This window comes from Gordonia metallireducens (assembly GCF_021245825.1).
GTDB lineage: Bacteria > Actinomycetota > Actinomycetes > Mycobacteriales > Mycobacteriaceae > Gordonia > Gordonia namibiensis.
The window spans coordinates 1-113,307 of the sequence record NZ_JAJQJP010000053.1 but is presented as its reverse complement, the minus strand read 5'-3'; the positions used below and the strand labels follow the sequence as shown (position 1 = coordinate 113,307).

Here is a 113,307-nt window from a genome sequence, read left to right as displayed (position 1 = left end):
GCCGGCCACCGAGAAGGCACTGGCCAAGGCCGGTCTGACCCTCGCCGACATCGACCTCATCGAACTCAACGAGGCCTTCGCCGCCCAGGCGCTCGCCGTCACCCGCGAATGGGGCTTCGGCCGGTTCGGTTCCGGAGGTGACTTCGACCGCACCAACGTCCACGGCTCGGGCATCTCGCTGGGCCACCCGGTCGGCGCGACCGGCGGCCGCATGCTGGCCTCGCTGGCCCGCGAACTGCAGCGCCGCGAGGGTCGCTACGGCCTCGAGACGATGTGCATCGGCGGCGGCCAGGGACTCGCCGCGATCTTCGAGCGGGTTGCCTGACGGACCTCGATACGCGGCGCCCTCGCTCCGCTCGGTCGACGCTACTCGGCCGGCGGGGTGGGGGCGCCGTCTCGTGTGTATTGGGCTGTCGCTACTCGGCCGGCGGGGGCGTACTTTCTGCTGGTTGAGTAGGCGAGGAGCTTGCGACGAGCCGTATCGAAACCACTAACCCACCTGCGCGCGAATGAGTTCCACGAAAGCCTGGCCCACCGGGGGCGTACTTTCTGCTGGTTGAGTAGGCGAGGAGCTTGCGACGAGCCGTATCGAAACCGCTAACCCACCTGCGCGCGAATGAGTTCCACGAAAGCCTGGCCCACCGGGGACAGGGATGCGGGGTCGAAGGCGATCGCGAACGGTCGCACGAAGCGGGGTTCGGTCTCGCGGATGACGACGCGGTCCACGGCGGTGTCGGCCATCGAGCGTTCCAGCAGGGTGCCGCCGATTCCCGCCAGCACCATGGGAAGTCGTTCCTCGCGGTGTTCGGACAGCACGGCGAGGGGCGGTCGGATCCCGCCGACGCGGATGGCCTCCTCGAGCTCGTCGGCCACCGACTGCCCGCGCGGTACGAAGACCATCGGATACGTCGGGAGATTGCCCAGCGGGATCGGCCCGTCGGGGACCTCGGCCCCCTCGGGGTAGACCAGGACGTATTCGTGTTCGCCGAGTTCGATGACCTCGAGCGCGTCACCGGCGATCGGCAGGTGGGCGACGGCGAACTCGCAGTGCCCGTCCTCGATGGTGGAGGCGGCCCGGGTCTCGTCGCGTAAGTCGCCGAGCCGCACCGACACTCGCGGATAGATGTCGCGGAATCGGGCGATGAGGTCGACGACCGGGCCGACGGCCGTGGCCGGGGACGCGAGCAGATCGAGGTGTCCGGTGAGTTCGTCCTCCTCGGCGGCGAGGAGATCGCCGACGGCGTCGACGTCGCGGATGATCTGACGGGCCGGACCCACCATCGTGCGGCCCGCCGCCGACAACACCATGCCGCGACCGATGCGGTGGAACAGCTGCACGCCGAGTTCGCGTTCGAGCGCCCGCAACGCCTGCGAGACCGTCGGCTGTGCGACGCCCAGCGCGGTGGCGGCACCGCCGATGCCCTGGTTCTCGACGACGGCGAGGAAGTATTCGACCTGGCGTAATTCCATGGTGGCCTACCAGTCCGCGATCTCGGTCGGCTCCTGGCTCAGACCGGAATGGGCCCGGGCCGCGGAGATGAAGGCGAGTGCCGCCGGCGAGGGGAGACCCGAGCGCAACACGAGTCCCCACGGTCGCGTCAACGGCGGATCGAGCACGAGCTGCCGGGTGCCGGCGAGTTGTTTGTCGGCCACGGTCCGCGGGACAACCGTTGCGGCCGTACCGCGTTCGACGAGGTTCCAGACGGCCGCGGGCAACGGGCAGTCGACGACCACGTTGCCCGCGGCGTCGTCGAGGAGATCGGCGAGCAGTGCCGCGGTGTGCTGATCGCTGTGATCGATGACCAGCGGGACCGACCGAATGGCGCTGCGCGGCACGGTGTCCGGGAACCCGGCGACCAGCGCGTCGGGAGCCGCCACCACGAGCTCCTGCTCCGTCATCGGGATGGCCGAGAACGTCGCGTGTTCGGCGGAGGAGTCGATGATCCCGATCTCCGCGTCGCCCGAACGCAACGCGGAGAGGACACCGGCCGGGCCGTCGGCGGCGAGGACGCGAACCGCGAGCCGAGGAAAGCGCTCCCGGAACAGCCGGACGACGTCGACGAGCGGGTCGATGCTGAACGCCGCGTACGTCACCACGTCGACGCGTCCGGACCGCAGCTCCCGGACCGCGTCGACCTTGCGCTTGGCGCGCTCGACGTCGGCGAGGATGCGTCGCGCCGCGTCGTCGAGCTTGCGGCCGGCCTCGGTCAGTTCGAGGCGGCGTCCGGTCCGGTCGAACAACGTGACGCCGAGACGCTTCTCGAGGGTCCGGATGGCCTGCGACAGGGAGGGCTGGGAGATGTAGAGCGACTGGGCGGCCTTCGTGATCCCACCGTGGTCGACGACTGCGACGAAGTAGGTCACGAGGTGCAGGTCCACACCGGTCACTCTAGTGATCGCCCTTTCCGACAGTCAGTGGCCCCGCGACCGGGGTGTTCAGCGGCCCTTCCACTGGGGTGCGCGCTTCTCGGCGAACGCCTTGGCACCCTCCTGCGCGTCCTCGGAGGAGAAGACCGGGGTGAGGAACTCCCACTGCTTCTTGATCAGGTCCTTGTCGGTGTAGTTGATCGCCATCGAGGTGACCTGCTTGGTTGCCTTGACGGCGAGCGGACCGTTGGCGGCGATCTTCGCGGCGAGCTCACGGGCTCCGGCGAGCGCCTCACCGGGCGCGGTGACCTTGTTGACCAGGCCGAACTGGTGGGCGCGCTCCGCGGTGAGCGGGTCACCGGTCAGGGCCATCTCCATCGCGACCTGGTAGGGGAGGATCTTCGGCAGGCGCAGGAGGCCTCCTGCTGCGGCGGCGAGGCCGCGCTTGACCTCGGGGATGCCGAACTTGGAGTTCTCGGCGGCGACGACGAGGTCGGCGGACAGTGCGAGCTCGCAGCCACCGGCCAGGGCCCAGCCCTCGACCGCGGCGATCAGCGGCTTGCTCGGCGGGGCCTCGGTGAGACCGCCGAAACCGCGGTCCTTCAGCGAGACCTGCTCGCCCCGCGAGAACGCCTTGAGATCCATGCCCGCGCAGAACGTGCCACCGGCGCCGGTGAGGATGCCGATGGTGAGATCGTCGCGCGACTCGAGTTCGTCGATGGCGGCCGCGATGCCCTCGGACACCTCGAGATTGACGGCGTTCTTCGCCTCGGGACGGTTGATCGTGATGACGGCGACTCCGTCGGCGAACTCGGTGAGCACGGCGCTCATGGGGTATCTCCTCTGTTGATCGGTGGGGCGGCCGGTGAGACGTTCACCGGCGGAGTCTCGTTCGGGCTCAGTCCGGCAGCGACAGGGTCGACGTCGCGGTGCGGTGTTCGGACACCGTCGCCAGCGACCACCGGACGGGCTCGACCGTGGTGTCGGCGAGGTCGGTCACGGACGGGGCGGGAGTCGAGGTGAGGATGCCCCGCTCGCTGAGGACCAGCAGATGCGCGTCGGTCTCGCGCAGTGCGAGGCGCTTCATCGTCAGGTTGAGGTCGCTGAACGGGCGGGACCAGCCGACGTTCTGGGTGATCTCCCACGCCGTGGACTCCGGGCGGGCGGCGACCGCCTCGGTGATCTCGGTGAGACGCTCCTCGTGATGCGACAGGAGTCCGGTGACCCGAGCGCCCAATCCGCGGAACCGGTACTCGTGCGACGGCAGGGCCTCGTGCTCCCGCATCTTCTCGGTGTTGGCCAGTGAGACCAGATAATCCGCGAGCGGGCTCTCCGTCTGCATCGGACTGGTGGAGACATTCGGGCTGATCCGCGGCAGCAGGTGATCGCCGGTGAAGATGATCCCCGCGTCGTCGTCGGCGAAGCACAGGTGGCCCGGGGTGTGACCGGGCGTCCAGACGGCGCGCAGATTCCAGCCCGGGATGTCGAGCGGGGCATCGGCGGTCAGCTCGGTGTCGATGGTCCGGCCGTCGGGCAGGCGGACGAAGTCGACGAGTCCGAGACCGGCGACGTCGGCCGGGGCGCCGAGGACCCGCAGCTCCCACCGCGCCTCGTCGAGCTGGCTCTCCACCTCGCCGTCGGAGTGGTAGCGCAGGTGGCAGGCATCATCACGGTGCATCAGGAGCTGGACGTCGGTGTGTTCGAGCAGCCTCGGGACGAGGCCGAAATGATCCGGATGGAAGTGGGTGATGGCCGCCGACCGGACGTCGGTGATGTCGTGGCCGGTGCTGCGGATGCCGTCGACGAGCGCTCGCCACGACTCGTCGGACGGCCACCCCACGTCGATCAGCGCCAGCCCGCCGTCGGGCAGTGCGAGGGCGTACACCAGGACGTAGCGCAACGGGTTGGGGCCCATCGGCACCGGGATCGACCACAGCCCCGGCCGCACCTCTTCGACCGGTGGGAGGACCTTGTCGGCCCAGGCCTGCTGCTGGCGGCGACCGGTCACCTCGATCGTGGCCATCCGACCTCCTGGCTTTCATCGTCGCGACGCACCGCAGGGGGAGTTGCGGTGCGCAACAATCATCCGATCACGAGACCCCCGTCACGCTCAATGTGGCGGCGGCTCAGGCGCCCTGAGGAACTGCCTATGTGTCGCCGGTCTGCGCCGGTGACAAGGCACCCACCTCGACGCGACGGTCGATCCCGATGCGATCCAGGAACCCGGCGTCGTGGGAGACGACGAGCAGCGCGCCACTCCAGCTCTCGAGCGCGATGACCAACTGGGTGACCGTGTCGAGGTCCAGGTTGTTGGTCGGCTCGTCGAGGATCAGCAGCTTCGGGGTCGGGTTGCCGAGGAGTGCGTCGGCGAGGCCCACGCGCAGTCGCTCACCGCCGGAGAGCTCCTCGAGTGCGCGGTCGGCGCGTGCACCGCGGAACAAGAACCGTGCCAGATGCGAACGCACCTCCTGAGTGCTGATGTCCGGATGGTGCGCCGACACCAGGCCGGCGATCGACATCGACGGGTCGTCGAACACGATCTGTTGCGGCACATACGCATAAGGCACGACGATGGCCTCGCGCGCGATGAGGTCGGCGATGAGCGTCGACTTCCCGGAACCGTTGGGCCCCACCAGCGCGGTGCGTTCCGGACCGTCGATCCGGAGTCGGTCGTCGGTGACGACCTGGGCTCGCGACGGTACGTCGGCATCCGGCACCACGATTCGGGCGGTGCGGTCCTTGCGGACCTCTTCGCGCGCCTCGTCGAGCCGGGAGGCGGCCGCCGCCACGTCGTCCTGATGGGCGTTGCGCAACTTCCCGGCCGACACCTGCGCCTCACCGCGACGCAGGTGAGAGATGATCTTCGGCACCCGCTTCTCGCGTTCGGCGGTCGCGGCGGTGCGGGCGCGGCGATCGAGTTTGATCTGTGCGTCGACCAGCTCCCGACGCTGCTTACGCAGGTCGCCGGTCGCGGTCGCCACGGCAGCCTCGGCCGCCTCCTGTTCGGCGTCCACGATCTCGCGGTAGTGCGAGTACGGGCCGCCGAACACACGCACCCGACCCCGGTACAACTCGAGCGTCGCGTCGACACGCTCGAGCAGTTCGAGGTCGTGGCTCACCACGATCACCGTGCCGGTGAAAGCGTCGATGGCATCGAAAAGCCTTGTCCGTGAACTGGTGTCGAGGTTGTTCGTCGGCTCGTCGAGCAGCAGGACCGAGGGTCGGCGCATGAGTGCGGCGACGATCGACAGCAGCGTCGCCTCGCCGCCGGACATGGCGCCGACCCGACGGTCGAGGTCGGTGGGCAGCCCCATCTGGGCGAGGAGCCCGATCGCTCGCTCCTCGACATCCCAGTCGTCACCGACGGCGTCGAAGTCGTCGGCGTCGACCGAACCGCCCTCGATGCGACGGATCGCGCTGCGGATGGAGTCGATGCCGAGTGCTGCGGACACGGTCGACTCCGGATCCGACTGGGGGTCCTGCGGAACGACCCCCACCTCCGGCGGGGACGTGATCCCGGCGATGCTCACACTGCCCGAGGCTGGGCGGAGACGCTGCGAGATCAGGCCGAGCAAGGTCGATTTACCTGCGCCGTTGGCACCGATCAGCGAGTACGTGGACGCGCCCAGCGTCAGATTGAGGTGATCGAAGACCGCGGTGCCGTCGGGCCAGATGAACGAGACATCGGACAGCACGATCGACGGCTGGGAGGAAAAGGACAGGGGAGTGGACACGAGAACTCCTGAAGTGGTTCGGATTCACCGACGGGTGTCTGTACGACATCGCGCATCGGCCGGGGCCACTTCAGTTCTTCATCGTGTGGGATCACTCCTCGGGTCGGCAGCGGTTGCGGGCTCCACGGTAATGGATGCGTCCGGGTCTGCCAACGGGTTTTCTCCGGCTTTTCTTCCCTCACCGCTACGGTTGAGGGCATGTCCTTCATTCGCACCTCGGTGTCCAACGGCGTCGGCGAGATCGTCCTCGACCGACCGAAAGCCCTGAACGCACTGGACCAGACCATGATCGACGACATGTACGCCACGCTCGGCGAGTGGGGTGACGACGACTCGATCGAGACCGTCCTCGTCACCTCCGCGAGCGACCGTGCCTTCTGCGCGGGCGGCGACATCCGGGCGATCCGCGAGCACTCGCTCGACGGCGACACCAAGGCCATCACGCGTTACTTCAGCAGTGAGTACCGGCTGGACCAGATGGTCGCCGACTACCCCAAGCCGTACGTGAGCCTCATCGACGGCGCGGCCATGGGCGGCGGACTCGGCATCAGCGTGCACGGCGAGATCCGCGTGGTCACCGAGAAGGCGATGATCGCGATGCCCGAGACCGCGATCGGCTTCTTCCCCGACATCGGCTCCACCTACTTCCTCCCGCGTCTGCCCGAGGGGGTCGGCATGTGGCTGGGTCTCACCGGTGCGCGCATCCGCGGCGTCGACGCGGTGTCCGTCGGCCTGGCAACGCATTTCGTGGCGTCGGCCGATATCGCCGGCGTCGCCGAGTCGATCCGTTCCGGAGATCCGCTGGCCGATGCGCTGGCGACTTCGGGGACCACGGAGACCAGCGACGTCCCGCTCCGCAAGATCGGCGAGTACTTCGCCGACGACAACATCAACGCCATCGTCGGTGGTCTGCGCGGAGCGATCGGCGACGAGTGGGCCGAGGAGATGATCGGCCTGCTCGAGAAGGCCTCACCCACCAGCCTCTGGGTGACGGCCGCGATGATCAACGCCGGGGCGCAGTCTGGGATCGACGAGTGCTTCGATCGCGAATTGCATGCGGCAGAACAGATCACGGCCACGAACGACTTCCGCGAGGGAGTGCGGGCGGTGCTGGTCGACAAGGACCGCAACCCGGCCTTCGACCCCGCCGCGATCGACGACGTCGATCCGGCGGTCGTCGCGCGGATCGTGGGTGCGTGAGCGTTGTCTGCTGGTTGAGTAGGCGAGGAGCCTGCGACGAGCTCGGCCTTCCCGCTGGTTGAGTAGGCGAGGAGCCTGCGACGAGCCGTATCGAAACCCCTACGGCCTGAGCTGGAACCGTCCGGACAGTACGACGGTCGGCGGGGTGCCGGCGTCGGGCTTCGGGCTCGTCGACGACTCATCGGTGTCGTAGGCCACGTCGTCGTCGGGTGCGAACGGGTTCGCGTCGACGCGGGAGGCCTCCGGGCAGGTGAACGACCCGGCCGCGAGCTTGCCCGACATCCCGGTGATGCTGAGCTGGCACGCCGACGACTGGTGGTAGACACCGTCGACGGATACGCCGATCTGTGCGTTGATCGGTTTGGTGAGCGGGCCGGCGGTGGGGCGTGGTCCGCCGCCCGCGGGTGGGACCGTGCCGCCGGTCAATTCGCTGATGGGGAACTCGATCTGGGCGCCGTCGGTCCCGATTCCCTTGAACACGAACAACAGTGAGTCCGGCGGGACGTCGGGCTGTTCGGGGCCCCAGCGCTTGAACTCGTAACAGCTGGTCGCCTCATCGGGGCTCTTGCTGCTGCCGGCGGCCGGTAGCCCGGTCGTCGGGGCCGCCGGCTCGATGATCGCGATCCGGATCTCGCCGGAACGGAACGTCAGGCCGTGCCCGCCGCGGTCGACCTTGCCCTGCGGCGGTTTCTCCGCGCATTTCGCCGAATCGATCGGGCGTGCGGTCGGCGTGGGGGCCGTGCTCGTCGATGTGGGGGCCGGTGCCGGGTTGGCTGCGCATCCCGACATCAGGAGCGCTGCCGCGGACACCGCGGACACCGCGCCGACACCGGAGGTGCGCACGAGGGGACGCCTCATCGGCTCAATCCGCCGCGGCGACAAGGGGTTGCAGCGTCAGATCGGGGTGTTCCTTCTCGATGTACTGCAGGCGCCACTTGTCGCTGAACAGTGCCAGGATCGCACCGTCGGTGCGGGTGAACACCTCGACGCCGCGCTGCCGGTCGAGCTCTGGTGCGCTCTCGGCGTCGGTGCGGCGGGCGAGCGAGTAACCGAGCGGTTCGATGATGGTGTCGACGTTGAACTCGGCCTTCATACGGGCGGTGACGACCTCGAACTGCATGGGACCGACCGCGGCCAGCACCGGCGACATGTCGCCGCGGGTGTCGTTGCGCAGCACCTGCACCACACCTTCGCTGTCGAGCTGATCCATCGCCTTGCGGAACTGCTTGTACTTGTCGGCGGTGGTTGCACGCAGCGTCGAGAAGTGTTCGGGCGCGAACGACGGGATCGGCGGGAACTGCACCTTCGGGCCGTCGAAGAGGGTGTCACCGGGGGCCAGTGCGGTCGCGTTCACGAGGCCGACGACGTCGCCCGGGTAGGCGGTGTCGACGGTGGACCGGTCCCGGCCGAAGACGGCCTGGGCGTACTTGGTGGCGAACGGTTTCCCGGTCTGCGCGTGGGTGACGACCATGCCGCGTTCGAACTCGCCGGACACGATCCGCATGTACGCCAAGCGATCTCGATGACTCGAGTCCATGCCGGCCTGCACCTTGAACACGACGGCACTGAACGGGTCGGTGACCGGACGTTCCCTGCCCTCGATGTCGACGCGGCCGGCGGGCGGGGGAGCCAGCTCGACGAGCACCTCGAGCAGTTGCCGCACACCGAAGTTCAGCATCGCCGAGGCGAAGATCATCGGCGAGGTCTGGCCGGCGAGGAACATCTCCTGGTCGTGGTCCTGGCCCATCTCGGAGAGCAGTTCACTCTCCTCGACGGCGGCCGTCCACTCGTCGCCCTCACGTGCCGCCGCGTCGTCGGCGCTCATGATCTCTTCCGGGGCGATCTTGGCGCCGCCGGCAGTGCGGGTGAAGTGCACGTACTTGCCGGTGCGGCGGTCGAGCAGACCGCGGAAGTCGCCGGCGATGCCGACCGGGAAGAACAGCGGCGTCGGGGTGAGGCCGATGCGCTCGGTGATCTCGTCGATCAGCTCGAGCGGCGTCTGACCGGGACGGTCCCACTTGTTGATGACCGTGATCACCGGGATGCCGCGATGGCGACACACCTGGAAGAGCTTCAGCGTCTGCGGCTCGAGGCCCTTCGCGGCGTCGATGAGCATCACCGCCGCGTCGACCGCGGTCAGCACGCGGTAGGTGTCCTCGGAGAAGTCGGCGTGACCGGGGGTGTCGACGAGGTTGATGACGCTCGGGATGCCCGGCTCGCTGTGCTCGGCGAGGTAGTTGAACTGCAGCGCGGTGGAGCTGACCGAGATGCCGCGGGCCTTCTCCATCTCCATCCAGTCGGAGACGGTGGACTTGCGTCCCGCCTTGCCGTGGATCGCACCCGCCTCGCTGATCATGCGCGCATGCAGCGCCAAGGCCTCGGTCATGGTCGACTTACCGGCGTCCGGATGGGAGATGATCGCGAAGGTACGTCGGCGCTTGACCTCGGTTGCGACGTCAGAACTCACGAGATTCGAGGCTACTCGGCTGGTGGGAGGGCTCCAAACTCACCATCAATGATGTTGCGGCAGTTGGTGCCGGTATACCGGACCAATTGCCGCAATCCCAGATCCTGGGAACCGATGTGGGGGTCGGTGCGTCCAATCGTCGTGCAGACGCCTTCCCGCCTCCGGCGTCACGCGCTCGCCCGCGACGGCGTCGTGACGATCGCCGAAGCCCTCGAGTTCGGGATGACGAAGTCGGGTGTCCATCGACGTGTGGCCTCCGGGCTGTGGACACCTCGGTCGCGTGGGGTCTATACGCTTGCCGACCACCCGGTCACGGCCAGGACGCGTGCTCGGCTCGCAGTCGCCGAAGTCGGTCGCGGTGCCGCCCTGTCCGGTCTGGGCGCTGCATGGTGGCACGGGATCGTCGATGATCCACCGAAGAAGCTGACGGTGACCGCACCGCGGTCGAGGCACGCGAAGTCGGTCGGCGGCGTTCGTATCCGGTATCGGAAGCTCGAGGACGCCGAGACGGTCACCCGGGAAGATCTGCTGGTCACCTCGTTGCCGCTGTCTGTGCTGGAGGCCTCGGTCGAGAAGGACAGCACGGTCCTCGATGCCGCACTGTTGTTGCGCCGCGTGTCGATCGAGCAGTTGCGAACCGCAGCGGAGCGCCGACGTAGGAGGGCGGATGCACCGGGTATTGCGTCTCTGATCGCCGGGGTCGAGGAGGGCGCTCGCTCTGAGGCCGAGCGCCTCGCAGTCGATCTGCTTCGACAGGGAGGGGTCGACGGATTCGTGTCCAACCATCCCGTCGACGGCTACTTCGTGGACGTCGCTTTCCCGGACCGGATGCTCGCCGTCGAGATCGACGGGATGGCGTACCACCGCGACGCCGAGACCTTCCAGCGCGACCGGCGTCGTCGAAACGACCTGATCGCGCAGGGCTGGACGGTCCTGAACTTCACGTGGGCTGATCTCAAGGAACGTCCTGGGTACGTCGTCGACCGCGTCCGTCAGGCTCTCGCCGCCTGAAACAGATGCGGCAGTTGGTCCCGGATTCCGGGACCAACTGCCGCATCTGGAAGGAGGGGTCTTACTCGAACGGCACCGGGGGAAGCTTGACGACCTGCGAGGCGTAGGAGAGGCCGGCGCCGAAGCCGAGGAGGAGCGCGGTCTGGCCGGGCTGCGCCTTGCCGGTGGAGAGCAGGTCTTCCATGGCGAGCGGGATCGACGCCGCGGAGGTGTTGCCGGTGTACTCGATGTCGTTGGCGACGACGGCGTCGTCGCGCAGCTTCAGGTTCTTGGCGAGCAGCTCGTTGATGCGCGCGTTGGCCTGGTGCGGGACGAAGACGTCGAGGTCCTCGGAGCCGATCTTGGCGGCCTCGAGGGCGCGGACGGCGACCTTGCCCATCTCGAAGGCGGCCCAGCGGAACACCGCGGTGCCCTCCATGCGCAGGTACGGGCGCTGGACGCGGTCACCGTCGAGGAAGGTCACCCAGTCGAAGTCCTGGCGGATGGCGTTGAACTGCGAGCCGTCCGAACCCCAGACCACCGGGCCGAGTTCCTGCTCCTCGGTGGGTCCGACGACCACGGCGCCGGCGCCGTCGCCGAAGATGAAGCAGTTGGTGCGGTCGGTCATGTCGAGGGCCACCGAGAGCTGCTCGGCGCCGATGACCAGCACGTTGGTGGCGCTGCCGCCGCGGATCATGTCCGACGCGAGGGCCATGCCGTAGCCGAAACCGGCGCAGCCGACGGTGACGTCGAAGGCGGGGACGCCGTTGCAGCCGAGTTCGGTGGCCACCTTGGTCGCGCCGGCCGGGGTCAGGAGCAGGTGCGTGTTGGTGGCGAGGATGACCGCGTCGATGTCGGAACCGTGCAGCAGGGCGTTGGCGATGGCCTTGCGTCCGGCGTTGACCGACATCTCCATGACGCTCTCGTCGCGGCGGGCGAAGCGGCGGGTCTTGATGCCGGTGCGGGTGTAGATCCACTCGTCGGAGGAATCGATGTGCTCGCAGATCTCGTCGTTGGTCACCACACGCTCGGGGCGATAGGCGCCGATCCCGAGCATGCCGATGTTGTTGATCCCTGAGGTGTCCGCGATGACTGCCATGGTCTTCCTTCCGAATATGTGACCCGACATATGACGGTACTCACCCGGCCACTTACTAGGAAGTACCGCATCCCCCTCGCACATCGTTACCGACCGATTTCGGTATCCACCGCCGAAGCGGACCGAATGTGTCCTCTTTGCGATGAAAACTGGGCCCCAGATCGGTCGACACATCACGTCGGCGTCGAAATGAAGGGGAGTCCGCATGATCCATGCTCGTGGTCTGGTCCAGGTGTTCACCACCGGGAAGGGAAAGAAGAAGCGCGAGGTGCGAGCCGTCGACGGCGTCGACCTCGACGTCGCCGAGGGAGAGGTGGTCGGCTTCCTCGGGCCCAACGGGGCCGGTAAGACGACGACGCTGCGGATGCTGACCACGCTGTTGCGGCCGACCGCGGGTACCGCGACGGTCAACGGCTACGACGTCGTCGCCGATCCGGTGTCGGTGCGCCGCAGCATCGGTTACGTGTCCCAGGCCGGGGGCACATTCAGTCAGGCCCAAGCCGGCGACGAGATCGTCGACCACGGGATGCTCTACGGACTGTCGCGGGCCGAGGCGACGCGTCGCGGGCAGGCGCTGTTCTCCGAACTGCAGCTCGACGGACTGTGGGAACGTATGCCGAAGAACATGTCCGGTGGCCAGAAGCGGCGCCTCGACATCGTGATGGGACTCGTCCACGAACCGTCGCTGGTGTTCCTCGACGAGCCGACGACGGGCCTCGACCCGCAGGCCCGCGCCAACCTCTGGGAACACATCCGCCGATTGCGGACCGAGCGCGGCGCGACGATCTTCCTCACGACGCACTATCTCGAGGAGGCGGACGAACTCTCGGACCGGATTCTCATCATCGACAACGGGCGGATCGTCGCGGCGGACACCCCGGACAACCTCAAGGCGCAGGTCTCCGGCGATCTGGTCGCGCTAGAGGTCGCCGACGCCGCCGCGGTGACGACGGCTGCCGAGAAGCTCGCCTCGGTCAGCGGCGGCAACGGTGGCGGCCGGATCGAGGTGGACGGCCGCCACGTCCGGGGCCGGGTGCCGCGTGCCGGCCGGGCGGTGCCGGGACTCCTCCGCGACCTCGACGCCTCGGGTATCTCACTCGATTCGATCGAGGTCATCCGTCCGACGCTCGACGACGTCTTCCTGACCCTCACCGGCCGATCCCTGCGCGACGCCGAAACCGAACGCGACCCCGGCGGTGACCCGACCGACAAGGAACCCGGTTCTGCCGCAACCACTTCCGACGAGTCAGCCCGTCGCACCGAGCAGGAGGTCGCCCGATGAACAGCTTCTTCCGCGACAGCACCATCGTCTTCCGCCGTCAGATCCGGATGAACCTGCGCAACCCCGCCTGGGTCCTGATCGGCGTCATGCAGCCGATCCTCTATCTGCTGCTGTTCGGACCGCTGCTCAAACCGCTGGTCTCCCAGTTCCCGGGCGGCGCGGACAACCCGTACACCTTCCTGGTGCCGGGACTTCTCGTGCAGCTGGGGCTGTTCGGGGCGCTGTTCGCCGGCTTCAGCCTGATCGGCGAATGGCGGGAGGGGGTCATCGAGGCCGAGCGGGTCACCCCGGCGAGCCGCACGGCTCTGCTCACCGGTCGTCTGATGCGCGACATGTTGCAGCTGCTGGTGCAGGCGCTGATCCTGGTGACCCTCGGATTCGCCATGGGGATGCGCGGATCGATCGTCGGCGTGATCCTCGGCATCGTCATCACACTGCTCATCGGCGGTGCGTGCGCCGCGGCGTCGAATGCGCTGGCACTGACGACGAAGAGCGAGGACGTGATGGCCCCGCTCATCAACATGGTGATGATGCCGGTGCTGTTGCTGTCGGGAATCCTGCTGCCGATGACGCTCGGACCGACGTGGCTACAGGGGCTCAGCGACTTCATGCCGTTCCGCTGGGTCGTCGACGCCGTGCGCGACACCTTCGGCGGCGACCTCGCCAGCGCTCAGGTCCTGTGGGGAGTGATCGCCTCACTCATCCTCGCCGCACTCGGAACCTGGTGGGGCACATCGGTGTTCCGCAAGGAGAACGCATAGGGGCCGCAACGAGGGGAGAGCACCGTGCGCGTCTACCAGGCGTGCACGGTGTTCTGTGCGCTCTCGAGGTCCTGGGAGACGAGGAGTTCGACGGCGTCGCAGCCGTTGCGGATCATCAGCTCGACCTCGGCGCGGTCGGCGGACGGGAACGGCTTGAGCACGAAGTCGGCGGGATCCTGACGCCCGGGCGGACGGCCGATGCCCATCCGCACACGCAGGTAGTCGCGGGTGCCCATGACCTGGCTGATCGATCGCAGCCCGTTGTGGCCGCCCTCTCCGCCGCCGCGTTTGAGGCGCACGAGACCGAAGTCGATGTCGAGCTCGTCGTGGATGACGATGAGATCGGCGGGCGCGACCGAATAGAACTTGGCCAGCGGACCGATCTGTCGACCGGACTCGTTCATGTAGACGCGTGGCTTCGCCACGAGAACAGACCGGCCGCCGAGGCGAACCTCGGCGACCTCCGCACCGGACTTCTTGTGGACCTTCCAGCGCTCGCCTGCCGAGTCGACGAGGCCGTCGGCGACCATCGCGCCGACGTTGTGCCTCGTCTTCTCGTACTTGGACCCGGGATTACCGAGTCCGACAATAATTTTCACCACTTAGGGATTTTCACCACTCGCGCAGAGCAGTCGGGGGTCGGATTACTCCGACTCCGCGGGAGCCTCGGCAGCCTCATCCTCGGCACCTTCGGCGTCGGCGTCGGAGGAGGTGGCCGCAGCCTGTGCCTCGTTGACGGCGACGATCAGGGTTTCCGGATCGGCGATCAGGGTGACGCCCTCCGGCAGGTCCAGGTCGGAGGCGTGGATCGCGGTGCCGGCCTCGGCACCCTCGACGCTGACGACGATCTGCTCGGGGATCGACAGGGCGTCGGCCTCGACCTCGACGACGCTGGCGTCGGAGGTGACCAGGGTGCCCGGTGCGGGGTCACCCTCGACGACGATGGCGACCTCGACGGTCACCTTCTCGCCGCGGCGGACGATGAGCAGGTCGGCGTGCTCGATGTAGTTGCGGATCGGGTGGACGTCGACCTGCTTGGTGAGCGCGAGCTGGCTGGTGCCCTCGATGTCGAGATCGATGATGGCGTTCAGGCCGTTGTTACGCAGGATCGCGGCGAAGTCGCGGGCCGGGAGGTGCAGGTGCTGCGGGTCGGTGCCGTGGCCGTAGAGCACGGCGGGAACGTTGCCCTCGCGACGTGCGCGGCGAGCGGCGCCCTTGCCCTTTTCGGTACGGGTGGTGACAGCCAGCTTCGAGGCCTGAGTAGCCATGGTGATCTCCTCTGATCAGTGGTTGCGGTCGTTCGTCCGTCGCGACGAGCAACGGGCACGGATACCGACCGCGGGCACCCACCGGGCCGCGTGAGGGCCCCCGAGGAGACTGCGATGGTCGCGCCGATCACGGTGACTGGGTCACCCTCGCCGAGACAACGGGAGCAAGGATAGTCGATGACCTGCCGAGATGTCACATCGCGGCCCACAGCGAGCACCGTCCCGGCATACTGGGCTGCCATGACCTCACAGACCCCGATCGAGATCGTGACGGCCCTGCTCGACGCATTCGCGCGCGAGGACATCGCCGGTGCACTGGACACCATCGACGACGACATCGCCTACACCAACGTCTCGCTGCCGACCATCCACGGCAAGCGCAAGGTCGCCGGTGTGCTCGGCGGCGTCGCGAAGAAGTCGTGGGTGGGCTTCAACTACCGGATGCTCAACGCCAGTTCCGACGACGCGGGTGTCGTGCTCACCGAACGCGTCGACGAATTGCGTTTCGGGCGGCTGCATCTGCAGTTCTGGGTCTGCGGCCGCTTCGAGATCCGCGAGGGCCGGATCGTGGTGTGGCGCGACTACTTCGACTACTTCGACATGGCGAAGGGCCTGCTGCGCGGAATCGCGGCGCTGGCCCTGCCGTCGGTACAGAAGCCGCTGCCGATCGCCGCCTAACGGTTGAGCGGGCTGTAGAACACGAGCCCGTTGCCCTGGTTGTCGTACACCACGGCACGGCGCTCGTGCGCGTCGTCGTACGGACCCTTCACGATGGCGCCGCCGTCGGCCTCGATCGCCTTCGCCGCGGCATCGACATCGGCGGTCTTGATGCCGACGACGACCTTGCCGGGTATCGGGTGGTCGACTGCGGTGGCGAGCGCGATCGTCACCGGACCGCCGTCGAGGGCGGCGAAGTGGGCGCCGTCGCGGAACTTCAGCGACATGCCCAACGTCTCGGTGTAGAACTTGATCGACTCGTCCAGGTTCTCGGTGGACAGGATGATCATCTTCGCTTCGTAGCTCATGGAGCCGATGCTAACCGCGCTCGAGGGTTACCGGAACCCGCAATCCCGTTCTGGCACAGAGCTGTACACGATGGTCACCGGCCCGCGTGCGGGCGCGACGAAGGTCCCGTTCATCCGGGACCGACGCCCCTTCAGAGGATCTCGTCGAGCTTCTCGAACGGCCGCGGGATGCGGGTCCCCTTGTCGGTCACCACGATCGGGCGCTCGACGAGGATCGGATGTTCGACCATCGCGTCGAGGATCGCCTCGTCGGTGGCCGACGCGAGGTCGAGTTCTTTGTAGAGGGCTTCGCGCTTGCGCACGGCCTGCGCCGGGGTGAGCCCGGCGTCGGCGAGCAGTTGCACCAGCTGTTCGCGGGTGTAGGGCTCGTCGAGGTACTTGACGACGGCCGGCTCGATACCGGCGTCGCGGAGGGCCTGCAGCGCCTTGCGCGAGGTCGAGCACTTCGGGTTGTGATAGATCGTCGCGTCCACGAAAGACACCGTACCCAGCGCAAAGCGGCCCGGGCTCCAGAGGGGGAGAACCCGGACCGCTCGCGTACCCGTTCTGCGGGTGGGATCGCTACTCGGGGTCGAGTGCGAAGTCGTACTGCACGACGTTCCGGCCGTCGGCGTCGGGCTTCGGATCGAGGAGCAGTTCCGGCTTGGTTGCCGAGGCGACGTCGTCGTCGAGCCAGTCACCACCCTTGAAGTACAGCTGGGTGATGATCGGATGCCGGCCCTTGGCTGCCACCCGCAGGTGCAGATGCGCAGGTCGCCACGGGTGCCAGCCGGCGGCCTCGATGAACTTGCCGGTCGGTCCGTCGGTCGGGATCTGGTACGGCGCGGGCTGGATCGTGGTGATCTCGTAGCGTCCCTCACCGTCGGTGACCACGGTGCCGCGCAGGTTCCAAGCCGGGAGGTGCGGCGCGAACCCCGAGTAGTAGCCCTCGGCGTCGGCGTGCCAGATCTCGATGGTCGCACCGGCCATCGGGTTGCCGTCGAGGTCGGTGACCTGGCCGTGCATGACGAACGGTGTCTCGCGGGCGTCGACGCTGCGCATCGGCAGGGTGCAGCGTGCGGGCAGCAGCGGGGCGTCGGGGAGGTAGTACGGACCCTCGATGCTTCCCTTGGTGCCCGAGTACTTCCGCGAGTTGACCTCCTCGATGTCGTGTTCGACGAACACGTCGAGCAGCAGCGGCCATTCACCGCCCTCGCCGACGTCGATGAGCCACTGCTTGAGGACCCGGTACTCGTCGTAGGTGATCTCGTACTTGTCGATCAGTGCGCTGAAACCGGCGAAGGCCTCGGATGCGATGGCCGACAGGCGTTCCGGCGAGGTGTCGGCGGTGAACCGGTGGCCGGCGAAGGCCGCGGTGGCGGCACTGCCGGAACCGGCGGCGGTCGGGGAGTCGATGCTGGGGGATCCGACGGGGGCCGGGGGGCGTTCGATGGTGGTCATGGTGTCTCCTGGTTCGCGAGCTGTGTGGTCGGGAAGAGCTGTGCCAGAGAAGGTCAGCGGTTGCCGAAGTAGCTGACGTCGTCGTTGCCGATGAGGTCCGGGACCGTCCAGCCGTCGAGGTCGTACTCGGACAGGCACTGCTCGGCGAGACCCTTCATCTCCCCGACGGTGCCGCGGGCGTCGGCGAACATGAGCAGCTCGGCCTTCACGCCCTCGTGGTTGCCGGCGTAGTTGCGCTCGTAGAGTTCGTGGCGGCCGCCGAACTCGCTGCCGATCGAATCCCACAGCGCCTTCATGACCTTCACGCGATCGACGGCGAGGATGCCGTCGGAACCGCGGACGTACTTGTCCAGGTACGGACGGACGTCAGGGCTCTTGAAGTCCGCCGAGCTCGACGGCAGGTAGATCAGCCCGGAGGCGACGTCCTGTTCGATGATCTCCTTGACGCGCGGGTAGCCCTGCTGGGCGAACATCCGGTAGGTCAGGCCGTACTCGAGCTTGGGGATGACCGTGTCGCCGATCCACGGCTCGGGGTTGTTGACCATGGCATCGCTCAACGACCAGAACAGGTTTCGCCAACCGATGACCTCACCGACGCGGGTCTGCACGCCGCGGAACCCGCCCGCGCCGGTGCAGTCGAGCGCCTTGAGGAGCAGCCCGGCGATGAAGTCGAGTTTGACCGCGAGACGGGTACAGCCCTGCAGGGTGAAGCGGGGGAGGAAGCCGGACTGCGGGAAGAAGGCGTTGATCTTGTCGACGTCGCCGTACATGAAGACGTTCTCCCAGGGCACGAGCACCTTGTCGAAGACGAAGATGGTGTCGTTCTCGTCCATCCGGCTCGACAGCGGGTAGTCGAACGGGGTGCCCATGACGGCGGCCTGCTGGGTGTACGACGAGCGGCAGATGAGCTTCACGCCCGGGGCGTCCATCGGCACGGTGCAGATGAGGGCGAACTGCTTCTTCTTGATCGGCAGGCCGTAGTGGGAGATGAAGTTGTAGTTGGTGATCGCCGAACCGGTGGCGACGACCTTGGCGCCGGAGACGATGAGGCCGGCGTCGGTCTCCTTCTCCACCTTCATGAACACATCGCCGACCTCGTCCGGCGGCAGTTGGCGATCGACCGGCGGGTTGATGATCGCGTGGTTCCAGTACAGGACCTTCTCCTGCGATTCCTTGTACCAGCGTTCGGCGTTGGCCTGGAACGGTGCGTACAGCTCGGAGTTGGCGTGCAGGGTGCCGAGGAAGCTGGCCTTGTAGTCGGGGCTGCGGCCCATCCAGCCGTAGGTCATCCGCGCCCAGGTGGCGATGGCGTCACGGTCGGCGCGTAGGTCGTCGGCCGACTTCGGTGCGCGGAAGAACGGCATCGTCACGCCGCCGTTGCCGGTGTCGGTGGGTGCGGTGACCTTGTCCTTCGTCGCCGGGTCGTGCATCGCGTCGTAGAGGCGCGCGGTCATCCGGATCGGGTTGCGGAAGGCCTCGTGGGTTGTCACGTCCTTGACGCGCTCACCGTTGAGCCAGATCTCGCGGTCGTCGCGTAGCGACTCGATGTACTCGTCGCCGGTCATCGGCTTGGAGGCGAAGTTCTCGGTGCGGTTCGCCTCGGAGTCGGCGGCGACGTTCACCTTCGAGCGGTCGACGGTCGTCGCCTCGGTGGTCTCGGTGTCGGGGGCGATGTCGATAGCGGTCATGATTGTCCTCACTTCGGTTGTGCGACAGGTGATGTGGTCGGTGGGCGGATGGTCGGTCAGGAGACCGCAGAGAGCGGTACGCAGCTCGGGGTGAACCGGGCGGTGGCATCGAACCAGCGGCTGTGCGGATCGTCGAGGCTGCCGCAGTACGCGGCGGCGCCGGAGGTCTCGCCGAGGTCGTGGAACTTGCTGCGGTAGAACAGGAGCGGCTCGGCTTCGGTGTCGACGTGGGCGTCGACGATCTCGCCGACGTAGATGACGTGGTCGCCGCCGTCGTAGGACGCCCAGGGGTTGCAGATGAGGGTCGCGGCGTTGCCGGCCAGCGCGGGGACGAGCCAGTCCGCGCTCCATTCCGGCCCGTGGTCCTGCGGCTTGCCGGCGAAGTGCATGGCGGTGTCGAGCTGATCCGACTTGAGGATGTTCACCGCGAACGGTGCGTCGTCGAGGTAGGCGCAAGCCTTCGACTTGCGGGTCAGCGTGACCTGGCAGAGCCGGGGCTCGATCGAGATCGGGGTGAACGCGGTGACCGTCGCGCCGTGCGGGGTGCCCTCGTCGTTCGCGCAGGTGATGACGGTGACGCCGGTGGCGAACTGTCCGAAGATGTTGCGCATCGTGCGTTGGTCCATGGGGATCAGCTCCTTTGCTCTGGCAGTGGCTGGTGGGTGTCTGGTGTGGCGGTGCGACCAAACGTATGACCGCCGTCACAATCCGTCGATCCGGATTGCGAAGGGTCGATCCGATGTGCGCAACGATGCGATCTGGATCGCTGCCACCTACCGGAAGTGATGGCAGTCACAGTTACGCTGGACCTCGTGAGGGCAGAGCCACTTACCTCGGGGACCGACCACGCAGGGGGATCGATGTCGCAGCAGACACCGACGCCCCGTCGCGTCGTGGAGTCGGGGATCGCGGACTGGGACGAGGTCCACGAGGTCGTCGCAGATGCGTACTTCCCGCATGAGCTGCGCCCGCTGTCCCGTGACGACGCCTCGAACTATCGACTGGAATCGACGGCCATCGGCTCGACGGTGCTCGCGCGGATCGGCTTCGGCGCGGATGTCTCGATCGACTCCGACCATCCTGGGGCGTGGGCCATCAACATCCCGTTGTCCGGCAGCATCGCCTCGGTGACCGACGGCCGGGAGATCGTCTCCGAACCGGGGCAGGCGACACTCAACCCGCCCGACACCCCGACAGTCATCACCAACTGGAGCAAGACCTGCGAGATCATCGGTTTCAAGGTCGAGCGCGACTATCTGCAGCGCGAGATCGACCGGATCGCCGGACGGCCCGGCCGATCGCTGACCCGGCAACTCGACCTGCGGACCGGGGCCGGTGCCGAATGGTTGGGACTGATGCGGTCGGCGCGCCAGCAGGTCGCGCAGTGTGACAGCATCCTGCTGCGCAACCCGCGGATGGCCGAGCAGCTTGGCGGAATGCTCACCACCGCACTGGTTCTCGCGGCGCTACCCGAGACCGACGATCCGCTGGCCGGCACCCGGCCGCGCATGGTCAAGCGCGTCATCGACGCCATCCACGCCGACCCGGCACGACCGTGGACCGTGGGTGAACTGGCGGAGATCGGGACGGTCAGCGCCCGCCGCCTGCAGCAGGGTTTCCGCGAATGCGTGGGGATGAGCCCGATGGAGTACGTGCTCGACGTCCGGCTCGAATGCATCCACAACGACCTGCTGACCTGCGGCGGCACCTCGACCGTCACCGACATCTCGACTCGCTGGGGCGTCATGCACACCGGCCGCTTCGCCGCCGCCTACCGACGCAAGTACGGCGTCGCGCCGTCGGAGACCCGGCGGATGGCCGGAGCCTAGCCGGTGCGACCTCATTTCGCCCCCACCAAAACACCGCGCCCGGATGTTCGCGAGAACATCCGGGCGCGGTGGTGAGAGGGGCTGAGAAGACTAGGCGATACCGTCGAACAGGCTTGTGACCGAGCCGTTTTCGAAGACCTCGCGGATCGTCTGTGCGAGCAGCGGGGCGATCGACAGGACGGTCAGGTTCTCGAAACGCTTCTCGGGCGGGATGGGCAGCGTGTCGGTCGCGATGACCTCCTTGGCGCCGCAGCCGGCGAGACGCTCGGCGGCCGGGTCGGAGAAGACGCCGTGGGTGGTGGCGATGATGACGTCGCCGGCACCGGCCTCCTTGAGGACGCGGACCGCGCCGGCGATGGTGCCGCCGGTGTCGATCATGTCGTCGATCAGGACACAGGTGCGTCCCTCGACCTCACCGACCACGCGGTTCGACTTGACCTGGTTGGGAACCAGCGGGTCGCGGGTCTTGTGGATGAAGGCCAGGGGAGCGCCGCTGAGGGCGTCGGCCCACTTCTCGGCGACGCGCACGCGACCGGAGTCCGGCGACACGACGGTCACGTTGTCGGTGCCGTAGTTGTCGCAGACGTAGCCGGCGAGCTGGCCGAGGGCGTGCATGTGGTCGACGGGACCGTCGAAGAAGCCCTGGATCTGGTCGGTGTGCAGGTCGACCGTGATGATGCGGTCGGCGCCCGCGGTCTTGAGCAGGTCGGCGATGAGGCGGGCCGAGATGGGCTCGCGTCCGCGGTGCTTCTTGTCCTGGCGGGCGTAGGGGTAGAACGGCAGGATCACGCTGATGCGCTTGGCCGAACCACGCTTGAGCGCATCGATCATGATCAGGGCTTCCATGACCCACTGGTTCAGCGGGTAGGGGCAGCTCTGCAGCACGAACGCGTCCGAGCCGCGAACGGACTCCTCGAAACGGACGAACAGCTCGCCGTTGGCGAAGTCGCGTGCCGTCTGGGGGGTCACCTTGATGCCCAGTTCTTCGGCGACTGCTTCAGCCAGTTCGGGGTGGGCACGACCAGAGAACAGCATCAGGTTCTTCTGGTTGTCGGTGGTCCAGGTCATGAAAACTCTTCTGTCCGTTTCGGTTTCGATCAGTTGGGGCGTCCTGCCGCGAACGGCAGGGGTTTTCGGGTCCGCTAGGCGGGCCCGGAGTCCTTGTCGCGTGCCGCAGAGGCGTTGCCGAGTGCCTCGATGGCTGCCTGTGCCGCCGCGGTGTCGGGCCGCTTGCGCACGACCCAGTCCTCGATGACACGTTGTGTTCCCGCCGAGACCGCGAGGGCTCCCGGCGGTACATTTTGCCGCACGACGGTTCCGGCGCCGGTATATGCCCCGTCACCGATGCTCACCGGGGCGACGAACATGTTGTCCGAGCCGGTGCGGCAGTGGTCGCCGATCACCGTGCGGTGCTTGTTCACGCCGTCGTAGTTGACGAAAACGCTCGACGCCCCGATGTTCGTGTGCTCGCCGATCGTGGCGTCGCCGACGTAGGTGAGGTGCGGGACCTTGGAGCCGTCGCCGATCGTCGAGTTCTTGGTCTCCACGAAGGTCCCGATCTTGCCCGCGACGCCCAGCACGGTGCCCGGGCGCAGGTAGGCGAACGGACCGACCGAGGCGCTGCCGCCGATGACGGCGTCGCTGCCGTGGGTGCGGATGACATGGGCGCCCTCGCCGATCGTGACGTCGGTGAGCGTGGTGTCGGGCCCGACGACCGCGTCGGCGGCGACGTGGGTACGGCCGTAGAGCTGGGTGCCGGGTTCGATGCGCACATCCGGTTCGATCGTCACGTCGATGTCGATCCAGGTGGTGGCCGGGTCGACGACGGTGACGCCGTCGACCTGGTGGCGGCGGATGATCCGGCGGTTGAGCTCGGCGCCGAGGTCGGCGAGCTGCGCGCGGTCGTTGCAGCCGGCGACGAGCACGGGATCGGCGACGGTGAACCCGCGGACGGCCTGGCCGGCCTCGCGGGCGATCTCGACGATGTCGGTGAGGTAGAACTCGCCCTGGACGTTGTCGGTCGACAGCTTCGACAGTCCGTCCCGCAGCGCGGTGGCGTCGACGGCGTAGACGCCGGCGTTGACCTCGGTGATGGCCCGCTGCTCGGGAGATGCGTCCTTGTGTTCGACGATGGCGCGCACCGAGTCGTCGTCGGCGCGGATGATGCGTCCGTAACCGGTCGGGTCGTCGGCGATGAAGCTGGTGAGGGTGACCGCGGCGCCGCCGTCGGCGGTGTGGGTCCCGATGAGGCCGCGGAGGGTGTCGGCGTCGAGGAGCGGGACGTCGGCGGCGGTGACGATGACGGTTCCGTCGAAGTCGTCGGGGAGTGCGGTGAGTCCGACGCGGGCGGCGTCGCCGGTGCCGCGCGGCTCGTCCTGCTCGGCGATCGCGATTTCGCGGCCCAGTGCGGTGGCGAGGTCGGCGACGGCTGCGGAGACCAGCTCACGCTCGTGGCTGACCACGACGACGAGGTGCTCGGGATCGATGCCCGAGGTGCCGTGGAGCGAGTGGCCCAGGAGTGATCGGCCGGCAATCGTATGGAGGATTTTGGGGGTCTTGGACTTCATCCGGGTACCGGCACCCGCGGCCAGCACGATCACGGCCACAGATGACGACGTTCCCGACATCGAATGCCCACCCTCTTCCTGATCGGTGTTCACGTCGGGTGCGATCCTACGCACCGGTACTGCGGTTCCGATAACGCGCCGCACCGATTCTCGCTGAATGCGGCGCCGTCACGTGATGGAACACACGTCTTCGGACCTCACCTGATAGAACACAGGGGACCGCGTTTCCCCGAGCGTTCGATCGGCGCGCCTTGGGCGTTCGGCTTCGACGCGCAGGCGGGGAGCGGACCAGCGCGGGCCGGGCGACCGGCCCGCACACCTGACCAACGGAGGTATGAATGAGCACGCAGAAGACCGCGATCGTCACCGGCGCGGCACGGGGCATCGGTGCTGCCGTGGCCAAGCGACTCGCCGACGACGGCCTCGCCGTGGCCGTCCTGGACCTCGACGCCGACGCCTGCGCCGACACCGTCAAGGCCATCACCGACAAGGGCGGCAAGGCCATCGCCGTCGGTGCGAACGTCGCCGACGAGGCGTCGGTCCAGGCCGCCGTCGAGAAGGTCGCTGCCGAGCTCGGTGGACCGACCGTCGTCGTCAACAACGCCGGCATCACCCGCGACAACCTGCTGTTCAAGATGACCGTCGAGGACTGGGACGCCGTCATGGCCGTCCACCTGCGCGGTGCCTTCAACGTCACCAAGGCGGCCCAGAAGTACATGGTCGACGCCGGCTGGGGTCGCATCGTCAACCTGTCGAGCACCTCGGCTCTCGGCAACCGCGGCCAGGTCAACTACTCGGCCGCCAAGGCCGGCATGCAGGGCTTCACCAAGACCCTGGCCATCGAGCTGGGCAAGTTCGGCGTCACCGCCAACGCCATCGCCCCCGGCTTCATCGAGACCGAGATGACCGCCGCCACCGCCGAGCGCGTCGGCGTGCCCTTCGAGGACTTCAAGAAGGCCGCCGCCGCCCAGATCCCGGTGAACCGCGTCGGCGTCCCCGAGGACATCGCCCACACCGCGTCGTTCTTCATCAGCGAGGGCGCGGGCTTCGTCTCCGGACAGGTCGTCTACGTCGCCGGCGGCCCGAAGGACTGACCCCCAGACGTCATCTCGACGCCGCGACCTCGATCGAAGTCGCGGCGTCGAAATGAGGTCTTGCTGACGAGAGTGCCCGGGTCGGTGCGCCGCGGGCCTGTGGCACAATCGTCAGCGCAGTATTCCCCCATGGTGTAATCGGCAACACTTCTGATTTTGGTTCAGGCATTCCAGGTTCGAGTCCTGGTGGGGGAGCTCTCGCGAAGCGTGTGCGCCGCTAGGCGATGAACCCCTCTTCCTTCAGCCAGTCGTAGGCGACGTCGGCGGGGTCTTCGCCGTCGATGTCGATGCGGCCGTTGAGTTCCTGCATCACCGAGTCGGTCAGCTTGGTCGACACCGGCGCCATCAGTTCGGCGATCTCCGGCGCCTGCTCGTTGAGCTTGGTGCTGACGACGACGCATCCGCTGTACGGCAGGAAGAACTTCCGGTCGTCCTCGAGGACTGTGAGATCCAGGTTCTTGATCCGACCGTCCGTCGAGTACACCATGCCGAAATTGCAGGGTTCGCTCTTGGCCGTCGAGGTGTACACGACACCGGAGTCCATGGTGGTCACGTTATTCTTCGGCACACCGTTGGGCGTGCCGAGTGGCATGTCGTAGGCCTTCAGCATCGGGATCATCCCGTCGGCGCGGCTCAGGAACTCGTCATTGATGCAGAACGTCCGCTCGGACACGGGGAGCTTCGTGATGTCCGACATCGTCTTCACGTCGAGACGCTTCGCCGTGGGCGCCGACGCCGCGAACGCGTAGGTGTTGTTGAACGACGCCGGCGGCAGCCACTCGGCGCCGTTGGCGCGGTCGGCGTCGCGGACCCGCTTCCACAGCTCGTTCGGGTCGGAGATGGTCTCCGTCTCGCCCAGGTAGGTCTGCCAGGCGGTACCGGTGTACTCCCACAGGATGTCGGCGTCACCGTTGAGCAGCGCCTGCCGTGAGGACATCGAACCCGGTGCGTTGGTGAGGTCCTCGACCGCAGCACCCGCCGCGCCGAGGTAGGTCGCGGTGATCTTGCCCAACAGAACCGATTCGGTGAAGTTCTTCGACGTGACCCGGACCTTGGTGCCCTCCAGGGGCGTCGACCCGTCGGTGAGGAAGGCCTCGCGGAAGGTGCCCGACGAGCTGACCAGCCCGCAGCCCGCGACCACCACCATGAGCATCGCCGTGACGACGGCCAGGACGGACTTTCTCATGAGATTCCTCGCGGTGTCGCGGCCAGTTCGACGAGCCGTCCGAGCCAGTCGATCGTCATCGCCAGGAGTGCGACCAGAATCGCGCCGGCGACGAGCAGTTTCGGCAGGAACAGGGTGATGCCGGTGGTGATGAGCGTGCCGAGGCTCGTCGCACCGATGAACGTGCTCAGGGTCGCGGTACCGACCAGGATGACCAGCGCGGTGCGCACGCCGTTCAGGATCACCGGAACAGCGAGCGGCAGCTCGACCTGGAAAAGCGTTCGTGCCGCGGACAATCCGATGCCGCGGGAGGCCTCGACCGTCCGCTGGTCGACCTGGCGCAGACCGACGATCGTGTTCTGCAGGATCGGGAGCACGGCGTAGACGACGAGACCGACGACCGCCGTGTTGAAGCCGGTGCCGAGCCAGAATGTGAACAACACCAGCAGACCGATGGCGGGGGCCGCCTGCCCGATGTTGGCGATGTTGACCGCAATCGGGTTGAGCCACTTCAGGGATGGGCGGGTCAGAGCGATGCCGAGCGGGATCGCGATGCACACCACGATCACGGTGGCGGTGAGCGTGAGCTGGATGTGGTCGAGGATCGTCGACCGTAGGGCCGGCCACGACATCGAGGCGCTCTCGGTTTCGGTGAACGTGGTGCGCTGGTACCAGATCAGGAACCCGACGCCGATGACGATGATCACCAGGGGTTCGAACCAGACATCGATGGGCACCTTCGCGAACCGGCGCCGGAAACCATTGCGCGGTGGTTGGACCGGTGCCTCTGACGCCGCGGTGACCCGCGCGGACTCGTCGGCGACGGCGGTCATCGTTCGGCGCTCGGTTCGGCGGGCGCGGACTCGTCGTCGGCCGCGACGACCGGGGTCTCGGCAGGCGCGGTTCCCTCGGTGTGGTCGAGGTAGCCGACGTGGTCGTCGTCGCGGACATCCGCGAGCTGTCCGCGGATCGCCTCCATCACCGACGCGATGTTCAGCGCGCCGATCGCCGCGCCGCGTCCGTCGGTGACGAGGACGCCGCCCTGGCTGGTGGCGAGCATCGAGTCGAGGGCGTCGTTGAGCGTCGACGACTGTGCGACGACGGGCAACCGCGGGTCGAGGTAGTCCGACACCTCGGGTTTGGCGGCAACCTCGGCGATGCTCGGCCAAGCGCGCGGCCGGCCGTGATCGTCGACGACGACCAGCCACTCCTCGCCGGCGGCCCGGGCGCGGGCGACGACGCCGCCGGACGATTCGCCGACACGGGCGGTGACCACCTGCTTGAACTCGACGTCGCGCACGCGGGTGAGGGTCAGGTGGGCCAGTGTCGCGCCGGAACCGACGAACTCCTCGACGAACGGGCTGGCCGGGTTGGCGAGGATCTCCTCCGGCGGGGCGAACTGTTCGATGTGTCCGCCCTCGGAGAGGATGAGGACCTTGTCGCCGAGTTTGGTGGCCTCTTCGAAATCGTGGGTGACGACGACGATCGTCTTACCCAGCTCGTGCTGGATGGCGATGAGCTTGTCCTGCAGGCGGGCTCGTGTGATGGGGTCGACGGCGCCGAACGGTTCGTCCATCAGGAGGACGGGCGGGTCGGCCGCCAGCGCACGGGCCACGCCGACGCGCTGCTGCTGACCGCCGGACATGTCCTTGGGTAGGCGGTCGGCGAAGGTCGCGGCGTCGAGTCCGACCAGGTCCATGAGGTATTCGGTGCGCTCGGCGATGCGTTTCTTGTCCCACTTGAGGATTCGCGGGATGGTGCCGATGTTCTTGCTGACCGACCAGTGGGGGAAGAGTCCGCCGGACTGGATGACGTAACCGATGGATTGGCGGAGCTTGTCCGGGTTCTCCTCGGTCACATCGCGTCCGCCGATGTAGATCCGGCCTTCGGTGGGCTCGATGAGCCGGTTGATCATCTTGAGGGTCGTGGTCTTGCCGCAACCCGACGGGCCGACGAAGGCGACGATGTCACCGGCGTCGATCTCTAGGTCGAGTTGTGCGACCGCGGGCTTGGACTGGCCCCGGTAGCGCTTGACGACGCCTTCGAGGCGGATCGATTCGCCGGTGACGACGCGACCGTTGGCGCCGGACGACGGTTGGCCGGTCGGGGTTTTCGACGACGGGGCGGTGGTGGAGTCGGTCATGAGAGTCCCTTGGAGATGGTGAGTCGGCCGAGCAGAACCAGGAGAGCATCGAAGACGAGCGCGATGATGACGATGAGAAGCGTTCCGGCCAGCGCTGATTCGAGGGCGTTCGCGCCTCCGAGTCGTGCGAGGCCGTTGAAGATCAGCGATCCCAGGCCGGGGCCGAGGACGTAGGCGACGATCGCCGCGACGCCGACGATCATCTGCGTGGACACCCGGATTCCGGTCAGGATCACCGGCCACGCGATCGGTAGTTCGACCGTCAGCAGGATGCGCCAGCGTGAAAGTCCGATGCCGCGGGCGGATTCGACGACCGAGGGCGGCACCGAACGCAAGCCGACCACCGCGTTGCCGATCACCGGGAGCATCGCGAAGAACGCGAGCATCAGGAACGACGGTGTCACGCCGAGCCCGAACGGGACGATCAACAGCGCGAGCAGGGCGAGCGACGGAATCGTCAGCGCCACACGACTGGACGTCAAGGTGAGTGCCGAGGCCAGCGGGAGCCGGTAGACCAGCGCGGCGACCGCGATGGCGACGAGGGTGCCGACCAGCACGGTCTGGAAGGACAGCGACGCATGTTGGTACGTCAAGAACGTGAGGGAGCGAGCGTTGTCGCCGATGTAATCCCACAATTGCACGGTTGTGTTCCCATCCCCATTTTGGTGAATGCGACATTACGCATCGACGTGAGCCGGTGCCGACATTTGTCGGATCACGCGTGCCTTTACCCTCACCGTGGGCGGATAACCCTCCACCGGTTGCGTTCGGCCACAGTCGGCACGATTCCGCGCACGTCGACCGGCGGTGACCACTCCGGGCGGTGTCATCCTGGAGAGGTGAGTGAGAGCGCCCCCGCCGATGCGACACCGACCACGACCGAGCTCGACCCGGACGACGACCGGGCCCTTCTCGCCGAAGCCGTCCGTTCCTGGACGCGGATCGTCGCCTGGGTCCTGACCGTCGGCGGCGCGATCGGCTTCGTGGCGTCGTTCGTGCTCACCGTCGAACGGATCGAACTCTTCAAGAACCCCGATTACGTGCCGTCGTGCAACTTCAACCCGGTCCTGAGCTGCGGGTCGGTGATGGGCAAACCGCAGGCCGCCCTGTTCGGGTTCCCGAACCCGTTGCTGGGCATCGCCGGTTTCGCCGTGGTGATCACCACCGGCGTGGCGATCCTCGCGGGTGCTCGTCTCGCGGGCTGGTACTGGGCGGGACTGCAGGTCGGCGTGACCGCGGCGATGACCTTCATCTGCTGGTTGATCTACTCGAGCCTCTACTCGATCGGCGCGCTGTGCCCGTACTGCATGGTCGTGTGGGCGGTGACCCTGCCGATCTTCGTCTTCGTCAGCGTGCGCAACCTCCACGCGAGCGGCCTGACCTCGCGATCCGGGGTGGCACTCGCGGTCGCCCGCAGCCACGCCCTGATCCTGGTGCTCTTCGTGGCGGTCGTGATCGTGCTCATCGCGGTGCGCTTCTGGTCGTACTGGTCGAGCCTGTACTGAGGGTGGATCAGGGAGCAGAGACGCTCGCACCTCAGGGAGCGAAAGTGGCGCAACATTCGTGATTCTGCGGCGTCTCGTCCTAGGCTTGGCGCATGGCGATCGGACGTCCGGCGGAGGGTGCGGCCGAGGTGCAGCGCGCACCCCGGGCGCGGATGACCGGTGCACAGAGGCGGTTACAGCTGATCGAGGTGGCGCGCGGACTGTTCGCCGAACGCGGTTACGAGGGCACCTCCATCGAGGAGATCGCGCAGCGCGCAGGCGTTTCCAAGCCGATCGTGTACGAACACTTCGGTGGCAAGGAAGGTCTCTATGCGGTCGTCGTCGACCGCGAGATGGAGACGCTGCTCGAGATGGTGACCGCCTCGCTGTCGAAGAACCGGTCGTTGTACCGCATCCAGCAGGTCGCGCTCGCGTTGCTCACCTACATGGAGGAGCGCACGGACGGGTTCCGCATCCTCGTCCGCGGCGACAGCACCGCGTCGACCGGTGAAACGGCCACCTACTCAAGTCTTCTCAACGACGCGGTGAGCCAGGTCGAACACATCCTGGCCGGCGACTTCGAACGCCGCGGCTTCGATCCCGCCCTCGCCCCGCTCTACGCGCAGGCCCTCGTGGGCATGGTGTCGTCTACGGCCCAGTGGTGGCTCGACGTCCGGGAACCGTCGAAGGAGGTCGTCGCCGCCCATCTGGTGAACCTCTGCTGGAACGGCCTGACCCGCCTCGACCCGTCACCGGACCTCGTCGGTCCCGACTACGTCGAACCCCGCGAGCGGACGACGGCCGAGGACGGTTAGGCGAGCACCAGGCTCCGCTTGGACAGCCCCATCCAGAACCCGTCGATGACCTGATCCGGGCGCTGTTCGACGTCGTCGCTCGCGCCGAGCGCGACGAACAGCGGCGCGAAGTGTTCGATCGTCGGATGTGCGTACGGCATGCCGGGTGCGGTCTGCCGAAAGCGGATGAGCGACTCCACATCTCCGGCGGCGAACCGTTCGGCAGCCCATGAGTCGAACTCGGCCGACCAGCTCGGGGGAGTCGCCTCCGGTCGCCAGTCGCGCAGGAACGGCAGGCCATGGGTGGTGAAACCGGACCCGATGATCAGGACGCCCTCGTCACGCAGCGGTGTGAGGCGTCGGCCCAGTTCGAGCAGCCGCTCGGGGTCGAGGGTCGGCAGGGAGATCTGCAGGACCGGGATGTCCGCCTCGGGATACATGACGGTCATCGGCACGTAGGCGCCGTGGTCGAGGCGACGGTTGGGGTCGTGGGCGATCGGTTCGCCGTCGGGCATCATCGCGGCGACGCGTCGGGCCAGTTCAGGCGCGCCGGGCGACCGGTACCGGACGCGGTAGTACTTCTCCGGGAAGCCGCCGAAGTCATAGGTCAGCGGCGTCCGGGAGTCGGTGGAGCCGATGGTCAGGGGTGCCGCCTCCCAGTGCGCGGACACGATGAGGATCGCCGTCGGACGGGCGAGCTCGCCGGCAAGCTTCTCCAGCTGGCGGACCCAGGTGGGGCTGTCGACGAGCGGCGGGGCGCCGTGGGACAGGAAAAGCGCGGGTTGCCGGGTGGGGGAGTTCGAGCTGGGCATGCCCGATCTTAACCGGACTACGGTCCGTTTCGTTCCCGAGGGCCGCGGAGGACGGGGAATCGGCGTGCCGCCCACGTCGTCTCGCACACGGCGATAACGTTCGAGACATCCCCGGCGGCGGCTCGCGGCCCAGAGCGGAAGGGACTCCCGGCACGTGGAGACCGTCGGCATCTATCTCGTCGTCATCTTCGGATGTGGCTTCCTGGCGCGACTGGTCCGTCTGCCGACGCTGGTCGGGTACCTGGCGGCAGGCTTCATCCTGCACTCGCCGGGCATCGACGACCTGCCGATCATCGACACGCTCGCAGATCTGGGCGTGACGATCCTGTTGTTCACCATCGGTCTCAAACTCGATCTGCGAATGCTCTACCGGCGCGAGGTCTTCCTCACCACCGGGATCAATCTCGGGGTGCTCCTCGGCCTCACCACCGGCTTCCTTGGACTGCTCTCGGTGCTCGGCGTCGAGATGCTGGCGGGCGAGTCGTGGAAGACGCTCGCCCTGCTCGGTTTCGCGTTGTCGTTCTCGAGCACGGTCTTCGTGGTCCAGGTCCTCGACGAACGCTCGGAGTCCCACTCCCTCTACGGCCGCATCGCCATCGGCATCCTGGTGCTGCAGGACGTCGTCGCCGTCGTCTATCTCACGGCGCGAAGCGGGGAGCCACCCAGCCCCTGGGCGTTCGCACTGCTGCTCCTGATCCCCGGCGCATGGATCGTCCGGCGACTCTGGAACCGCCTCGGGCACGGCGAACTCCAGACGCTCTTCGGCGTCACCATGGCGCTCGTGCCGGGGTACTGGCTGTTCGAGACCGTCGGCATCAAGGGCGACTTCGGCGCCATGGTGATCGGCGTCCTGCTGGCCTCGCATCCGCGAGCCGGTGAGCTGTCGCGCACGCTGTTCGGACTCCGCGAACTGCTCCTGGTCGGCTTCTTCGTCTCGATCGGCCTGCACGTGACGCCGACCCTCGACACCGTGCTCGTCGGCCTGGTCCTCGTGCTCCTCCTGCCGCTCGAGGCGGCGCTGTTCACCTTCGTGCTGGCCATGTTCGGTCTGCGCCGGCGAACCTCGATCCTGGCCGGGCTGGCGCTGGCGAACTTCTCCGAGTTCGGGCTCATCGTCATATCGAACGGCGTGAGCAACGACCTGCTCGACGACGACTGGCTGGTGGTCACCTCGGTCGCGGTCGCGGCGAGCTTCGTGTTCTCGACCCTCGTCAACCGTCGCGGTTCTAACCTGGTGGCTCGGCTCTCGGCATACGTCCCGAGAACGGCGGCCGCGAGCGCCCATCCCGACGACGCGCCGATCGACCTGGCGCCCGCCCGTGCGGTCGTCTTCGGTCTCGGCCGGGTGGGCAGCTCGGTCTGTAACCGGCTCGCCGACGAGTACGGACTGAACGTCGTCGGCGTCGAGAACGATCCCCTGAAGGTGGCGAACCTGCGCGGGCGAGGATTCCGCGTGATCGAGGCGGACGCGACCGAGACGGGCTTCTGGGAACGGTGCGAAGGGGTCTCCGACCTCGACATCCTCGTGATGGCCATGCCGTTCCACGGGTCCAATCTGGTGGCCCTCGACCGGGTGGAGGAACGGGACTTCGACGGCACCATCGCCGTCGTCGCCCAGTACGACGACGAACGCGACGAACTGCTCGGCCGCGGCGCCGACGTCGCCTTCCACATCTACGAGGGCACCGGCGTCGGTCTGGCCGACGCTGCCGCCGAGGCCGCGGGACTCGACCGCTGAGACTGACTACGAAGAGGGCTCCCAGAGGTCCTTCTGCATGTAGACGCAGTCGATCCACTGGTCGGCCTTGTGGCCGATCGACCGCAGACGCCCGACCTCGGTGAACCCGAACCGCGAGTGCAGGGCGATGGATCCCGCCCCACCGGTGGCCGCGATGACCGCGACGATCTGACGCACGTTGTCGCGATTCGCGCGGTCGAGCATCCCGGCCATCAGTGCCGATCCGACGCCGCGACCGCCGTAGCCCGGACGAACGTAGATCGAGTCCTCGGTGGACCGGTCGTACGCCGGCATCCCACGGAACGTGCCGAGGTAGGCGTAGCCGACGATCCGGTCGAGACCCGCCTCGTCGAGTGCTCGTGCCACCACGAACGGCCGTCCGGCGCCGGTGATCGCCGCGTACTTGGCGTGCCACTCGTCGAGCGTGGGCACGACGTAGTCGAAGGTCGCGACGGTGTGCTGCACGTAGTGCGCATAGATCTCGGCGACCGCCTCGAGATCGTCGATGGTGGCGTCGGACACCTGGACTCCGGCGGCGTCGACCACGGATTCGGGTTCGGTCATGCCGATGAGATTAGGCGAGCGCGGTCGCCCGACTCCACTGCTGTCATCGGGGCCCAATACAATCGAGCGAGTGTCGACGCCCCGTGCCCTGTCCGGTCTGGCCGCGCTCGCGTGTGCGGACAAATCCTTCCGCGAGGTGCACGAACGCCGTGCCGAACGTCGCCTCGACATCACTGCGCCCGACGCGGCCCGGCCGTTCCTCGTCTCCTGTCTGGCCGCAGGCTCCGACGCCCCGCTGCTGGTCGTCTCGGCCAACGGCCGCGAGGCCGACGACCTGACGGCCGAGCTGGCCGAACTGCTCGACGATCCCGATGCGGTGGCCCAGTTCCCCTCGTGGGAGACCCTTCCGCACGAGCGGCTGTCGCCGAGCGCGGACACCGTCGGCCAGCGCCTCGCGGTCCTGCACCGTCTCGCCAATCCCGGTGACAACCCGCTACGGGTCGTGGTCACCACGGTCCGCTCGCTCGTGCAGCCGATGGCGCCGGGCCTGGGCGAGGTCGCCACCGTCACCCTGCGCGAGGGCATCGAGGTCGACTTCGACGGCCTGCTCGCCCAGCTCGTCGAGATGGCCTACGAACGTGTGGACATGGTCGGACGCCGCGGTGAGTTCGCGGTCCGCGGCGGCATCCTCGACGTCTTCCCGACGACCGCCGACCACCCGGTCCGCGTCGAGTTCTGGGGTGACGAGATCACCGAGATCCGGGCGTTCTCGGTCGCCGATCAGCGCAGCCAGCCCGAGGTAGACGCCTCCGAGGTCCGCATCCACCCGGGTCGCGAACTGCTGCTGTCCGAGAAGGTGCGAACGCGCGCAAGCGATCTCGCGGCGGAGAATCCCAACGACACCGCGCTCAACGAGATGCTCGCCAAACTGGCCGAGGGCATTCCCGTCGAGGGGATGGAGGCGCTCATCCCGGCGCTCGTCGACGGCGAGATGCAGCTCCTCACCGAGGTCGTCCCCGACGGGACGCGGGTGCTCATCCTCGACCCCGAGAAGGTCCGAACCCGCGCGGCCGACCTGTCCAAGACAGGTGCGGAGTTCCTCGAGGCGTCCTGGACGGCCGCGGCGATGGGTGCGAACGCACCGATCGACCCGCGATCGGGGACCGGCATCGACCTGCAGGCCAGCGCCTACCGTTCGCTCGGCGACGTGCGCGAAGCGACACTACAGGCCAAGCGGCCCTGGTGGACGCTGTCACCGCTGTCCACCGGGAGCGGGAACGAACTGGAACTCGACCTCGCCCCCGGACCCGCACCGCGCGGCGACGAGCGCGAGATCGCGGCCACGTTCGCCCAGCTGCGGGCCCACGTGTCCGACGGCAAGACCGCCGCCATCGTCGTCACCGGCAAGGGCACCGCCCAGCGCGTCGGCGAGCGGCTGTCCGAGGCCGAGGTCCCGTATGTCATCGCCGAGCCGGGGCATCGTCCCGAACCGGGCGAGGTCGCGGTCTTCGGTGCCACGCTGCGCAACGGAATCGTCTGTGCCGACGCCGGACTCGTGGTGGTCACGGAGGCCGACCTCACCGGTACCCGCGTCGCGAACGTCCGCGACGGACGCAAACTCCCGGCCAAGCGCCGCAACCAGGTCGACCCGCTGGCGCTGACCGCCGGCGACCTCGTCGTGCACGACCAGCACGGCATCGGCAAGTTCGTCGAGATGATCGAACGCACCGTCTCGGGTGCTCGGCGCGAGTACCTCGTCCTCGAGTACGCATCGAGCAAACGCGGTCAGCCGGCCGATCGGTTGTACGTGCCGATGGACGCACTCGACCAGCTGTCCCGGTACGTCGGCGGCGAACAGCCGTCGTTGTCCAAGCTCGGCGGGTCGGACTGGCAGAACACCAAGCGCAAGGCGCGCAAGGCCGTTCGCGAGATCGCGGGCGAGCTCGTGCAGCTCTACGCCGCGCGCCACGCCGCCCCGGGACACGCCTTCGGGCCCGACACCCCGTGGCAGCAGGAGATGGAAGACGCCTTCGACTTCACCGAGACGATCGATCAGCTGACCGTCATCGCCGAGGTCAAGGCCGACATGGAACGTCCGGTCCCGATGGACCGCGTCATCGTCGGCGATGTCGGCTACGGCAAGACCGAGATCGCCGTGCGCGCCGCGTTCAAGGCCGTGCAGGACGGCAAGCAGGTCGCCGTCCTCGTGCCGACGACCATTCTCGCGCAACAGCATCTGCAGACGTTCACCGAGCGGATGAGTGGTTTCCCGGTTCGGGTGCGCGGGCTGTCGCGCTTCACCGACCCCAAGGAATCCCGCGAGATCACCGAGGCCATGGCCAAGGGTGAGGTCGACATCGTCATCGGCACCCACCGCCTTCTGCAGACCGGTGTCACCTGGAAAGACCTCGGTCTCGTGATCGTCGACGAGGAACAGCGTTTCGGCGTCGAACACAAGGAGCACATCAAGTCGCTGCGTACGCACGTCGACGTGCTGACGATGTCGGCGACGCCGATCCCGCGCACCCTGGAGATGTCGATGGCCGGCATCCGCGAGATGTCGACGATCCTCACCCCGCCGGAGGAGCGCCATCCGGTGCTCACCTACGTCGGCGCCTACGCGCCGAAACAGGTCGCCGCCGCGATCCGCCGTGAGTTGCTCCGCGACGGCCAGGTGTTCTACGTGCACAACCGGGTCTCGACCATCGACAAGACGGCCAAGGACATCGCCGCGATGGTCCCCGAGGCGAGAGTCGTTGTCGCCCACGGTCAGATGGGTGAGGATCAGCTCGAGCGCACGGTGTCGGGATTCTGGAACCGCGAATACGACGTGCTGGTCTGTACGACCATCATCGAGACCGGTCTCGACATCTCCAACGCCAACACGCTCATCGTCGACCGCGCCGAGAACCTCGGTCTGTCGCAGCTCCATCAGTTGCGCGGACGCGTCGGCCGTAGTCGCGAGCGCGGTTACGCCTACCTGCTCTACAGCCCGGACCGGCCGCTGACCGAGACCGCCTACGACCGCCTCGCGACGATCGCGCAGAACAACGAACTCGGCGCCGGTATGGCCGTGGCGCTCAAGGACCTCGAATTGCGCGGCGCCGGAAACGTTCTCGGGGCCGAACAGTCCGGTCACGTCGCGGGCGTCGGTTTCGATCTCTACGTGCGGCTCGTCGGCGAGGCCGTCGAGGCGTATCGCGCTGCGGCCGACGGCAAGCCCGTCGAGACCCAGGAGACCGGGGAGGTGCGGATCGACCTGCCGGTGGACGCGCACATCCCGGTCGAATACGTCGACTCCGACCGTCTGCGTCTGGAGGCGTACCGCAAGCTGGCGTCGGCCACCGACGACGCCGCGGTCGACGCGGTGCTCGTCGAGCTCAACGACCGCTACGGTCCGCCGCCGGTCGAGACGACGCGTCTGGCGTCGATCGCCCGTCTGCGTCTGCGGTGCCGCGAACGCGGCATCACCGAGATCGGGCTGGCCGGGCAGGGCGTCAAGATCTCGCCGCTGCCGCTCCTCGACAGCGAGCAGGTGCGTCTGCGCAGGCTCTACTCCTCGGCGACCTTCCGTGCGACGACGTCGGTGGTCACCCTCCCGATCCCGCGGACCGGGGGAGTGGGATCGGCCCGGCTGCGCGACGACGAGCTCATCGAGTACCTCACCACGTTCCTGACGCAGCTGAAGCCGGAGCCGAACGGCTGAGCCGGTTGTCGGCGAGGCGGGCGGCGTCGACGGGTTCGGGGGTTAGGTTGATGGACAACAGGGGGGTCGAGAAAGGGCGTACGACGAATGACGGTGGTGCTGCTGGACCCGGCACGGCCCGACCTGATCCCCATCCGGGCCCGCGCGTGGCTCACCGGACCGGTGAAGGTCACCGAGGACGTGCCCGCCAGTCTCCTATGGGAGTTCGACCACGTCGACGCGGTGTTCGACGAGGTGCTCGCTGAGACACCCGTCGACTCCGTACTGGTGAGCACCAACGCCGATCACCCACTCGTCCGCGCCCGTCTCGCCCGCGGTGAGCAGGTCATCACCGCGGCGAAGGTGTCGGGGATGGCCCTGCTCGACTCCGTCGCCCTCATGGACACCCTGCGCCGCAACGGCCCGTGGGAGAGCACCCAGACCCACCACTCGCTGCGTCGCTACCTCCTCGAGGAGGTCTACGAGCTGCTCGACGCCATCGAGGCCGGCGACCAGGTCGAACTGAGGGAAGAACTCGGGGACCTGTTGCTGCAGGTGCTCTTCCACGCGCGCATCGCCGCCGACGATCCCGAGGCGCCGTTCGACATCGACGACGTCGCCCGCAGCTTCACCTCCAAGGTGATGGGCCGTACCCCCGGCGTGCTGTCCGGTGCCCACGCCGACCTCGAGACCCAGATCCGCGAGTGGGAGGAACGCAAGGCCGCGGAGAAGAAGCGCGGCTCCGTCCTCGACGGCGTCGCGACGACGCAGCCGTCGCTGGCCCTGCTGCAGAAGATCCTCGAACGACTCACCGCGGCGTCGTATCCGGTGGACACCATCCCGGCCGAGACGTGGACCGTCACCGTCACGGCCGGCGACGACAGCATCGAGGCGCAGGCCCGGGACAAGGCCCTTGCGCTCATGGCGTCGGTCCGCGAGGCCGAGGGTCGCGCGAAAGAGCGTGGCATCGAACTGAATTCGCGCGAGGCCTGGGAGAGTGTGCTGCCAGACTGATGGGTTTCGCTCACCGAATCCGTTCCCGCTCACGCAAATTGGGTGAGCGCGAACGGATTTCGTGAGCGACGCGCTTGGCGTGCTACCGGGGCGTCACCGCGGTGCGCATGACCCGCAGGGCCGGGCGGTTCCCTCCGGCAGCGGCCTCGGCGGTGAGTTCGATGGCTCGCGTCAGGAACCCTTGCTGTGATGCGTTCTCGCTCATGCGCTCATCTCTACTCTGGTTCCGATGTCGGACGCGAGGGCGGCGTCGACGAGGAGGCGGGCGGTCACGAGATCCTGCAGGCCGATGCCCACGGAGTTGAACAGGGTGATGTCGTCGTCGCTGCGTCGGCCGAGTCGGGGATCGACGATCACGTCCCCCAACTCGACGGTGACGGCGTCCTCGGCCAGGTGTCCTTCGGAGACCGCGAGCAGGACGTCTCCCGACTTGGCCAGCGCGGTGGCGCGACTGTCGACGACGAGTCGGCCCGTGCCCATGCCGGGCCCGTCGATCGCGCGGGTGTGCTCGACGGCGAGGGTGCCCGCCCCGATGAGGCCGAGGGTCGAACTCGTCGGTGCACCTCACCAAGAGCCGCCGGCGGGGTGGGGCCTGAGGGCGGACCCGACTTCCCGCTTGCCGGTTTTCTTCCCGCGTGGCAGGCCTGACCCGCGGGAGGGAGTTGTCCGGGCGGGAAGGAAACCCGCACGCGGGAACTCACTCGAAAAGCCGCTGCCCCCACCATTCGCCGCGCTCCAGACCCGGCGGGATCGCGAAGTTCGCCGAGCTGTTGGGAATCAGGTACTCGGTCATGGCGTCCTGCCGGGACAGGACCTGCTGCATGGGCACGAACTGTTTGCCGGTGTCGCGGTTGAAGGCGATGAAGAACAGGCCGGCGTCGAGGTGGCCGAAGCCGTCGGACCCGTCGGTGAAGTTGTAGCCGCGGCGCAGGATCTGCACCCCGCCGAGGTTGTCCGGATGTGCCAGCCGCACATGCGAATTCTTCGGGATCATCGGTGTACCACCCGAGGTGATCATGAAATCGGGCTCGTCGAACTCGCCGGTCTTGCCCAGCGGGGCGCCGGCGCGTTTGGTGCGGCCGATGATGTGTTCCTGCTCGAACAGGTTGGCCCGGTCCCACGGTTCGATGTCCATCCGGATGCGGCGGGCGACGAGATAGGTGCCGCCGGTCATCCACTGGGCGGCCGCCGGGTTGTCCTCGGGGCGCACCCACACCCAACGGTCGAGGAGGTCGGTGTCCTCGGCGCGCAGGTTCGCCGTTCCGTCCTTGAACCCGAACAGGTTTCGGGGTGTGTCCTGGGACTGCGTCGTCGACGCCGTCCGGCCGAAGCCGAGCTGCGACCAGCGAACGGCCATGACGCCCACCGCCATCCGGGCCAGGTTGCGGATGGCGTGCACCGCGACCTGCGGGTCGTCGGCGCAGGCCTGCACGCAGATGTCGCCGTATGACCGTGCGGGGTCGATCTTCTCGGCGGCGAACATCGGCAGGTCGACGAGCGCCGGCGGTCGACGGTCGGCGAGACCGAAACGGTCGGGTCGGTCAGGGGCCGACGCGCTGGGGCCGAACAAACCCGGACCGAAGCCGATCGTCAGCGTGAGGTGAGCGGCACTCAGCCCCAACGCTTCTCCGGTGTCGGCGGGCGGTGTGTACTCGCCGAGACCGGTGGCGCCGTCGGGCTCGGTCTCCTCGCCGCGGGTCATGCGTTCGGCGGCCTCGGTCCAGCGGCGCAGCACGGAGACGAGTTCGTCCCGGTTGTCGGTGACCACGTCGAAACTCGCGAAATGCAGACGATCCTGCGCGGCGGTGACGATCCCGGCCTGGCGTGGACCCCGGAACTCGACGACATGGTCGGCGGCAGGTGCCGGGGTCGTGGCACGGCCGACGGCCACCCCGCCCGCGGCGACGAGCAGGCCTGCGCCGGTCCCGCCGAGGATCGCACGACGTGACAGACCACGTCGCGTCGTACGCCTCTCGGGTTCGGCGGGCTGTGCGTCGTCGGGGCGGGGGGCCGGATCACTCATTGCTGCAACACGATTCCTGGTACCTGGGACAGGGTGGCCGACAGCGCGTCGATCTGATTCGACAGTTCCTTACGCTGTTCGGGCGTGACCTCGGTGTAGGACACGTAGCCGTCACCGTCGCGGTATTTGTTCACCGCGTCGCGCGCCGTCGTGAACTGCGCGGTGATCTTGTCCATCAGCGCCTGGTTCTTGGCGGCGATGATCGGCTGCATCGTCGCGATCGCCGTTTCCGACCCGTCGAGGTTGGCCGCGATGTCCCACAGGTCGGTGTGGGAGTACCGGTCCTCTTCACCGTCGACCTTGGTGGCGGCGACCTCGTCGATGAGAGCCTGCGGGCCCTTGACGAACGACAGTGTCTCGAACTCGAAGTCCGGCTTGTTGACCTCGTCGCGGAGCTTGGTCACGTTGGCGAGCAGTCCGTCGGCGATCTCGGCGATGGCCTGCGGATTGTCGGTCTCCTTGGCGTTCGCGGCATCCGAGGGCGTGATCTGGCCGGGTGCGTCGCCGATCTCGGCGGGCTGCGGCGGCCACAGGTACCGCTCGAGGCGGTGGAAGCCGGTGAACGGCTGGGTGCCGTCCTCGGTGTCGTCCCAGCGCATGTCGATGGCCGGGTCGAGGTCGGGGAACGACTCGGCGACCGGTTCGATCCGCTCGTACGGCGTGCGGGTGAGACCGAACTGCGCACGCGCGGCGTCGAGATCGCCCTTCTTGATGTTGTCGACGAAGGACGTCGTCTGTGCGTGCAGCGTGTTCAGCTGGTTGCGCACGTAGTCGAGGTACTGCGCCTTGGCGGCCGTGACGTCGGCGGGGACGTCGGCCTTCTCCTTGCGTTCACCGCCGACCGTGAGCTCGGTGCGGATACCGGTGCCGACCATGCCGGGCTTGCACGCCACGGTGTAGGTGCCCGGCTCGACGATCTCGACCGTGAGATTGCCCGAGAGCCCGGGGCCGATGTTCTCGACCTCGCCGAGGACACGGTTGTTGTTGCCGTAGACGTAGAACTCGGTGACCTTGTTGCCGGAGTTGGTGATCGCGAAGTCGACGTTGCCGGTCGTCGCGTCGGTGGTCGCGAGATCGCAGGCGTCGGCGGTCGAGGTCACGGCGATCGCATTCTCGGCGTCGGACTTCTCGGTGCAGCCGGCCAGGAGAATGGGGACGATCACCACCGCGGCCGCACCGGCGGCCACCACGGTTCTACGGTTCACTGAGCATTCCTTTCGGGGGCGGACTCCGCGGGCGCGGCGCTCTCGTCGGGGGTTGCGGTCTTCTGCGCGGCGGCCCGATGGCTCGCGCGTTGACGCCGGAAGAAGATCGTCGTCACGACGACCACGTAGACGATCCAGGCGATCACCTGTAGGACAGTCGGATCGGGTCGCACGTTGAAGATGCCGCCCAGGACGGTTCCGTACCAGGACGAGGCGTCGTAGGTGCCGGAGACGTCGAAGGCGATGCTGTCGTGGCCGGGCAGCCAGCCCACCGTCTGCAGCGCGCGGACACCGTAGGTGAGGATCCCGGCGGCGACGATGATCAGGAACAGACCCGTGTAGGTGAAGAACACCGAGAGGTTCAGGCGGATGGCGCCGCGGTAGATCAGCACGGTCAACACGATCGCGGCGACGATTCCGACGACGAGGCCGAGCAGCGGCCACAGGCCACCGGACACGCTCTCGGCATACCCGACCATCAGCAGGGCGGTCTCGAAACCCTCACGGCCGACGGCCAGGAACGACAGGCCCAGCACCGACGCACCACCGGCGAGGAGCGCCTTCGACATCCCGCTCTTGAGGTCCGCAGAGATATGGGAGGAGGCCTCGCTCATCCATAGCACCATGAACGTCACGATCGCGACGGCCACCAGCGACGCGACGCCGGCGATGGTCTCGGCGGCGAGCGGCGTCATCGTCGAGGTGCCGAAGTGGATCACGAGGAACACCGCGACCGTCATGGCGACCGCGGCACCCACGCCCGCCCAGATCCACTTCAGGGCGTCCCGGCGGTCGGTTTTCACGACGAAGGCGACGAGAACCATGACGACGATCCCGGTTTCGAGTCCTTCGCGGAGTCCGATGAGCGCGCTACCGAACATCTGCGTCCAGACCGACGGGCCACCGTCGGCGGCAAGCACGTGAACGCCGCTCGAGGCGAGTGCCGTGAGGTCATCCATTCAGTTCGTCCGTCTCTCGGCGCGACCGACGCCGATGGCTCAGTAAGGCTAGCCATACAGAGACTAGACCTCGGGCCGGAGACCGCGTAGGGCACATGGGCCCAGCGGACCTGCGAGTCTCCGGCTGTCGCAGGTGCCCGGGGCGTCGGGAACCGAAGCCGGCCGCCGACAGTTGTCCCCTGTGACCGGGTCGCTGTGTGTTGCCGAGGCGAGCACGCCGCGGCATGTGCGATCGTGGTCGATCGGGCGAGCAGCGGCTCGCCCCGGATCTTCAGACAGGAGTGGAACGGGGAATGCGTGTGTTGGGCCGGGGGCGGAACCGTCGCTCGTGGAGGAACGGGCTGGTGGCGGGCGCTGTGGCGATCGCCTCGACGGTGCTGCTCTCCGCATGCATCGATCTCCCGTCGCTGAACAGGCCCGACATCCCCGAGGGCATCCCGCCCGGCGCGGGTGTGCCGCAGCCCTACATCGACATCAATGCGCCCGGGCGCACCGCCGACAAGATGCATGAGTGGGCCGAACCCATCGCGGAGTCGACCGGCATCCCGATCGTGTCCCTGCAGGCCTACGGCAACGCCGCGGAGATCCAGCGGCAGCAGCACCCCGAATGCGGCATCGCGTGGACCACGCTGGCCGGCATCGCGGGCGTCGAGAGCAAGCACGGACGCTACCGGGGCTCGAGCGTGGCCGAGAACGGCGACGTGAGCCCGCCGATCCGCGGCGCACAGCTCGACGGCACCAAGGGCAACATGGAGATCCGCGACACCGACGGGGGCGCCCTCGACGGTGACCCCACCCACGATCGCGCGATGGGGCCTTTTCAGTTCATCCCCGAGACGTGGAAGCGCTACGGCGTGGACGCCAACGGCGACGGCGTCCCCGACCCGGACAACATCGACGACGCGGCGCTGTCCGCCGCCCGCTACCTGTGCGTCTCCTCGGGCAACGACATGACCGTCGCCGAGGGGTGGGAGAAGGCGGTCCGCACGTACAACAACTCGATGGCCTACGTCCTCGACGTGCGCGATCACGCCAACGCCTACTCGATCAACGTCCGTTTCTGAGCCCGGGGCCGGACGGCTGCAGCCGTACCACGAGACCTTGTCTCGTGGGCCGTGGATGCAGCCACTACTCTTTGACCTACCGACCGGCATCACAGCCGGCACGTCCACCGAGATTGGGGTTCAGCCGTGGCAATCATCGAGCAGGTAGGTGCGCGCGAGATTCTCGATTCGCGGGGAAACCCGACGGTCGAGGTCGAGGTCGTCCTGGACGACGGCACCTTCACCCGCGCCGCCGTTCCGTCGGGCGCTTCCACCGGCGAACACGAGGCCGTCGAGCTCCGTGACGGCGGCGAGCGGTACCTGGGCAAGGGTGTCACCAAGGCCGTCGAGGGTGTCCTCGGCGAGCTGGCACCCGCGGTGATCGGCATCGAGGCCGAGGAGCAGCGTCTCGTCGACCAGGCACTGCTGGACTGCGACGGCACCCCCGACAAGAGCCGCATCGGCGCCAACGCGCTGCTCGGTGTCTCGCTCGCGGTGGCCAAGGGCGCGGCCGAGTCGGCCGGTCTGCCCCTGTTCCGCTACATCGGCGGCCCCAACGCCCACATCCTCCCGGTCCCGATGATGAACATCATCAACGGCGGGGAGCACGCGGACAACGGCATCGACTTCCAGGAGTTCATGATCGCTCCGGTCGGCGCCCCCACCTTCAAGGAAGCCCTCCGCTGCGGCGCCGAGGTCTACCACGCGCTCAAGTCGGTGCTGCACAAGCAGGGTCTGAACACCGCGCTCGGCGACGAGGGCGGCTTCGCCCCCGATCTGCCGAACACCGAGGCCGCGATCGCCGTGATCGGCGAGGCCGTCGGTAAGGCCGGCTACAACTTCGGCCGTGACGTCGTCATCGCGCTCGACGCCGCGTCGACCGAGTTCTACTCCAACGGCGTCTACAAGCTCGAGGGCAAGGAGTTCGACGCCGACGCCATGGTGTCGTTCTACGAGAAGCTCATCAGCGACTACCCGATCGTGTCGATCGAGGACGGCCTGTCCGAGGACGACTGGACCGGTTGGGCCAAGCTGACCGAGTCGATCGGCGACAAGGTGCAGCTCGTCGGCGACGACCTGTTCGTCACCAACCCCGAGCGTCTCGAAGAGGGCATCTCGAAGGGCATCGCCAACGCGCTGCTGGTCAAGGTGAACCAGATCGGCACGCTGACCGAGACCCTCGACGCCGTCGCCCTCGCGCACAACAACGGCTACAAGTCGATGATGAGCCACCGGTCCGGTGAGACCGAGGACACCACCATCGCCGACCTCGCCGTCGCCTGCAGCTGCGGACAGATCAAGACCGGTGCGCCCGCACGTTCCGAGCGTGTCGCCAAGTACAACCAGCTGCTGCGCATCGAGGAGGGTCTCGGCGATGCGGCACGCTACGCGGGGGACCTCGCCTTCCCGCGTTTCTCGTTTGGTTCGTGATTAGCTGTCTTCATGGGTTCGGAGCGACGTCACCGCGGTGACGGGCGTCAGCGTGCGCGTGATCGGAAGGCCGATCCGCGCGCACGCGACGCCCGTCGCACGCGACGGCACGATCGGTCCGGACGTCCGGCTCGGCCTGTCGCACCGGTCTCGGTTGTCGAGACCGGTGAACAGGAGCTGATCTCCGACGCCTCTGAGGACACCGCAGCCGAAGCCCAGGAGACCGCGACCGACACCGCTGCACCGTCGGCTGAGCGGGTTCGCCGCCCCCGGCCGAACGCGTCCCGGAACCGGATGCGGTCCGGACTGAGCGCTCGTCTGCGCCGCTTCGAGATGACCCCGGCCACGGTGGCGACACTCGTCATCACGGTCGTCGTGGTGTGCGTCGTCGCCCTGACGCTGGCGATGCCGCTGCGGACGTACTTCAGTCAGCGGTCGGAGTTCCGCCAGCTGACCGCGTCGAACGAACAGCTGCGGCGCGAGGTCGCCGACTACCAGCAGAAGGTCAACGAGCAGAACGACCCCGCCTACATCGAGGCCCAGGCGCGGACGCGTCTGCAGTTCGTCAAGCCAGGAGAGATTCCGCTCGTGATGTTGTTCCCCGCCGACCAGGCCCGCCGCGAGGCTGCCGAACGTGCCGAGGAGCGCGCCCGCGCACCCTGGTACGGCAACCTCTGGGACACCCTGTCGACTCCGCCCGCCGCGCAGTGAGGTCAGAGACCGTGAGCGTGTCAGAAGAGGACCTCGCGACCGTCGCAGCGCAGCTGGGACGCGAGCCGCGCGGGGTCATCGAAATCAGTTATCGCACTCCCGACGGCCAGCCCGCCGTCGTCAAGACCGCGCCGCGGCTGCCCGACGGCACGCCGTTCCCGACGCTGTACTACCTGACCGATCCACGGCTCACCGCCGAGGCCAGTCGTCAGGAGTCGGCGGGCGTCATGCGGGGGATGACCGCGCGGTTGTCGTCCGATCCGGAGCTCGCGGCCGCCTATCGTCGTGCGCACGAGGACTACCTCGCCGAGCGCGACGCCATCGAGTCATTGGGCACCGACTTCACAGGCGGCGGTATGCCCGACCGGGTGAAGTGCCTGCATGTGTTGATCGCGCACTCGCTCGCGAAGGGGCCGGGTCTCAATCCGTTCGGCGACGAGGCGGTGGCTCTCGCGGCCGCAAACGGCTTGCGGGGCACCGCGATCCCGGCCGACTGGCCCGACACACTCCCGCCGACGGAGACCCCCGGAGACAACGCGTGACGATCGTCGGCGCCGTCGACTGCGGAACCAATTCGATCCGTCTCCTCGTGGCCCGGGCGGGCGACGACGGCCGCCTCGTCGACCTGCATCGCGAGATGCGCGTCGTACGACTGGGTTACGGCGTCGACGCGACCGGACAGTTCGCCCCGGAATCGATCGAACGCACCCGGGTCGCGCTCGCCGACTATGTCACCACGATGGAATCGCTCGGCGTCGAGAAGGTGCGTATGGTCGCCACCTCGGCGACACGCGATGCGTCGAATCGCGACGAGTTCTTCGCGATGACCGCCGACCTGCTGAGCTGCGTCGCCGACGGCGCCATCGCCGAGGTCATCTCCGGGGACGAGGAAGCACGACTGTCCTTCCGCGGGGCCGTCGGCGAATTGGACCCTGACAGTGGGCCTTTCGTGGTCACCGACCTCGGGGGAGGCTCGACCGAGGTGGTGCTCGGCGACACCGATGGCGTCCACGCCGCGTACTCGGCGGACATCGGGTGCGTGCGTCTGACCGAACGCACCCTGCCTTCCGATCCGCCGACAACCGAGGAGATCGCCGCCGCCCAGGCGTTCGCCGCCGAGCGACTGGCCGAGGCCTTCGCGCGGGTGCCCGTCGAGCCTGCGCGGACGTGGGTCGGCGTCGCCGGGACGATGACGACGCTCGCCGCACTCGGCGCCGGGCTGACCGAGTACGACTCGGAGAAGATCCACCTCTCCCGCATCTCGCTGGCCGACCTCGACCGCGTGTGCTGGAACCTCGTCCACATGACCCGCGCCGACCGCGCGGCTCTCGGGCCGATGCACCCCGGTCGCGTCGACGTCATCGGCGGGGGATCGCTGGTCACTCTCGAACTGGCGAAGGTGCTGGCCGAACGCGCGGGCATCAACGAACTCGTCGTCAGCGAACACGACATCCTCGACGGGATCGCACTCGGCATCCTGGACTGACGGACCGGTCCCGATAGGATGTGACGCATGGCATACAACCTGCGTTGCCCCTGTGGCGAGTCCATCACCGCCCTCGAAGACGACTTCGTCCCCAAGGTCCAGGCCCACCTCGCGGCCGAACACCCCGGCCGGGACTACAGCGAGACCGAGATCATGATGATGGCGATGACCGTGCCCGATCGCTCGGTGAAATCCGACTGACCCTTCGAGACGCCCTCCGCACGCTTCGGGTTCCTCAGGGAGCAGAGAAACCCACCCTTTATCGCCAGATCCACCACCCGAGCGGGTGGTGGATCTGGCGAAAAAGGGTGGGTTTGCGGCTAGGCCGCGGCTGCGGGGTTGCGCAGCGAGATGTTGTTGCAGGCCTCGCAAACAGACTCGGGGATGATGCCCGCGCGCTGGAGGAAGCCGAAGATGGTGCAGCCGAGGCAGAATCCGAAGACCGACTCGAGGGTCGCGGCGAGGATCAGGACGCCGGTGACGATCTGGGCGGCCAGACCGAAACCGAAGAGGCTCAGCACGAACGCCGTTCCGCTGACCACCAGGCCGATGGTCTGCGCGAAGCGTTTCGGCGGGCCGGGGACCAGCTTCTCCTTGCGGACGATCTTCGGGACGATGAACTTCACCGACAGCTGTCCGAAGGGGGAGAGTGTCGGGCCCGACGCCACACGCAGCGCGAATCCGAGGACCAGCAGGCCGTACAGGATCAGGTTGTTGACCGCGACCGCGATGACGGCCAGCACGACGACCAGGCCGGCCGTCGTGCGGGCTGCGTAATCGTTCACGGGGTTGGGAAAGGTGAGAACCTCACGCACCGACATCGACAGAACCTCCATGAACTAGGAAAACCAGGACCAAGCTACGGGTGAGTCCGCCGTTTGGCAAAGGTTGTATCCACCCAGATCTCAAGAGGGTGAGCGTCGTCTCACAAGTGATCGATGTCGGGGTCGATGCGGGGTTCCTCAGCGGCGATCTCCCGCGGGTCGTCGACGTCGGGCTCGTCCTGGTCGGTCACGCCGCCGTCGTTGGGGAGTTCGGCCTCCCGGGAGACCTCTCCCTCCTGGTCGATGCCGGCCTGCTCGCCGACGTCGATGCGATCGGGGATCTCGTCCATGTCCACTCCTGTCACTTCTCGTGCCTGCTCGGACTCGGAAAACGGCTGGGACAGGTCGACGTCGTTGACCGTCTCGGCATAGGCGAACTCGGCGTCGACGATTCCCCACTCGCGGTCTTGGGCGAGGTCGGCCTTCGCCTTGCGTGCGGCCTCCCGCATCTCGAACCCGTCGGTGACGATCTCGCCGATCTCGCGGGTCACCCCGGCGACGGCGCCGGTGATGATCGTGGCGATACGACCCACGTGCGTTGCCGTGGACTCGATCAGCTCCTGCATCAGGTCCTTGTTCCGTTCGATGCTGTCGACCATCTGTGACCCCCTGGGTTCTTAAGGGTGTTGCCCCGCGTGTGCCTGTCCGTGCGCGCCGGTGAAAACGCGACTGGTCCCGAGGTTACCCCCGGGACCAGTCGGTCAAACGATTCTCAAATGCACAGGTCAGGCGGCCGACGCGGGCTTCTCACGTTCGACGATGACGGTGAGGTCGTCGTCGTCGCGGCTCATCCAGTTCGGCAGCGACAGCTTCGCGATCTTCTTCCAGGTCGACGCCAACTGGTGGCTGAGCGACCCGGTGTTGTAGGGCAGGCCGTAGCGCTCGCAGATCTCCTGCACCTCGGCGGAGATCGTCGGGTAGCGGCTTGCCGGGATATCCGGGAACAGGTGGTGCTCGATCTGGTGCGACAGGTTGCCGCTCATGATGTGGAACAGCGGGCTGCCGGTGATGTTCGCCGAGCCGAGCATCTGGCGCAGGTACCACTGGCCGCGGGTCTCGTTCTCGCACTCCTCCGCGGTGAATGTCTGTGCACCGGTGGGGAAGTGGCCGCAGAAGATGATCGAATACGTCCACACGTTGCGCACCAGGTTGGCGGTCGCGTTGCCGATGAGGGTCGGGACGAACAGCGGTCCGGTCAGCGCCGGGAAGACGACGTAGTCCTTGAGGACCTGTCGACCGGCCTTTCGCCACATGCCCTTCACCAGGCCCTTGATGTCACTCCACTTGCGCTTGCCCTGGATCACGTTCTCCGCCTCCAGGTCGTGGAGCATGACCCCCCACTCGAAGAGGAGCATGAGGGCGGTCGCGTACCCGAGGTTGCCCAGGTAGTAGGGATTCCACTTCTGGTCACGCGCCATCCGCAGGATGCCGTAGCCGATGTCGCGGTCCTCGCCGAGGATGTTGGTGAACGTGTGGTGCAGGTAGTTGTGGCTGTGCTTCCACTGGTCGGCCGGGCACACGGTGTCCCACTCGAATTCGCGGGAGTTGTAGGTGTCCTCGCGCATCCAGTCGTACTGGCCATGCATCACGTTGTGGCCGATCTCCATGTTGTCGAGGATCTTCGACACGGAGAGTGCGCCGACGGCGGCGATCCAGGCCGGCGGGAAGAACCCGAGGTACATCAGTGCGCGGCCGCCGATCTCGAACCCGCGCTGGGCGCGGATCACCGAGTACAGGTAGTCGCGGTCCTTCTGCCCGAGGTCGGCGACGATCCGGGAGCGCAGTTCGTCCAGGTCACGTCCCAGCGCCTCGACCTGTTCGTAGGACAGGACGACGGTGTTGGGATCGGCGGCAGCCGTCTCGGCGGTGGTGTTCTCGGCCTCGAGGAGGGCCGGGAGGTTATCGGTGGGCGCGGGACGGGTGTCCTTGGCGATGTCGATGGTCATGCTGTGCCTCCTGCTGGGTAGGAGAGTGGAATGGGTGGAGGTCGGCGCGCGGTGGCCGACCGTCAGATCTCGATGTCGACGGAACCGACCGGGGCGTTGATGCACAGCTGGATCTGTGTGTCGGACTCGGTGTCGGTCTCGCCGGTGAGCACGTTGCGGGTGCAGCCCGACTTCTTCACGGCGGTGCAGGAGAAGCAGATCCCCATGCGGCAGCCGTGTTCCGGGCTGAGCCCGGCGGCCTCGGCCTGGTCGAGGATGGGGCGGCCGTCGTTGGAAGCCGTTGCCCCCGACCGTGAGAACGTCAGTTCGCCCTCGACCGAATCGGGGTCGACGACCGTCGGTGCGGCCAGGGTGAACGCCTCGCTGTGCAACGGCTGCGAGATGCCGAGTTCGGCGTGCGCCTCGGCGACGGCATCCATCAGGGCCCGGGGTCCGCAGACGAAGACGTCGGCGTCGGCCAGACCGGGGATGTCGTCGAGGTGCGCGGCGGTGAAGTGGCCGTCGTCGTCCTCGCGGGTGTGGTGCATCCGGAGGTCGAGGTTGGGATGCTCGGCCGCCAGGGCGGCGAGCTCGGTGCGGTACGCGACCTCCGACGCCGTGCGCGCGTAGTGCACGAAGGTGATCGGTCCGGCGTATCCTCGGGCCACGAGTGTCCTCAACATTGAGAGCACAGGTGTAACACCGCTGCCGCCGCTGATGAAGACGGCCGACGTCGGGTCGGTCTCCGGCAACGCGAACTCGCCGTCGGCCTGGGACAGTCCGACCACATCGCCGGTCCGGGCCGCGGCGGCCAGGTGCTTGGAGACGAGGCCGTCGTCGTTGGCCGTGATGGTGAGTTCGATGTCGCCGTCCGGGCCGGCGGCGGCATTGGCCGGCGAGAAGCACCGGGTGTGCCGGACGCCGTCGATCACGACGCTGAGCTGCACGAACTGTCCAGCTTGATGGCCGCGCCACTGACGTGTCGGACGGATGGTGAGCCGTACCGTGCGGGGTGTCGGATGCTCGACTCGGACGATCTCGCCGCGCAGGTCGCGCCAGGTGAGCATCGGATCGAGCAGTTCGAGATAGCGGTCGACCGGATGCGGGGACAGTGCCGCCTCGACGATCGATCCGACCAGGCGGTTCCAGCGGCCGGGGCTGCCGGCTGCGGTGCCCGGGGTCGGGTTCTGGGAGGTGCGGATGCTCATGGATGGGCTCCGTTCACATTGTTTCGGTGTACAGATGTACACAAACGAGTGTGACATGTTGACGCCTGTACCCGTCAAGCGGAGATTCCTGTGATGGCCGTCACGATCGTCGGGAGGTCAGGGTCGGGGTCGAAGGCCGCGGCGAATACACTCGGCTGTGTGACACGCACGCGGAGTTCGGACCAGCGCGATGCGCAGACGCGTGCGGACAAGAAGAACCAGACGCGCCAGGCGCTCCTCGACGCCACGAGGTCGCTCGTCGGCGACCGCAGCTTCGGCAGCATCAGCCTGCGCGAGGTGGCCCGCGGTGCGGGCATCGTGCCCACGGCCTTCTACCGGCACTTCGCCTCGATGGAGGATCTCGGGGTCACGGTCGTCGAGGACTCGATGCGAGTCCTGCGTCGAGCTCTTCGCGAGGGGCGGCGTGATCTCGCCGCGCGTCAGGCCATGCCGACCGCCAAGAACTCACTCGACATCCTCTTGCGGCACGTCCGCGAGAACGAATCGCAGTTCCGCTTCCTGATCCGCGAGCAGCACGGCGGTATCGCGGAGATCCGCCGCGCCATCGACACCGAACTGCGGCTCTTCGCCAAAGAGCTGACGATCGACCTCGCCCGGATCCCGGACCTCGCCCCGTGGCAGCCGGAAGACCTCGAGATCGCCGCCGAACTCATCGTCACGATCATGCTGACCGCCGTGGCCGATCTGCTCGACGGCGAGTACCGCGGACGCGGCGCCGAGAGGCAGATCGTCGAGCGCACCGAACGGCAACTGGTGATGGTGTTCCTCGGAATGGGGCAGTGGCGACCGTCGGAGTGAACGGGTCGACGGTCGGGGTCTGACCAGGGCCCCTCCGAAGAGTGGGGCGACCGGCGCAGAATCGGGACCGTCGCGTGGCGTCGTCTGCGCGAAGTGCGGTCCGCATGGTGGCAGATCGGCCTCATTGCGCCGCTGACCTGCGCAAACACCGTCTCTACCGGACGTCATGGACCGTTGTCCACTTGGCGTCACACAGATTTCAATTGTGGCCTCGCGTCTCACCGGTGTCCGACACTTGGGATCGACATGTGTGTCGCAGCGCGGGTCATTCGGCCCGAGCTGCCGGTCACGCCTGCCGCTCCACCCCTGACGCTCTACGACGAAAGGTGCCCTCGCGGTGTCTCTGCATTTCCACTGGTTCCTGCCCACCTATGGTGACTCCCGCAATCTGATCGCGGGCGGGCACGGCAGCCAGATGAACGGGGACCGGCCGGCCGACCTTCGTTACCTCAAGCAGCTCGCGGGGGCGGCCGAGGTAAACGGCTTCGAAGCCGTCCTGACCCCGGCCGGACTCTGGTGTGAGGACGCGTGGCTGACCACCGCGGCGCTCATCGACTCGACCGAGAGCCTCAAGTTCCTGATCGCCTTCCGCCCCGGCCTCATCTCGCCGCTCCTCGCAGCGCAGATGTCGGCGACCTTCCAGTGGCATTCCGAGGGTCGCCTGCTGATCAACGTCGTCACCGGCGGCGAGTCGAGCGAACAGCGCGCCTTCGGTGACTTTCTGGCGAAGAACGCCCGCTACGAGCGCTGCGGCGAATACCTGGAGATCATCCGCCGGCTGTGGACCCAGGACGAGCCCGTCGACTTCGTCGGCAAGCACCTGCGCGTGGAGAACGCCCTCCTCGGCCGTCGCCCCACCCCGACCCCGCCGGTCTTCTTCGGTGGATCGTCGCCGGCCGCGGGTGACGTGGCCGCCAAGTACGCCGACACCTACCTCACCTGGGGTGAGCGTCCGGAGGCCGTCGCCCAGAAGATCGCCTGGATCAACGGACTCGCCGCAGCCCAAGGCCGGACCCTCGATCACGGCATCCGGTTTCACGTGATCGCCCGCGAAACCTCCGAGCAGGCGTGGGCCGAGGCCGAACGACTCCTCAACAACCTCGATCCGGAACAGGTCGCCGCCGCGCAGCGGAACCTCGCCCAGTCGGAATCCGAGGGCCAGCGCCGGATGTCCGAATTGCACGGCCGCGGTGCAGCTTTCGAAGTTTCGCCCGACCCGCGTTCGCTGGAGATCCACCCGGGCGTCTGGTCCGGCGTCGGTCTGGTGCGCGGCGGTGCGGGCACCGCACTCGTCGGTTCCTACGACGAGGTCGCGGAGCTCATCGGTGAGTACGCCGCCCTCGGTCTCGACCACTTCATCCTGTCCGGCTACCCGCACCTCGAGGAGGCCTACCACTTCGGTGAGGGCGTCCGACCGGCGCTCGCCCGCCGCGGCCTGCTCGACGCGGCCGATGCGCGTCCGAGTGAAGAGGTTCGCACCGCGTTCCTGCCCCGGCTCCAGGCCGCCTCGTCGTGATCGCACCGTCCTGACCGATCCACTCTCCACCTGAGAACCCACCTCCGGAGGTAACACCGTGTCCACCGACTCCATCGCGGACGAGATCAAGTTCGCCTACTGGGTGCCCAACGTCAGCGGCGGCCTGGTCACCAGCACCATCGAGCAGCGCACCGACTGGGGCTACGACTACAACATCAAGCTCGCCCAGACCGCCGAGAACAACGGCTTCGAGTACGCACTCTCGCAGGTCCGTTACGAGGCCAGCTACGGCGCCGAATACCAGCACGAGTCGACGAGTTTCAGCCTGGCGCTGCTCCTCGCGACGCAGCGACTGAAGGTCATCGCCGCCGTACATCCCGGCCTGTGGCACCCGGCAGTCCTGGCCAAGCTCGGCGCCACCGCCGACCACCTGTCCAAGGGCCGTTTCGCCATCAACGTGGTCAGCGGCTGGTTCAAGGACGAGTTCACCCACCTCGGTGAGCCGTGGCTCGAGCACGACGAGCGCTACCGCCGCAGCGGCGAGTTCCTCGAGGTCATCCGCAAGATCTGGACCGAGGACAACGTCGACTACCGTGGCGACTTCTACCGCATCCACGATTTCACCCTGAAGCCGAAGCCGCTCAACACCCCCGAGCGTCCGAACCCGGAGCTCTTCCAGGGCGGCAACTCGACCGCGGCGCGCAGCAACGGCGGCCGCTTCGCCGACTGGTACTTCTCCAACGGCAAGGACTTCGACGGCGTCACCGAGCAGATCGACGACCTGCGTGCCGTCGCCCAGGCGCACAACCGTTCGGTGAAGTTCGGCCTGAACGGCTTCATCATCGCCCGCGACACCGAGAAGGAAGCCCGCGACACCCTGCGCGAGATCGTCGAGAAGGCGAATCGTCCCGCGGTCGAGGGCTTCCGAGATGCCGTGCAGCAGGCCGGCAACTCGACCGGGGACAAGAAGGGCATGTGGGCGGACTCGAAGTTCGAGGATCTCGTCCAGTACAACGACGGCTTCAAGACGCAGCTGATCGGCACGCCGGAGCAGATCGCCGAGCGCATCGTGGCCTACAAGCGCCTCGGCGTCGACCTCATCCTCGGTGGCTTCCTGCACTTCCAGGAGGAGATCGAGTACTTCGGCGAGAAGGTGCTCCCGCTCGTGCGCGAACTCGAGGCATCGCAGACACCCGCAGCAGTGCTGTGACCGCTGTCAGTCAGGCCCGACCCGATTCGGCGGGCCGGGTCGGGTCGACCGCCGAAGCCCTCACCGTGGCAAGGGAATTGGCTGCGACGTTCGCGGCCGACGCCGCAGAGCGCGACCGCGACCGCCGGTTGCCGTACGCCGAGATCGATCGCCTGTCGGAGTCGGGTCTTCTCGCTCTCACGGTGCCCGCACGGTTCGGTGGACTCGACGTCGCGCCGAGCGTGCTGGCCGAGGTCGTCTCGATCCTTGCCGCCGCCGATCCGAGCATCGCGCAGATCCCGCACAGTCACTTCGTCTACCTCAACCTGGTGCGTCTCTCCGCGGGAGAAGCGTTGCAGGAGCGCATCTTCACCGATGTCCTGGCCGGTGGTCGGGTGGCCAACGCCCAGTCGGAGCGCGGCGGCAAGACCATCGCCGACATCTCGACCCGGCTGACCCCGGTCGACGGTGGCACCGGTCGTTTCGTCCTCGACGGTGAGAAGTTCTACTGCACGGGCTCGCTGTTCGCGCACACGCTCGCCGTCCTGGCGAAGCTCGATGCGCCTGCCGGTGACCTCGCACCGGGCGAGTATGTGGCGTTCATCCCGGCGGACTCGGCGGGCGTCGAGATCGTCGACGACTGGGATGCCGTGGGGCAGCGGACCACCGGCTCGGGAACCGTCCGGTTCTCCGGTGTCGAGGTGACCGCGGCCGACCTCGTGGCCCGCGCGTCGGCGACGTCGGCACCCACCGCCTATGGCGCGTACGCACAGCTGCTGCACGTCGCGATCGACGTCGGTATCGCCCGCGGCGCGCTGACCGAGGCCGTCGAGTTCGTGCGCACCAAGGCCCGTCCGTGGTTCGAGGCGGGCGTCGACCGTGCCGTCGACGATCCGCTGGTGGTCCAGCGTTTCGGCGAACTCGAGGTCGACGTCGCCACCGCTGAGGCGATGCTCGCCGCGGCCGGTCGCAAGGTCGACGAGGCGGTGGCCGGTTCGGCCGGTTCGCCTCGGGAGCTCGTCGCCGAGGCGTCGATCGCGGTGGCGCGGGCCAAGGCCGTGGCCGACCGGGTCGCGACGCCGGTGGCGTCGGCGCTGTTCGAGGTGAGCGGAACCCGCAGCGCCGCAGCCGGAACCAGGCTCGACCGCTACTGGCGCGATGCCCGGACCCACACCCTGCACGACCCCGTCCGTTGGAAGTACCAGCACATCGGTCGCTGGCTTCTCCGCGGAGAGGACCCGCCACTGCACGGCGTGATCTGAATCCGCCTGTACGGCAATCGCGTTGCGCTCGCTCCCGGCTCCCGGGGACGAACGCAACGCGATGTGCGTCCTACAGGTACCTGCCCACGTGGGGCAGTGCCTTCTTCGGGGTCTTGGCGTTGAAGCCGTCGCCGATCGCGCGCAGCCTCCACTCGCCGCCCTCGCGGCTGATGACGGCCATCGCGACCGCAGTGAACGGCATGCCGCCCTTGAGGGTGTAGCGCGCCAGCTCGGCCGAGGTCGTGTTGTCGACGAGCCGGCAGAAGGCGTTGTCTATCTCTTCAAAGGTCTGCCCGCGGTACGACGTCACGATGAACATCAGGGCGTCGATGTGCGGCGGAACCGACTGCAGCGCAACGTTGATGACCTCGTCGTCGCCCTCGCCCTCGCCGGTGAGGTTGTCGCCGGAGTGCATGATCGACCGGTCGTCGCTCGTGAGATGGCCGTAGTAGACCGTCTCGACGCACCGGCCCCCGGAGAACATCAACACCGACGCGTCGAGGTCGATGGCGCTCGACCGTCCGAACCGGCGGGTCACCGGGTCCCAGCCGAGACCCATGCGGATGTTGGTGAGGCGGACCCCGCCCTCCTTGCGGAGCGTGACCTTCTGACCCTTCGTCAGGTTGACCGGACGATCCTTGCTCAGGCTGATCTCCGGTGCCCGGGGCGGAGCCGGCGGCGGTGTGGGGGCCGGCGGGGGAGTCGGAGCGGGCGGGGCCGGCGGGGGAGTGACCGGCGGTGCGTAGGTCGGCGCGGCCTGGACAGGCGCGGGAGTGGGCTCGTCGTCGACGCTGACACCGTGATCGCGGACGAGGTCGGCGAAGCCGCCGGCATAACCCTGCCCGACGGCGCGCACCTTCCAGTCCAGATTGCGGCGGTAGATCTCGAGGGCGATGACGACCGATTCGGAGGTGAGGCCGGTGACGGTGTAGTCGTAGAGTTCGCGGCCCCCGGCATCGGTGACGCGCGCGACTGGCGGCGTGAACCGGCCGAAGGTCGAGCTCGGGTCGTCGAGCGTGATGACGGCCCGGACGGAGTCGATGTCCGCCGGGATCTGGTTGGTCGAGATGTGCAGGCGCGCTGGGCCGTTGGGCGACGGCTGCAGCGAGACACCGGGGCCATTGGGCTGGTTGTAGAACACGAAGTCGTTGTCACTGCGCACGACGCCGCGGTCGGTCACCAGCAGAGCCGACACGTCCGCGGCGGTCGCGAGGTCGACGGTGACGACGATCTGGGAGGTCGACAGCGGGCCGTTCTGGCCTTTGGTCAGCGAGGGCATGGTGCTCAGGGTAGTCACCGGCTCCGATGGCCTGCGAACGTGATCATCCGGGCGACAGATGCGATCGACCAGGCGACAGAGAAGTGTCAGTCGGGCAGCTTATGCTGCTCGTCATGACAGGAAGCCGGGTCGGCACGCAGTTCGGGCCATATCGTCTGGACGCGTTGCTCGGCCGAGGCGGCATGGGTGAGGTCTATCGCGCCTACGACACCACCAAGGAACGCACCGTCGCGGTGAAGCTGCTCAACCCTGGTCTCGCCGACGACGCCATGTACCAGGAGCGGTTCCGCCGGGAGTCGCATGCCGCCGCGCGTCTCGGCGAACCGCACGTCATCCCCATCCACGACTGGGGCGAGATCGACGGCGTGCTCTTCATCGACATGCGTCTGGTCAACGGCGAAGACCTCCGGGCGTTGCTCGCCCGCGAGACGAGACTGGAACCGGCGCGTGCGGTCTCGGTCGTCGAGCAGGTGGCGGCCGCGCTCGACGCCGCGCACGCCGACGGACTGACACACCGGGACATCAAGCCGGAGAACATCCTCGTAGACGCCAACGACTTCGCCTATCTCGTCGACTTCGGAATCGCCTACGGCGCCGACGACACCCATCTCACGCAGACCGGTACCGCTGTCGGCTCGATCGCGTACATGGCGCCGGAGCTGTTCGACGCGGCATCGCCGGGACCCGGGACCGACATCTACGGCCTCACCTGTGTGCTGTTCGAATGCCTCACCGGCCAGGTGCCCCATCCGGCGAAGACCGTGAGTGCCGCGATCAAGGCGGCGGTGCTGTCGCCTCCGCCCGCACCCAGTTCGGTCAACGCCGAGGTCCCTCCGGCGATGGACGCGGTCATCCGCAAGGGCCTCGCCGCCGACCCGTCCGAGCGCTACCGGTCGGCGCGGGAACTGGCCGCGGCCGCCCGTGCAGCACTGACCGGTGTCTCGCTCGAGAAGGCGCCCGCCGACCCGGCGACCAGCATCATCAAGGCGCCCCACACCGTCATCGCACCCGTCGACTCGGCCCACGAACCGACTCAGATCCGCCAGACGACCGGTCCCGAGAACGCCCCCGGAACCCGGCAGATGTCCGGTCCGCAGACCTTCGGTGAGTCGCAGCAGATCGCGGCTCCGCCGTACTACTCAGGGCCCCAGCAGTATTCAGGGCCCCAGCAGTATCCGGCCGCCTACGGACCGCCGCCCGGTTATCCGCCCTATCCGCAACCCGGGCAGCGGCGCTCGGCCGCGATACCGATCCTTCTCGGTCTGATCGCGATCGTCCTGGTGGGCATCGCCGTCGTCGTCGGCATCCTGCTCGCCGACTCGGGTGGCGGCAGTTCGGAGCAGGCCGCCGAGCCGACCACCCCGACCGTCACCGAGACGGTCGCCCCGCCGACCGTCGAGAACGCACCCCAGGGGCCCCGCGCACCGGCGTCGCCGCCGCCGGGGTCCGCGCCGTGCGACGGGACGGTCGGAGTGGGGACGTCGGTGACCAGCTGTCCGTTCGCCTTCGCGGTCCGCGACGCGTACTTCCGCGCGGGACAGGACCGGTCCCCGCGGGTGGTGACCGCGGCGAGTCCGGTCACCGGCCAGTCGTATGCGATGAGCTGTGTCCCCGAGGGCGCGATCGTGGCATGCCGCGGCGGGAACGACGCGGTGGTGCACATCTACTGATGACGACTCCACAGCGGATGAAGTCCGTGGCAATGGCCCTCGGTTGTGTCGTGGCCGTCGCCGCCGGGTGCACGACCCCCGCCGATCCGGCTCCGATCAGCCCGGTCACCGTGACCGTGACCTCCACACCGTCGGTGCCGCAGACACCGTCGACCTCCGTCGGGGCTCCCGGGGCGCCGTCGGGTTCTGCCCCGTACGGCGCACTGGCCGCGAGCTTCCGGAAGGTCGCGTCGTCGACCGGGCTGACCGTCGGCATCGCGGTCGCGCCGGTAGGTGGCGATGCGGTCCCCGCGCTGACCCTGGGGGACACCACTCCTCGGGTCGCGTGGTCGACGATCAAGGTGCCGCTCGCGGTCGCCGCCGAACGTCAGAACGGGCCGATCCCCGCCGCCTCCGCGGCGATCATCAACTCCGACAACGGCTCCGCGGAGGCGCTGTGGTCCTCGCTGGGCGGCGGCCAGGCGGCAGCCGACTCGGTCACGGCTGTTCTGCGGGACGGTGGTGACACCACCACCGTCGTCCCAGCGACGCCACGCCGACCGGGATACACAGTCTTCGGGCAGACGATCTGGGCGCTGCCCGACGCCGCGACCTTCACCGCACACCTCCCATGCCTCGACGGTGCGCGGTCGGTGGTCACCCTCATGGGGGAGGTCGCCGGAAACCAGCAGTGGGGTGTCGAGGTCATGCAGGCGCCTCGGGCCACCGCCGTGAAGGGCGGCTGGGGCCCGGGGATGTCGGACGGATACCTCGTGCGGCAGATCGGCCTGTTCACCTACCGCGACGGTCAGCGGACAGCGGTGGCGATGAGCTCGGTCGGCGGATCGATGACGGCGGGGATCGCGGCACTGAATGCGGTGGCCGGCTGGCTCGACGCCAACATGACCCGGTTGCCGCGCGGCCGCTGCGACGCCTGACGACGGCTCCCGGTCGCAACAAGGTCCCGATTGGGTATACGAGCTGGTCACCCGTCCAACGGGCGCAGTAGTCTTCTGTTTCTAAAGTGACTCAGGAGAATATTGTGAAAGTTGTGACTCGGTGCGCGTTGGTCATCGGAGCCTTGATGATGTCCGTCGTCGTCGGAACCGGGAGCGCCAACGCGGTGCCGCTCCCAGCGCTACCGCCGCTGCCCGAACCGTTCGCATCCTGGTTCACCCCGCCGGAGCCCGTCGAGAAGAAGCTGGCCAAGAGCTACGCCGCACTCCAGAAGTCGATGAAGAAGTCGCTCCCCGGACAGCTCGGCGTTGCGATCGCACCGATCGGCGGCGACCAGGTCATCTCGCTGGGATCGCTCAAGGCGGGGCGGGCGTGGTCGACGATGAAGGTGCCGGTCTCGCTGGCGGCCCAACGCAAGCGCGGGCCGGCCGTCGCGGTGATGGAGAGCAAGGCGATCACCTTCTCCGACAACGACGCCGCGGGTGAGCTGTGGGGTGTGCTCGGCGGTGGTCATGCCTCTGTCGACGCCGTGACCGCGGTGCTCCGCGAGGGGCACGACACCCGGACGCACGTCTCATCGGAGGTCGACACCCCGGCGTCGTTCCCGGGTTACACCTCGTGGGCGCTGCGTGATCAGGCGTTGTTCGGTGCGCACCTGCCGTGTCTTCCCGGTAGCGAGAACATCATCCGGTTGATGAGTGATGTCGCCCCGAATCAGCAGTGGGGGATCGCCGAGGTCGGCCGGAACAAGGGAGCGGTGACCGCCGTCAAGGGCGGCTGGGGACCGGCCACGTCGAAATCCGGCGGCCACCTGGTGCGTCAGCTCGGCATCATCAGCACGGTCGACGGTCAGGTCGCGGTGTCGATGGCGGCGATCCCGCGGAGCGGATCGTTCACCGACGGCACCAAGATGCTCACCCGACTCGGCAACTGGCTCGGCAAGAATCTGGCCGAGCTGCCCAAGGGTCGCTGCTGAGCGGTCGGACTCAGCTCGCCGCGTGCGCGGGCGCGGACGCGGGTGTGCCGGCGGGGCGGCAGAGGGCTGCGGCGATCGCGGTGGTCAGCGGAACCGACAGGGCGATCGCAATGCCGCCGACGAAGGATCGGGCCAGTTCGACGGCCACCACGTCGGTGGTGAGCAGGCCACCGAGCGGTTGCTGAGCCACCGAGAACAGCAGCATCAGCGGCAGGGCGCTGCCGGCGTAGGCGAAGACCAGCGTGTAGACGGTGCTCGCGATGTGGTCGCGGCCGACGCGCATCGCAGCCTTGAAGGTCGCGAGCCGGGTGGGTTCACCGGCGGCGGCCAACTCGAAGGCCGCCGACGCCTGCGTGATGGTCACGTCGTTGAGGACGCCGAGCGTGCCGATGATGAATCCGGCGAGCAGGAGGCCGCTGACCGAGATGTTGCCCTGATAGACCTGCAGGTTGGTGGTCTGGTCGCCGGACAGGCCGGTCAGGTTCATCGTCTTGATCGCGAGCCAGCTCAGCAGACCGGCCATCAGCAGTGAGGTCAGGGTGCCCAGAAGGGCCGAACTCGTGCGGAGGCTGACGCCGTGCGCGAGGTAGAGGACGACAAACAGGATCACCGCCGAGGACACCACCGCGACGGCGACCGGAGACGAACCGTCGAGGATGGCCGGCAGGGTGAACACGCCGAGGACGATGAAGGCGAACGCGAGGCCGATGATCGACCGGAAGCCGCGCCATGCCGCGACCAGCACGATGGCCGCGATGAACAGGATCGCCCAGATGATCGTGGCGGTGCCGCGCTGGAAGTCGAAGAACGTGTACCGGTCGCCCTCCGGGCCGGGGACAGTGGACAGGCGGATCGCGTCGCCGACGTGCAGCGTGGGCTGACCGGCCTGGGGTTGGTCGAGCGATCCCGGTACGGGCGCGCCCGCGGGGCCTGGTTCGGCGCCGGACTGTGCGCCCTTGGTCGGGATCTCCAGCACCGTGTACCGCCCCTCGACCTCGCCGGAGTCGAAGCGCACCGCGTTGAGGATGCAGGGGCCGTCGGCGACCGGGTTGACGGGGATGTCGGCGGTCTCGAGGACCGCGCCCGCCGCCGGGTTCAGGCAATTGGCGCGGAACTGGTCGACGACCTCGCCGTTCACCGTCTGGATCGACCCGCCGTCGGCCGACCGGAACTGGGTGGGCACCGGATGCTCGGCATCCGACGGCCACAGGACGACCATGCCGATGGCCACGGCCACCGCGGTGACCGCCAGTGTCCCGATGACCAGCCACCGGGCGAACGGGGACAGTGTGTGGGAGATGTCGGTCAGCGAGTGCGGGTGACCGTGATGTTTGCGCTCCACGCCGGTGAGCCTATGCGGAAGCGCCCGGATCGCGGTATGCGACCCGGGCGTCCGGCGGTGGTGCGTGGAAACGCGTCACAGATCGTGACCTACAGCGGCAGGAGGATGTTCTTCACCTGCGGATCGGTGGCCAGGAACTCCTGCACGGCGGGATCTTTGAACGCGGCGACGAGGTTCTTGATGTTGTCGGTGTTCTCCCACTCGGTCCCGATGGTCAGCTGTCCGGCGAACTCGTCGGGTGCCGGGGGAGCGTAGATCTGCTTCTCGATCGGGATGTTCGCGGCCAGGTAGTACTCGGTGTAGCCGACGGTGGCGTCGAGATCGGCCAGCGATCGGGACTGCGCGGCGAAGTCGAGCAGCACGAACTGCAGGTTGCGCGGGTTGGTGGCGATGTCCTTCTGGGTCGCCTTCCACTTGTCGATGCCGGGCTTGAGGGTGATCAGGCCGGCGCGCTCCAGCAGCCAGAGGCCCTGGGCCTCGTTCGCGGGATCGGAGTAGAGCGAGACCTTCGCGTTCTGCGGGAGGTCCTGGGGGGTCTTGTACTTGTCCGACCAGATGCCGAAACCCCAACGGAAGACGGGCGTGGCGGCGACTTCCTTGAAGTCGGGGTTGGCCTCGAGGACCTGTGACAGCCACAGCTTGTGCTGGTAGATGGTGCCCGCGACCTCGCCGTCGCTGACCGCGCGATTCAGGGTCGTCGAGTCGGCGAGGCCCTTGAACGCGACCTTGATGTCGTACTTCGGCGCGACCTCTTCGGCGATGAACTCGACGAGGGCCTGCTCGGCGGCGTTGCCCTCGGCGGTGACCACGGTCAACGTCGCGCCCGGGGTCTCGTTGGGGGAGGCCTCATCCGAGCCGAGGAAGCGCCAGCCCAGCACACCGGCGAGCACGGCGACGACGACCAGGGCGCCGGCGATCAACGGCCAGCGTCGCCGCTTGGAGATCTCGATGTCGGAATTGCCTGCAGGAGGCGGTGTTTCGGACGAGGTGCCCGACACGCCGGTGGCGGAACCGGTGTCTTGAGACATGGCTGGACCTTTCAAGTGTGTGGTGGAGGTGATGTAAGGCGAGTGTGTGCGACGACCGGGAGGCCCGGGGTCAGTGGTTGACGCGCTTGGAGGTCACCGGGTTGAGGCTGCGCGCGAGCGCGTCGCCGGCCAGCTGGATGAGCGCCACGGTGATCACGAGGACGATGATCGTGGCGACCATGACGCCCTGGTCGAATCGCTGGTAGCCGTAGGTGACCGCCACGTAACCGAGGCCGCCGGCGCCGATCGTGCCGGCGATGGTCGAGTACTCGATCATCGCGATGGTGTTGATGGTCAGGCCGCCCACGATGCTCGGCAGTGCCTCGGGAACCTGTGCCTTCCAGATGATCTGGGCGTTCGATCCGCCAGAGGCGCGGGCGACGTCGATCGTCGACGCCGGCACCGACCGCAGCGAGTTCTCCACGATGCGGGTGAAGAAGGCGATACCGGCGATCGACATCGGGACGACCGCCGCGGCGATTCCGATGTTGGTGCCGGTGACGAGGCGGGTGAACGGGATGATCGCCGTCATCAGCACCAGGAACGGCAACGAGCGGCCGATGCTGATGACCCACGACAGCGGCGTGTGCAGCGCACGGTTCTCGAAAAGCCCGCCGGGGGCGAGGTTGTGGACCAGCGCGCCGAGCGGGACGCCGACGACGAGGACGACGACCATCACGATGCTGACCATGAGGACCGTGTCGATGAACGCCGGCCACAGCAGATCGGGGATCTCGCCGAGCGGCACGGTGATGGCCGCCAGGTTGATCGTGCTCATGCTGCCACCTCCGCCTTCTTCTTCTCGAGCGCGTCGCTGGCGGCCCGGTCCTCGAGACCGCCGACGGGATCGGTATCCGGTGCAGGTGCTTCCCCGACGCGCGCGGCGAGTCCGAGTTCGCTTGCCGCACCGACGAATGCCGACGCATGGCCGGCCGGGACGGAGACGGTGAGATCGCCGAAGGCGGTGCCGTCGATGGTCTGGACATTGGCTCCGAGGACCGAGATCGCGATGCCCAGGCTTCCGCCGAGGCGGGTGAGCCAGTCGGCCGGCACGGTCGTCGAGTTGTAGACGACGTTGACCGCGGTCTGGTCGTCGGTCGCGGACGCGCTGGGGCCCCGGGGCCGGAGAGCCCGTCCGAGAACGGAATCGGGGTCCAACACGAGCTCTTCGAGACGTCCGTGCTCGACGATCCGACCGTGGTCGAGTCGACCGACGGTGTCGGCGACACGCACGATGGTGTCCATCTCGTGCGTGATGAAGACGACCGCGAGGCCCAACTCGTCCCGGACCTCGGCCAGCAGCCGGAGGAAGGTGTCGGTGGCGGCCGGGTCGAGTCCGGAGGTGGCCTCGTCCGACAGCAGCACCGACGGCTTCAGCGCCAGTGCACGTGCGATGCCCACACGTTGACGCTGCCCGCCCGAGAGCTGGTGGGGGTACAGGTCGGCCTTGTCGGCCAGGCCCACCAGGTCGAGCAGGTCGGCGACCCGTGACCGGGTGGACGCCTTCGTCGCGCCCAGGTATTCCAGCGGCAGGGCGACGTTCTGGGCCGCGGTCCGCCGCGAGAGGAGGCTCGCCGACTGGAAGACCGTGCCGATCCGGCGCCGGGCGTCGCGCAGTCCGGAGGTGCCGAGGGCGGTGAGGTCCTCACCGTTGACGACGACCTTGCCCGACGTAGGGCGTTCCAAGAGGTTGAGGCAGCGTGCGAGCGTGCTCTTGCCTGCGCCGGACGGGCCGACGACGGCGAAGATCTCGCCGGAGTCGACGGTGAACTCCACTTCGTCGAGAACAGTGGTCGGGTTCGGCGAACCGACCCCGAAAACCTTGGTGAGTCCAACGACTTCGATCATCGTGCGGTCCCGATCACTTCGTCCCGGCGGCGGCGAGGCGGTTGCGCTCACGGATCGAGTCGTCGATCGTGGAGTTCACGCCGCCGACCCGGTAGGTCGAACCGCGGTGGTTCTCGGGCAGGTGGTCGCCACGGCCGAAGAGCTTGTGGCGCAGGGTGCCCGGGACGTACTCACGGTCGTAGACGCCGCGGCGCTCGAGGGCGGGGATCACGTGGGTGACGATGTCCTCGAAGGAACCCGGGGTGACGGCGTAGGCGACGTTGAAGCCGTCGACGTCGGTCTCGGCGACCCAGTCCTGCAGCTGCTCGGCGACCTCGTCGCCCGAGCCGATCAGGACGGGGCCCATACCGCCGATGCCGCCCCAGGCCGCGATCTCGCGGACGCGCCATTCCTCGCCGCTGTCGGAGGCCTGCTGGAACGCCGCAACCGCCGACTGGATGGCGTTGCTCTCCACGTTGCCGATCGGCTCGTCGATGTCGTAGCTCGCGAGGTCGATGCCCATCCATCCGGACATGAGGACCAGCGCACCCTCTTCGCTGGCATAGGACTGGTATTCGGCGGCTTTCGCGCGCGCCGCCTCGGGCGTCGAGTCGGTGATGATGGTGAGCAGCGTGTAGATCTTGGCGTCGTACGGATCGCGGCCTGCCAGGACGAGTTCCTCGCGGATCTGGCTGACCACGTTGCGCAGGATCGCCTTGGTCGGCGCACCGACGAAGATCGCCTCGGCGTTCTCTGCCGCGAAGCGGCGCCCGCGGGGAGAGGCACCGGCCTGGTAGATGACCGGCGAGCCCTGCGGCGACGGTTCGGACAGATGGATGCCCGGGACCTTGAAGTGCTTGCCCTCGTGACCGATGTGGTGGACCTTGGCGGGGTCGGCGAAGATGCCCGCCTCGCGGTCGCGACGCACCGCGTCACGCTCCCACGAACCCTCCCAGAGCTTGTAGAGCACGGTCAGGTACTCGTCGGCGTGGTCGTAGCGGTCGTCGTGCGCGAGCTGGTCGTCGTCGCCCATGTTGCGTGCACCCGACGGCAGGTAACCGGTCACGACGTTCCAGCCGACACGGCCCCGGGTCAGGTGATCGAGCGTCGACATGCGGCGCGCGAACGGGTAGGGATGCTCGAAACCGGTTGCGGTGGTGACGCCGAATCCGAGGTTCTCGGTCGCGTGCGCCATCGCCGAGACCAGCAGGAGTGGGTCGTTGACGGGGATCTGGGCGCCCTGGCGGATCGCGGCTTCATCGGTGCCGGACAGGACGTCGTAGGTCCCGAGGACGTCGGCGATGAACAGGCCGTCGAAGCCGCCGGTCTCCAGCAGACGGGCGAGATCGACCCAGTAGTCGATGGTGTTGTAGTTCCACGACCGGTCGCTCGGATGGCGCCACAGGCCCGGGGACTGGTGCGCAACGCAATTCATGTCGAAGGCGTTGAAGCGGATCTTGCGGGTGGAGCGCGTGCCGTTGTCGGGGGTCACGGCAGGCTGGTTCTGTTCGGACACCGGAGGAATGATGCTGACGGATCTGCAGACCCGCCATCTTTGCGCGCACGGCGAACTAAAATTGCCGCATGCGCGCCACAGATGTGCTAATCGACGGTCTCGGACGCATCTCCGAGAATGTTCACGCGGTGCTCGACGACGCGGATTCGGAGGTCCTGAATCGGGCGCCGGCGCCGGGCGCCAACACCATCGCCTGGCTGGTGTGGCATCTCGCGCGTGTCCAGGACTCCCACATCGCCGATGTCGCCGGCACCGACGAGGTGTGGGTGACCGGCGGATGGGTCGACCGGTTCGCCCTGCCCTTCTCGCCTGCCGACATCGGTTACGGCCATTCGGCCGAGGAGGCGGCGCGCGTCGTCGTCGACGATGCCGGCTTGCTCCGCGACTACTACGACGCCACACACGCCGTCAGCGTGGACTACATTGCGTCGCTGGCGGATTCGGATCTGGACCGGGTTGTCGACACCAACTGGGACCCGCCGGTGACGCTCGGTGTCCGGCTGGTCAGCGTCGTCGACGACGACGCGCAGCACATCGGGCAGGCCGCCTACCTGCGAGGCCTGTTCTCCTGAACGACTTCGGCGTCAGTCGCGAAGGGTCTGTGACGGCAGTCTTCCGTAGCGAAGGCGGTACATCTGGGAGAAGCGGCCAAGGTTGCCGAAACCCCACGAGTGGGCGATCTCCGCGACGGTGACGGTGGACGGGTTCTCCCGGAGAAGCCGATGGTGCGCGCGTTCGAGACGCGTCTGTCGGAGATACTCCGTCGGGCTCATCTGCAGATGCTGCCGGAATCCCTCCTGCAGTGCGCGGACACCGACCCCGGCGGCGACGGCGAGCCGTGTGGCGGTGAGGTCCTCCTCCGGTGAGCGTTCGATGAGTTCGACGGCCTTGCGGATCTGGCGCGGCACAGCGGGCCGGTCGTCGCCGGAGGTGGCCAGTAGCGGATGGGTTGCCACGAGTGTGGTCGCGATCATTCGCGACATCTGTCCGCTCAGAAGTGGTGAGCGGCTCAGTTCGCCGGCCATCCGGGCATCCCGCTCAGCGAGTGCGACGACGGACTGCCAGCTGCGCGCCGAGGCCGGTGTCGCGGGGTCGCCCAGTCCGAACCGCACCGGGCGAGAGGTTTCGGCGCCCATGAGCTGGGCGGCCTCGACGACGGAGGCGAGAGGTAGTCGGAGAGTTCGGAGTTGGCAGCTGTGCCGCCAGGTGAGTTCGAACGGGCGATAGGAGTCGATGGCGACGGATTCGCCCGGCGTGAGGGTGCGCGACTCGGCGCCCGATCGGATCGTGAGCCGGCCCCGCATCGGCGTGGACACGAGCACCCAGGCCCCCAGCGGGTCCGGATCGATGCGTACGTCCGTGCCGTAACGGAGAGTGTGGATAGCGACGTCGGATACCGTGACCTCGGTTTGGACGGCTCGAAACTCCCGTGAGGTGCCTTCGACGTGAACACGGTGCGGGCAGTAGCTGCTGGCGAGGAGTTCGGCAGCCTCATCCGGATCTGCGGTGTCCACCAGGACCGGTGGCGGCGGCGTGCGCATCGCCAGTTCTGCTCGCTTTCCGGACATCTCCTGCGTTTTGTGGGTAGAGCGTCACTATATGCCGTCCATACGTTGTCCGTATGACTACGTTTGTCCTGATTCACGGTTCCTGGCACGACGGTCCGCTATGGGAGCCGGTGATCACCGAACTCGAGGCTCTCGGCCACACCGCATACGGTCCCACCGTTGCGGGTCACGGGAAGGGGGTCGACAAGAACGTGACCCACGATGACTGTGTGAAATCGATCGTCGATTATGTGGAGGCCAACGATCTGGCGGACTTCGTGCTCCTCGGTCACAGTTACGGCGGTACCGTGATCGCCCGTCTCGCCGAGGAGATCCCCGAGCGGATTCAGCGGTTGATCTTCTGGAATGCCTTTGTGCCGCAGCCGGGCAACAGCCTGATGGACGAGGCTCCGCCTCACTACCGGGAACTGTTCACGAGCCTGGCGGCCGCCACCGATGACAACACCGTCATGTTGCCGTTCCCGGTGTGGCGGGAGGCCTTCATCCAGGACGCCGATCTGGAGACCGCGACGCGGACCTACGAGCTGTTGTCGCCGGAACCGCTGCAGCCGATGGCCGACAAACTCGACCTCACGCGGTTCTACCAGAGTGAGATCCCGAAGAGTTACATCAACGCGACGGAGGACATCGCGCTGCCGCCGGGTGAGTGGGGCTGGCACCCGCGGATGTCGTCGCGGCTGGGTATGTACCGGCTCGTGCAGCTGCCGGGTTCGCATGAGGTGATGTTCACCAATCCGAAGCTGCTGGCAGCGAAGATCGTGGAAGCGGGCCGACCCTAGGGCTCCAGGCCGGTCGCCTCATTCGCACCCGTGGGTGCGAAGGATCAGGACCTGCAGCCCTTGAAGGTCTGGAAATCGCCGGCAAACGCGGGGCCGCCCTTGCAGGTCGGGGCGTTCTTGCCGTCGACGACGACCTCGGCGCCCGGCCCGGCGATGCCGATGGCCAGGCCGCCGCGCACACCGGTCATGGTCACGGTCGCACCGGGGCCGAGTGCGATGGCCGCGGGTCCGGCGAAGTTGTCCGCAGTCGAGGTGGCCTTGCCGCCGTTGTCGGTGATGGCGAGCGCGAGACCGTTGGGGCCCGACTCGGCGCTGCAGGAGGTCGTGGATGAGCTCTGACCGGGCAGGGCCGGACACACCGACGGTGCTGCACCGGCCGACGGGGCGGCGGCGAGCGATACCGCGGTGGCACCTGCCGCCGCGACGACAAAACCGAGGGCTGTACGCGCAACTGTCTTCATTTTCGGACTCCTTTGTCGAGTACTCGGCGAGTACCGGGTTGGGGTGTCGTGCATATGCGATTCGGATTCGCCGCGGGGCCGGATGGGCGGCCGGGGAAATCGTCCCGCACGAGGTGGATGCCCATTGCGCGTAAGTTGAAACTGTGCAATTGCGAACTTTCACCGAACCCCAGCAAGGTGCGACCTACGATCAGCTGCTCGCCGTGGCGAAGGCGACCGAGGATCTCGGCTACGACGCCTTCTTCCGTTCCGACCACTACAGCGGCATGGGTGGCGACGGGTTGCCGGGCCCGTCCGACGCGTGGATCACGCTGGCGGGTCTCGCGCGTGAGACCTCGCGCATCCGCCTGGGCACGCTGGTCTCGTCGGCCACCTTCCGTCTCCCGGGCCCGTTCGCGATCGCGGTCGCCAACGTCGACCAGATGAGTGGCGGCCGAATCGAACTGGGGCTCGGGGCCGGCTGGTACGAGCCCGAGCACAAGGCCTACGGGATCCCGTTCCCGTCGATCAAGGAACGGTTCGATCGTCTCGAGGAGAGCTTCGAGATCATCACCGGCCTGTGGGGCACGCCTGAGGGCAGTCAGTTCGATTACCGCGGTGAGCATTTCCAGATCAGCAACTCCCCGGCACTCCCGAAGCCGGTGCAGAACCCGCGTCCGCCGATCATCGTCGGTGGCAGCGGAAAGAAGCGCACGCCGGCGTTGGCGGCGCGGTTCGCCGATGAGTTCAACGTGGTGTTCCAGCCCGTCGACGTCGCTCGCGAGTTGATCGGCAACGTGCGCGCGGCCTGTGCCACGGCAGGGCGTCGTCCCGAGACGATGACGTACTCGGGAGCTCTCGTCTTGTGTTGCGGCAGTACCGAAGCCGAGTTCCGGCGTCGCGCCGAGGCGATCGGCCGGGAACCGGACGAACTGCGTGAGAACGGCGCCGCGGGCACGCCGGACGAGGTCGCGGCCAAGATCGAGAGCTACCGCGAACTCGGTATCACCCGGATGTATCTCCAGACACTGGATCTCGACGACCTCGACCACCTCGACCTGGTGGCGTCGAAGGTGGCACCGCAGCTCGGCGGTTGACCCGGCAGGAAGGCTCAGGCGACGCCGGCGTGCATCTCCCAGAACAGGATCTCGGCTCCGCCGGGACTGTGCACGGAGATCTCGCCGGCGTTTCTGGTGCGTACGGCATCACCCTCGCCGAGGGCCGTGCCGTCGAGTTCGACGTCCCCTCGTGCGACGTACAGGTGACCGTAGGGTGCGTCGGGCAGCGTCACCGTCTTTCCGGCCGGCATCTGCGCGACATGCAGGGCGGCGGCGGAGTTGTTGATCGTCACCGGCGTCGTCGTCGCGTGGCGGGACAGTCCGGAGACGACCACCACGAGTTCGCCGGTCGCCAGCGCACCGGAGACGTCGGCCTCGGCGTATCCGGGTTCGAGGTCGGCCTCGTCGGGTGCGACCCACATCTGGACGACGCGAAGGTCGGTGCCGTCGAGGCGGCCGGTGGCGTTGCCCTCGCTGTGGGCGATCCCTCGACCGGCCGTCATGCGTTGCACCACTCCGGGTTTCAGGATTCCGTCGTTGCCCGTTGAATCGCGGTGGCGCAGTGCGCCTTCGAGAACCCATGTGACGATCTCGGCATCGCGGTGCTGATGGCGGTCGAGCCCCTCGCCCGCGTCGACCCGATCGTCGTTGTGCACGAGCAGGACTCCGTGGGCGTTGGCCGCAAGGTCGAAGTTGCCCGTCGCCGGGAAGGACTGCCAGGACTCGAGCCACTCGTTGCGCCAGTGGTGACGCTCGTCAGCCCGGATGATGGTGAGCGACATCAGGTCTCCTGATCTCCCGGGTGGGTGGCGTCGAGATGGGTGGCGAGTTTGTCCATCACCGCACGCAGTTCGCGTCCATCGGAGGGTCGCAATGCGGAGAAGAACAACTCGTCGACGCATCGACCGTGGTCGTGAGCGGCCTCGCGGAAGGCGGTACGCCCCGCCTCGGTGAGCACCGCATAACTACCGCGCCGGTCCTCGACGGCGCGTTCGCGTTGCAGCCAACCGCGTTTGACCATCGCGTCGACCTGGTAGGACAGACGCGACGTGGAGAAAACCATGCGATGCGACAGGTCTCGCATCCGCAGTCGGCCGCCCTCGCTCTCGTGCAGGATGAGCAACACGCTGTAGTCGGCGAGACTCATTCCGGCGGTGGCACGCAGGTCGTCGTCGAGCATGGTCTGCAGCCGCGCGGCAGTCTCGATGAAGACGCGCCACGCGGCCTGCAGATCGTCGGAGTCGCCGGTTGAGTCGGGGGACATCGATCAGCGAATGGTGTGCGGCATCAAGGCGTTCGGCGGGACGACGCCGAGTCGGCCGGCCTGGTAGTCCTCGACGGCCTCGATGAGTTGCTGCTTGGTGTTCATGACGAACGGGCCGTACTGGAACACTCGTTCGCGGATCGGCTGACCTCCGAGCAGCAGGACCTCCAACGCGGGACGGTTGCTGTCCTGCGAACCGTCGGCGGCCACGGTGATCCGGTCGCCCTTGCCGAGGACTGCGAGTGATCCCTGTTCGATCGGGCGGCCCTCGGCGCCGACCCGTCCGCGCCCGGACAACACGTAGACCAGCGCGTTGAACTCGGGATTCCACGGGATCGACACCGCCGCACCCGGTTGCACGGTGGCGTGGGCCAGGGTGATCGGCGTGTGCGTGGAACCCGGCCCGCGGTGGCCTTCGATCTCGCCGGCGATGATCCGGATCAGCGACCCGGCGTCCGGGGAGGTCACCAGACCCACCTGACCGCCCTCGAGATTCTGGTAGTTGGGCGGGAGGAACTTGTCCTTGGCGGGCAGGTTCACCCACAACTGGATGCCGTGGAACAGCCCGCCCGACTCGACCAGTTCGGCCGGAGGTGTCTCGATGTGCAGGATGCCGGACCCGGCCGTCATCCATTGCGTCGCCCCGTCTTCGATGAGGCCGCCGCCCCCGGCGGAATCCTGGTGGGCGAACCGCCCCTCGATCATGTAGGTCACGGTCTCGAAACCGCGGTGCGGATGCCATGAGGTGCCCCGCGGTTCGCCGGGCTCGTAGTCGACCTCGCCCATCTGGTCCATGTGGATGAAGGGGTCGAGGTCGGCTGCGGAGACGCCGGCGAAGGCACGCACGACCGGGAACCCTTCTCCCTCGTATCCGCGCGGTCCGCGCGTGACCGAACGGACGGGGCGTTCGATGGCGTCGACCCCGGGTGAGGACAGGCGCGTCAGGGTCAAGGTGTCGGCGGAGACGGCAGGCATGGGGTGCTCCTTCGTTCGGTAGTCGCTCAAATTTGAGCAACTCTGTGTGCCTCAACCCTCGGGGGCGTCGGACTATTCCTCTCGCGTTCGCTCTCCCGACGGACGACCGGTGGGCGATAATCCAGCCCATGGTCGACACCTCGTCATCGAAGCCGCCCGAGCGTCAGCGCATCAAGAAGCTGGCGCAGGCGGCATTCAACGCCGACGTGACGGTCGAGCAGCTCGAGGGAATCATCGCCGACATGGGCGAGACCCTGGAGGGCCTCGGCCCGACCATGGGCAATCTCGACGCGACGATCGAGAAGCTGGATGCGACGCTCGTGCGGATGTCGGGAACACTCGACAACGTGGATTCCACCGTCGGCCGGATGTCCGATGTCGTGGCACGTCTCGAACGGGTCGTCGCCCGGGTCGAGGTGCTGGTCGGCATCGGGGAGGCCGCGCTTCGTCCGCTCGGAGCGCTCGAGTCCGCGGGCAGGTCGGTCGCGGCACGGTTCGGCCTCCACTGATCCGGGTTCGGACGAGCAGGGCATACGAGCAGGCAACGAGAGAGCAGGGAATGACACCGGAAGAGCACAGTTTCCGCGGACCGCACGGCCAGACCATTGTCTACGACGTGCACCGGCCAGAAGGCGATCCGCGCGGCGTCGTGGTGATCGCCCACGGACTCGCCGAACACGGTCGACGGTACGGTCACGTCGCCCAGCGCCTCGTCGACGCGGGTTATCTGGTGGCGATTCCCGACCACATCGGTCACGGACGGTCCGGCGGCAAGCGGATGCGCCTGCGCCGCTTCGGCGAGTTCACCGGCGACCTCGACACCGTCATCGCCCACGTCTCCGACGACGCTCTCCCGACGTTCCTCATCGGGCACAGCATGGGCGGTTGTATCGCGCTCGACTACGCACTCGATCATCAGGAGAGGCTCGACGGTCTCATCCTGTCGGGTGCCGCGGTGCTGCCCGGGAACGACCTGTCTCCGCTCGCGGTCAAGGTCGCGCCGATTCTCGGGCGGATCGCACCGGGACTGCCGACCACCGCACTGAGTTCGTCGAGCATCTCCCGCGATCCGGCCGTCGTCGCGGCCTATGACGCCGATCCGCTGGTGTCGCGTGGAAAGATCCCGGCCGGGCTGGGCGGGGCGATGATCGCGACGATGCAGTCGTTCCCCGAGCGTCTTCCGTCGTTGCAGCTGCCGGTGCTCGTGATGCATGGCGGCGCCGACGCCCTCACCGACCCGAAGGGCAGCGAACTCGTCGAGCGGCTCGCGGGTTCGGAGGACAAGACGCTGGTCATCTACGACGACCTGTTCCACGAGATCTTCAACGAACCCGAGCAGGACATGGTCCTCGACGAAGTCGTGAGCTGGTTGGAGCGGCACTCGCCCGCGTCGTAGAGCTTCCGCCGGTCAGGTCAGGCGGACGACGACGCCGGCGAGAAGCACCAGCACGCCGCCGATCTCACCCACGATCAGCGCGAGCATGAACAGGTACGTCCCCGGCATCGGCTTGTCGAACTGGTTGGTGGTGTCGCGCAGAGCGCCGTGGATGCAGTACGCGGCGATCGCGGCGACGAAGAACACGATCGGCACCGCGGCGGCCACCAGGTTGACCGCAGCTCCGAACGCACTCAGCTCGACGAGTGCCGCCAGAACGAGGGTCGCGAACGAATACATGAGCGCCGCACGGTGAGCGATGTCGACGTAGATGTGCGCGGTGTGTTCGGGCGATGTCCGGATGCCGTGGTACTTCCACACGCCCAGCGCCAGACCCCAGACCAGGATCAGCCCGGACGCGACCACCACGGCGATGGTGTCGGCGCCGACGAGGTCGGCGAGATCAGAGGAGTTCACCTCGTAAACCTAACCGCTGCGGTCAGTATCGACTGACGACAAAGGTTCAGCAATAGGTATCGCTCAGCGACACCTATTGCTGAACCTCTTGCCGGAGCGGGCCTACCTAACCGGTGTCGTGGTGGTCGTCGACGATGCGGGCTGCTCCGAGACCGGCGGAGCAGACGGTGCGAGCTGTGGTGCGGAGGGGTCCGTCGTGGTCGCGACGGATTCCTCTGCAGCGGCGGCGGATTCGGCCGCTGCCGACTCGGGTGCGGCGGGCACGGATGCCGACACGTCATCGCTCGACGGCGCAGCCGACTCCGAGGCGTCGGACGGAACAGCCGATTCCGACGACGACGGGGTCTCCGACGACGCGGAGGAGGCGTCGGTTGACTCCATCGCGGCCAGGACCGAGGCGTCGAGTGCGGGGGAGGCCGCGGCGGCCTTCTTCACGGCCATCGTGACCTTCGCGGGTGCCTCGGGATCAGGGCTGCCCGAGGCCGACACGACCGTCGTCTTCGCGGTGACCGGCGGGTTGTTGCGCAGCGCTTCGAGGACGTGACCCTTGCCGTCGCCGAGAGCGCGGCCCCAGTTCTCCCAGGTGTGGCCGCCGTAGTTGGGCAGCGAGATCACCGATGCGCCGGACTGCTTGGCCTGCAGCTGCATCAGCACGGTGGACACCGCGGACAGGATCTCCAGCGCAATTGCCGAGATCTGGTCCTGCGGGGCGAGCTTCGCCAGCTCGGACGGGGTGAGGAAGCCGTTGCCCGACGAGATGACCAGCACCTGTCCGTTCTCCGCGAGCTTGCTGACGTTCTTCGACGGGTCGTTGTCGGTCCAGCGGGTGCCGCCCGGCTTGCCCCACATGTTGACGACGCCGCTGACGTAGTTCGACACCAGGCTCTGCGTCGCGAAGACGCCGAGGGCGCCGATCGGGTTGTCGGTCTGGTAGTAGCCCGACATCGCCTGGACGACCTTGAACTGCTCGGGGTGCCGCTCGGCGAGCGTCACCGCGGGGCCGCCCGACATCGACAGCCCGACGATCGCGTTGTTGTTGCGGGCGACGCCGAATTCCTTCTCCAGGTATGCGGGGAGCTCGGAGGTCAGGAAGGTCTCCTGCTTGATGATGGTGTTGTCGCTGCCCGCACCGCCGTCCCAGTCGGTGTAGAACGACGACGCGCCGCCGACCGGCATGACCAGCGTCGTGTTGGCCTTCGCGTCGTAGACACGGGCGGCCTGGACATCGGTGGTCCACGCCGAGCGGGTCTCGCTGGCCCGCATGCCGTCGAGCAGGTAGACACCGCTGTCACTGCCGCTCGAAGCGCGGATCTGGACGATCACGTGGCGCTTCTGGGACTCCGACCACACCTTGCAGTTCTGCACGTAGTAGCCCGATTTGTCCCAGGTGCAGCCCGGGCGGAGCTTCTCCGGATGTCCGCGCAGTGCACTGGCGGTGTTCGACGAGTCGAGCAGCGTGCTCGCCCCGAACAGTCCGAGGGTGAGGATGGCGACGACCGAGATGCCGGTCAGTATCCGCCGGCGCGGCGAGAGGCGGCGGGGCTTCGAGCTGTTGGCCCCGGAACTGGGGGTCTCAGAACTGGGGGCCTGGGATGAGTGCGACATAGAGCTCCTGACATACGCGGCCACCCGAAGATCGCGTCGGTGCCGATGTCAAGAATGTCGTTCGACGACCCGACCGGCGTTACGCCGGCTCGGTTCAGCCCGCCGCCTTCGCTGTTCGGATGGCGACCTCGGCGGTCTGTTCGGGGCGTTCCCACCAGAACATGTGGCCGACGCCGGCCCACTTCTCGAGGGAGGCGTCGGGGATCGCGGCGGCCAACCGTTCGCCCTCGGCGACGCCGATGACCTCGTCGACGTCGCCGTGGATGACGGTGGTGGGGACGCTGATCCCGGCCAGCCGATCGCGGGTGTCGTGCCCGGCACACGCCGTCGCCTGGGCCGCGACCACCGCCGACGGCACCTTGCGCAGGGTCGAGAACTTCGTGAACTTCTCGAATGCGCCGTCACCGGAACAGAACTCGGGGGACAGGTTGACCTCGAACGCGGTGCGGGCGACGCGCGCTGCGTCGCGGGAGGCGATGGCCTCGACCAGTCGTAGCGCGCCGGCGGTACCGATCGCGCCCGGGCCTCCCGCGGTGGTGCAGCCGAGGACGACACTTCGCACGCGGTCGGTATGGTTGAGGGTCAACTCCTGGGCGATCATGCCGCCCATCGACGTGCCCAGGACGTGCGCGGTGTCCCATCCGAGGCCGTCGAGGACGCCCCGCGCATCGTCGGCGAGATCGGCGATGGTGAACGAACCCTCGGCGCGGCTGCTCCCGCCGATGCCGCGATGGTCGTAGACGGCGACCTCGAAGTGCGGGGTCAGTCGGTCGAGGAGTTCGGCGGTCCACATGTCCCGGTGCGCGGACATGCCCGCGATGAGCAGTAGCGGCTCGCCGGTGCCGGTCACCTCGACATCGAGAACGGTGGTCGAGTCGGGGCGGGTGGGTATCAGCATGAAGGCCGATCGTAGTCACGGTCCCCGCAACGCGTGGGCGTCGTGCGATAAACACCCGCGATCAATCCCGGGAATATGTGTCCTTGTTCTCGCCGAATGCGTCACTAGCCTCAGCCGAGAGACCAGACGCGAGGAGACGCATGTACGCAACCGGCTTCGAACGGCCGACCGGTACCCGGCCGAGCCCATCGTCGCTGTTGCGCGACGCGGGTGGCACCTATCTGGCGAACGGTCTGATCGGACTGATCTTCGCCGCGTCGGGACCGGTGGCGGTGATCCTCGCGGCGGGTGCGGCGGGTGATCTCACCACCGCGCAACTGACGTCGTGGATCTTCGGGGTCTTCGTGCTCAACGGGATCCTGACGGTGGTCGCCAGCTGGGTGTACCAGATGCCGCTGGGCTTCGCGTGGACGATCCCCGGCACGGTGCTCGTCGGTTCGGCGTTGGCGCACCTGAGGTGGTCCGAGGTTGTCGGTGCGTTTCTCCTGACCGGTTTGCTGGTCGTCCTGGTGGGCCTGACCGGCCTTGTGCGACAGGCGATGTCGGCGATACCGATGCCGATCGTGATGGGCATGGTCGCCGGTGTGTTCCTGCAGTTCGGGCTCGACATCGTGGGTGCGGTCGGGGCCGACCCGTGGGTCGCGGTTCCGATCGTCATCGCCTTCTTCGCGCTCCAGTGCCATCAGACGGTGAGCCGGCGGGTGCCGCCGATCATCGGCGCATTCGTGGTGGGTGCGATCGCGGTCGGCGCGACCGGGTCCTTCCACATCGACGCCCCGGCGTCGTCGATCGTGGCGGTGCCGGTCTTCACGGTCCCGGAGTTCACCGTTCGGGCGGCGATGGAACTGGTGGTGCCGCTGGCCATCACCGTGATCGTCGTGCAGAACGGTCAGGGCGTCGCGGTGCTGCGCGGTGCCGGACACCATCCGCCGGTCAACGTGATCACCGTGGCGAGCGGGCTGTGGTCGGCACTCGCGGCGTCGGTCGGGGCCATCTCGTCGTGCCTCACCGGTCCCACCAACGCGCTGCTGGTTGCCGGTGGCCGCCGCGACCGCCACTACATCGCGGCGTTGACCTTCGGGGTCCTGGCGATCGCGATCGGCGTGTTCGCGCCGGTGTTCGTGACGCTCATGCAGGCCATGCCGGCGGCGTTCATCGCCACGGTCGGCGGTCTGGCGCTCCTCGGTGCGTTGCAGGGAGCGTTCCGCGGAGCATTCGGCTCCCGGTTCACGATGGGCGCGCTGGTGACTTTCCTGGTCTCGGTGTCGGACCTGACTGTCCTGAACATCGGGTCGGCGTTCTGGGGGCTCGTCGCCGGGATGGCGGTGTCCTGGGTCGTCGAGCGCGACGACTTCCGCGCCGACACCCCGGCCTGAGCCCAGATAAACGAGGCCCAGACAAACGAGGCCCAGACAGAAACCGGCGGGCACATCCACAGTGGATGTGCCCGCCGGCTTGTGTGAGAGAGGGTGTGGCGTCAGACACCGTAGCCGAGCAGCGACTTGACCTCGAGGAATTCGTCGAAGGCGTAGTCGCCCCATTCGCGGCCGTTGCCGCTCTTCTTGTAGCCACCGAACGGTGCAACCGGGTCGACCGTGGCGCCGTTGAGACCGATCGAACCCGCGCGGATGCGCGAACCGATGCGGCGGACCTCGTCGATGTCCTTGCCGGAGACGTAACCGGCGAGGCCGTACTCGGTGTCGTTGCCGATCTTGATCGCCTCGTCGATCGAGTCGTAGGCGATCACGACGAGGACCGGGCCGAAGACCTCGGTACGGGCGATCTCCATGTCGTTGGTGACGTTGGTGAACACCGTCGGCTTCACGTAGTAGCCCGTCTCGAGGCCCTCCGGGCGTCCGGCGCCGCCGATGACCGGGGTGGCGCCGTCGGCGATCGCCCGCTCGATGAGGCCTTGGATCTTCTCGAACTGTGCCTCGGAGACCACCGGGCCGAGCTGTACGTCGGTCGTCGGATCGCCGACGGTGATGTTCGGCTCGACCGACTTCGCGATCTCGGCGACCTCGTCGAGGCGGGAGGACGGCACGAGCATGCGGCTCGGGGCGTTGCACGACTGGCCGGAGTTCATCATCATCGCCGCGATGCCGCCGGCGACGTTCTTCGCGAAGTCCTCGTCGTCGAGGATGATGTTCGGGCTCTTGCCGCCGAGTTCCTGGGCGACGCGCTTGACCGACGGTGCCGCGGTCTTGGCGACCTCGATGCCTGCGCGGGTGGAGCCGGTGAACGAGATCATGTCGATGTCGGGGTGGGCGGCCAGCGCTGCGCCGACGCCCGGTCCGTCACCGTTGACGAGGTTGAACACGCCGGCGGGAACGCCTGCGGCGTCGAAGATCTCGGCCACGATGGCGGCAGAGAACGGGGCCACCTCGGAGGGCTTGAGCACCATTGTGCAGCCGGTGGCCAGCGCCGGGGCGACCTTGCACATGACCTGGTTGAGCGGCCAGTTCCATGGCGTGATGAAGCCGCATACGCCGATCGGCTCCTTGACGATGCGGTGTCCGCCGCGGTCCTCGCTGAAGGAGAAGCCGGGCAGCTGGGCGGCGGCGGTCATCAGGTGGCCGAGGCCGATCGGGACCTGCGCGGCGTTGGTGAGGCCGACGGGGGAGCCCATCTCCTCGGTGACCGCGGCGGCGAGGTCGCCCATGCGGTTCTGGTACTCGGCGATGACCCGGTTGATGACCTCGAGGCGCTCCTCGACGGTGGTCTGGCCCCAGGTCTCGAAGGCGCGACGGGCGGCTTCCACTGCGGCGTCGACATCGGCGGCGCTTCCGATCGCGACCTGCCCGGCGGCCTTCTCCGTGGCCGGGTTGATCACGTCGATGACGTTGAGCTCGGCGGGTTCGACCCACTGGCCGTCGATGTAGAACTTGGTGATGTCCGGCATATCGCCTCCGTTGTCGCACTGATGTGAGGACATTTGTTGTCGATTTCACACTCTATGCCTTGAGGCGGCGGAGGTCTCGCGATTCCGGTAGCCGAGATGGGTCGTCGGGCGAGACGTTTTGGGACAGCCGTCCCAGTCGCATTTTGCGACAGTTCGTCCGGAGGTTCGGGGACTAAGGTCGAGGCATGATTCTCATCGTCGTGAAATGGCCCATCAAGCCCGAGTATGCGGACGAATGGCCGGAGCTGTCGCGAGAGTTCACCGAGGCGACGCGCGCCGAGCCGGGCAACAAGTGGTTCGACTGGTCGCGTTCGCTCGACGACCCGCACACCTACGTGCTGGTCGAGGCATTCGACGACGACGCCGCCGAGGCGCATGTGACCTCACCGCATTTCAAGCAGGCGCAGCAGGAGCTGCCCAAGTACCTGCAGCGGACCCCGGACGTCATCAACACCACGATCGAGGGCGACAACTGGTTCGAGCTGGGCGAATTCCGGGTCGAGTAGGGGGGCTCAGCCCCCGTGCACGCTGCTGAGGATCGCGATGATCACGCCCGCGATCGTCAGCACACCGACCACCCACGCCATCGTGATCGCGAGGCGACGACGACGGAACCGTGCCGCGTTGATCGCGACGCCGAGGCATACGAGGATCGCGATCGAGTAGATCGAGATGCCGAGGGTGAGCAGCGCGGCCGAGGAATCGGCGGCTACAGAGTCGGCGGCTGGGGGGGCGGCGGCCAGAACCCGGGTGGACATGCCCACGAGTACATCACCACGGCAACATCACCCCGGCGCTGACCCGAGCCAACCGCAGGCGAACTCCCGGCCGGACAGGGCAACCAAGCGCTTGCTAGGGTTCCCGCAACGGCTCGGTCGAGGAGGATTCGTGGACGTCGACGGCAAGGATCTGACGGGCAAGGTCTTCGTGGTGACCGGTGCGGGCAACGGTATCGGCCGTTGCGTCGCACTGGAACTGATCTCCCGCGGTGCGACGGTGGTCGGCGCGGACATCAACGAGGTCGGTCTCGCGGAGACGGGGCGGCTCGTGGGGGACTCCCGGTTCCATGCGCACAAGCTGGACATCGGCGATCGCGAAGCGGTGCAACGGTTTCCGGACGCGGTACTCGCTGACGTCGAGCACGTCGACGGGCTGTTCAACATCGCCGGCATCCCGCAGGACACCCAACCGATCGCCGAGGTCGACGACGACCGCATCGACCTGCTCATGCGCGTCAACTACTACGGCACCGTCTGGCTCACCCGGGCTTTCCTGCCGCATCTCGAACAGCGTCCCGACGGCGGGCTGATTCTCATCACGTCCAGCTTGTCCGGGCTCGCGCCGTTCCCCGGCGCCGCGTTCTACGGAGCCAGCAAGGCGGCGGTCGCGTTCTTCGGTTACGGACTCGCCCAGGACCAGCGTGGAAAGAAGTCGAAGGTCACCGTCACGACGGTCCTCCCCGGGACCATCTGGACCGACCTCGTCCGCAACACTTCCAAGGCTCTCGGCACCCCCGAAGCCCTCGCCAGGAACTTCGCGATGGCCCCGGAGAAGGCTGCACGCCTGATCATCGACGCCGCTCTCGCCGGGCGGGTCCGTGCGGTGGTCGGCAAAGACGCCCACGTGTTCAACGGGGCACGCAGGCTGAGTTCGCGGCTGAGCGAGCGCATGGCATATGCGCAGGTGGGCCGATTCGTGTATCGGCCGGCGCGTCGTCGGAACGAATGACACCGAGCCGGGAGCCGGACCTACTGGTTGAATTCGATCCATGCGATCTCCCGGATCATCCTCTGCGCGCACCGTCGTGACCCGTGTCGTGACTGCTGTGATGGCCCTGTCCGTCGTTGTGGGGCTCGGTGCCGCTCCGGCGCTCGCCGCGCCGGCGGCCAAAGAACGTGGGTCGCTCAGCTACGTCGCGCTGGGTGATTCGCGGGCGGCCAGCCCGACGACGCTCACCCAGTTCCAGGGATGCTCACGGTCGGATACCGCCTACCCCAACCTCCTGGCGAAGACCATCGGCGCGACGTCGTTCCGCACGGTTGCCTGTGTCGGCGCTCGCGGAGAGAACATCACCTCGGCGCCGCAGCTGCGCTTCGACGGATTCCATCCGCCGCAGATCCAGGCGGTGCGCCCAGACACCGACCTGATCACGATCTCGATCGGCGCCAACGATGCCAACTGGGGCAACCTCTCGCGCTGGTGTATCGCGCCGATCCAGGGCATGGACTCGCAGTGCCGGACCAACCCCTTCTACGTGAACGGGGTCAACGACGGGCTGCGTGCGCTCGAGGCCTCGGTCGATTCGTCGCTGAAGGCGGTCCGCGCGCGGGCGCCCAGGGCCGTCATCGCCGTGGTCGGCCAGGGCGGGTACTTCGGGAACCGCGGCTGCTATCCCGCCAACCCGGCGAGCGACGCCGACATCTCGTTCATCCGGAACAGCTTCCTCGGTCGGTACAACACGATCCTGAAGAAGGTGTCCGAACGGCACCGCGCCGTCTTCGTCGACATCCAGAACCGGGTCGTCGGGCATGACGCCTGCTCGCGGGACAAGTGGTTCGAAGGCTTCGTGCCGACCAGCATCTACCTCGGATTCCACCAGAACCTCAAGGGGAATCAGGCCATGGCCCGCCTGATCGCCGAGGCGTTGCCGCAGGACCTCCGTACCTCGCGCTGAGTCCGGAATCCCGGTGCCCCCAGTCGGACTCGAACCGACACTGTGCCGATTTTAAGTCGGCTGCCTCTGCCAATTGGGCTATGGGGGCTTCGGAGTGAGCATAGTCAGGCTCCGTGACCTGCCTGTTCCTCGACCCGCTCTTCCTTGACCCGCCCACCTGAGCGGGTGATCATCGGAGACATGGACGCGGCAGCGGTGACCGGCGCACGGAACTGGGAGGCTGTCCGAACGCGGCATCCCGAACTCGTCGACCGTCTGGAGGTCGGCCTGTCACAGGGCGATCCGCTTGCCGACGCGGTGGTCGTCGAGGCCCGCGAACGGGGCATGTCGTTCTCGACCCTCGTCGATCTGCTCGAGTCCCATGCGGATTCGGAGACGGCGGATGATCCCGACCGGATCGAGATGCCGGCGTCGATGCGTCGTCTGCTGCAGGTGACGAGCACCCCGCCGACCTGGTTCGACGCGGCGTTCGCGGCGTCGGGGGCACGCGCGTGGTGGCGCTTCGGCACGCTGCAGTCCTCGACGCTGTATCAGTCGCTGATCTACGGGTACAAGGCGCAGGGGTTCGTCCGACCCTTGGTCGCGACCGGTCGCCTCGGGTTGGGCACCCGCGACCGGGTGCAGTCGACCGCGCGCTGGGTCGCGGAGGCGACCACGCCCGGCGCGATGCTGCCAGGTAACCCCGGTTGGATTGCGACGCTGCGTATCCGACTTCTCCATGCCTACATCCGCGATGCCCTCACCCATCCCCGTGATGCAGAGGGGGAGGACCAGGGTTGGGACGAGGCCGCGTGGGGCGTGCCGATCAACCAGACCTACTCGGTCATGACCATCTCGTGCGGGTTCCTCGCCCTGCCGCTGTTGGTCGCGCGCGACCTGGGCATCCACTACAGCAGCGCCGAACGGGAGGCGATCACCCATCTGTGGCGGTGGATCGGCTGGGTGATCGGCGTCGACGACGACCTGTTGCCGGCCAACCACGGTGAGGCGGCGGATCTCTTCCGGGTCGCGGCGGAGTTCGAACTCGAGCCCGACGACTCGTCGAAGGTGCTCATCAAGGCCTTGCTCCACGAGGGCTACGACCTGCCCGGCGTCGTCCACGGTGCTGCGCCGATCCCGGTGCCGTCGGTCCTGGTGTCCGCGCTCGATGCGGTCACCGGCCCCATTCTCCGATCGTCCTTCGCCGCGATCTCGACGCGGTGGGTGGAACGACCGGTCGCGCGGCGCATGGGGTTACGTCGTTCGCCGTTGCATCACCTCGTCGACGTCGCGCGCCCGGCGATCCGGTTGCGGGAGATCATCCGCACGACCGGGCTGCTCGGCTCGGAGTCCGCCGTCATCGAACGCGAACTCCGCACCGTGCGTCGCGGGCTCGGGATGGAAGTTCACGCAGGGAAAACATCGTTGACCCGCTAACTTACTGCTGATAACTTAACGCCGTAAAGTCGACCGAGGCGAGGGGGACGCACGGTGGTTCGATTGACACGGCTGATCATCGCGATGCCGAAGAGGGTGCTACTCGGCGCCTTCGTCCTGATCGTGGTGTGCGGCGCCTACGGGGCGACCGCTGCCGAACATCTCCTGGCAGGTGGCTACAGCGCTCCCAACGCCGAATCCGCAAGAGCCGACAAGGTGCTCGACGAGACGTTCAACCGGGGCGGCATTCAGGTCGTCCTCAAGCTCGACGGCCCCGACGGCGTGGACATCTCGCGCGATCCGACCGCGAAAGCCGTGTCCGACAACATCATCCGTGAACTCGGTGCGAACGAGCACGTGCAGGACCAGATCCTGTCGGTCTGGTCCGACCCGACCCTCGACTCCGCGCTGGTCAGCCGCGACCGGACATCGACGCTGATCATCGTCGCCCTCGAAGGTGGCGAGGACCTCGCGCCGGCCCGGGCGGCAGAGATCGACGAGGAGTTCACCGGCGAACGCGACGGGATCTCGATCCGGGTCGGCGGCCAGGCGCTCGTCTACTCCCAGGTCAACGAGCAGACCGCGTCCGACCTGTTGACGGCCGAGGCGATCGCCATCCCCATCACCTTCATCGTGCTGATCTTCGTCTTCGGCGGACTGATCGCGGCGGCCCTGCCCGTCGGCATCGGCATCATCTCGATCATCCTGACCTTCGCGCTGCTGCGGGCGATCGGATCGGTCACCGACGTCTCGGTGTTCGCTCTCAACCTGACCACCGCGCTGGGTCTCGCCCTGGCGATCGACTACACGTTGCTGCTGCTCACGCGGTACCGGGAAGAGGTCGATCGGGGACTCGAACGTCCCGACGCCATCGTCCGAACTCTCGCGACCGCCGGTCGGACCGTGGCGTTCTCCGCGGTGACCGTGGCGCTCTCGCTCAGTGCGCTGGTGCTCTTCCCGCAGTACTTCCTGCGTTCCTTCGCGTTTGCCGGCCTGGGTGTCGTGGCGGTGGCTGCGCTCTCCGCGCTCATCATCACCCCGGCCGTGCTGATGGTCCTCGGGGACCGGATCGACGCCCTCGACGCACGCAAACCCATGCGTCGACTGCTGCGTCTGCCGCCACCACGGCCCCGCGAGCCGGAGGACACCCGGTGGTACCGCCTCGTCCAGTGGGTACTCCGCCATGCACTGCCGGTCGCCGCGGTGGTCACCATCTTCCTGCTGGTCCTCGGCGCACCGTTCCTGTCGCTCCGGATGGGCTTTCCCGACGACCGCGTGCTCCCGGGGTCCGCGAGTTCGCACGCCATCCAGCAGGAGATCCGCGACGGCTACGAAGACGATCTCTCCTCGGCGATCACCATCGTCGTGCAGGGGCCGGCGGGGCCGGAGTCGCTCGCCGCATACACGAGGGCGCTGTCTCAGGTCGACGACGTCAACTCGGCCGGCTCGTCAGCGGGAACCTTCGTCCGCGGCGAGGCGCTCGCGCCCGGCAGTCCCGACGACAGTCGCGGCGACGTGCACGTCGTCAACGTGTCCACCGATCGCGACCCGACGAGCGATGCGGGTATGCAGCAGCTCGACGCCTTGCGCGCGGTGCCCGCACCCGAGGGAACGGACACCCTGTTCACCGGTCTCGCCGCGACCACCGACGACACCGTCAGCTCGATCTTCGCCCACACGCCCTGGGTGCTGGCCATCATCGCCGTCGCCACGTTCGTCCTGCTGTTCCTCTTCACCGGCAGTGTCGTCCTCCCGCTGAAGGCCCTCGTCCTCAACATCCTGTCGCTGTCGGCGACCTTCGGTGCGATGGTCTGGTTCTTCCAGGAGGGCCACCTCGACGGCCTGGGCACGACGGCGACCGGAACGCTCAATGCGACCGTGCCCGTCTTGCTGTTCTGCGTGGCGTTCGGCCTGTCCATGGACTACGAGATGTTCCTCCTGGGACGCGTGCGGGAGGAATGGCTGAAGTCCGACCGCACCCGCGCGGCGAACGATCACGCGGTGGCGTTGGGCCTCGCACGCACCGGCCGGGTGATCACGGCGGCGGCCCTGCTGATGAGCATCGTGTTCGCCGCGATCGCAGCCTCACAGGTGTCGTTCATGCGTATGTTCGGGGTGGGGCTGGCGCTCGCGGTGGTGATGGACGCGACCCTGGTCAGGATGTTCCTGGTGCCGGCGTTCATGCGCCTCGTCGGACGCGCCAACTGGTGGGCGCCGCCGCCGCTGAGGAAACTCCATGACCGCTTCGGGTTGTCCGAGGAAGTGCCGGACGACGACCCACCCGGTCCCCACCGAACTCAAGAGAAGGATCGAGCGCAGGAGAGCAGTGACGACACACAGACGGGCGAGGTCACCTCGCGGGGCAGGTGAGATCCTCGCCGAGGAGATCATCGAGGCCGCGGGCGAGCTCCTGGTCGAGCACGGAGACGACACCGCCATGTCGATCCGGGCGGTCGCCACTCGCGTCGGGGTGACCCCGCCGTCGATCTACCTGCACTTCGCCGACAAGGACGCGCTGCTCGACGCCGTGTGCGCCCGGTACTTCGAGCGGCTCGACGTTCAGCTCGCCACCGCCACCGAGGGCATCACCGACCCGTTGGACCGTGCGCTGCAACTCGGGCTCGCCTACATCCGCTTCGCGGTCGCGACCCCGGTGCTCTACCGGGTCGCCTTCGGCAAGCCCGCCGACGCGGCACATCCCTCCAAGGTCGACCAGGTGTTGACCGCCAGCGCCTACGCGCGGTTCGTGGACACGGTGACCGAACTCGCCGACGAGGGTTTCTTCGACCGCGACGAGGTGAACGACGTCGTCCTCGAACTCTGGGCCGCCGCGCACGGCATCGCCTCGCTGATGCTCGCCAAGCCCGGCCTGGGCTGGGGGGACCAGTTCGAGCGGGCCGAGTCGATGCTGAAGGCGGTGTGCCTGGGACGTGCGGTGATGGCCGTGAACGCACGAACTCGGGACTCCGAAACCGCTCGCGACTGGCTGATGACGCTCCGTTCCGGGCAGGACGGGGAGCAGGCGTGAACGACAGAATGGTCAAGGGCCGGTAAAGTCGCATTCGACACGGTCGTCTTGTGATCCCGTCAGGGAACTCACAGGAATGACCCGACGTTGAGACGGTATACATCCGTACCGATTAAGGAGCGCTTCGTGCGAGAGAGCAGCAATCCGGTGATGCGCGGCGTGGTCCGCGACAATCAATCCGGATACGCGGGATTCGGGGCCGGCATGGCCGGCGCCGGCGTCTCGATGAACAAATACGGTCAGGCCACCGACCCGTACACCCCGCAGGCACCGTCGGCCACCCGGCAGCTCACGATCGACGATGTGGTCACCAAGACCGCCATCACCCTGGGCGTCCTGACGGTTGTCGCGATCGCGACCTACTTCGGCATCTCCAGCCGGGCCACCGAGGCCGCTCAGACGAGCCTCGCGCTGCCGCTGATGATGGTCGGTGCGATCGGCGGCCTCGTCCTCGTCCTGGTCGCGACCTTCGGTCGCAAGCAGGACAACCCGGCCATCGTGCTCGCCTACGCGGCATTCGAGGGTCTGTTCGTCGGTTCGATCTCGTTCGTCTTCGCGAACCTGGTCGTCGGCGGTGACATCTCGGCCGGAGCCCTGATCGGGCAGGCGGTCCTCGGTACGTTCGGCGTGTTCTTCGGCATGCTGTTCGTCTACAAGATCGGCGCCATCCGCGTCACGCCGCGCTTCACCCGCATGCTGTTCGCCGGCATGATCGGCGTGCTCGTGCTGATGCTCGGCAACCTGGTCATCGGCCTGTTCACCGGTGAGGCCGGCATCCTGCGCGACGGCGGCCCGATCGCGATCATCTTCTCGCTGGTCTGCATCGCGCTGGCGGCGTTCAGCTTCCTGCTCGACTTCGACTCGGCGGACCGCCTGATCCGCGCCGGTGCACCCGACCGCGCCGCCTGGGGCGTCGCGCTCGGTCTGACCGTCACCCTGGTCTGGCTGTACGTCGAGATCCTGCGCCTGCTGAGCTACTTCAACTCGGACTAGTTTCCGACGCGGTAGCTCCGCAACCGGCTCACACGAACCCCACACCCCTGTTGGTGTGGGGTTCGTTGTCGTCTGACCGGGGGAAATCAGGGTCAACTGGGCGAACGCGGATCGCGACTGTGCCGACCATCGAGAAATGGTGTGGTTTCTGTTTCAGCTGGCGCTGATGGTCGTCGGCGCGATCGTGCACATATTGGTGGACCGGTCGGCGCGCAGGCGCACCACCGGCCGCGTGGCAGAGCTCGTGATGCTCTGGATTCTCGTACCGGGCGGGATCTTCGGGATCCTGGCCGGCATCGGACATGTCGGCCCGAACGCGGCGGAGGTCGCCAAGGACATCGGACCCGACTTCCACCCCGGCATGTTCCAGTGGGAACTCGGGTGGAACGACATCGCAGTGGGACTGCTGTGCGTGCTGACCTTCCGGGTGCGTAACCGGGGCGGATGGCTCGACGCCGCGGTCTGGGCGCTGGCGATCAGCTACGGCGGCGACCTCGCCGGCCACATCTCGCAGTACTACATCCACGACAACCACGCGACCAACAACGCGTGGGCGATCCCGGCCGAGATCTACATCGTCGGCGTCGTGGTGATCGCGTGGGGGATCTACCGACGAACAACCCCTCGCAGCGTTGCGATCCTGGGACCGAACGCGGCGAGGGGCGTCGACGAAGGGGTCGAGGCTCGGGTCAGCTGAGGCGCTCGAGCACCATGGCCATACCCTGACCGCCGCCGACACACATCGACTCGATGCCGAAGGTCTTGTCGTGGGTGCGGAGGTTGTTGAGCAGGGTCGTGGTGATCCGCGCGCCGGTCATGCCGAACGGGTGGCCGAGAGCGATGGCGCCGCCCGACACGTTCAGCTTGTCGTGGTCGATGCCGAGCTCGTTGGCCGAGCCGAGCACCTGGACGGCGAAGGCCTCGTTGATCTCCACGAGGTCGATGTCGGACAGCGACATCCCGGAGACCTTGAGCACCTTGCGGATCGCCTCGATCGGGCCCAGGCCCATGATCTCCGGCGACAGGCCGGTGGCGGCGGTGGCGACGACCCGGGCGAGCGGGGTCAGACCCAACTCCTTGGCCTTGGTGTCGCTCATGATGACCAGCGCGGCCGCACCGTCGTTGAGCGGGCAGGCGTTGCCGGCGGTGATGGTGCCGTCGGGGCGGAAGACCGGCTTCAGCTGCGAGATCTTCTCGTAGGTCGTACCCGCGCGCGGGCCGTCGTCGGTGGTGACCTGCGTGCCGTCGGGCAGGGTGACCGGGTCGATCTCCCGCTCGAAGAAGCCGGACTTGATGGCTTCCTCCGCACGGTTCTGGCTGAGGACGCCCCAGCGGTCCTGGTCCTCACGCGAGATGCCGGTGAAGGAGGCGACGTTCTCGGCGGTCTGGCCCATCGCGATGTAGACGTCCGGGATGAGTCCGTCCTGGCGGGGGTCGTGCCAGATCCCGGCGTCGCCCGCGGCGGAGAGTTCGGTGCGCGCCATCGCGTCGTCGAACAGCGGGTTCTTGGAGTTCGGGGCGCCGTCGGCACCGCCGGAGATGCCGAAGCTCGACACGCTCTCGACGCCGCCGGAGATGATGACGTCGGCCTCACCGGCCTTGATGGCGTGCAGCGCCATGCGGGTGGTCTGTAGCGACGACGAGCAGTAGCGGTTCACGGTCACGCCGGGGATGTGGTCGTGGCCGAGTTCGACGGCGATCACGCGGGCGATGTTGTAGCCGCCCTGTCCGCCGGGCTGACCGATGCCCCAGTGGATGTCCTCGATGTCGGCCGGGTCGAGTTCGGGCACCTTCGCGAGGGCCGCTTCGACCATCTGACGGGACAGTTCGTCGGGACGGACGTCTTTGAGGGATCCCTTGGCGGCGCGGCCGATCGGGGAGCGGGCGGTGGATACTATAACTGCTTCAGCCATGCGCTCACGCTACCCCAACCAAGCAGATGCTTGGTCGCACTGGGTGGGTGATCACACCTGTTTGAGCAGGCGGCGGAGTCCAGTGGCCACTCGCGTCTCCTCCACCGCGGGAGATTCTTCCGGGGGCTCGGGCAGCGGGGCCGAACCCCATTCGCCGATGGCGTCGAGGACCGGCGGCAACAGGATGTCGGCGGCGAGCGCATATCCCGCCGCCGACGGGTGGTACTGATCCGGTGACAGCATGAAATCGTGTTGGGCGAGGAATTCCTTGGCCAACAGGTCGGCGAGCGGAACCGGGTGTCCACCTGCGGCGCGCACCGCCGACCGTTGTGCGGCGGCGAGTCGAAGACCCCACTGTCGCAACACCGTTCGCAGTGGCTGGGGGATGGCGGTGATCACCCCGAAGTCGGGGCAGGTGCCGACGACGACCTTCGCGCCACCGCCGATGAGCAGGCGTACCGCGTCGCCGAGCCGACGGGCCGACGCACGAATGCCGTTGCGGGAGGTCACATCGTTCGCGCCGATCAAGATGATCGCGACATCCGGTCGTTCGCGGGCGATGAACATCGCGTCGATCTGGGCGGCCAGGCCCTTCGACGTCGCACCGACGATCGCCTTGTTGGCGTAGCGGACCGTCTTGCCCGTCTCGGCCGCGACGCGACGCGCGACCTGCACGCCGGGCGTCTCGTCGGCCGTCTCGACGCCGAGCCCGGCCGCGGTGGAATCGCCGAACACCGTCAGGAACAGGTCGATGGGGGTGTCGCGGGTGTAGCGCGTGACCCGGCCGTCCGGGTGATAGACGCCGTCGCCGTCGGGCGCGTTGTCGGTGCGGTGGGGGATCACCGTGCGGGCGGTCGCGGCCTGGTCGTTGAGGAAATTCCACACCGCCCATCCCGCCCCGGCCCCGGCCGCGGTGGCTGCCGCCGTGGCCCCGACGTCGCGGGCGACCCGACCCCAGAATCGACCGTCGGTACCGACCCTGCGACTCAAACCGGACACGGCCGCCAGTCTAGAGGGGTCGGCCGGGTGTCGAAGGGACCCGCGGGTTGACGACGGCCGGGTGACAGGGGCGACGACGGTTCTGGGACCATGGAGGCATGCGCATCGCCAATCACGTTGTGGACCTGGTGGGCAACACCCCGCTGGTCAAGCTGAACTCCGTCACCGCGCCCGGATCCGGGCTGGTCGCGGCCAAGGTGGAATACCTCAATCCCGGCGGGAGCAGCAAGGACCGCATCGCGGTTCGGATGATCGACGCCGCGGAGGCCTCCGGCGAACTCAAGCCCGGCGGCACCATCATCGAACCGACGTCCGGCAACACCGGCGTCGGTCTCGCGCTCGTCGCGCAGCAGCGCGGTTACAAGTGCGTGTTCGTCTGCCCCGACAAGGTCGGCGAGGACAAGCGCAACGTGCTGCGCGCCTACGGGGCCGAGGTCGTCGTGTGCCCGACCGCCGTGCCGCCGGAGCACCCGGACAGCTACTACAGCGTGTCCGACCGCCTGGTGCGGGAGATCGAGGGTGGGTGGAAGCCCAACCAGTACGCCAACCCTGCCGGCCCGCAGAGCCACTACGAGACCACCGGCCCGGAGATCTGGGCCGACACCGACGGCAAGGTCACCCACTTCGTCGCCGGCGTCGGAACCGGCGGCACCATCACCGGCACCGGGCGTTACCTCAAGGAGGTCTCCAACGGTGCGGTGAAGGTCGTCGGCGTCGACCCCGAGGGTTCGGTCTACTCCGGCGGAACCGGACGCCCGTACCTCGTCGAGGGTGTCGGCGAGGACTTCTGGCCGGCCGCCTACGACCCGAACATCCCGGACGAGATCATCGCCGTCTCCGACGCCGACTCGTTCGACATGACGCGCCGCCTAGCCCGCGAGGAAGGTCTTCTCGTCGGCGGTTCCTGCGGTATGGCCGTCGTGGCAGCCCTCCAGGTCGCCGAGCGTGAGGGACCCGACGCAGTCGTCGTGGTCCTCCTGCCGGACGGCGGACGCGGCTACATGGCGAAGATCTTCAACGACGAGTGGATGAGCAGCTACGGCTTCCTCCGCACGCCGCTGGATGCCAACACCAAGGAGTCGCTGGTCGGCGACGTGCTGCGCGGCAAGACCGGCGCCCTGCCCGACCTCGTCCACACCCACCCGCAGGAGACGCTGCGCGACGCCATCGAGATCCTCCGCGAGTACGGGGTGTCGCAGATGCCGGTCGTCGGCGCCGAACCGCCGGTCATGGCCGGCGAGGTCGCGGGTGCGGTCACCGAACGCGATCTGCTCAGCGCCGTCTTCGAGGGTCGTGCCAGCCTGGCCGATCCGGTCTCGGCCCACATGGGAGATCCGTTCCCGCTCATCGGTTCCGGTGAGCCGGTCAGCGCCGCCACCAAGGCCCTCGGCGACAGCGATGCGCTGATGGTCGTCGAGGACGGCAAGCCCATCGGCGTCATCACGCGCCACGACCTGCTCGCGTTCGTCTCGAGCCACCCGATCGTCGGATAGGAGCACAACACTGTGAGTGAACGACGCAGCGCCGCGGATTCGGTTCGCTGGCAAGGTTTCTCGACCCGCGCCATCCACGCTGGCTACGACCCGGATCCGCAGACCGGTGCGGTGAACGTGCCGATCTACGCCAGCTCGACCTTCGCCCAGGACGGCGTCGGCGGACTGCGCGACGGCTTCGAGTACGCCCGCACCGGCAATCCGACGCGACGTGCGCTGGAGGCCAACCTCGCCGCACTCGAGCACGGAACCTACGGTCGCGCCTTCGCGTCCGGCATGGCCGCCACCGACTGCCTGCTGCGTTCGACGCTGCGTCCGGGCGACCACCTGGTGATCCCCAACGACGCCTACGGCGGCACCTTCCGTCTCATCGACAAGGTGTTCACCCAGTGGGGCATCACCTACTCGGTGGCGCCGGTGTCCGACGTCGCCGCGGTGCGCGACGCGATCCGCCCGGAGACCAAGCTCGTCTGGACCGAGACGCCCACCAACCCGCTGCTCAACGTCGGCGACATCGAGACGATCGCCTCCATCGCGCACGAGGCCGGTGCGAAGCTCGTGGTGGACAACACCTTTGCCTCGCCCTACCTGCAGCAGCCGTTGACGCTGGGCGCCGACGTCGTGCTGCACTCGACCACCAAGTACCTCGGCGGCCACTCCGACGTCGTCGGCGGTGCGCTGGTCACCGACAGCGAAGAACTCGACGAGGCCTTCGCCTTCCTGCAGAACGGTGCAGGCGCGGTGCCCGGACCGTTCGACGGCTACCTGACGATGCGCGGCACCAAGACGCTCGCCGTCCGCATGGACCGCCACTGCGACAACGCCGAGAAGGTCGTCGAATTCCTGAACTCGCACGACAAGATCGAGGCCGTCCTGTACCCGGGACTCGAGAACCATCCGGGTCACGAGGTCGCGGCGAAGCAGATGAAGCGCTTCGGCGGCATGGTGTCGGTCCTGGTCAAGGGTGGCATGGAGGAGGCCAAGGCCTTCTGTGCCCGCACCGAGGTGTTCACGCTGGCCGAGTCGCTGGGCGGCATCGAGTCGCTGATCGAACATCCCGGCGCGATGACCCACGCGTCGACGGCCGGTTCGCTGCTGGAGGTCCCCGCCAACCTGGTCCGCCTGTCGGTGGGTATCGAGGACATCGACGACATCCTGGGTGACCTGGAGAACGCGCTGCGCTGAGCGCCATGCTGCTGACCCCGGCCGACATCGAGAAGGCGACCACCGAGCTGTCCGGCGTGGTCCGCCGGACGCCGATGGTGGCATCCCGCGTGCTCTCCGAGCGGAGTGGCGCCGACGTCTGGCTCAAGTGCGAGAACCTGCAGCGGACGGGCTCGTTCAAACCGCGGGGCGCATATTTGCGGATCTCTCGGCTGACCGCCGAGGAGCGCGCCCGCGGCGTCGTCGCGGCAAGCGCGGGCAATCATGCGCAGGGTGTCGCCTGGTCGGCGACCGAGCTGGGCATCACCGCACGCGTGTACATGCCGACCGGCGCGTCGCTGCCGAAGATCGCGGCGACGAAAGCCTATGGCGCCGAGGTGGTTCTGGCCGGTGAGACGGTCGACGACGCGCTCGTCGAAGCCCAGCGGTACGCGGACCAGACCGGTGCGGTGCTGATCCATCCGTTCGACCACCTCGACATCGTCGCCGGTCAGGCCACCGTCGGGGTCGAGACCCTCGAGCAGATGCCCGATGTCACGACCATCGTCGTGCCGCTCGGCGGCGGCGGTCTGCTGGCCGGAGTCGCGGCAGCGGTCCAGGCATCGAGGCCGGACGTCCGCGTCATCGGTGTGCAGGCAGCGCAGGCCGCGGCCTGGCCGACATCTCTCGCCGCGACGCATCCGGTTCCCGCGGCGTCGATGAACACCATGGCCGACGGCATCGCCGTGGCCCGGCCGGGTGACGTCCCGTTCGCGCACGTCACCGAGTACGTCGACGAGGTCGTCACGGTCAGCGAGGAAGAACTCAGCACCGCGCTTCTGCTGATGCTGGAACGGGCGAAGATGGTCGTCGAACCCGCCGGCGCAGCAGGCGTCGCGGCGGCGGGCGGCACTCTCGACCTGTCGGGGAAGGTCTGCGTCGTGTTGTCCGGCGGCAACATCGACCCCTTGCTGCTGCGCCACGTCACCACGCACGGCCTCACCGCGGCAGGCCGGTTCCTGACGTTCACCGCCACCGTCTCCGACCGCCCGGGCGGACTCCTCGCACTACTCGAACTGCTCCGCGATCTCGGCGCGAGCGTCATCGACATCGTGCACTCACGAGTCGCCGACGACCTCTACCTCGGCGAGGTACAGGTGACGGTCAGCGTCGAGACCCGCGGGCCCGACCACCAGCAGGACGTGCGCCGAGCACTGAGTGAGGCTGGATTCCTGCGGGCGGTTTGATCGCCAGGTTGTGGATGGAGCGGTCACCTGTGCAGTCATCTGGTCGTCGGGTATCGGTACGCACATACCTTGCCGTGCATGGGAAGACGTTCACACTCAAACGAGTCGGCCTGGGGACCTGAGCATGCGGAGCGTATTCGGGAGGATCTGAAACAGAGTTGGCGATGGCTTCGCCGTACCTGCGAGACGCTGCTCGAAGAACTGGAGTCGCTCGACGGTCCGGTCTGCGAGGAGCACCATGCTCGTCGGGCACGGTTGGCGAAGGCGAAGCCGCGCTTGGAGACGACACGGGATGCAGGGGAGTATGCCGTGCGGACACTGCCGCAGCTGCCTTTGACGTGGATCGAGAGGTCAGCGGTACCGGTGTTGACGCGAGCCGGCGAGTCCTACGATGCCGGTGACCTCTGGGACATTCTCGAATGTGTGGAGTGGAACGAAGCGGGCTGGGTGCTCTTCGAGACATCGGCCGGACGTCATCGTCTCGACGACACCATCACCGGACGGGTGCTCGATGTGTCCATCGACGGGCTTTACTGGCACCACGTCGACGTGATCTTCCAAGAGTTGCCCGACAAGAAGCTCGACGGGATGGTCATCCACATTCTGACCAGGGACCGGGGTCTCCGCCGCGACCACGCCTCGACCGGGCGTCGCCCGTCGGTGGTCGAGGCCGAGGTCGACGTCACGCTGCCGGCGCCGATAGGTATTGCGCCGAAGGTTGATTCGGTTCCCGTCCGCCTGGTGGCAGCACTGCACGACGAAGTCGGAGTCGACGAGTCGGTACCACTGCACCTGGAAATGCTGGAGGAGCAAACCCGGACCGTCTTCGCCGCGTGAACCCGTGTGGGCCTAGGTCGCCGGTGGCAGATGCGCGAAGTGCTTGAGCGTGTCCGCTTCGATCGACTTGTACACCGTCGACGACGCCGGGCCGGAGAACGCGGTGACGGCCTTCGATTTGGTGGGCAGTTCCAATGCGAAGGTCCACCGCAGGCGGCAGCCGACGTCGGCGGGGTCGATCTGGGTGGCCTCGCCGAATCGTCGGATACCCGGCACATTGGCGCTCTTGACCCGGAATGCGTTGTGGTACCGGCCCGCTTCGGGTTCTTCGGTCCAGTGGAAGAAATCCTCCTCGAGCGTCACGTATCCCGGGCCGAGCACTGCTTTGCGGGTCGCGCCGGCACCGTAGGGCGGGGGAGACGTGAACTCGATCTTCTTGATCGCGCGGCACCAGTCGAGGGTGTTCTGGCGGGTGAACTCCGCCCAGGCGCGCTGCGGGGTGACCGGCAGCCGAACGTCGATCACGTGGCGTACGGGCGCGTCGTCGAAGAAGTCGAGGTCGAAGGTCTCCAGCGAATAGGAACGTCCCATGTGGCCCATTCAAGCATCGACCAGTCGGTCACACAGGCGCTTCCGCGACGGGACCGGCGAACCTCAACTCGACTCACAGACTTCGATCGACGTCTGCCTGCCGAGTTGAGGTTCGCCGGTCAGCGCGGCTGGGCCGCGTCGAAAACAGGTGAACCAAATGTGGGTGCGCTGCGTCCAAGAGATATGACTCTTTTTCCGACTGACCGGCACGGACTCATTCGACGCGAAACCACGCTCAGGCTCGGCATATCCGATGATGTCGTCGCACGGGCGGTCCGGCGAGGTGAACTCGTCCGGCTTGCTCCCGGCGTCTGTGTCCTGCCGGTACCCGAATCCGACACTGCCGACGACGAGCTGTACCGCTTGAAGTCGATCGCCGTCGCGACCTCGGCGCGCGACGGCGACACGTCGACGCTCAGTCATGACTCGGCAGCCGCCGTGCTCGGACTATCGCAGCTCCATCCGGAGCGCGAGCTCATCCATCTCACGAAGACACGTGAGCGTGGTGGTTTCGTGCGCGGCCATCGCATCGTCCACGCCGGCCCGTTGTCTCCGGAGGACATCACCGACGTCGACGGCGTCGCGGTCACGACCCTCGAACGAACTGCGGTCGACGTCGCGATGGCCGGCGACTTCGAACGAGCTCTCGTCGTGTTCGACCGCGCTCTCGCACTCAAAGCAGACGTGGAACGGATGAAAATCATCCTCGAATCACGCGGCCGATGGCGCGGTGTGGGTACAGCGCGTCGGGCGCTTTCACTTGCCGACGCCGCGTCGGAGAGCATCGGTGAATCGTGGAGTCGGGCCCAGATGATCGCGGCGGGGCTGCCGATTCCCCGTCTGCAGCACACATTTCAGACGAGCGATGGCCCTGCGCGTGCCGATTTCGATTGGGAGGGAGAGCTTGTCGGCGAGTTCGACGGGCCTGCAGAAGTATGGACGTCTGTTGCGTCCGGGAGAGACCGCCCGCGACGCGCTCATCCGCGAGAAGCGACGCGAGGATGCCCTACGCGCGCAGGGGATCATGGTGGTCCGCTGGACGTGGGCGACGCTCGAACGCCGGGAGCTGGTCGGTGTGCTCGCTCCGTGGCTGGACATGCTCGCGGCCGCCTGACCGGCGAACCTCGGTCCCGACGTGCAGACGTCGATCGACGTCTGCACGTCGAAACGAAGTCGACGTGATTGCCGGTCCGGACCGGAATCATCCGATCGGATGACACTGTGCGCCAACGTTTTTGTCAGACCCTCGTGACACCTTGCTCTCAGACGTAGCTCGGCTTCCCAGAGCTGCTCCTGAAGAAGGAAGAACGATGATCAACCCCCAGAAGAAGTGGCCGTGGGCGGCAGGCGTCCTGGCAGCGTTCGTGATGGCGATCGGTGCCGTGGCAGGCTTCGGCACCAGCGCGGCCCCGCAGGCGGCGCCTGGTGTGCCGACCCCCGTGATCAAGCTCGTGTCGGAGAAGTCGAGCGCGATCGCCATGGCGAGGGACTACCTCGAGTACACAAGTTTCTCGAAGTCGGGACTGGTCGACCAGCTTGAATTCGAGGGCTTTTCGTACTCGGACTCGTCCGCCGCCGTCGATCAGCTCGAGGCCGACGGCGAGGTGAATTGGTATGTACAGGCAGCAAAGTCGGCCCGTCAGTACCGTGAGTACTCCCCGTTCTCGCGGCAGAGCTTGATCGAGCAGCTGGAGTTCGAGGGTTTCACCCACGAACAGGCCGTGTACGGGGCCGACCACAGCTAGCCAGAAGTATCTGGTCTTGCGCCTCCGCCGTTACCGAAATGTCTCGGGAATGACTGTGATCGTCGCGATTCAGCGCTCGATTCGTCTCAGTAAACGACACGTCGGAAGCGTCAGACCTGTTGTGCAGAATGACATTTGAGCGGCCCGCTTCCCGGGACCGCAGTGAAGAAGGAACATGATGACCGACCCCCAGAATCCCCAGCCCGGCCAGCCCTACCCGGGACAGCCCCAGCCCGGACAGCCGTACGGGCAGCAGCCCCCGCCCGGACAGCCCTACGGGCAGCAGCCCCAGTACGCCCCCGGGCCGTACGGCGCTCCGCCGGCGTACCAGGCGCCGATCCAGCCGCCGAAGAAGAAAAAGAAGTGGCCGTGGATCGTGGGCATCCTGGTCGTGCTCATCGTGATCATCGCGGCAGTGTCCGGCGGTGGGGACGATTCGTCCGACAACACTGCATCGTCGGGCAGCTCGAACTCCGGCGATCAGGCCGGATCGGGTACCGACGACGGCGACGAGAAGACCGACGAGCAGGCCGCCGGGCTCAACACGCCGGTGCGCGACGGCAAGTTCGAGTTCGTCGTGAAGAACGTCGAGGCAGGGCTGTCGTCGGTCGGCGACAACCAGTTCCTCACCGAGGAAGCACAGGGCCAGTTCGTGATCGTCACCATGACGGTGAGCAACACCAGCAAGGAGCCGAAGAGCTTCTCGCCCAGCGACCAGAAGCTCTTCGACACCGAAGGCCGCAGCTTCGAGCCCGACACCTCGGCGCAGATCTCGCTGGGCGCGGGCGACATCCCCGTCTGGGACAACATCAACCCGGGTAACACCGTCGAGGTCAAGGTTGTCTACGACATGCCCACCGACGCCAAGCCGGCCAGCATCGAGCTTCACGACTCGATGTTCTCCGACGGCGTGAAGGTGAATCTGGGCTGATCGGGCAACCCGACTGAGAAACCCACCACAAATGGACAATCCCACCACCCTTCAGGGTGGTGGGATTGTCCAAAAGTGGTGGGTTTCAACCCATCTCAGCCGTGGTACGGCTCCGCGCTGACGAGGGTCACCTTGATCGTCGCGCCGCTGGGCACCGAGTACTCGCGGGTCTCGCCGACCTTGGCGTCGATCAGGGCCGAGCCCAGGGGCGAGCTGGGGGAGTAGGTCTCGAGCTTGCCGCCCGAGGCGCCCTCTTCGCGGGTCGCGATGAGGAAGGTCTCGGTGTCCTTCTCGTCGCCGTCGTAGTAGACGGTCACGACGGAACCGGGCAGGGCGACGCCGGACTGGGTCGGCGCCTCGCCGACCTTCGCATTGTTGAGCAGTTCCTGCAGCTGGCGGATGCGCGCTTCCTGCTGGCCCTGCTCTTCGCGGGCGGCGTGGTAGCCGCCGTTCTCCTTGAGGTCGCCCTCTTCGCGTCGCTCATTGATCTCGGCGGCAATGACCGGACGATTGGCGATCAATGAGTCGAGTTCGCTCTTGAGGCGATCGTGCGACTCTTGGGTCAACCAGGTCACCTGGGTGTCGGTCATCGGTCACTCCTTCGTGTTGTCCGCGCCGCGATGCGACTCTTTCACCGCGCGGCATATGGACTGCTATAAATGCAGCAACACGACCCCTCGCGGAGCCGTGTATCCGATCATCATACCAGCCGATGAGACCTATGGCACATCAGTTGTTCCAGCCGTTGCCGCGTCGAGTGCTTCCTGGTAGGTGGGTTCGGCTCGCTTCAACCATCCCACAACGAAATACGTCACGGGCATGATGACGATCTCCACCAGGGTTTTCCAGACAAATCCGACAATCGTGTAGTTGACGAAGTCTCCCCAGGTGGAGATACCCAGCGCAGTTGCCGCGATCGAGCAGAAGACGAGGGTGTCCGCGAATTCGCCGACGACCGTCGATCCCAAAAGGCGCGCCCACAGATGCCGCTCACCGGCACGCTCTTTCATTTTGACCAACACGAATGAATTCAGGAATTCGCCGACCACATATCCGGCGAGGCCGGCGAGCAGGAATTGCGGAACGACGCCGGCGACCGTTTCGAAAGCCTCCTGGCCTTCATAGAAATCGGCGGCGGGTAGGTGGATGGTCAGCCAGAAGCACAGCGAGGCGAGGATGAGCACGGCGAAGCCGGCGAGGATCGTGCGACGCATCGCGCGGAAGCCGTACACCTCGCTGATCACGTCGCCCAGGACATAGGCGAGCGGGAACAGGAAGAACGCGCCGTCGGTGACCAGGCCCTGCATGTGGATGGGGCCCAGGTCGATGTTGAGCCAGTCGTCGAACAGCACGACGCCCTTGGTGCCGGTGACGTTGCTGATCAGCATTACACCGACGAACAGTGCGACGAGGAGCGGGAAGTAGCGGCTGCCGATGGCGGCGAACGCGGCGCGGGGTGTTGCCGCGTCGCCTGGTTCGGTCTGCCGCGTGCTCACGACTCGGGCTGGAGGTAGGCGGGCACGTCGACGGTGCAGCCGAAGACCTCACCGATGACCGGCGGCTGGGAGGTGGTGACCTCGGTGCGGACGCCGATCCGTTCGGCGGAGTCGGCCGGGATCAGGATCTCGCGCCGTCCGGTCTCGCTGCCGTCCTTCGATCGTCCGCGCACCACGCAGGCCGCGGGCTTGCTCGGATCGGAGCGGTCGACGGTGAACTGCACGGCGACGGTGTTGTCGTCGAGGATCTCGTAACCGGTCGCCTCGCCGGAGACGTCGGCGGTGCCGAACTTGCTGTAGCCGATTGCCGCCAGCGTGACGCCGACCACGACGACGAGTATCGACAGGGCGAGGAACCAGCGACGACGGGTCTGAGCGGACGCGGAATTCTCCGGGTAGGTCGCGCGCGGGCCGCTGCGAGGGCGCTCCGCGGCGCCCCCATCCGAACTGTTCACGCGTCAATACCTACCATGGGACCAGTAACGATCCGAAGGTGAGGAACTGTGACCGAATCCCATGCCGACGGCCCGCAGCCGGGTGTGTTCCGTCTGATGGCGGTCCACGCGCACCCCGACGATGAGTCGAGCAAGGGTGCGGCCACGACCGCCAAGTATGCGGCCGAAGGCAACGAGGTGCTCGTCGTCACCCTGACAGGTGGCGAGCGCGGCGACATCCTGAATCCGGCGATGGACCGTCCCGGCATCAAAGAGCGGATGACCGAGGTCCGCCGCGAGGAGATGGCCCGGGCCGCCGAGGCTCTCGGCGTGAAGCAGACGTGGCTGGGCTTCGTCGACTCCGGGCTCCCCGAGGGCGACCCGTTGCCGCCGCTGCCGGAGGGCTCGTTCGCGACCGTCCCGCTCGAGGAGGCGACCGAGGCGCTCGTCCGTCTGGTCCGCGAGTTCCGTCCGCACGTGATGATCACCTACGACGAGCACGGCGGGTACCCGCACCCGGATCACATCCGGTGCCACGAGGTGTCGGTCGCGGCCTACGACCAGGCCGGCGACCCCGACGCATTCCCCGGAACCGGTGAGCCGTGGACGGTGTCGAAGCTGTACTATACGCACGGTTTCATCCGCGACCGGATGGAGCTCTTCTCCGACGAGTTCGAGCGCCACGGCCAGGAGAGCCCGTTCACCGAGTGGCTCAGCAAGTGGGACCCGAGCCGGGGCGACCTCATGGGTCGGGTCACCACCCAGGTCGAGTGCGCCAAGTACTTCCCGCAGCGTGACGACGCGTTGCGCGCGCATGCGACGCAGATCGACCCCAACGGCATGTTCTTCGCCGTACCGTTGGAGTGGCAGCAGCGACTCTGGCCGACCGAGGAGTTCGAGCTGGCCAAGACGCGCGTGAAGACCGCCCTGCCCGAAACCGATCTGTTCACCGGAATCGAGGCGTGATGAACATCGACATCGTCAACACCGTGATGGTCGTGGCGGCCGAGGAGCCGCAGGGGCCGGAGTTCGGCAAGTCGTCGCCGCTGGGATTGCTGGTGATCCTGTTGCTGCTGGTCGGGACCGCGTTCCTGATCTGGTCGATGAGTCGCCAGCTCAAGAAGCTGCCGGAGTCCTTCGACACCGATCACCCCGAGGCAGATCAGGCGTTCGACGAAGGCACCGACCCGTCGGGGCCGGTCACCACCGCCGACGACGCCGCCCCCGGAAGTCAGGACGCGACGAGCACGACCGGGACCGATGAGCGACGCCCGGCGGACACCTGACGCCTCGTCGAACATGCTGGGCTCGGCGACGAGCCCATATCTCCGGCAGCACGCCGACAATCCCGTCCACTGGCAGGAGTGGTCCGACGCCGCGCTGAACCAGGCGCGCGAACGCGATGTGCCGGTTCTGCTGTCGGTCGGCTACGCGGCCTGTCACTGGTGCCACGTGATGGCGCACGAGTCCTTCGAGGACGACGCCACCGCGGCCCAGATGAACCGTGACTTCGTCTGCGTCAAGGTCGATCGGGAGGAACGCCCCGACATCGACGCCATCTACATGAGTGCCACCGTCGCGATGACCGGGCAGGGCGGCTGGCCCATGACCTGCTTTCTCACGCCGGACGGCGACCCGTTCTACACCGGCACCTACTACCCGCCGCGGCCGCACGGGCAGATCCCTTCTTTCCGGCAGGTTCTGACCGCCGTCAGCGAGGCATGGACGCAGCGTCGAGCCGATCTCGACGACACCGCCGCGAAGGTGCGCGAACACATCGTGGCGAACACCGCCCCGTTGCCGGTCGGCACCGTCGCCGTCGACGACCGACTGCTCGCGCACGGAGTCCGCACCGTCCTCGGTGAGGAGGACGCCGAGTTCGGTGGGTTCGGCGGTGCACCCAAATTCCCGCCCTCGGCGCTGCTCGAAGCGCTGATCCGGCACACCGAACGCACCGGCGACGCCGCTGCCATCGAGGCCGCCGGACGGACCATGCACGCGATGGCCCGGGGCGGCATCTACGACCAGCTCGCCGGTGGTTTCGCCCGGTACTCGGTCGACGCCGGCTGGGTGGTGCCTCACTTCGAGAAGATGCTCTACGACAACGCGCAGCTGCTGCGGGCCTACGCCCACCTCGCACGGCGGACCGGAGATCCGTTGGCGCGCCGCATCGTCGAGGAGACGGTCACCTTCCTCCGGCGGGACCTGCAGGTGCCGGGCGGGTTCGCCTCGTCTCTCGACGCCGATGCCGACGGGGTGGAGGGGTCCACCTATGTGTGGACGCCGGCGGAACTCGCCGACATCCTCGGATCGGAGACCGGACGCTGGGCCGCCGAACTGTTCGCCGTGACCGAGCAGGGCACCTTCGAACACGGTCGGTCGACGCTGCAGCTCCCGGCCGACCCCGACGACCGCGAGCGCTTCGACACGGTGCGCGCCGCACTCCTCGACGCGCGGGGCAGACGCGTCCAACCCGCCCGCGACGACAAGGTCGTCACCGCGTGGAACGCCATGACGATCACCGCACTCGCCGAAGCCGGTGCCGGCCTGGGCGACACCACCTACGTCGACGCCGCCGTTCGATGCGCAGACGAGCTGCTGAGCATGCACCTGATCGGCGGCCGCCTCCGACGTTCGTCGCTCGGCGGGGACGTGGGGGAGACCGATGGTGGGCTCGACGACCACGCGGCGCTGAGTACGGCCCTTCTCACGCTTTTCCAGGTCACCGGTGAAACCCGGTGGCTGGGCGCCGGATTGGGGTTGCTCGACTCCGCGGTCGAACGCTTCGCCGACCCGGAGGCACCCGGCGCCTGGTTCGACGCCACCGGTGAAGGGCTCATCGCCCGGCCCCGGGACCCGATCGACGGTGCCACCCCGTCGGGGGCGTCGCTCATGGCCGAGGCGCTGCTCACCGCATCGATGCTCGCCGACCCGGCCAAGGCGGTCGGTTACGCAGAACTGTTAGAGCACAGCCTGTCCCGCGCATCGGTGATCGTCGCCAAGCTGCCGCGATCGGCCGGGCACTGGATGTCGGTGATGTCGGCGCGGGTCGCCGGGCCGATCCAGATAGCCGTGGCCGAAGGGCCCGCGTCGGATCATGCCCTGACCCGGGCGGCCTGGGCCCACATCCCCGGCGGGGCGGTCGTTGTTGCCGGCGAACAGGATTCGCATCCGTTACTCGTCGCACGAGGCCCGGTCGACGGACGCGACGCCGCCTACGTGTGCCGGGGAACGGTCTGCGGGCTGCCGGTCACGGACGAGAAGAACCTGGCCGCACAGTTCGGCTGAGGGCAGCTCACACGGCGCAGGTGTCGGATTCGTCGGAACGGGTATTGATGGGTATGCGCATCTCCACTCTGATCGGGACCTCACTCGCCACCGCCGCAGCCGGTGCCATCGGCAGCGTGGTCACCAAACCCGCGGTCGAGACCTGGTATCCGCGGCTGAAGAAGCCGTCCTTCGTGCCGCCGGCCTGGGTGTTCCCGGTGGCCTGGACCGCCCTGTACGCCGACATCGCGGTCACCTCCGCCACCGCGATCGACGGACTGGGCGAGTGGCCGGACCAGGACGAGAAGCAGGCGTACATCGCCGCGCTCGGCGCCAATCTCGCACTCAACGGGGCATGGAGCTGGATCTACTTCGGCAAGGGGGCGCTGGGCACCGCGTCGGTGGCCGCCGCGGCCCTCACGGTCAGCAGCGCCGACCTGACACGGCGTACCGCGGCCGTGAATCCGAAGGCCGGGGCCGCGCTCGCCGCCTACCCGGCGTGGTGCGCCTTCGCCACGGTTCTGTCGACGTCGACGTGGTGGCTCAACCGCGACCGCGTATCACGCTGACCGGGAACGGAGTTCGTCCAGCACTTCGGCGAATCGCTCGATCGCCCAGTCGATCTCCGGTGCGGTGATGACGAGCGGCGGGGCGAGTCGCAGCGTCGAACCGTGCGTGTCCTTGGCCAGCACGCCGTGCCCGGCGAGGCGCAGGCAGAACTCCTTGCCGGTGCCGAGTTCCGGATCGAGATCGATACCCGCCCACAGTCCCAGACCTCGGGTCGCGACGACGCCGTGGCCGACGAATTCCCTCAGGCGGGTGTGCAGGTGGTCGCCGAGATCGATGGCGCGTTCCTGCCAGGTGCCCTCGGCGAGCATGTCGACGACGGTGTGGCCGATCGCCGCGGCGAGGGGATTGCCGCCGAAGGTCGAGCCGTGCTCTCCGGGGTGCAGGACACCGAGGACGTCGCGATTCGCCACCACCGCGCTGACCGGCACGATGCCGCCACCGAGCGCCTTGCCGAGCAGGTAGACGTCGGGTTCCACGCCCCAGTGTTCGACGGCGAAGGTGCGTCCCGTGCGACCGAGCCCGGACTGGATCTCGTCGGCGATCAACAGGACGTCGTGGTCGGTACACAGGGCTCGTACCCGCGGGAGGTAGTCGTCGGGCGGTACGATGATCCCGGCCTCGCCCTGGATGGGTTCGAGCAGGACACCGACGGTCGTCTCGTCGATCGCGGCGGCGATCGCCTCGACGTCTCCGTAGGGGACCCGGACGAAACCCGGTGTGTACGGTCCGAATCCGGCGCGTGCGTCGGGGTCGTCGCTGAACGAGATGATCGTCGTGGTGCGTCCGTGGAAGTTGCCGCCGGCGACGATGATCGTCGCGCGGCCGTCGGAGACGCCCTTGATGTCGTAACCCCATTTACGAGCGACCTTGATCGCCGACTCGACGGCCTCGGCGCCGGTGTTCATCGGCAACACCATCTCCTTGCCGCAGAGCCCCGCGAGCGCGGCGCAGAACGGTTCGAGACGATCCGAACGGAATGCGCGACTGGTGAGGGTGACCCGTCCGATCTGCTCGAGAGCCGCGGCGACGATCCGCGGATGGCGATGTCCGAAGTTGACCGCCGAGTACGCGCCCAGACAGTCGAGGTGACGCTTGCCGTCGACATCGGTGATCCACGCACCCTCGGCGGTCGCAGCAGTGACCGGGATCGGGGAGTAGTTGTGTGCCACATGCGGTTCGGCGTCGAGCATCGGACCTGCGGGAAGCGTCACATCGTGGGGGATGAGCGTGTCGGACATGGTGTGGGTACTCCTCAGTTCCAAGGTGCAGCACTTGACCCCGCCGCCGCCCTTGAGCAGCTCGGAGAGATCGACGGTCACCGGGCGGAACCCGGCGTCGCGCAGCTCTGCCTCGAGATGCGTTGCACGGTCGGTCATCACGACGTTGCGCCCGTCGGAGACCAGGTTGAGGCCGAGCACGCCTGCGTCGGCGTCGGTGGCGATGATGGCGTCGGGGAACAGCGCGTCGAGTCGGCGGCGTGAGCGTTCGGAGAACGCGGCGGGGTAGTAGGCGATCGTGTGGTCGTCGAGGACGCCCAGTGCGGTGTCGAGGTGATAGAACCGCGGGTCGACGAGCTCGAGGGTGATGACCGGTCGGCCGGTGATCGCGGCGACCTCGTCGTGCGCGGAACGCTGGGTACGGAAACCGGTGCCGGCGAGGATTCGGTCGCCGACGACCAGGAAGTCGCCCTCGCCCTCCTGGATGCCGGTGGTGCGATGGACGGTGCCGAAGCCGTTGCGGGCGAACCACTCCGCGTACAGATCGCCTTCCGCGGCCCGCTCCGGGAAGGCGAAACGGGCGGCGACGACGGTGTCGCCGACGCTGAGACCGCCGTTGGCGGCGTAGACCATGTCGGGCAGGCCGGGCACCGGGTCCACCAGATGCACCGTGTGGCCGAGTGATTCGTACACCGATCGGAGGGTGTGCCACTGGGCGAGGGCGCGGTCGGTGTCCACCGGGACCGAGGTGTCCATCCAGGGATTGATCGCATAGGACACGGTGAAGTGCACGGGCGGGGTCATCGCGTAGGTCCGAAGCCGCGCCTCGCGTACCGGAGGCGCGCCGATACCCGGGCTCGTCAACGTCATGAATCGAGCGTATCGTCGGCGAACAGCGCAAACAATCACCGTGGATTGCGTATCCATGCAACAAATGATCACCGTGAGAGGGCAAGGTGGGTATACATTGCGTACGCTCGACGATCTCGACGAGAAGGTGCTCGCCTGCCTCACCCGCGACGCCCGGGCGACCTATGCGCAGATCGGTGACGAGGTCGGGCTGTCGGCCCCGGCCGTCAAGCGTCGCGTCGACCGTCTCGTCGACGACGGGGTGATCCGGGGCTTCACCGCCATCGTCGACCCGCACGCCATGCAATGGACCACCGAGGCCTATGTGCAGGTGTACTGCCGCGGCAACATCTCGCCCGAGGAGCTCAAGGCGTCGTGGGAGCCGATCCCCGAGGTCGTGAGCGCCGCGACCATCTCGGGTCAGGCCGACGCCATCCTGCGGGTGCGGGCCCGCGACGTACGCCACCTCGAACAGGCACTGGAACGCATCCGGGCGGCCGGCCCGGTGGACAAGTCCGAGTCGATCATCGTGCTCAGTGAACTGATCGACCGAGGTCACCCGTAGGCCACGGTCGTCGAACAACCCGTTGTGCTATTCTTGTCGCCGTGATCAGCACCGTGCGCGCATATTGGCGCTTTATCGAGGCTCCGGGTGGGGCCACGATGAAGCGCTGACCAAGCGCGCGCACGTAACACCCGGAGCCCGAGCAGCGACCATACGGTCGCTGCTCTTTGTTTTGAGCGGGGCTCCACCATCGTGAAGGCGTGCCCCGGTTGGACCACCGACAGGGCATGACCTCGAAAGGCACACACCGTGACCACTCTCCCGGATCTCTCCACACGCACGGCCGACAAGGCCGAATCGACTTCTGATCGTCGGATCAAGTCCTTCCGTCCGATCCCGTCGCCGGACACCGTCCGCGCCGAGCTGCCCCTGACCGCTCGTCGTGCGCTGGCCGTCGCCCGCGACCGCGACGAGATCGCCGACATCCTCGCCGGCCGCGATGACCGTCTGCTCGTCATCGTCGGACCGTGCTCGGTGCACGATCCGATCGCCGCGATCGACTACGCGCGTCGTCTGGCGCCGCTGGCCGACGCGTACTCCGACCGTCTGAAGATCGTCATGCGGGTCTACTTCGAGAAGCCGCGCACCACGGTCGGTTGGAAGGGCCTCATCAACGACCCGGGCATGGACAACACCTTCGACGTCGAGCGCGGCCTGCGGACCGCCCGGTCGTTGCTGCTCGACATCATCGACCTCGGTCTGCCCGTCGGCTGTGAGTTCCTCGAGCCGACCAGCCCGCAGTACATCGCCGACGCCGTCGCCTGGGGTGCCATCGGCGCCCGCACCACCGAGTCGCAGGTCCATCGCCAGCTCGCTTCGGGTCTGTCGATGCCGATCGGCTTCAAGAACGGCACCGACGGCAACGTCCAGGTCGCCATCGACGGCGTGAAAGCCGCTGCGGCCGAACATGTCTTCTTCGGGGTCGACGACTTCGGCAACGGCGCGGTCGTGGAGACCGCGGGCAACGAGGACTGCCACATCATCCTGCGCGGCGGCACCCGTGGACCCAACTTCGACGCCGAGTCGGTTGCGTCGGCGGCTGCGGCCCTCGAGAAGGCCGGACTGCCCGCACGCGTGATGATCGACTGCTCGCACGCCAACTCCGGCAAGGACCACGTCCGCCAGGCGGAGGTCGCGACGGAGATCGCCGCGACCCTGCGTGCCACCCGCGAGGCCGGCAAGGCGTCGAACATCAGCGGCGTCATGCTGGAGAGCTTCCTCGAGCCCGGCGCGCAGTCGACCGATGCCACCCCGCTGGTCTACGGCAAGTCCGTCACCGACAAGTGCATGGGCTGGGAGGCCAGCGCCACCGTCCTCGACGCGCTCGCCCGCGCCTGAGTTCCGCCCTACGCCTGGCTGGTCAGTTGACGACGACCAGCCAGGCGGCGGCGTAGTGGAGTAGTGCCGCGACCGCGGTGCAGAGGTGGAAGACCTCGTGGTGGCCGAAGGTGTGCGGCCACGGATTGGGCCAGCGCACCGCGTAGAGGACGCCGCCGACGCTGTAGAGCACGCCGCCGATCGCCAGCAGGATCATGATCAGGTAGCCGGTCTGGGAGACCAGGGCCGGGGCGACCACGACGATGACCCAGCCGAGCAGGATGTAGAGGGTCACGCCCAGCCAGCGCGGAGCGCCCGGCCAGAGGATCTTCAGCAGCGACCCGCCGAGCGCGCCCGCCCAGACGATGCCGAGCACCCACCAGCTCGTCGGCGACGGTAGGCCGAGGGCGCAGAACGGTGTGTAGGTGCCGGCGATGAAGAGGAAGATCATCGCGTGATCGGCACGCTTCATCCGGATGCGCGCACGCGCCGTCTTCCACGGGATGCGGTGATAGGTGGCGCTGACGGCGAAGAGTCCGACGACGGTGATCGCGTACACCGCACACGTCAGCGCGGCGACGGCGCCGTCGAGGATGGCGGCACCGATGACCAGCGCGATGCCGGCGACCGCTGCCACATAGGCGGAGTAGTGGTGGATCACGCCGCGCAGACGCGGGCGATCGGCCACGTCCGGGGGCGGGGTCGACAGTGTGTTCACAAAACCTACGGTACCGTAACTTACTCGTCTGTAGGGACCGTCGCGGAGGTCGGCAGGGTCATCCTGCTCGCACCCCGGCGCGTAAGGTGTCCCACGTGACACGAGGCCGCGAAGGATGAAGCTGCTGCCGGATCGGGTGCGCCGTCCAGCTCTCACCATCTACGAACGTCGACTCATCCAACTCCTCGACACCCAGCGCCTACCGCGGCACGTCGCGATCATCTGCGACGGCAATCGCCGCTGGGCGCGCGAGGCGGGATTCGACGACGTCAGTCACGGGCACCGCGTGGGCGCCCAGCGCATCGCCGACATGCTCGGCTGGTGCGCGGGTCTGGGCATCGAGGCCGTCACCATCTACCTGCTCTCCACCGAGAACCTGAACCGCTCGTCCGACGAGCTCGACGCGCTGCTCGAGATCGTGCCCGACATCGTCGACGAGATCTCCTCGCCCGACGGCGACTGGTGCATCCGCATCGTCGGCACCCTCGACGCGCTGCCCGAGGCCGTCGCCGGGCGACTCCGGGCCGCGGCCGACCGCACCTCCGAACGACACGGGATGAATGTCAACGTCGCCGTCGGGTACGGCGGCCGCCAGGAGATCGTCGACGCGGTGCGGGCCCTGCTCGACGAGAAGCGCGCCGCCGGCGCCACTCCCGAGGAGATGATCGAGGCGGTCACCGTCGAGGCGATCGACGCGAACCTCTACACCAAGGGCCAGCCGGACCCCGACCTCGTGATCCGGACCTCCGGAGAACAACGACTGTCGGGATTCCTGTTGTGGCAGAGCGCCTATTCGGAGATCTGGTTCACCGACGCGTACTGGCCGGAGTTCCGCCGGGTCGACTTCCTGCGCGCCCTACGGGACTACTCCGCGCGCAGCCGGCGATTCGGCAAGTAGGTCGCGAAGGGCCTGCAGGTCGGCGGTGAAGGTCGACGCCGCGGGCGTTCCGAAACCGACGACCAGGCCGCCGTGTGGCAGGGGATCGGCGTCCGGGTGACGGAACAACGACAATCCGACGAGCCCGATCCCGCGCCGGAATGCCTCGTGAACGAGTGCGCCCTCCTCGACGTGGTCGACGGGGATGACCGCATGCAGTCCGGCGGCGATGCCGGGTAGCGCGAAACCGCATGCGGTGACGGCTTCGACGAGTGCGTCGCGGCGCTGCCGATACACCTGCCGGCTGCGGCGGATGTGCCGGTCGTAGGCGCCGGAATCGATGAGATCGGCGAGGATCAGCTGATCGACGATGCTCGCGTCGCCTTCGCGTACTCCCTTGGCGCCCACCATGACATCCACCAGCTGAGGTGGCAGCGCAAGCCACCCGGCGCGCACGGCGGGGGAGAGGCTCTTGGACATCGACCCGGCGTGGACCACCACATCCGGGCCGAGTGCCTGCAGTGCACCGACCGGGTCGCGGTCGTACCGGAACTCGCCGTCGTAGTCGTCCTCGACGATGATCGCGCCGGTGCGCCGGGCCCACTCGATGACCTGCATGCGCCGCGCAGGCGACAGCGCGACCCCGGTCGGGAACTGGTGGCTCGGCGACAGCAGGACCGCCGAGGCGCCGCTGCGTTCGAGGTCGTCGATCACCATCCCCTCGTCGTCGACGGGGATCGGGATCACCCGGGTGCCGCCGCGTTCGACGGCTCGCCAGTGGAAGGGCAGGCCGTGGCTCTCGACCGCCAGAGTGCCGCCGATGACGTTGCGCGACAGCAACTCCAGCGAGGACTGTACCGCGGTCCCGAGGATCACCCGGTCGGCGTTCGTGCGGACGCCGCGGGTCCGGCCCAGGTATGCGCTCAGGGCGTGCCGGAGTTCCGGGCGACCCTGCGGGTGTGCGGGTGCGAACGCATCGTCTCCGACGTCGGTGAGAACGCGACGGGTGGCGCGGATCCAGTCCGTCCGCGGGAACATGCCCGCACACGGCTGCCCGAGCGAGAAGTCGTGCGGTAAGCGGAAAGTCGGGTGCGCCTGCGGGCGTTCATCGTCCCGTCCGGCGGCGCCGGGGTGTGCCGCGCCCTCGGCCACGCGTGTGGCCGAACCCTGCCGCGCGGTCAGCCACCCCTCGGCGACGAGCTCCTGATAAACCGCCGACACCGTGCCGCGGGCGAGGCCGAGGTCGGCGGCGAGCGAACGGTACGGCGGTAGGGCGGTGCCTGCAGGGAGGCGTCCGTCGAGGATCGCCGACCGCAGCGCCTCGGTGAGCGTTCGACGCAGCGTCGCACCGCGCCCGCGTGCACTCGCCCGGGGGTCCGGCTGCAGGTCGAGGAACAGATCGGCGCCGAGGCGAGCAGCCACCTCCGCCCACGGGTCGGAACGGTCGGAGCCTTGATTGACTCTGTTTTCTTCCATCGGATTGGACCACTTTCTTGTGCTAATCCCGCATTAGCCTAGGTCCAGAGACACAAGCAGGCACAACAACCGACGAAGTCGGCAAGGAGGGCGAGATGAAGATCGTGGTGATCGGAGCGAGCGGGGTACTGGGCAGCCGGGTGGCGGATCTGCTCGCCGAGCGCGGCAACGAGGTGGTGCGGGCGAATCGGGCGGCCGGGGTCGACGCCTATACCGGCGAGGGGCTGGCCGGGGCGATGGCCGGGGCCGACGTCGTGGTCGACTGCCTCAGTGTCGAGACGCTGAGCGCGAAGAAGGCGATCGACTTCTTCCGGACGACGGCGCACAACATCGGGCGGGCGGCGACCGCGGCCGCCGTCGGGCACGTCGTCTGCGTGTCGATCGTCAACGCGGACGATCCGGCAGTGAACGCGAAATTCGGTTATTACCAGGGTAAAGCGGCTCAAGAGACCGCCTATCGCGACGTCGTCGAACCGGCCACACTGACCATCCTGGCGTCGGTGCAGTGGTTCGAACTCGCCGAACAGATGATGGGACGGATGGCCGTCGGTCCCGTCGCGATCGTGCCGAAGATGCGGTGCCGCCCGGCGGCCGCGGAGGACGTGGCGAAGGTGGTCGCGGACACGGCCACCACTGCGCCCGCACCGGTCGAGGCGGGCGGGTTCCGTAAGATCGAGGTCGCGGGACCGGCCGAGATGGATCTCGTCGACGTGGCGAAAGCCGTTGCGGCGCGGCGTCGATCGCCGCGCTGGATCCTCGGGGCGCCCGTCGGTGGACCGGCGATCCGCGGCGGGGGCCTGGTGCCCGCGAACCCGGACGTCGTCACCCCGACCACCGTCGAGCAGTGGTTGGCGCGCCATGCCGACGCTCCCGCAGGAAGTGCGCGATGAGTGTTCGGACGCGCCCGTCGACGCGCATGTGGATTCCGCAGGACAATCCGGCGGTCTACAAGGCCCTCGTCGCCTTGCAGCGGGCGTCGTCGGCGGGTGTCGACGCCGAGATCGGCGAGCTGATCTCGATGAGGGTGTCTCAGCTCAACGGCTGCGCGTACTGCCTGCACATGCATGCCGGCGATGCGCTGGCCGCGCAGATCGACCCGCGCAAACTGCTGATGCTCACGGCCTGGCGCGAGGCCGGAACCGTGTTCGACGCCCGGGAGCGCGCCGTCCTCGCGCTCGCCGAACAACTGACGCGGCTCGGCGAGGGCGGGGTCACCGATGACGTGTTCAACGACGTGCGAGCACATTTCGATGCCGTCGAGACGGGGCAGCTCGTGGCCGCGATCGCGATGATCAACACCTGGAACCGGATCGCCATCGCCGGCGGCTACCCGGCCGGGCTCGACGAACGGCGTGCGTCGCCGGCGTTCGGCTGACCGCTGGTTGTTCCCTCCCGCGGAACTGTTTCCTTCCCGCGAGCGCTACCCGGTAAGCGGGAAGGAATCGGTCACGCGGGAGACATCTATTTCCGCCCAAATCCCGACTGCCGAACCTCAACTCGACCGGTAGTCAGGTGGGCGACGGTGTCTCACCAGGCCTTCGAGGCTCGTCGACTTCGATACGCTCCTCCGTCGCTACTCAGCCCGGCGGCTATCGCTCCTCGCGCCTCAGGCAGCAAGGCCGGTTGTCGCTCGCGCTCCTCGCACCTAGTAATAGCTCCAAGGTGGTGAAATGAGGGACATCCTCCTGTTGTGGTCGTAAGGGCTTGGTGTCCCAACCACAAAAGGAGGATGTCGATGTTCGAGGCTAGTCCGTTGAGCCGAGGAGCGAAACGCCGAAACGACCGGTTGACCCGGTTCCGAGAAATCGTGGGCCGCGACTATGCGGTGGTGGCGATCGACCTGGCAGCCAAGAAGCAGGTGATCGTGGTGGCCGATCACGACTCCCGCATCCTGGCCCGCAAAACGTTTACCTGCACACCGTGGAAGTTGGGGCCGGCGATCGC

113 protein-coding genes, 2 tRNA genes and 1 pseudogene (1 of these 116 only partly in view) are annotated in these 113,307 nt (G+C 67.6%); 58 read left to right on the top strand and 58 right to left on the bottom strand.

Annotation, left to right across the window (positions count from 1 at the left end; translation table 11 throughout):
* A protein-coding gene (locus LQD00_RS21060) for an acetyl-CoA C-acetyltransferase (protein ID WP_232719259.1) crosses the window boundary here: on the top strand, positions 1–325 show its end. The gene continues 899 nt to the left of window position 1, outside the view; 325 of the gene's 1,224 nt are visible here — the last part of the coding sequence; its start codon lies off the left edge, out of view; its stop codon occupies positions 323–325.
* Between the two features lie 272 nt (positions 326–597).
* Here LQD00_RS21060 and LQD00_RS21055 read toward each other — a convergent pair whose 3' ends face one another.
* The 5 genes from LQD00_RS21055 to LQD00_RS21035 all read right to left on the bottom strand — a co-directional run bounded on the left by LQD00_RS21055 (position 598) and on the right by LQD00_RS21035 (position 6,101).
* A complete protein-coding gene (locus LQD00_RS21055) occupies positions 598–1,470 on the bottom strand; it encodes a LysR family transcriptional regulator (protein ID WP_154882692.1) in 873 nt (290 codons plus the stop codon).
* A 6-nt stretch (positions 1,471–1,476) separates the two neighbouring features.
* Positions 1,477–2,379, bottom strand: a complete 903-nt coding sequence (locus LQD00_RS21050) for a LysR family transcriptional regulator (RefSeq protein WP_232719258.1) — start codon at positions 2,377–2,379, stop codon at positions 1,477–1,479.
* A 57-nt stretch (positions 2,380–2,436) separates the two neighbouring features.
* A complete protein-coding gene (locus LQD00_RS21045) occupies positions 2,437–3,198 on the bottom strand; it encodes a crotonase/enoyl-CoA hydratase family protein (protein ID WP_232719257.1) in 762 nt (253 codons plus the stop codon).
* Positions 3,199–3,265: 67 nt separating this feature from the next.
* The gene (locus LQD00_RS21040; RefSeq protein ID WP_232719256.1) at positions 3,266–4,390 is read right to left on the bottom strand and encodes an MBL fold metallo-hydrolase; all 1,125 of its coding nucleotides are present in this window, start codon (positions 4,388–4,390) and stop codon (positions 3,266–3,268) included.
* 124 nt (positions 4,391–4,514) lie between these two features.
* On the bottom strand, positions 4,515–6,101 hold the full coding sequence (locus LQD00_RS21035; protein WP_232719255.1) for an ABC-F family ATP-binding cassette domain-containing protein: 1,587 nt from the start codon (positions 6,099–6,101) through the stop codon (positions 4,515–4,517).
* A gap of 198 nt (positions 6,102–6,299) precedes the next feature.
* Between LQD00_RS21035 and LQD00_RS21030 the strand changes: the two genes are divergently transcribed.
* Positions 6,300–7,301 (top strand): enoyl-CoA hydratase/isomerase family protein, encoded by a 1,002-nt coding sequence (locus LQD00_RS21030; protein WP_232719254.1) that lies wholly within the window; start codon positions 6,300–6,302, stop codon positions 7,299–7,301.
* Positions 7,302–7,400: 99 nt separating this feature from the next.
* Here LQD00_RS21030 and LQD00_RS21025 read toward each other — a convergent pair whose 3' ends face one another.
* Both LQD00_RS21025 and LQD00_RS21020 read right to left on the bottom strand, forming a co-directional pair.
* Entirely contained in the window at positions 7,401–8,144 is a 744-nt protein-coding gene (locus LQD00_RS21025) for a hypothetical protein (protein ID WP_232719268.1), read from the bottom strand.
* Between the two features lie 19 nt (positions 8,145–8,163).
* Complete coding sequence (locus tag LQD00_RS21020) at positions 8,164–9,768, bottom strand: peptide chain release factor 3 (RefSeq protein ID WP_232719253.1); 1,605 nt, start codon at positions 9,766–9,768, stop codon at positions 8,164–8,166.
* Between the two features lie 141 nt (positions 9,769–9,909).
* Here LQD00_RS21020 and LQD00_RS21015 point away from each other — a divergent pair, with 141 nt between their 5' ends.
* The gene (locus tag LQD00_RS21015) at positions 9,910–10,779 is read left to right on the top strand and encodes a type IV toxin-antitoxin system AbiEi family antitoxin domain-containing protein (RefSeq protein WP_232719267.1); all 870 of its coding nucleotides are present in this window, start codon (positions 9,910–9,912) and stop codon (positions 10,777–10,779) included.
* A 61-nt stretch (positions 10,780–10,840) separates the two neighbouring features.
* Here the strand turns inward: LQD00_RS21015 and LQD00_RS21010 are convergent, their stop codons facing one another.
* Complete coding sequence (locus LQD00_RS21010) at positions 10,841–11,857, bottom strand: beta-ketoacyl-ACP synthase III (protein ID WP_006867410.1); 1,017 nt, start codon at positions 11,855–11,857, stop codon at positions 10,841–10,843.
* A gap of 205 nt (positions 11,858–12,062) precedes the next feature.
* On the opposite strand from LQD00_RS21010, the gene LQD00_RS21005 reads away from it, so the two are divergent.
* Together LQD00_RS21005 and LQD00_RS21000 are read left to right on the top strand one after the other, a co-directional pair.
* Positions 12,063–13,139 (top strand): ATP-binding cassette domain-containing protein, encoded by a 1,077-nt coding sequence (locus LQD00_RS21005; RefSeq protein WP_232719252.1) that lies wholly within the window; start codon positions 12,063–12,065, stop codon positions 13,137–13,139.
* Entirely contained in the window at positions 13,136–13,900 is a 765-nt protein-coding gene (locus LQD00_RS21000) for an ABC transporter permease (RefSeq protein WP_232719251.1), read from the top strand. The genes LQD00_RS21005 and LQD00_RS21000 overlap by 4 nt, the downstream gene beginning before the upstream one ends.
* Before the next feature lie 32 nt (positions 13,901–13,932).
* Here the strand turns inward: LQD00_RS21000 and pth are convergent, their stop codons facing one another.
* Together pth and LQD00_RS20990 are read right to left on the bottom strand one after the other, a co-directional pair.
* The gene (pth, locus tag LQD00_RS20995) at positions 13,933–14,499 is read right to left on the bottom strand and encodes an aminoacyl-tRNA hydrolase (RefSeq protein ID WP_232719266.1); all 567 of its coding nucleotides are present in this window, start codon (positions 14,497–14,499) and stop codon (positions 13,933–13,935) included.
* A 45-nt stretch (positions 14,500–14,544) separates the two neighbouring features.
* Positions 14,545–15,168: a 50S ribosomal protein L25/general stress protein Ctc gene (locus LQD00_RS20990; RefSeq protein ID WP_232719250.1), complete on the bottom strand. Its 624-nt coding sequence runs from the start codon at positions 15,166–15,168 to the stop codon at positions 14,545–14,547.
* Positions 15,169–15,408: 240 nt separating this feature from the next.
* Here LQD00_RS20990 and LQD00_RS20985 point away from each other — a divergent pair, with 240 nt between their 5' ends.
* Positions 15,409–15,846, top strand: coding sequence for a limonene-1,2-epoxide hydrolase family protein (locus tag LQD00_RS20985; protein ID WP_232719249.1), 438 nt, complete (start codon positions 15,409–15,411; stop codon positions 15,844–15,846).
* Here the strand turns inward: LQD00_RS20985 and LQD00_RS20980 are convergent.
* From LQD00_RS20980 to LQD00_RS20960, 5 genes are all read right to left on the bottom strand, one after another.
* Positions 15,843–16,193 carry a VOC family protein gene (locus LQD00_RS20980; protein WP_074850499.1) on the bottom strand — a complete coding sequence of 117 codons (351 nt, stop codon included), beginning with the start codon at positions 16,191–16,193 and terminating at the stop codon, positions 15,843–15,845. The two genes, LQD00_RS20985 and LQD00_RS20980, sit on opposite strands and share 4 nt — an antisense overlap.
* A 131-nt stretch (positions 16,194–16,324) precedes the next feature.
* Positions 16,325–16,666, bottom strand: coding sequence for an arsenate reductase (glutaredoxin) (gene arsC, locus LQD00_RS20975; RefSeq protein WP_232719248.1), 342 nt, complete (start codon positions 16,664–16,666; stop codon positions 16,325–16,327).
* An 88-nt stretch (positions 16,667–16,754) separates the two neighbouring features.
* A complete protein-coding gene (catA, locus tag LQD00_RS20970) occupies positions 16,755–17,633 on the bottom strand; it encodes a catechol 1,2-dioxygenase (protein ID WP_232719247.1) in 879 nt (292 codons plus the stop codon).
* 53 nt (positions 17,634–17,686) lie between these two features.
* Positions 17,687–19,321, bottom strand: a complete 1,635-nt coding sequence (locus tag LQD00_RS20965) for a 4-hydroxyphenylacetate 3-hydroxylase family protein (protein ID WP_006867419.1) — start codon at positions 19,319–19,321, stop codon at positions 17,687–17,689.
* Positions 19,322–19,377: 56 nt separating this feature from the next.
* Positions 19,378–19,947 (bottom strand): flavin reductase family protein, encoded by a 570-nt coding sequence (locus LQD00_RS20960; protein ID WP_232719246.1) that lies wholly within the window; start codon positions 19,945–19,947, stop codon positions 19,378–19,380.
* A gap of 234 nt (positions 19,948–20,181) precedes the next feature.
* Here LQD00_RS20960 and LQD00_RS20955 point away from each other — a divergent pair, with 234 nt between their 5' ends.
* Positions 20,182–21,150, top strand: a complete 969-nt coding sequence (locus LQD00_RS20955) for an AraC family transcriptional regulator (protein ID WP_232719245.1) — start codon at positions 20,182–20,184, stop codon at positions 21,148–21,150.
* Positions 21,151–21,240: 90 nt separating this feature from the next.
* Here LQD00_RS20955 and LQD00_RS20950 read toward each other — a convergent pair whose 3' ends face one another.
* Both LQD00_RS20950 and glmU read right to left on the bottom strand, forming a co-directional pair.
* On the bottom strand, positions 21,241–22,218 hold the full coding sequence (locus LQD00_RS20950; protein WP_232719244.1) for a ribose-phosphate diphosphokinase: 978 nt from the start codon (positions 22,216–22,218) through the stop codon (positions 21,241–21,243).
* Between the two features lie 74 nt (positions 22,219–22,292).
* Positions 22,293–23,777 carry a bifunctional UDP-N-acetylglucosamine diphosphorylase/glucosamine-1-phosphate N-acetyltransferase GlmU gene (gene glmU / locus LQD00_RS20945; protein ID WP_232719265.1) on the bottom strand — a complete coding sequence of 495 codons (1,485 nt, stop codon included), beginning with the start codon at positions 23,775–23,777 and terminating at the stop codon, positions 22,293–22,295.
* 278 nt (positions 23,778–24,055) lie between these two features.
* Here glmU and fabG point away from each other — a divergent pair, with 278 nt between their 5' ends.
* Positions 24,056–24,811, top strand: a complete 756-nt coding sequence (fabG, locus tag LQD00_RS20940) for a 3-oxoacyl-ACP reductase FabG (protein WP_232719243.1) — start codon at positions 24,056–24,058, stop codon at positions 24,809–24,811.
* Between the two features lie 123 nt (positions 24,812–24,934).
* Positions 24,935–25,006 (top strand) — tRNA-Gln (locus LQD00_RS20935).
* A 22-nt stretch (positions 25,007–25,028) separates the two neighbouring features.
* Here LQD00_RS20935 and LQD00_RS20930 read toward each other — a convergent pair.
* Genes LQD00_RS20930 through LQD00_RS20915 form a run of 4 tightly spaced genes read right to left on the bottom strand, consistent with a single transcriptional unit; the run spans position 25,029 to position 28,760 of the window.
* Positions 25,029–25,997 (bottom strand): glycine betaine ABC transporter substrate-binding protein, encoded by a 969-nt coding sequence (locus tag LQD00_RS20930; RefSeq protein ID WP_232719242.1) that lies wholly within the window; start codon positions 25,995–25,997, stop codon positions 25,029–25,031.
* Positions 25,994–26,809 (bottom strand): ABC transporter permease, encoded by an 816-nt coding sequence (locus tag LQD00_RS20925; RefSeq protein ID WP_232719241.1) that lies wholly within the window; start codon positions 26,807–26,809, stop codon positions 25,994–25,996. The genes LQD00_RS20930 and LQD00_RS20925 overlap by 4 nt, the downstream gene beginning before the upstream one ends.
* Entirely contained in the window at positions 26,806–28,119 is a 1,314-nt protein-coding gene (locus tag LQD00_RS20920) for an ATP-binding cassette domain-containing protein (protein WP_232719240.1), read from the bottom strand. Before LQD00_RS20920 ends, LQD00_RS20925 begins: the two co-directional genes overlap by 4 nt.
* A complete protein-coding gene (locus LQD00_RS20915) occupies positions 28,116–28,760 on the bottom strand; it encodes an ABC transporter permease (protein WP_006867432.1) in 645 nt (214 codons plus the stop codon). Before LQD00_RS20915 ends, LQD00_RS20920 begins: the two co-directional genes overlap by 4 nt.
* Positions 28,761–28,958: 198 nt before the next feature.
* Here LQD00_RS20915 and LQD00_RS20910 point away from each other — a divergent pair, with 198 nt between their 5' ends.
* Positions 28,959–29,624 (top strand): vitamin K epoxide reductase family protein, encoded by a 666-nt coding sequence (locus LQD00_RS20910; RefSeq protein ID WP_232719239.1) that lies wholly within the window; start codon positions 28,959–28,961, stop codon positions 29,622–29,624.
* 92 nt (positions 29,625–29,716) lie between these two features.
* Complete coding sequence (locus LQD00_RS20905) at positions 29,717–30,418, top strand: TetR/AcrR family transcriptional regulator (RefSeq protein ID WP_232719238.1); 702 nt, start codon at positions 29,717–29,719, stop codon at positions 30,416–30,418.
* On the opposite strand, the gene LQD00_RS20900 is transcribed toward LQD00_RS20905, so the two are convergent.
* Entirely contained in the window at positions 30,415–31,209 is a 795-nt protein-coding gene (locus tag LQD00_RS20900; protein ID WP_232719237.1) for a dioxygenase family protein, read from the bottom strand. The genes LQD00_RS20905 and LQD00_RS20900 overlap by 4 nt on opposite strands.
* 154 nt (positions 31,210–31,363) lie before the next feature.
* Between LQD00_RS20900 and LQD00_RS20895 the strand changes: the two genes are divergently transcribed.
* Positions 31,364–32,947: a cation:proton antiporter family protein gene (locus LQD00_RS20895; protein WP_232719236.1), complete on the top strand. Its 1,584-nt coding sequence runs from the start codon at positions 31,364–31,366 to the stop codon at positions 32,945–32,947.
* Between the two features lie 6 nt (positions 32,948–32,953).
* Here the strand turns inward: LQD00_RS20895 and LQD00_RS20890 are convergent, their stop codons facing one another.
* Positions 32,954–33,511, bottom strand: a complete 558-nt coding sequence (locus LQD00_RS20890; RefSeq protein ID WP_232719235.1) for a GNAT family N-acetyltransferase — start codon at positions 33,509–33,511, stop codon at positions 32,954–32,956.
* 70 nt (positions 33,512–33,581) lie between these two features.
* On the opposite strand from LQD00_RS20890, the gene mfd reads away from it, so the two are divergent.
* Positions 33,582–37,157: a transcription-repair coupling factor gene (gene mfd, locus LQD00_RS20885; RefSeq protein WP_232719234.1), complete on the top strand. Its 3,576-nt coding sequence runs from the start codon at positions 33,582–33,584 to the stop codon at positions 37,155–37,157.
* 87 nt (positions 37,158–37,244) lie between these two features.
* A complete protein-coding gene (locus LQD00_RS20880; RefSeq protein ID WP_232719233.1) occupies positions 37,245–38,150 on the top strand; it encodes a MazG family protein in 906 nt (301 codons plus the stop codon).
* Positions 38,151–38,232: 82 nt separating this feature from the next.
* Here the strand turns inward: LQD00_RS20880 and LQD00_RS22800 are convergent, their stop codons facing one another.
* From LQD00_RS22800 to efeU, 5 genes are all read right to left on the bottom strand, one after another.
* A complete protein-coding gene (locus LQD00_RS22800) occupies positions 38,233–38,355 on the bottom strand; it encodes a hypothetical protein (protein ID WP_269785261.1) in 123 nt (40 codons plus the stop codon).
* On the bottom strand, positions 38,352–38,630 hold the full coding sequence (locus tag LQD00_RS20875) for a hypothetical protein (protein ID WP_232719232.1): 279 nt from the start codon (positions 38,628–38,630) through the stop codon (positions 38,352–38,354). The genes LQD00_RS22800 and LQD00_RS20875 overlap by 4 nt, the downstream gene beginning before the upstream one ends.
* A 217-nt stretch (positions 38,631–38,847) precedes the next feature.
* The gene (efeB, locus tag LQD00_RS20870; RefSeq protein WP_232719231.1) at positions 38,848–40,173 is read right to left on the bottom strand and encodes an iron uptake transporter deferrochelatase/peroxidase subunit; all 1,326 of its coding nucleotides are present in this window, start codon (positions 40,171–40,173) and stop codon (positions 38,848–38,850) included.
* Positions 40,170–41,378, bottom strand: a complete 1,209-nt coding sequence (gene efeO, locus LQD00_RS20865; protein WP_232719230.1) for an iron uptake system protein EfeO — start codon at positions 41,376–41,378, stop codon at positions 40,170–40,172. The genes efeB and efeO overlap by 4 nt, the downstream gene beginning before the upstream one ends.
* Complete coding sequence (gene efeU / locus LQD00_RS20860) at positions 41,375–42,337, bottom strand: iron uptake transporter permease EfeU (RefSeq protein WP_232719229.1); 963 nt, start codon at positions 42,335–42,337, stop codon at positions 41,375–41,377. Before efeU ends, efeO begins: the two co-directional genes overlap by 4 nt.
* A gap of 293 nt (positions 42,338–42,630) precedes the next feature.
* Here efeU and LQD00_RS20855 point away from each other — a divergent pair, with 293 nt between their 5' ends.
* The 6 genes from LQD00_RS20855 to LQD00_RS20830 all read left to right on the top strand — a co-directional run bounded on the left by LQD00_RS20855 (position 42,631) and on the right by LQD00_RS20830 (position 47,209).
* On the top strand, positions 42,631–43,401 hold the full coding sequence (locus LQD00_RS20855) for a lytic transglycosylase domain-containing protein (RefSeq protein ID WP_232719228.1): 771 nt from the start codon (positions 42,631–42,633) through the stop codon (positions 43,399–43,401).
* A gap of 126 nt (positions 43,402–43,527) precedes the next feature.
* On the top strand, positions 43,528–44,811 hold the full coding sequence (eno, locus tag LQD00_RS20850) for a phosphopyruvate hydratase (RefSeq protein WP_006867450.1): 1,284 nt from the start codon (positions 43,528–43,530) through the stop codon (positions 44,809–44,811).
* Between the two features lie 12 nt (positions 44,812–44,823).
* Positions 44,824–45,522, top strand: coding sequence for a septum formation initiator family protein (locus tag LQD00_RS20845; RefSeq protein WP_232719227.1), 699 nt, complete (start codon positions 44,824–44,826; stop codon positions 45,520–45,522).
* Positions 45,523–45,533: 11 nt separating this feature from the next.
* Positions 45,534–46,064, top strand: a complete 531-nt coding sequence (locus tag LQD00_RS20840; protein WP_232719226.1) for a DUF501 domain-containing protein — start codon at positions 45,534–45,536, stop codon at positions 46,062–46,064.
* Entirely contained in the window at positions 46,061–47,008 is a 948-nt protein-coding gene (locus LQD00_RS20835) for a Ppx/GppA phosphatase family protein (protein WP_232719225.1), read from the top strand. Before LQD00_RS20840 ends, LQD00_RS20835 begins: the two co-directional genes overlap by 4 nt.
* A 27-nt stretch (positions 47,009–47,035) precedes the next feature.
* Positions 47,036–47,209 (top strand): hypothetical protein, encoded by a 174-nt coding sequence (locus LQD00_RS20830; RefSeq protein WP_232719224.1) that lies wholly within the window; start codon positions 47,036–47,038, stop codon positions 47,207–47,209.
* Positions 47,210–47,328: 119 nt separating this feature from the next.
* Here the strand turns inward: LQD00_RS20830 and LQD00_RS20825 are convergent, their stop codons facing one another.
* From LQD00_RS20825 to LQD00_RS20810, 4 genes are all read right to left on the bottom strand, one after another.
* Complete coding sequence (locus LQD00_RS20825) at positions 47,329–47,829, bottom strand: DUF4395 domain-containing protein (RefSeq protein WP_232719223.1); 501 nt, start codon at positions 47,827–47,829, stop codon at positions 47,329–47,331.
* Positions 47,830–47,933: 104 nt separating this feature from the next.
* Positions 47,934–48,431, bottom strand: a complete 498-nt coding sequence (locus LQD00_RS20820) for a hypothetical protein (protein WP_232719222.1) — start codon at positions 48,429–48,431, stop codon at positions 47,934–47,936.
* Positions 48,432–48,557: 126 nt separating this feature from the next.
* Positions 48,558–49,778, bottom strand: a complete 1,221-nt coding sequence (locus tag LQD00_RS20815) for a fatty acid desaturase family protein (RefSeq protein WP_232719221.1) — start codon at positions 49,776–49,778, stop codon at positions 48,558–48,560.
* A 62-nt stretch (positions 49,779–49,840) separates the two neighbouring features.
* Positions 49,841–50,965 carry a ferredoxin reductase gene (locus tag LQD00_RS20810; RefSeq protein WP_232719220.1) on the bottom strand — a complete coding sequence of 375 codons (1,125 nt, stop codon included), beginning with the start codon at positions 50,963–50,965 and terminating at the stop codon, positions 49,841–49,843.
* Positions 50,966–51,124: 159 nt separating this feature from the next.
* On the opposite strand from LQD00_RS20810, the gene LQD00_RS20805 reads away from it, so the two are divergent.
* From LQD00_RS20805 to LQD00_RS20790, 4 genes are all read left to right on the top strand, one after another.
* A complete protein-coding gene (locus LQD00_RS20805) occupies positions 51,125–51,784 on the top strand; it encodes a TetR family transcriptional regulator (RefSeq protein ID WP_232719219.1) in 660 nt (219 codons plus the stop codon).
* Between the two features lie 337 nt (positions 51,785–52,121).
* Positions 52,122–53,300, top strand: a complete 1,179-nt coding sequence (locus LQD00_RS20800; RefSeq protein WP_006867460.1) for an LLM class flavin-dependent oxidoreductase — start codon at positions 52,122–52,124, stop codon at positions 53,298–53,300.
* A 58-nt stretch (positions 53,301–53,358) separates the two neighbouring features.
* Entirely contained in the window at positions 53,359–54,471 is a 1,113-nt protein-coding gene (gene sfnG / locus LQD00_RS20795; RefSeq protein WP_232719218.1) for a dimethylsulfone monooxygenase SfnG, read from the top strand.
* On the top strand, positions 54,468–55,712 hold the full coding sequence (locus tag LQD00_RS20790; RefSeq protein ID WP_232719217.1) for an SfnB family sulfur acquisition oxidoreductase: 1,245 nt from the start codon (positions 54,468–54,470) through the stop codon (positions 55,710–55,712). The genes sfnG and LQD00_RS20790 overlap by 4 nt, the downstream gene beginning before the upstream one ends.
* Positions 55,713–55,782: 70 nt before the next feature.
* Here LQD00_RS20790 and LQD00_RS20785 read toward each other — a convergent pair whose 3' ends face one another.
* Positions 55,783–56,991, bottom strand: a complete 1,209-nt coding sequence (locus LQD00_RS20785; protein WP_232719216.1) for a TerD family protein — start codon at positions 56,989–56,991, stop codon at positions 55,783–55,785.
* A 101-nt stretch (positions 56,992–57,092) separates the two neighbouring features.
* Here LQD00_RS20785 and LQD00_RS20780 point away from each other — a divergent pair, with 101 nt between their 5' ends.
* From LQD00_RS20780 to LQD00_RS20770, 3 genes are all read left to right on the top strand, one after another.
* Positions 57,093–58,661 (top strand): serine/threonine-protein kinase, encoded by a 1,569-nt coding sequence (locus tag LQD00_RS20780; RefSeq protein WP_406567079.1) that lies wholly within the window; start codon positions 57,093–57,095, stop codon positions 58,659–58,661.
* On the top strand, positions 58,661–59,578 hold the full coding sequence (locus LQD00_RS20775; RefSeq protein ID WP_232719214.1) for a serine hydrolase: 918 nt from the start codon (positions 58,661–58,663) through the stop codon (positions 59,576–59,578). The genes LQD00_RS20780 and LQD00_RS20775 overlap by 1 nt, the downstream gene beginning before the upstream one ends.
* A 149-nt stretch (positions 59,579–59,727) precedes the next feature.
* Positions 59,728–60,573 carry a hypothetical protein gene (locus LQD00_RS20770; protein ID WP_232719264.1) on the top strand — a complete coding sequence of 282 codons (846 nt, stop codon included), beginning with the start codon at positions 59,728–59,730 and terminating at the stop codon, positions 60,571–60,573.
* Positions 60,574–60,583: 10 nt separating this feature from the next.
* Here LQD00_RS20770 and LQD00_RS20765 read toward each other — a convergent pair whose 3' ends face one another.
* The 5 genes from LQD00_RS20765 to LQD00_RS20745 form a co-directional block, all read right to left on the bottom strand.
* Positions 60,584–61,915, bottom strand: coding sequence for a YibE/F family protein (locus LQD00_RS20765; RefSeq protein ID WP_232719213.1), 1,332 nt, complete (start codon positions 61,913–61,915; stop codon positions 60,584–60,586).
* 89 nt (positions 61,916–62,004) lie between these two features.
* Positions 62,005–62,943 (bottom strand): MetQ/NlpA family ABC transporter substrate-binding protein, encoded by a 939-nt coding sequence (locus tag LQD00_RS20760; protein WP_006867468.1) that lies wholly within the window; start codon positions 62,941–62,943, stop codon positions 62,005–62,007.
* 70 nt (positions 62,944–63,013) lie between these two features.
* Positions 63,014–63,721, bottom strand: a complete 708-nt coding sequence (locus tag LQD00_RS20755; protein WP_232719212.1) for a methionine ABC transporter permease — start codon at positions 63,719–63,721, stop codon at positions 63,014–63,016.
* Positions 63,718–64,791, bottom strand: coding sequence for a methionine ABC transporter ATP-binding protein (locus LQD00_RS20750; RefSeq protein ID WP_232719211.1), 1,074 nt, complete (start codon positions 64,789–64,791; stop codon positions 63,718–63,720). Before LQD00_RS20750 ends, LQD00_RS20755 begins: the two co-directional genes overlap by 4 nt.
* Before the next feature lie 13 nt (positions 64,792–64,804).
* On the bottom strand, positions 64,805–66,262 hold the full coding sequence (locus tag LQD00_RS20745) for an LLM class flavin-dependent oxidoreductase (protein WP_308196031.1): 1,458 nt from the start codon (positions 66,260–66,262) through the stop codon (positions 64,805–64,807).
* A 92-nt stretch (positions 66,263–66,354) separates the two neighbouring features.
* Here LQD00_RS20745 and LQD00_RS20740 point away from each other — a divergent pair, with 92 nt between their 5' ends.
* Complete coding sequence (locus LQD00_RS20740) at positions 66,355–66,858, top strand: mycothiol transferase (protein ID WP_232719210.1); 504 nt, start codon at positions 66,355–66,357, stop codon at positions 66,856–66,858.
* Between the two features lie 12 nt (positions 66,859–66,870).
* On the opposite strand, the gene LQD00_RS20735 is transcribed toward LQD00_RS20740, so the two are convergent.
* Positions 66,871–67,854, bottom strand: a complete 984-nt coding sequence (locus tag LQD00_RS20735) for an AraC family transcriptional regulator (RefSeq protein WP_232719209.1) — start codon at positions 67,852–67,854, stop codon at positions 66,871–66,873.
* Positions 67,855–67,907: 53 nt separating this feature from the next.
* Here LQD00_RS20735 and LQD00_RS20730 point away from each other — a divergent pair, with 53 nt between their 5' ends.
* Complete coding sequence (locus LQD00_RS20730; protein ID WP_232719208.1) at positions 67,908–68,633, top strand: alpha/beta fold hydrolase; 726 nt, start codon at positions 67,908–67,910, stop codon at positions 68,631–68,633.
* Positions 68,634–68,677: 44 nt separating this feature from the next.
* Here LQD00_RS20730 and LQD00_RS20725 read toward each other — a convergent pair whose 3' ends face one another.
* Positions 68,678–69,094 carry a DUF6764 family protein gene (locus tag LQD00_RS20725; protein WP_006357658.1) on the bottom strand — a complete coding sequence of 139 codons (417 nt, stop codon included), beginning with the start codon at positions 69,092–69,094 and terminating at the stop codon, positions 68,678–68,680.
* A 143-nt stretch (positions 69,095–69,237) separates the two neighbouring features.
* Between LQD00_RS20725 and LQD00_RS20720 the strand changes: the two genes are divergently transcribed.
* Positions 69,238–70,170, top strand: a complete 933-nt coding sequence (locus tag LQD00_RS20720) for an LLM class F420-dependent oxidoreductase (protein ID WP_232719207.1) — start codon at positions 69,238–69,240, stop codon at positions 70,168–70,170.
* A 14-nt stretch (positions 70,171–70,184) separates the two neighbouring features.
* Here the strand turns inward: LQD00_RS20720 and LQD00_RS20715 are convergent, their stop codons facing one another.
* The 3 genes from LQD00_RS20715 to LQD00_RS20705 are packed head-to-tail and all read right to left on the bottom strand — an operon-like array spanning position 70,185 to position 72,370.
* Positions 70,185–70,913 carry a pirin family protein gene (locus LQD00_RS20715; protein ID WP_232719206.1) on the bottom strand — a complete coding sequence of 243 codons (729 nt, stop codon included), beginning with the start codon at positions 70,911–70,913 and terminating at the stop codon, positions 70,185–70,187.
* Complete coding sequence (locus LQD00_RS20710) at positions 70,913–71,395, bottom strand: MarR family winged helix-turn-helix transcriptional regulator (protein ID WP_232719205.1); 483 nt, start codon at positions 71,393–71,395, stop codon at positions 70,913–70,915. Before LQD00_RS20710 ends, LQD00_RS20715 begins: the two co-directional genes overlap by 1 nt.
* 3 nt (positions 71,396–71,398) lie before the next feature.
* On the bottom strand, positions 71,399–72,370 hold the full coding sequence (locus LQD00_RS20705; RefSeq protein ID WP_232719204.1) for a pirin family protein: 972 nt from the start codon (positions 72,368–72,370) through the stop codon (positions 71,399–71,401).
* Between the two features lie 128 nt (positions 72,371–72,498).
* On the opposite strand from LQD00_RS20705, the gene LQD00_RS20700 reads away from it, so the two are divergent.
* Together LQD00_RS20700 and LQD00_RS20695 are read left to right on the top strand one after the other, a co-directional pair.
* Complete coding sequence (locus LQD00_RS20700; protein ID WP_232719203.1) at positions 72,499–72,879, top strand: hypothetical protein; 381 nt, start codon at positions 72,499–72,501, stop codon at positions 72,877–72,879.
* A gap of 50 nt (positions 72,880–72,929) precedes the next feature.
* Entirely contained in the window at positions 72,930–73,766 is an 837-nt protein-coding gene (locus LQD00_RS20695) for an alpha/beta hydrolase (protein WP_232719202.1), read from the top strand.
* 12 nt (positions 73,767–73,778) lie between these two features.
* Here the strand turns inward: LQD00_RS20695 and LQD00_RS20690 are convergent, their stop codons facing one another.
* The 3 genes from LQD00_RS20690 to LQD00_RS20680 form a co-directional block, all read right to left on the bottom strand.
* The gene (locus tag LQD00_RS20690; protein WP_232719201.1) at positions 73,779–74,222 is read right to left on the bottom strand and encodes a hypothetical protein; all 444 of its coding nucleotides are present in this window, start codon (positions 74,220–74,222) and stop codon (positions 73,779–73,781) included.
* A 102-nt stretch (positions 74,223–74,324) separates the two neighbouring features.
* Positions 74,325–75,827 (bottom strand): alpha/beta hydrolase, encoded by a 1,503-nt coding sequence (locus LQD00_RS20685; RefSeq protein ID WP_232719200.1) that lies wholly within the window; start codon positions 75,825–75,827, stop codon positions 74,325–74,327.
* A gap of 94 nt (positions 75,828–75,921) precedes the next feature.
* Complete coding sequence (locus LQD00_RS20680; protein WP_232719199.1) at positions 75,922–76,725, bottom strand: alpha/beta fold hydrolase; 804 nt, start codon at positions 76,723–76,725, stop codon at positions 75,922–75,924.
* 140 nt (positions 76,726–76,865) lie between these two features.
* On the opposite strand from LQD00_RS20680, the gene LQD00_RS20675 reads away from it, so the two are divergent.
* Positions 76,866–78,101 (top strand): benzoate/H(+) symporter BenE family transporter, encoded by a 1,236-nt coding sequence (locus tag LQD00_RS20675; RefSeq protein ID WP_232719198.1) that lies wholly within the window; start codon positions 76,866–76,868, stop codon positions 78,099–78,101.
* 101 nt (positions 78,102–78,202) lie between these two features.
* Here LQD00_RS20675 and LQD00_RS20670 read toward each other — a convergent pair whose 3' ends face one another.
* On the bottom strand, positions 78,203–79,627 hold the full coding sequence (locus LQD00_RS20670) for an aldehyde dehydrogenase family protein (RefSeq protein ID WP_154882982.1): 1,425 nt from the start codon (positions 79,625–79,627) through the stop codon (positions 78,203–78,205).
* A gap of 185 nt (positions 79,628–79,812) precedes the next feature.
* On the opposite strand from LQD00_RS20670, the gene LQD00_RS20665 reads away from it, so the two are divergent.
* Positions 79,813–80,133 carry a putative quinol monooxygenase gene (locus tag LQD00_RS20665; RefSeq protein ID WP_232719197.1) on the top strand — a complete coding sequence of 107 codons (321 nt, stop codon included), beginning with the start codon at positions 79,813–79,815 and terminating at the stop codon, positions 80,131–80,133.
* 6 nt (positions 80,134–80,139) lie between these two features.
* Here the strand turns inward: LQD00_RS20665 and LQD00_RS20660 are convergent, their stop codons facing one another.
* A complete protein-coding gene (locus LQD00_RS20660) occupies positions 80,140–80,385 on the bottom strand; it encodes a hypothetical protein (RefSeq protein WP_232719196.1) in 246 nt (81 codons plus the stop codon).
* Positions 80,386–80,515: 130 nt separating this feature from the next.
* Between LQD00_RS20660 and LQD00_RS20655 the strand changes: the two genes are divergently transcribed.
* Positions 80,516–81,355, top strand: coding sequence for an SDR family NAD(P)-dependent oxidoreductase (locus tag LQD00_RS20655; protein WP_232719195.1), 840 nt, complete (start codon positions 80,516–80,518; stop codon positions 81,353–81,355).
* 100 nt (positions 81,356–81,455) lie between these two features.
* Entirely contained in the window at positions 81,456–82,301 is an 846-nt protein-coding gene (locus LQD00_RS20650) for an SGNH/GDSL hydrolase family protein (RefSeq protein ID WP_232719194.1), read from the top strand.
* Between the two features lie 14 nt (positions 82,302–82,315).
* On the opposite strand, the gene LQD00_RS20645 is transcribed toward LQD00_RS20650, so the two are convergent.
* Positions 82,316–82,389, bottom strand: a tRNA-Leu gene (locus LQD00_RS20645).
* A gap of 92 nt (positions 82,390–82,481) precedes the next feature.
* On the opposite strand from LQD00_RS20645, the gene LQD00_RS20640 reads away from it, so the two are divergent.
* The 5 genes from LQD00_RS20640 to LQD00_RS20620 all read left to right on the top strand — a co-directional run bounded on the left by LQD00_RS20640 (position 82,482) and on the right by LQD00_RS20620 (position 88,435).
* Positions 82,482–83,717: an oxygenase MpaB family protein gene (locus tag LQD00_RS20640; RefSeq protein ID WP_232719193.1), complete on the top strand. Its 1,236-nt coding sequence runs from the start codon at positions 82,482–82,484 to the stop codon at positions 83,715–83,717.
* Between the two features lie 54 nt (positions 83,718–83,771).
* Positions 83,772–86,087: an MMPL family transporter gene (locus tag LQD00_RS20635; RefSeq protein WP_232719192.1), complete on the top strand. Its 2,316-nt coding sequence runs from the start codon at positions 83,772–83,774 to the stop codon at positions 86,085–86,087.
* The gene (locus tag LQD00_RS20630; protein WP_232719191.1) at positions 86,044–86,745 is read left to right on the top strand and encodes a TetR/AcrR family transcriptional regulator; all 702 of its coding nucleotides are present in this window, start codon (positions 86,044–86,046) and stop codon (positions 86,743–86,745) included. Before LQD00_RS20635 ends, LQD00_RS20630 begins: the two co-directional genes overlap by 44 nt.
* Before the next feature lie 126 nt (positions 86,746–86,871).
* Positions 86,872–87,738 (top strand): Bax inhibitor-1/YccA family protein, encoded by an 867-nt coding sequence (locus LQD00_RS20625; protein WP_006867494.1) that lies wholly within the window; start codon positions 86,872–86,874, stop codon positions 87,736–87,738.
* 136 nt (positions 87,739–87,874) lie between these two features.
* Complete coding sequence (locus LQD00_RS20620) at positions 87,875–88,435, top strand: DUF6790 family protein (RefSeq protein ID WP_232719190.1); 561 nt, start codon at positions 87,875–87,877, stop codon at positions 88,433–88,435.
* Here LQD00_RS20620 and LQD00_RS20615 read toward each other — a convergent pair.
* Together LQD00_RS20615 and LQD00_RS20610 are read right to left on the bottom strand one after the other, a co-directional pair.
* Positions 88,428–89,651, bottom strand: a complete 1,224-nt coding sequence (locus LQD00_RS20615) for an acetyl-CoA C-acetyltransferase (protein ID WP_006867496.1) — start codon at positions 89,649–89,651, stop codon at positions 88,428–88,430. The two genes, LQD00_RS20620 and LQD00_RS20615, sit on opposite strands and share 8 nt — an antisense overlap.
* Before the next feature lie 51 nt (positions 89,652–89,702).
* Positions 89,703–90,650, bottom strand: a complete 948-nt coding sequence (locus LQD00_RS20610) for an SGNH/GDSL hydrolase family protein (protein WP_232719189.1) — start codon at positions 90,648–90,650, stop codon at positions 89,703–89,705.
* Between the two features lie 98 nt (positions 90,651–90,748).
* On the opposite strand from LQD00_RS20610, the gene LQD00_RS20605 reads away from it, so the two are divergent.
* The 4 genes from LQD00_RS20605 to LQD00_RS20590 all read left to right on the top strand — a co-directional run bounded on the left by LQD00_RS20605 (position 90,749) and on the right by LQD00_RS20590 (position 95,370).
* Positions 90,749–92,143: a cystathionine beta-synthase gene (locus tag LQD00_RS20605; RefSeq protein ID WP_232719188.1), complete on the top strand. Its 1,395-nt coding sequence runs from the start codon at positions 90,749–90,751 to the stop codon at positions 92,141–92,143.
* A 12-nt stretch (positions 92,144–92,155) separates the two neighbouring features.
* Positions 92,156–93,328, top strand: coding sequence for a cystathionine gamma-synthase (locus tag LQD00_RS20600; RefSeq protein ID WP_232719187.1), 1,173 nt, complete (start codon positions 92,156–92,158; stop codon positions 93,326–93,328).
* 5 nt (positions 93,329–93,333) lie between these two features.
* Positions 93,334–94,533, top strand: coding sequence for a threonine ammonia-lyase (ilvA, locus tag LQD00_RS20595; RefSeq protein WP_232719186.1), 1,200 nt, complete (start codon positions 93,334–93,336; stop codon positions 94,531–94,533).
* Between the two features lie 309 nt (positions 94,534–94,842).
* Complete coding sequence (locus LQD00_RS20590) at positions 94,843–95,370, top strand: hypothetical protein (protein ID WP_232719185.1); 528 nt, start codon at positions 94,843–94,845, stop codon at positions 95,368–95,370.
* Positions 95,371–95,382: 12 nt separating this feature from the next.
* Here the strand turns inward: LQD00_RS20590 and LQD00_RS20585 are convergent, their stop codons facing one another.
* On the bottom strand, positions 95,383–95,901 hold the full coding sequence (locus LQD00_RS20585) for an SRPBCC family protein (protein ID WP_232719184.1): 519 nt from the start codon (positions 95,899–95,901) through the stop codon (positions 95,383–95,385).
* A gap of 183 nt (positions 95,902–96,084) precedes the next feature.
* On the opposite strand from LQD00_RS20585, the pseudogene LQD00_RS20580 reads away from it, so the two are divergent.
* From LQD00_RS20580 to LQD00_RS20570, 3 genes and pseudogenes are all read left to right on the top strand, one after another.
* Positions 96,085–97,015 (top strand): annotated as a pseudogene (locus LQD00_RS20580) (hypothetical protein).
* Between the two features lie 196 nt (positions 97,016–97,211).
* Entirely contained in the window at positions 97,212–97,646 is a 435-nt protein-coding gene (locus LQD00_RS20575) for an Ltp family lipoprotein (protein WP_232719183.1), read from the top strand.
* 178 nt (positions 97,647–97,824) lie between these two features.
* Positions 97,825–98,577 carry a DUF4352 domain-containing protein gene (locus LQD00_RS20570; protein WP_232719182.1) on the top strand — a complete coding sequence of 251 codons (753 nt, stop codon included), beginning with the start codon at positions 97,825–97,827 and terminating at the stop codon, positions 98,575–98,577.
* A 95-nt stretch (positions 98,578–98,672) separates the two neighbouring features.
* Here LQD00_RS20570 and greA read toward each other — a convergent pair whose 3' ends face one another.
* The 3 genes from greA to LQD00_RS20555 all read right to left on the bottom strand — a co-directional run bounded on the left by greA (position 98,673) and on the right by LQD00_RS20555 (position 100,528).
* Complete coding sequence (gene greA / locus LQD00_RS20565) at positions 98,673–99,167, bottom strand: transcription elongation factor GreA (protein WP_006866060.1); 495 nt, start codon at positions 99,165–99,167, stop codon at positions 98,673–98,675.
* Positions 99,168–99,296: 129 nt separating this feature from the next.
* A complete protein-coding gene (locus LQD00_RS20560) occupies positions 99,297–100,073 on the bottom strand; it encodes a queuosine precursor transporter (protein ID WP_232719181.1) in 777 nt (258 codons plus the stop codon).
* Positions 100,070–100,528, bottom strand: a complete 459-nt coding sequence (locus LQD00_RS20555) for a DUF4307 domain-containing protein (RefSeq protein ID WP_232719180.1) — start codon at positions 100,526–100,528, stop codon at positions 100,070–100,072. The genes LQD00_RS20560 and LQD00_RS20555 overlap by 4 nt, the downstream gene beginning before the upstream one ends.
* A 48-nt stretch (positions 100,529–100,576) precedes the next feature.
* Here LQD00_RS20555 and mca point away from each other — a divergent pair, with 48 nt between their 5' ends.
* The 4 genes from mca to LQD00_RS20535 are packed head-to-tail and all read left to right on the top strand — an operon-like array spanning position 100,577 to position 104,343.
* Positions 100,577–101,473: a mycothiol conjugate amidase Mca gene (gene mca / locus LQD00_RS20550; RefSeq protein WP_232719179.1), complete on the top strand. Its 897-nt coding sequence runs from the start codon at positions 100,577–100,579 to the stop codon at positions 101,471–101,473.
* Positions 101,473–101,793 carry a hypothetical protein gene (locus LQD00_RS20545; protein ID WP_232719178.1) on the top strand — a complete coding sequence of 107 codons (321 nt, stop codon included), beginning with the start codon at positions 101,473–101,475 and terminating at the stop codon, positions 101,791–101,793. The genes mca and LQD00_RS20545 overlap by 1 nt, the downstream gene beginning before the upstream one ends.
* Positions 101,794–101,806: 13 nt before the next feature.
* Positions 101,807–103,795, top strand: a complete 1,989-nt coding sequence (locus tag LQD00_RS20540) for a thioredoxin domain-containing protein (RefSeq protein WP_232719262.1) — start codon at positions 101,807–101,809, stop codon at positions 103,793–103,795.
* Positions 103,796–103,848: 53 nt separating this feature from the next.
* Positions 103,849–104,343, top strand: a complete 495-nt coding sequence (locus LQD00_RS20535; RefSeq protein WP_232719177.1) for a TspO/MBR family protein — start codon at positions 103,849–103,851, stop codon at positions 104,341–104,343.
* Here the strand turns inward: LQD00_RS20535 and rocD are convergent.
* On the bottom strand, positions 104,335–106,431 hold the full coding sequence (gene rocD, locus LQD00_RS22795) for an ornithine--oxo-acid transaminase (protein WP_269785259.1): 2,097 nt from the start codon (positions 106,429–106,431) through the stop codon (positions 104,335–104,337). The two genes, LQD00_RS20535 and rocD, sit on opposite strands and share 9 nt — an antisense overlap.
* A gap of 97 nt (positions 106,432–106,528) precedes the next feature.
* Between rocD and LQD00_RS20520 the strand changes: the two genes are divergently transcribed.
* Together LQD00_RS20520 and LQD00_RS20515 are read left to right on the top strand one after the other, a co-directional pair.
* Positions 106,529–106,975 carry an Lrp/AsnC family transcriptional regulator gene (locus LQD00_RS20520; RefSeq protein WP_232719176.1) on the top strand — a complete coding sequence of 149 codons (447 nt, stop codon included), beginning with the start codon at positions 106,529–106,531 and terminating at the stop codon, positions 106,973–106,975.
* Between the two features lie 249 nt (positions 106,976–107,224).
* Entirely contained in the window at positions 107,225–108,313 is a 1,089-nt protein-coding gene (locus LQD00_RS20515) for a 3-deoxy-7-phosphoheptulonate synthase (RefSeq protein ID WP_232719175.1), read from the top strand.
* 22 nt (positions 108,314–108,335) lie between these two features.
* On the opposite strand, the gene trhA is transcribed toward LQD00_RS20515, so the two are convergent.
* A complete protein-coding gene (trhA, locus tag LQD00_RS20510) occupies positions 108,336–109,010 on the bottom strand; it encodes a PAQR family membrane homeostasis protein TrhA (RefSeq protein ID WP_232719174.1) in 675 nt (224 codons plus the stop codon).
* A 115-nt stretch (positions 109,011–109,125) separates the two neighbouring features.
* Between trhA and LQD00_RS20505 the strand changes: the two genes are divergently transcribed.
* Positions 109,126–109,908, top strand: coding sequence for an isoprenyl transferase (locus tag LQD00_RS20505; protein ID WP_006866049.1), 783 nt, complete (start codon positions 109,126–109,128; stop codon positions 109,906–109,908).
* Here LQD00_RS20505 and pdxR read toward each other — a convergent pair.
* Positions 109,867–111,363 carry a MocR-like pyridoxine biosynthesis transcription factor PdxR gene (gene pdxR / locus LQD00_RS20500; RefSeq protein WP_232719173.1) on the bottom strand — a complete coding sequence of 499 codons (1,497 nt, stop codon included), beginning with the start codon at positions 111,361–111,363 and terminating at the stop codon, positions 109,867–109,869. The genes LQD00_RS20505 and pdxR overlap by 42 nt on opposite strands.
* Positions 111,364–111,458: 95 nt before the next feature.
* Between pdxR and LQD00_RS20495 the strand changes: the two genes are divergently transcribed.
* The 3 genes from LQD00_RS20495 to LQD00_RS20485 form a co-directional block, all read left to right on the top strand.
* Positions 111,459–112,253, top strand: a complete 795-nt coding sequence (locus LQD00_RS20495; protein WP_232719172.1) for an SDR family oxidoreductase — start codon at positions 111,459–111,461, stop codon at positions 112,251–112,253.
* Positions 112,250–112,738 (top strand): carboxymuconolactone decarboxylase family protein, encoded by a 489-nt coding sequence (locus LQD00_RS20490; RefSeq protein ID WP_232719171.1) that lies wholly within the window; start codon positions 112,250–112,252, stop codon positions 112,736–112,738. Before LQD00_RS20495 ends, LQD00_RS20490 begins: the two co-directional genes overlap by 4 nt.
* 354 nt (positions 112,739–113,092) lie before the next feature.
* On the top strand, positions 113,093–113,307 hold a 215-nt coding region (locus LQD00_RS20485), incomplete at its 3' end, for a hypothetical protein (protein WP_232719170.1).

Coding starts and splice junctions, on each gene's coding strand:
- LQD00_RS21055 (WP_154882692.1), bottom strand. CDS start 1,470: ATGGAATTACGCCAGGTCGAATACTTCCTCGCCGTCGTCGAGAACCAG.
- LQD00_RS21045 (WP_232719257.1), bottom strand. CDS start 3,198: ATGAGCGCCGTGCTCACCGAGTTCGCCGACGGAGTCGCCGTCATCACG.
- LQD00_RS21040 (WP_232719256.1), bottom strand. CDS start 4,390: ATGGCCACGATCGAGGTGACCGGTCGCCGCCAGCAGCAGGCCTGGGCC.
- LQD00_RS21030 (WP_232719254.1), top strand. CDS start 6,300: ATGTCCTTCATTCGCACCTCGGTGTCCAACGGCGTCGGCGAGATCGTC.
- LQD00_RS21010 (WP_006867410.1), bottom strand. CDS start 11,857: ATGGCAGTCATCGCGGACACCTCAGGGATCAACAACATCGGCATGCTC.
- LQD00_RS21005 (WP_232719252.1), top strand. CDS start 12,063: ATGATCCATGCTCGTGGTCTGGTCCAGGTGTTCACCACCGGGAAGGGA.
- LQD00_RS21000 (WP_232719251.1), top strand. CDS start 13,136: ATGAACAGCTTCTTCCGCGACAGCACCATCGTCTTCCGCCGTCAGATC.
- LQD00_RS20990 (WP_232719250.1), bottom strand. CDS start 15,168: ATGGCTACTCAGGCCTCGAAGCTGGCTGTCACCACCCGTACCGAAAAG.
- LQD00_RS20985 (WP_232719249.1), top strand. CDS start 15,409: ATGACCTCACAGACCCCGATCGAGATCGTGACGGCCCTGCTCGACGCA.
- LQD00_RS20980 (WP_074850499.1), bottom strand. CDS start 16,193: ATGAGCTACGAAGCGAAGATGATCATCCTGTCCACCGAGAACCTGGAC.
- catA (WP_232719247.1), bottom strand. CDS start 17,633: ATGACCACCATCGAACGCCCCCCGGCCCCCGTCGGATCCCCCAGCATC.
- LQD00_RS20965 (WP_006867419.1), bottom strand. CDS start 19,321: ATGACCGCTATCGACATCGCCCCCGACACCGAGACCACCGAGGCGACG.
- LQD00_RS20960 (WP_232719246.1), bottom strand. CDS start 19,947: ATGGACCAACGCACGATGCGCAACATCTTCGGACAGTTCGCCACCGGC.
- LQD00_RS20955 (WP_232719245.1), top strand. CDS start 20,182: ATGTCGCAGCAGACACCGACGCCCCGTCGCGTCGTGGAGTCGGGGATC.
- LQD00_RS20950 (WP_232719244.1), bottom strand. CDS start 22,218: ATGACCTGGACCACCGACAACCAGAAGAACCTGATGCTGTTCTCTGGT.
- glmU (WP_232719265.1), bottom strand. CDS start 23,777: ATGTCGGGAACGTCGTCATCTGTGGCCGTGATCGTGCTGGCCGCGGGT.
- fabG (WP_232719243.1), top strand. CDS start 24,056: ATGAGCACGCAGAAGACCGCGATCGTCACCGGCGCGGCACGGGGCATC.
- LQD00_RS20930 (WP_232719242.1), bottom strand. CDS start 25,997: ATGAGAAAGTCCGTCCTGGCCGTCGTCACGGCGATGCTCATGGTGGTG.
- LQD00_RS20925 (WP_232719241.1), bottom strand. CDS start 26,809: ATGACCGCCGTCGCCGACGAGTCCGCGCGGGTCACCGCGGCGTCAGAG.
- LQD00_RS20920 (WP_232719240.1), bottom strand. CDS start 28,119: ATGACCGACTCCACCACCGCCCCGTCGTCGAAAACCCCGACCGGCCAA.
- LQD00_RS20905 (WP_232719238.1), top strand. CDS start 29,717: ATGGCGATCGGACGTCCGGCGGAGGGTGCGGCCGAGGTGCAGCGCGCA.
- LQD00_RS20900 (WP_232719237.1), bottom strand. CDS start 31,209: ATGCCCAGCTCGAACTCCCCCACCCGGCAACCCGCGCTTTTCCTGTCC.
- LQD00_RS20890 (WP_232719235.1), bottom strand. CDS start 33,511: ATGACCGAACCCGAATCCGTGGTCGACGCCGCCGGAGTCCAGGTGTCC.
- LQD00_RS20880 (WP_232719233.1), top strand. CDS start 37,245: ATGACGGTGGTGCTGCTGGACCCGGCACGGCCCGACCTGATCCCCATC.
- LQD00_RS22800 (WP_269785261.1), bottom strand. CDS start 38,355: ATGAGCGAGAACGCATCACAGCAAGGGTTCCTGACGCGAGCCATCGAA.
- LQD00_RS20875 (WP_232719232.1), bottom strand. CDS start 38,630: ATGGGCACGGGCCGACTCGTCGTCGACAGTCGCGCCACCGCGCTGGCC.
- efeB (WP_232719231.1), bottom strand. CDS start 40,173: ATGAGTGATCCGGCCCCCCGCCCCGACGACGCACAGCCCGCCGAACCC.
- efeU (WP_232719229.1), bottom strand. CDS start 42,337: ATGGATGACCTCACGGCACTCGCCTCGAGCGGCGTTCACGTGCTTGCC.
- LQD00_RS20855 (WP_232719228.1), top strand. CDS start 42,631: ATGCGTGTGTTGGGCCGGGGGCGGAACCGTCGCTCGTGGAGGAACGGG.
- LQD00_RS20845 (WP_232719227.1), top strand. CDS start 44,824: ATGGGTTCGGAGCGACGTCACCGCGGTGACGGGCGTCAGCGTGCGCGT.
- LQD00_RS20830 (WP_232719224.1), top strand. CDS start 47,036: ATGGCATACAACCTGCGTTGCCCCTGTGGCGAGTCCATCACCGCCCTC.
- LQD00_RS20825 (WP_232719223.1), bottom strand. CDS start 47,829: ATGTCGGTGCGTGAGGTTCTCACCTTTCCCAACCCCGTGAACGATTAC.
- LQD00_RS20820 (WP_232719222.1), bottom strand. CDS start 48,431: ATGGTCGACAGCATCGAACGGAACAAGGACCTGATGCAGGAGCTGATC.
- LQD00_RS20815 (WP_232719221.1), bottom strand. CDS start 49,778: ATGACCATCGACATCGCCAAGGACACCCGTCCCGCGCCCACCGATAAC.
- LQD00_RS20810 (WP_232719220.1), bottom strand. CDS start 50,965: ATGAGCATCCGCACCTCCCAGAACCCGACCCCGGGCACCGCAGCCGGC.
- LQD00_RS20785 (WP_232719216.1), bottom strand. CDS start 56,991: ATGCCCTCGCTGACCAAAGGCCAGAACGGCCCGCTGTCGACCTCCCAG.
- LQD00_RS20780 (WP_406567079.1), top strand. CDS start 57,093: ATGCTGCTCGTCATGACAGGAAGCCGGGTCGGCACGCAGTTCGGGCCA.
- LQD00_RS20775 (WP_232719214.1), top strand. CDS start 58,661: ATGACGACTCCACAGCGGATGAAGTCCGTGGCAATGGCCCTCGGTTGT.
- LQD00_RS20770 (WP_232719264.1), top strand. CDS start 59,728: ATGTCCGTCGTCGTCGGAACCGGGAGCGCCAACGCGGTGCCGCTCCCA.
- LQD00_RS20760 (WP_006867468.1), bottom strand. CDS start 62,943: ATGTCTCAAGACACCGGTTCCGCCACCGGCGTGTCGGGCACCTCGTCC.
- LQD00_RS20755 (WP_232719212.1), bottom strand. CDS start 63,721: ATGAGCACGATCAACCTGGCGGCCATCACCGTGCCGCTCGGCGAGATC.
- LQD00_RS20750 (WP_232719211.1), bottom strand. CDS start 64,791: ATGATCGAAGTCGTTGGACTCACCAAGGTTTTCGGGGTCGGTTCGCCG.
- LQD00_RS20740 (WP_232719210.1), top strand. CDS start 66,355: ATGCGCGCCACAGATGTGCTAATCGACGGTCTCGGACGCATCTCCGAG.
- LQD00_RS20735 (WP_232719209.1), bottom strand. CDS start 67,854: ATGTCCGGAAAGCGAGCAGAACTGGCGATGCGCACGCCGCCGCCACCG.
- LQD00_RS20730 (WP_232719208.1), top strand. CDS start 67,908: ATGACTACGTTTGTCCTGATTCACGGTTCCTGGCACGACGGTCCGCTA.
- LQD00_RS20725 (WP_006357658.1), bottom strand. CDS start 69,094: ATGAAGACAGTTGCGCGTACAGCCCTCGGTTTTGTCGTCGCGGCGGCA.
- LQD00_RS20715 (WP_232719206.1), bottom strand. CDS start 70,913: ATGTCGCTCACCATCATCCGGGCTGACGAGCGTCACCACTGGCGCAAC.
- LQD00_RS20710 (WP_232719205.1), bottom strand. CDS start 71,395: ATGTCCCCCGACTCAACCGGCGACTCCGACGATCTGCAGGCCGCGTGG.
- LQD00_RS20705 (WP_232719204.1), bottom strand. CDS start 72,370: ATGCCTGCCGTCTCCGCCGACACCTTGACCCTGACGCGCCTGTCCTCA.
- LQD00_RS20700 (WP_232719203.1), top strand. CDS start 72,499: ATGGTCGACACCTCGTCATCGAAGCCGCCCGAGCGTCAGCGCATCAAG.
- LQD00_RS20695 (WP_232719202.1), top strand. CDS start 72,930: ATGACACCGGAAGAGCACAGTTTCCGCGGACCGCACGGCCAGACCATT.
- LQD00_RS20685 (WP_232719200.1), bottom strand. CDS start 75,827: ATGTCGCACTCATCCCAGGCCCCCAGTTCTGAGACCCCCAGTTCCGGG.
- LQD00_RS20680 (WP_232719199.1), bottom strand. CDS start 76,725: ATGCTGATACCCACCCGCCCCGACTCGACCACCGTTCTCGATGTCGAG.
- LQD00_RS20675 (WP_232719198.1), top strand. CDS start 76,866: ATGTACGCAACCGGCTTCGAACGGCCGACCGGTACCCGGCCGAGCCCA.
- LQD00_RS20670 (WP_154882982.1), bottom strand. CDS start 79,627: ATGCCGGACATCACCAAGTTCTACATCGACGGCCAGTGGGTCGAACCC.
- LQD00_RS20665 (WP_232719197.1), top strand. CDS start 79,813: ATGATTCTCATCGTCGTGAAATGGCCCATCAAGCCCGAGTATGCGGAC.
- LQD00_RS20660 (WP_232719196.1), bottom strand. CDS start 80,385: ATGTCCACCCGGGTTCTGGCCGCCGCCCCCCCAGCCGCCGACTCTGTA.
- LQD00_RS20650 (WP_232719194.1), top strand. CDS start 81,456: ATGGCCCTGTCCGTCGTTGTGGGGCTCGGTGCCGCTCCGGCGCTCGCC.
- LQD00_RS20640 (WP_232719193.1), top strand. CDS start 82,482: ATGGACGCGGCAGCGGTGACCGGCGCACGGAACTGGGAGGCTGTCCGA.
- LQD00_RS20620 (WP_232719190.1), top strand. CDS start 87,875: ATGGTGTGGTTTCTGTTTCAGCTGGCGCTGATGGTCGTCGGCGCGATC.
- LQD00_RS20615 (WP_006867496.1), bottom strand. CDS start 89,651: ATGGCTGAAGCAGTTATAGTATCCACCGCCCGCTCCCCGATCGGCCGC.
- LQD00_RS20605 (WP_232719188.1), top strand. CDS start 90,749: ATGCGCATCGCCAATCACGTTGTGGACCTGGTGGGCAACACCCCGCTG.
- ilvA (WP_232719186.1), top strand. CDS start 93,334: ATGCTGCTGACCCCGGCCGACATCGAGAAGGCGACCACCGAGCTGTCC.
- LQD00_RS20585 (WP_232719184.1), bottom strand. CDS start 95,901: ATGGGACGTTCCTATTCGCTGGAGACCTTCGACCTCGACTTCTTCGAC.
- LQD00_RS20575 (WP_232719183.1), top strand. CDS start 97,212: ATGATCAACCCCCAGAAGAAGTGGCCGTGGGCGGCAGGCGTCCTGGCA.
- LQD00_RS20570 (WP_232719182.1), top strand. CDS start 97,825: ATGACCGACCCCCAGAATCCCCAGCCCGGCCAGCCCTACCCGGGACAG.
- greA (WP_006866060.1), bottom strand. CDS start 99,167: ATGACCGACACCCAGGTGACCTGGTTGACCCAAGAGTCGCACGATCGC.
- LQD00_RS20545 (WP_232719178.1), top strand. CDS start 101,473: ATGAACATCGACATCGTCAACACCGTGATGGTCGTGGCGGCCGAGGAG.
- LQD00_RS20540 (WP_232719262.1), top strand. CDS start 101,807: ATGCTGGGCTCGGCGACGAGCCCATATCTCCGGCAGCACGCCGACAAT.
- LQD00_RS20535 (WP_232719177.1), top strand. CDS start 103,849: ATGCGCATCTCCACTCTGATCGGGACCTCACTCGCCACCGCCGCAGCC.
- rocD (WP_269785259.1), bottom strand. CDS start 106,431: ATGACGTTGACGAGCCCGGGTATCGGCGCGCCTCCGGTACGCGAGGCG.
- LQD00_RS20505 (WP_006866049.1), top strand. CDS start 109,126: ATGAAGCTGCTGCCGGATCGGGTGCGCCGTCCAGCTCTCACCATCTAC.
- pdxR (WP_232719173.1), bottom strand. CDS start 111,363: ATGGAAGAAAACAGAGTCAATCAAGGCTCCGACCGTTCCGACCCGTGG.
- LQD00_RS20495 (WP_232719172.1), top strand. CDS start 111,459: ATGAAGATCGTGGTGATCGGAGCGAGCGGGGTACTGGGCAGCCGGGTG.
- LQD00_RS20490 (WP_232719171.1), top strand. CDS start 112,250: ATGAGTGTTCGGACGCGCCCGTCGACGCGCATGTGGATTCCGCAGGAC.